Annotated in this window: 107 protein-coding genes and 1 tRNA gene (2 of these 108 cut by a window edge); 47 read left to right on the top strand and 61 right to left on the bottom strand. The window is 64.1% G+C overall.

Features of this window, described 5'->3' with window-relative positions; genetic code table 11:
* The 11 genes from prmB to AC1DMA_RS01095 form a co-directional block, all read left to right on the top strand.
* Nucleotides 1–213, top strand: partial view of a 50S ribosomal protein L3 N(5)-glutamine methyltransferase gene (gene prmB / locus AC1DMA_RS01145; RefSeq protein ID WP_478142981.1) — the 3' end only. 651 nt of this gene lie to the left of the window's left edge; only the last 213 of its 864 coding nucleotides appear in the window; the start codon falls outside the window, past its left edge; it ends in the stop codon at nt 211–213.
* Between the two features lie 39 nt (nt 214–252).
* The gene (locus AC1DMA_RS01140; protein WP_478123316.1) at nt 253–2,274 is read left to right on the top strand and encodes an ABC-F family ATP-binding cassette domain-containing protein; all 2,022 of its coding nucleotides are present in this window, start codon (nt 253–255) and stop codon (nt 2,272–2,274) included.
* Nucleotides 2,275–2,287: 13 nt separating this feature from the next.
* The gene (locus tag AC1DMA_RS01135) at nt 2,288–2,845 is read left to right on the top strand and encodes a hypothetical protein (protein WP_478142980.1); all 558 of its coding nucleotides are present in this window, start codon (nt 2,288–2,290) and stop codon (nt 2,843–2,845) included.
* 186 nt (nt 2,846–3,031) lie between these two features.
* Nucleotides 3,032–3,265, top strand: coding sequence for a hypothetical protein (locus AC1DMA_RS01130; RefSeq protein ID WP_478123318.1), 234 nt, complete (start codon nt 3,032–3,034; stop codon nt 3,263–3,265).
* A gap of 162 nt (nt 3,266–3,427) precedes the next feature.
* Nucleotides 3,428–7,735 (top strand): GAF domain-containing protein, encoded by a 4,308-nt coding sequence (locus AC1DMA_RS01125; RefSeq protein ID WP_478142979.1) that lies wholly within the window; start codon nt 3,428–3,430, stop codon nt 7,733–7,735.
* Nucleotides 7,736–7,834: 99 nt separating this feature from the next.
* Complete coding sequence (locus tag AC1DMA_RS01120) at nt 7,835–8,191, top strand: STAS domain-containing protein (protein WP_478123320.1); 357 nt, start codon at nt 7,835–7,837, stop codon at nt 8,189–8,191.
* The gene (locus tag AC1DMA_RS01115) at nt 8,191–8,628 is read left to right on the top strand and encodes an ATP-binding protein (protein WP_478123321.1); all 438 of its coding nucleotides are present in this window, start codon (nt 8,191–8,193) and stop codon (nt 8,626–8,628) included. Before AC1DMA_RS01120 ends, AC1DMA_RS01115 begins: the two co-directional genes overlap by 1 nt.
* A gap of 86 nt (nt 8,629–8,714) precedes the next feature.
* Entirely contained in the window at nt 8,715–9,341 is a 627-nt protein-coding gene (locus AC1DMA_RS01110) for a hypothetical protein (protein ID WP_478142978.1), read from the top strand.
* A gap of 19 nt (nt 9,342–9,360) precedes the next feature.
* Nucleotides 9,361–11,223, top strand: coding sequence for an OmpA family protein (locus AC1DMA_RS01105; RefSeq protein WP_478123323.1), 1,863 nt, complete (start codon nt 9,361–9,363; stop codon nt 11,221–11,223).
* A gap of 2 nt (nt 11,224–11,225) precedes the next feature.
* The gene (locus tag AC1DMA_RS01100) at nt 11,226–11,720 is read left to right on the top strand and encodes a Rab family GTPase (protein WP_478123324.1); all 495 of its coding nucleotides are present in this window, start codon (nt 11,226–11,228) and stop codon (nt 11,718–11,720) included.
* A gap of 2 nt (nt 11,721–11,722) precedes the next feature.
* Nucleotides 11,723–12,937 carry a PP2C family protein-serine/threonine phosphatase gene (locus tag AC1DMA_RS01095; RefSeq protein ID WP_478142977.1) on the top strand — a complete coding sequence of 405 codons (1,215 nt, stop codon included), beginning with the start codon at nt 11,723–11,725 and terminating at the stop codon, nt 12,935–12,937.
* Between the two features lie 272 nt (nt 12,938–13,209).
* On the opposite strand, the gene AC1DMA_RS01090 is transcribed toward AC1DMA_RS01095, so the two are convergent.
* Nucleotides 13,210–14,184 (bottom strand): alpha/beta hydrolase family protein, encoded by a 975-nt coding sequence (locus AC1DMA_RS01090; RefSeq protein WP_478123326.1) that lies wholly within the window; start codon nt 14,182–14,184, stop codon nt 13,210–13,212.
* Nucleotides 14,177–14,983, bottom strand: coding sequence for a serine aminopeptidase domain-containing protein (locus AC1DMA_RS01085; protein WP_478142976.1), 807 nt, complete (start codon nt 14,981–14,983; stop codon nt 14,177–14,179). Before AC1DMA_RS01085 ends, AC1DMA_RS01090 begins: the two co-directional genes overlap by 8 nt.
* Nucleotides 14,984–15,492: 509 nt before the next feature.
* On the opposite strand from AC1DMA_RS01085, the gene AC1DMA_RS01080 reads away from it, so the two are divergent.
* The 3 genes from AC1DMA_RS01080 (at nt 15,493) to AC1DMA_RS01070 (ending at nt 18,321) form a co-directional block, all read left to right on the top strand.
* Nucleotides 15,493–15,903: a (R)-mandelonitrile lyase gene (locus AC1DMA_RS01080; protein WP_478142975.1), complete on the top strand. Its 411-nt coding sequence runs from the start codon at nt 15,493–15,495 to the stop codon at nt 15,901–15,903.
* Between the two features lie 13 nt (nt 15,904–15,916).
* On the top strand, nt 15,917–16,576 hold the full coding sequence (locus tag AC1DMA_RS01075) for a carboxymuconolactone decarboxylase family protein (protein WP_478142974.1): 660 nt from the start codon (nt 15,917–15,919) through the stop codon (nt 16,574–16,576).
* Between the two features lie 326 nt (nt 16,577–16,902).
* Nucleotides 16,903–18,321 (top strand): tyrosine-type recombinase/integrase, encoded by a 1,419-nt coding sequence (locus AC1DMA_RS01070; protein WP_478142973.1) that lies wholly within the window; start codon nt 16,903–16,905, stop codon nt 18,319–18,321.
* A gap of 109 nt (nt 18,322–18,430) precedes the next feature.
* Here the strand turns inward: AC1DMA_RS01070 and AC1DMA_RS01065 are convergent, their stop codons facing one another.
* Nucleotides 18,431–19,159, bottom strand: coding sequence for a hypothetical protein (locus tag AC1DMA_RS01065; RefSeq protein WP_478142972.1), 729 nt, complete (start codon nt 19,157–19,159; stop codon nt 18,431–18,433).
* A gap of 80 nt (nt 19,160–19,239) precedes the next feature.
* Between AC1DMA_RS01065 and AC1DMA_RS01060 the strand changes: the two genes are divergently transcribed.
* Both AC1DMA_RS01060 and AC1DMA_RS01055 read left to right on the top strand, forming a co-directional pair.
* Entirely contained in the window at nt 19,240–19,461 is a 222-nt protein-coding gene (locus tag AC1DMA_RS01060; protein WP_478142971.1) for a hypothetical protein, read from the top strand.
* A complete protein-coding gene (locus tag AC1DMA_RS01055) occupies nt 19,458–20,324 on the top strand; it encodes a hypothetical protein (RefSeq protein ID WP_478142970.1) in 867 nt (288 codons plus the stop codon). The genes AC1DMA_RS01060 and AC1DMA_RS01055 overlap by 4 nt, the downstream gene beginning before the upstream one ends.
* A 42-nt stretch (nt 20,325–20,366) precedes the next feature.
* Here AC1DMA_RS01055 and AC1DMA_RS01050 read toward each other — a convergent pair whose 3' ends face one another.
* Genes AC1DMA_RS01050 through AC1DMA_RS01035 form a run of 4 tightly spaced genes read right to left on the bottom strand, consistent with a single transcriptional unit; the run spans nt 20,367 to nt 22,611 of the window.
* On the bottom strand, nt 20,367–20,756 hold the full coding sequence (locus AC1DMA_RS01050; protein ID WP_478142969.1) for a hypothetical protein: 390 nt from the start codon (nt 20,754–20,756) through the stop codon (nt 20,367–20,369).
* The gene (locus tag AC1DMA_RS01045) at nt 20,740–20,961 is read right to left on the bottom strand and encodes a hypothetical protein (RefSeq protein WP_478142968.1); all 222 of its coding nucleotides are present in this window, start codon (nt 20,959–20,961) and stop codon (nt 20,740–20,742) included. The genes AC1DMA_RS01050 and AC1DMA_RS01045 overlap by 17 nt, the downstream gene beginning before the upstream one ends.
* Nucleotides 20,962–21,014: 53 nt before the next feature.
* Entirely contained in the window at nt 21,015–21,863 is an 849-nt protein-coding gene (locus tag AC1DMA_RS01040) for a hypothetical protein (protein ID WP_478142967.1), read from the bottom strand.
* A 58-nt stretch (nt 21,864–21,921) separates the two neighbouring features.
* Nucleotides 21,922–22,611 carry a recombinase family protein gene (locus AC1DMA_RS01035; RefSeq protein ID WP_478142966.1) on the bottom strand — a complete coding sequence of 230 codons (690 nt, stop codon included), beginning with the start codon at nt 22,609–22,611 and terminating at the stop codon, nt 21,922–21,924.
* A gap of 104 nt (nt 22,612–22,715) precedes the next feature.
* Between AC1DMA_RS01035 and AC1DMA_RS01030 the strand changes: the two genes are divergently transcribed.
* The gene (locus AC1DMA_RS01030) at nt 22,716–23,399 is read left to right on the top strand and encodes a DUF6988 family protein (protein ID WP_478142965.1); all 684 of its coding nucleotides are present in this window, start codon (nt 22,716–22,718) and stop codon (nt 23,397–23,399) included.
* A gap of 233 nt (nt 23,400–23,632) precedes the next feature.
* Here the strand turns inward: AC1DMA_RS01030 and AC1DMA_RS01025 are convergent, their stop codons facing one another.
* The 14 genes from AC1DMA_RS01025 to tolB all read right to left on the bottom strand — a co-directional run bounded on the left by AC1DMA_RS01025 (nt 23,633) and on the right by tolB (nt 39,873).
* The gene (locus tag AC1DMA_RS01025) at nt 23,633–24,130 is read right to left on the bottom strand and encodes a hypothetical protein (protein WP_478142964.1); all 498 of its coding nucleotides are present in this window, start codon (nt 24,128–24,130) and stop codon (nt 23,633–23,635) included.
* A gap of 520 nt (nt 24,131–24,650) precedes the next feature.
* A complete protein-coding gene (locus AC1DMA_RS01020; RefSeq protein ID WP_478142963.1) occupies nt 24,651–27,326 on the bottom strand; it encodes a DUF3987 domain-containing protein in 2,676 nt (891 codons plus the stop codon).
* The gene (locus AC1DMA_RS01015) at nt 27,319–27,666 is read right to left on the bottom strand and encodes a hypothetical protein (protein WP_478142962.1); all 348 of its coding nucleotides are present in this window, start codon (nt 27,664–27,666) and stop codon (nt 27,319–27,321) included. Before AC1DMA_RS01015 ends, AC1DMA_RS01020 begins: the two co-directional genes overlap by 8 nt.
* A gap of 146 nt (nt 27,667–27,812) precedes the next feature.
* Nucleotides 27,813–28,052: a helix-turn-helix transcriptional regulator gene (locus AC1DMA_RS01010; RefSeq protein WP_478142961.1), complete on the bottom strand. Its 240-nt coding sequence runs from the start codon at nt 28,050–28,052 to the stop codon at nt 27,813–27,815.
* 158 nt (nt 28,053–28,210) lie between these two features.
* Entirely contained in the window at nt 28,211–28,432 is a 222-nt protein-coding gene (locus AC1DMA_RS01005) for a helix-turn-helix transcriptional regulator (RefSeq protein ID WP_478142960.1), read from the bottom strand.
* Nucleotides 28,433–28,790: 358 nt separating this feature from the next.
* Nucleotides 28,791–29,774 carry a hypothetical protein gene (locus tag AC1DMA_RS01000; protein WP_478142959.1) on the bottom strand — a complete coding sequence of 328 codons (984 nt, stop codon included), beginning with the start codon at nt 29,772–29,774 and terminating at the stop codon, nt 28,791–28,793.
* Between the two features lie 28 nt (nt 29,775–29,802).
* Nucleotides 29,803–31,293 (bottom strand): restriction endonuclease subunit S, encoded by a 1,491-nt coding sequence (locus AC1DMA_RS00995; RefSeq protein WP_478142958.1) that lies wholly within the window; start codon nt 31,291–31,293, stop codon nt 29,803–29,805.
* Nucleotides 31,290–32,747, bottom strand: coding sequence for a class I SAM-dependent DNA methyltransferase (locus tag AC1DMA_RS00990; protein WP_478142957.1), 1,458 nt, complete (start codon nt 32,745–32,747; stop codon nt 31,290–31,292). Before AC1DMA_RS00990 ends, AC1DMA_RS00995 begins: the two co-directional genes overlap by 4 nt.
* A gap of 39 nt (nt 32,748–32,786) precedes the next feature.
* Complete coding sequence (hsdR, locus tag AC1DMA_RS00985) at nt 32,787–36,260, bottom strand: type I restriction-modification system endonuclease (RefSeq protein ID WP_478142956.1); 3,474 nt, start codon at nt 36,258–36,260, stop codon at nt 32,787–32,789.
* Nucleotides 36,261–36,419: 159 nt separating this feature from the next.
* Nucleotides 36,420–36,495 (bottom strand) — tRNA-Lys (locus AC1DMA_RS00980).
* 61 nt (nt 36,496–36,556) lie between these two features.
* Nucleotides 36,557–37,360 (bottom strand): tRNA threonylcarbamoyladenosine dehydratase, encoded by an 804-nt coding sequence (locus AC1DMA_RS00975; RefSeq protein ID WP_478123330.1) that lies wholly within the window; start codon nt 37,358–37,360, stop codon nt 36,557–36,559.
* 14 nt (nt 37,361–37,374) lie between these two features.
* Nucleotides 37,375–38,112: a tol-pal system protein YbgF gene (ybgF, locus tag AC1DMA_RS00970; RefSeq protein ID WP_478123331.1), complete on the bottom strand. Its 738-nt coding sequence runs from the start codon at nt 38,110–38,112 to the stop codon at nt 37,375–37,377.
* A gap of 2 nt (nt 38,113–38,114) precedes the next feature.
* Entirely contained in the window at nt 38,115–38,627 is a 513-nt protein-coding gene (pal, locus tag AC1DMA_RS00965) for a peptidoglycan-associated lipoprotein Pal (RefSeq protein ID WP_478123332.1), read from the bottom strand.
* 19 nt (nt 38,628–38,646) lie between these two features.
* Nucleotides 38,647–39,873, bottom strand: coding sequence for a Tol-Pal system beta propeller repeat protein TolB (gene tolB / locus AC1DMA_RS00960; protein ID WP_478123962.1), 1,227 nt, complete (start codon nt 39,871–39,873; stop codon nt 38,647–38,649).
* A gap of 276 nt (nt 39,874–40,149) precedes the next feature.
* On the opposite strand from tolB, the gene msbA reads away from it, so the two are divergent.
* Nucleotides 40,150–41,892, top strand: coding sequence for a lipid A export permease/ATP-binding protein MsbA (gene msbA, locus AC1DMA_RS00955; RefSeq protein WP_478123963.1), 1,743 nt, complete (start codon nt 40,150–40,152; stop codon nt 41,890–41,892).
* A gap of 118 nt (nt 41,893–42,010) precedes the next feature.
* On the opposite strand, the gene rng is transcribed toward msbA, so the two are convergent.
* Genes rng through AC1DMA_RS00915 form a run of 8 tightly spaced genes read right to left on the bottom strand, consistent with a single transcriptional unit; the run spans nt 42,011 to nt 48,891 of the window.
* Nucleotides 42,011–43,537, bottom strand: coding sequence for a ribonuclease G (gene rng / locus AC1DMA_RS00950; protein WP_478123333.1), 1,527 nt, complete (start codon nt 43,535–43,537; stop codon nt 42,011–42,013).
* Between the two features lie 13 nt (nt 43,538–43,550).
* On the bottom strand, nt 43,551–44,156 hold the full coding sequence (locus AC1DMA_RS00945) for a Maf family protein (protein WP_478123334.1): 606 nt from the start codon (nt 44,154–44,156) through the stop codon (nt 43,551–43,553).
* A gap of 10 nt (nt 44,157–44,166) precedes the next feature.
* Nucleotides 44,167–44,634 carry a 23S rRNA (pseudouridine(1915)-N(3))-methyltransferase RlmH gene (gene rlmH, locus AC1DMA_RS00940; protein ID WP_478123335.1) on the bottom strand — a complete coding sequence of 156 codons (468 nt, stop codon included), beginning with the start codon at nt 44,632–44,634 and terminating at the stop codon, nt 44,167–44,169.
* On the bottom strand, nt 44,631–45,308 hold the full coding sequence (gene rsfS / locus AC1DMA_RS00935; protein WP_478123336.1) for a ribosome silencing factor: 678 nt from the start codon (nt 45,306–45,308) through the stop codon (nt 44,631–44,633). The genes rlmH and rsfS overlap by 4 nt, the downstream gene beginning before the upstream one ends.
* Nucleotides 45,308–45,928 (bottom strand): nicotinate-nucleotide adenylyltransferase, encoded by a 621-nt coding sequence (gene nadD, locus AC1DMA_RS00930; protein WP_478142955.1) that lies wholly within the window; start codon nt 45,926–45,928, stop codon nt 45,308–45,310. Before nadD ends, rsfS begins: the two co-directional genes overlap by 1 nt.
* Complete coding sequence (gene hemF, locus AC1DMA_RS00925; RefSeq protein WP_478142954.1) at nt 45,919–46,845, bottom strand: oxygen-dependent coproporphyrinogen oxidase; 927 nt, start codon at nt 46,843–46,845, stop codon at nt 45,919–45,921. Before hemF ends, nadD begins: the two co-directional genes overlap by 10 nt.
* Nucleotides 46,845–48,140, bottom strand: coding sequence for a phosphoribosylamine--glycine ligase (gene purD, locus AC1DMA_RS00920; protein ID WP_478142953.1), 1,296 nt, complete (start codon nt 48,138–48,140; stop codon nt 46,845–46,847). The genes hemF and purD overlap by 1 nt, the downstream gene beginning before the upstream one ends.
* A gap of 25 nt (nt 48,141–48,165) precedes the next feature.
* A complete protein-coding gene (locus AC1DMA_RS00915) occupies nt 48,166–48,891 on the bottom strand; it encodes a YebC/PmpR family DNA-binding transcriptional regulator (protein WP_478123340.1) in 726 nt (241 codons plus the stop codon).
* A gap of 225 nt (nt 48,892–49,116) precedes the next feature.
* On the opposite strand from AC1DMA_RS00915, the gene AC1DMA_RS00910 reads away from it, so the two are divergent.
* Genes AC1DMA_RS00910 through AC1DMA_RS00900 form a run of 3 tightly spaced genes read left to right on the top strand, consistent with a single transcriptional unit; the run spans nt 49,117 to nt 51,710 of the window.
* Complete coding sequence (locus AC1DMA_RS00910) at nt 49,117–50,148, top strand: chorismate transformation FkbO/Hyg5 family protein (protein ID WP_478123341.1); 1,032 nt, start codon at nt 49,117–49,119, stop codon at nt 50,146–50,148.
* Nucleotides 50,149–50,163: 15 nt separating this feature from the next.
* On the top strand, nt 50,164–50,967 hold the full coding sequence (locus AC1DMA_RS00905) for a lysophospholipid acyltransferase family protein (RefSeq protein WP_478123342.1): 804 nt from the start codon (nt 50,164–50,166) through the stop codon (nt 50,965–50,967).
* Nucleotides 50,934–51,710, top strand: coding sequence for a glycosyltransferase family 2 protein (locus AC1DMA_RS00900; protein WP_478123343.1), 777 nt, complete (start codon nt 50,934–50,936; stop codon nt 51,708–51,710). Before AC1DMA_RS00905 ends, AC1DMA_RS00900 begins: the two co-directional genes overlap by 34 nt.
* A 212-nt stretch (nt 51,711–51,922) precedes the next feature.
* Here the strand turns inward: AC1DMA_RS00900 and AC1DMA_RS00895 are convergent, their stop codons facing one another.
* The 4 genes from AC1DMA_RS00895 to AC1DMA_RS00880 form a co-directional block, all read right to left on the bottom strand.
* A complete protein-coding gene (locus tag AC1DMA_RS00895) occupies nt 51,923–52,132 on the bottom strand; it encodes a styrene oxide isomerase (RefSeq protein WP_478123344.1) in 210 nt (69 codons plus the stop codon).
* A gap of 403 nt (nt 52,133–52,535) precedes the next feature.
* Nucleotides 52,536–53,651 carry a GNAT family N-acetyltransferase gene (locus tag AC1DMA_RS00890; protein ID WP_478142952.1) on the bottom strand — a complete coding sequence of 372 codons (1,116 nt, stop codon included), beginning with the start codon at nt 53,649–53,651 and terminating at the stop codon, nt 52,536–52,538.
* Entirely contained in the window at nt 53,551–53,871 is a 321-nt protein-coding gene (gene yidD / locus AC1DMA_RS00885; RefSeq protein WP_478142951.1) for a membrane protein insertion efficiency factor YidD, read from the bottom strand. The genes AC1DMA_RS00890 and yidD overlap by 101 nt, the downstream gene beginning before the upstream one ends.
* 287 nt (nt 53,872–54,158) lie before the next feature.
* Entirely contained in the window at nt 54,159–54,791 is a 633-nt protein-coding gene (locus AC1DMA_RS00880; protein WP_478123347.1) for a glutathione S-transferase family protein, read from the bottom strand.
* A 481-nt stretch (nt 54,792–55,272) separates the two neighbouring features.
* Here AC1DMA_RS00880 and AC1DMA_RS00875 point away from each other — a divergent pair, with 481 nt between their 5' ends.
* Nucleotides 55,273–55,605, top strand: coding sequence for a hypothetical protein (locus tag AC1DMA_RS00875; RefSeq protein ID WP_478123348.1), 333 nt, complete (start codon nt 55,273–55,275; stop codon nt 55,603–55,605).
* 162 nt (nt 55,606–55,767) lie between these two features.
* Here AC1DMA_RS00875 and fabG read toward each other — a convergent pair whose 3' ends face one another.
* Genes fabG through AC1DMA_RS00825 form a run of 10 tightly spaced genes read right to left on the bottom strand, consistent with a single transcriptional unit; the run spans nt 55,768 to nt 65,229 of the window.
* Entirely contained in the window at nt 55,768–56,499 is a 732-nt protein-coding gene (gene fabG / locus AC1DMA_RS00870; protein ID WP_478123349.1) for a 3-oxoacyl-ACP reductase FabG, read from the bottom strand.
* The gene (locus AC1DMA_RS00865) at nt 56,496–56,963 is read right to left on the bottom strand and encodes a hotdog family protein (protein WP_478123350.1); all 468 of its coding nucleotides are present in this window, start codon (nt 56,961–56,963) and stop codon (nt 56,496–56,498) included. The genes fabG and AC1DMA_RS00865 overlap by 4 nt, the downstream gene beginning before the upstream one ends.
* Complete coding sequence (locus AC1DMA_RS00860) at nt 56,964–57,710, bottom strand: class I SAM-dependent methyltransferase (RefSeq protein ID WP_478123351.1); 747 nt, start codon at nt 57,708–57,710, stop codon at nt 56,964–56,966.
* The gene (locus tag AC1DMA_RS00855) at nt 57,707–58,534 is read right to left on the bottom strand and encodes a polysaccharide deacetylase family protein (RefSeq protein ID WP_478142950.1); all 828 of its coding nucleotides are present in this window, start codon (nt 58,532–58,534) and stop codon (nt 57,707–57,709) included. Before AC1DMA_RS00855 ends, AC1DMA_RS00860 begins: the two co-directional genes overlap by 4 nt.
* A 50-nt stretch (nt 58,535–58,584) precedes the next feature.
* A complete protein-coding gene (locus tag AC1DMA_RS00850; protein WP_478142949.1) occupies nt 58,585–60,978 on the bottom strand; it encodes an MMPL family transporter in 2,394 nt (797 codons plus the stop codon).
* The gene (locus AC1DMA_RS00845) at nt 60,975–61,604 is read right to left on the bottom strand and encodes a LolA-related protein (protein WP_478142948.1); all 630 of its coding nucleotides are present in this window, start codon (nt 61,602–61,604) and stop codon (nt 60,975–60,977) included. Before AC1DMA_RS00845 ends, AC1DMA_RS00850 begins: the two co-directional genes overlap by 4 nt.
* Entirely contained in the window at nt 61,576–62,556 is a 981-nt protein-coding gene (locus AC1DMA_RS00840; protein ID WP_478123355.1) for an acyl-CoA synthetase, read from the bottom strand. The genes AC1DMA_RS00845 and AC1DMA_RS00840 overlap by 29 nt, the downstream gene beginning before the upstream one ends.
* Complete coding sequence (locus AC1DMA_RS00835) at nt 62,553–64,262, bottom strand: AMP-binding protein (RefSeq protein ID WP_478142947.1); 1,710 nt, start codon at nt 64,260–64,262, stop codon at nt 62,553–62,555. Before AC1DMA_RS00835 ends, AC1DMA_RS00840 begins: the two co-directional genes overlap by 4 nt.
* A gap of 13 nt (nt 64,263–64,275) precedes the next feature.
* Nucleotides 64,276–64,914 carry a COG4648 family protein gene (locus AC1DMA_RS00830; RefSeq protein WP_478142946.1) on the bottom strand — a complete coding sequence of 213 codons (639 nt, stop codon included), beginning with the start codon at nt 64,912–64,914 and terminating at the stop codon, nt 64,276–64,278.
* Between the two features lie 3 nt (nt 64,915–64,917).
* The gene (locus AC1DMA_RS00825) at nt 64,918–65,229 is read right to left on the bottom strand and encodes a phosphopantetheine-binding protein (RefSeq protein WP_478123358.1); all 312 of its coding nucleotides are present in this window, start codon (nt 65,227–65,229) and stop codon (nt 64,918–64,920) included.
* A 99-nt stretch (nt 65,230–65,328) separates the two neighbouring features.
* On the opposite strand from AC1DMA_RS00825, the gene AC1DMA_RS00820 reads away from it, so the two are divergent.
* Nucleotides 65,329–66,858 carry a helicase HerA-like domain-containing protein gene (locus AC1DMA_RS00820; RefSeq protein WP_478123359.1) on the top strand — a complete coding sequence of 510 codons (1,530 nt, stop codon included), beginning with the start codon at nt 65,329–65,331 and terminating at the stop codon, nt 66,856–66,858.
* Nucleotides 66,859–66,876: 18 nt separating this feature from the next.
* On the opposite strand, the gene AC1DMA_RS00815 is transcribed toward AC1DMA_RS00820, so the two are convergent.
* Complete coding sequence (locus tag AC1DMA_RS00815; protein WP_478142945.1) at nt 66,877–67,518, bottom strand: DUF1109 domain-containing protein; 642 nt, start codon at nt 67,516–67,518, stop codon at nt 66,877–66,879.
* Nucleotides 67,515–68,084, bottom strand: a complete 570-nt coding sequence (locus AC1DMA_RS00810) for a sigma-70 family RNA polymerase sigma factor (protein WP_478123361.1) — start codon at nt 68,082–68,084, stop codon at nt 67,515–67,517. The genes AC1DMA_RS00815 and AC1DMA_RS00810 overlap by 4 nt, the downstream gene beginning before the upstream one ends.
* Before the next feature lie 170 nt (nt 68,085–68,254).
* Here AC1DMA_RS00810 and AC1DMA_RS00805 point away from each other — a divergent pair, with 170 nt between their 5' ends.
* The 8 genes from AC1DMA_RS00805 (at nt 68,255) to AC1DMA_RS00770 (ending at nt 77,599) form a co-directional block, all read left to right on the top strand.
* Nucleotides 68,255–69,559 (top strand): GTP cyclohydrolase II, encoded by a 1,305-nt coding sequence (locus tag AC1DMA_RS00805; protein ID WP_478123362.1) that lies wholly within the window; start codon nt 68,255–68,257, stop codon nt 69,557–69,559.
* Between the two features lie 50 nt (nt 69,560–69,609).
* Nucleotides 69,610–70,956, top strand: a complete 1,347-nt coding sequence (locus tag AC1DMA_RS00800; RefSeq protein ID WP_478143338.1) for a DUF1688 family protein — start codon at nt 69,610–69,612, stop codon at nt 70,954–70,956.
* A gap of 44 nt (nt 70,957–71,000) precedes the next feature.
* Complete coding sequence (upp, locus tag AC1DMA_RS00795) at nt 71,001–71,630, top strand: uracil phosphoribosyltransferase (RefSeq protein ID WP_478123363.1); 630 nt, start codon at nt 71,001–71,003, stop codon at nt 71,628–71,630.
* 145 nt (nt 71,631–71,775) lie between these two features.
* The gene (locus AC1DMA_RS00790) at nt 71,776–72,777 is read left to right on the top strand and encodes a BMP family protein (RefSeq protein WP_478142944.1); all 1,002 of its coding nucleotides are present in this window, start codon (nt 71,776–71,778) and stop codon (nt 72,775–72,777) included.
* A gap of 13 nt (nt 72,778–72,790) precedes the next feature.
* Nucleotides 72,791–74,323 carry an ABC transporter ATP-binding protein gene (locus AC1DMA_RS00785; RefSeq protein WP_478143337.1) on the top strand — a complete coding sequence of 511 codons (1,533 nt, stop codon included), beginning with the start codon at nt 72,791–72,793 and terminating at the stop codon, nt 74,321–74,323.
* Entirely contained in the window at nt 74,320–75,381 is a 1,062-nt protein-coding gene (locus AC1DMA_RS00780; RefSeq protein WP_478142943.1) for an ABC transporter permease, read from the top strand. Before AC1DMA_RS00785 ends, AC1DMA_RS00780 begins: the two co-directional genes overlap by 4 nt.
* Nucleotides 75,378–76,301 (top strand): ABC transporter permease, encoded by a 924-nt coding sequence (locus AC1DMA_RS00775; RefSeq protein WP_478123367.1) that lies wholly within the window; start codon nt 75,378–75,380, stop codon nt 76,299–76,301. Before AC1DMA_RS00780 ends, AC1DMA_RS00775 begins: the two co-directional genes overlap by 4 nt.
* Nucleotides 76,301–77,599, top strand: coding sequence for an amidohydrolase family protein (locus tag AC1DMA_RS00770; protein ID WP_478142942.1), 1,299 nt, complete (start codon nt 76,301–76,303; stop codon nt 77,597–77,599). The genes AC1DMA_RS00775 and AC1DMA_RS00770 overlap by 1 nt, the downstream gene beginning before the upstream one ends.
* Nucleotides 77,600–77,618: 19 nt before the next feature.
* Here the strand turns inward: AC1DMA_RS00770 and AC1DMA_RS00765 are convergent, their stop codons facing one another.
* From AC1DMA_RS00765 to icd, 11 genes are all read right to left on the bottom strand, one after another.
* On the bottom strand, nt 77,619–78,989 hold the full coding sequence (locus tag AC1DMA_RS00765) for a heavy metal sensor histidine kinase (RefSeq protein ID WP_478123369.1): 1,371 nt from the start codon (nt 78,987–78,989) through the stop codon (nt 77,619–77,621).
* On the bottom strand, nt 78,986–79,672 hold the full coding sequence (locus tag AC1DMA_RS00760; RefSeq protein ID WP_478142941.1) for a heavy metal response regulator transcription factor: 687 nt from the start codon (nt 79,670–79,672) through the stop codon (nt 78,986–78,988). The genes AC1DMA_RS00765 and AC1DMA_RS00760 overlap by 4 nt, the downstream gene beginning before the upstream one ends.
* Entirely contained in the window at nt 79,669–82,842 is a 3,174-nt protein-coding gene (locus AC1DMA_RS00755; RefSeq protein ID WP_478142940.1) for an efflux RND transporter permease subunit, read from the bottom strand. The genes AC1DMA_RS00760 and AC1DMA_RS00755 overlap by 4 nt, the downstream gene beginning before the upstream one ends.
* Nucleotides 82,839–84,029 (bottom strand): efflux RND transporter periplasmic adaptor subunit, encoded by a 1,191-nt coding sequence (locus AC1DMA_RS00750; RefSeq protein ID WP_478123372.1) that lies wholly within the window; start codon nt 84,027–84,029, stop codon nt 82,839–82,841. Before AC1DMA_RS00750 ends, AC1DMA_RS00755 begins: the two co-directional genes overlap by 4 nt.
* A 5-nt stretch (nt 84,030–84,034) precedes the next feature.
* Entirely contained in the window at nt 84,035–85,486 is a 1,452-nt protein-coding gene (locus AC1DMA_RS00745) for an efflux transporter outer membrane subunit (protein ID WP_478123373.1), read from the bottom strand.
* 115 nt (nt 85,487–85,601) lie between these two features.
* A complete protein-coding gene (locus tag AC1DMA_RS00740) occupies nt 85,602–86,129 on the bottom strand; it encodes an N-acetyltransferase family protein (protein WP_478123374.1) in 528 nt (175 codons plus the stop codon).
* A gap of 10 nt (nt 86,130–86,139) precedes the next feature.
* Nucleotides 86,140–87,582, bottom strand: a complete 1,443-nt coding sequence (sbcB, locus tag AC1DMA_RS00735; RefSeq protein ID WP_478142939.1) for an exodeoxyribonuclease I — start codon at nt 87,580–87,582, stop codon at nt 86,140–86,142.
* Nucleotides 87,579–89,036: a cardiolipin synthase gene (cls, locus tag AC1DMA_RS00730; RefSeq protein WP_478123376.1), complete on the bottom strand. Its 1,458-nt coding sequence runs from the start codon at nt 89,034–89,036 to the stop codon at nt 87,579–87,581. Before cls ends, sbcB begins: the two co-directional genes overlap by 4 nt.
* 109 nt (nt 89,037–89,145) lie before the next feature.
* Nucleotides 89,146–91,467 (bottom strand): ATP-dependent Clp protease ATP-binding subunit ClpA, encoded by a 2,322-nt coding sequence (gene clpA, locus AC1DMA_RS00725; RefSeq protein WP_478123377.1) that lies wholly within the window; start codon nt 91,465–91,467, stop codon nt 89,146–89,148.
* Nucleotides 91,468–91,521: 54 nt separating this feature from the next.
* Nucleotides 91,522–91,881 carry an ATP-dependent Clp protease adapter ClpS gene (gene clpS, locus AC1DMA_RS00720; RefSeq protein WP_478123378.1) on the bottom strand — a complete coding sequence of 120 codons (360 nt, stop codon included), beginning with the start codon at nt 91,879–91,881 and terminating at the stop codon, nt 91,522–91,524.
* 205 nt (nt 91,882–92,086) lie between these two features.
* Complete coding sequence (gene icd / locus AC1DMA_RS00715) at nt 92,087–93,346, bottom strand: NADP-dependent isocitrate dehydrogenase (RefSeq protein ID WP_478123379.1); 1,260 nt, start codon at nt 93,344–93,346, stop codon at nt 92,087–92,089.
* A 200-nt stretch (nt 93,347–93,546) separates the two neighbouring features.
* Here icd and AC1DMA_RS00710 point away from each other — a divergent pair, with 200 nt between their 5' ends.
* Nucleotides 93,547–93,870 (top strand): cell envelope biogenesis protein TolA, encoded by a 324-nt coding sequence (locus AC1DMA_RS00710; protein ID WP_478123380.1) that lies wholly within the window; start codon nt 93,547–93,549, stop codon nt 93,868–93,870.
* 187 nt (nt 93,871–94,057) lie between these two features.
* Nucleotides 94,058–94,519, top strand: coding sequence for a DUF192 domain-containing protein (locus AC1DMA_RS00705; RefSeq protein ID WP_478123381.1), 462 nt, complete (start codon nt 94,058–94,060; stop codon nt 94,517–94,519).
* A 73-nt stretch (nt 94,520–94,592) separates the two neighbouring features.
* Here AC1DMA_RS00705 and AC1DMA_RS00700 read toward each other — a convergent pair whose 3' ends face one another.
* Nucleotides 94,593–95,174, bottom strand: coding sequence for a superoxide dismutase (locus AC1DMA_RS00700; protein WP_478123382.1), 582 nt, complete (start codon nt 95,172–95,174; stop codon nt 94,593–94,595).
* Nucleotides 95,175–95,223: 49 nt separating this feature from the next.
* The gene (gene xseA, locus AC1DMA_RS00695; RefSeq protein WP_478142938.1) at nt 95,224–96,537 is read right to left on the bottom strand and encodes an exodeoxyribonuclease VII large subunit; all 1,314 of its coding nucleotides are present in this window, start codon (nt 96,535–96,537) and stop codon (nt 95,224–95,226) included.
* Between the two features lie 311 nt (nt 96,538–96,848).
* Here xseA and AC1DMA_RS00690 point away from each other — a divergent pair, with 311 nt between their 5' ends.
* The 6 genes from AC1DMA_RS00690 (at nt 96,849) to adk (ending at nt 100,606) form a co-directional block, all read left to right on the top strand.
* Nucleotides 96,849–97,481 (top strand): MotA/TolQ/ExbB proton channel family protein, encoded by a 633-nt coding sequence (locus tag AC1DMA_RS00690; protein WP_478123965.1) that lies wholly within the window; start codon nt 96,849–96,851, stop codon nt 97,479–97,481.
* 2 nt (nt 97,482–97,483) lie between these two features.
* Nucleotides 97,484–97,909 (top strand): ExbD/TolR family protein, encoded by a 426-nt coding sequence (locus AC1DMA_RS00685; RefSeq protein WP_478123966.1) that lies wholly within the window; start codon nt 97,484–97,486, stop codon nt 97,907–97,909.
* A complete protein-coding gene (lpxK, locus tag AC1DMA_RS00680; protein WP_478123967.1) occupies nt 97,906–98,892 on the top strand; it encodes a tetraacyldisaccharide 4'-kinase in 987 nt (328 codons plus the stop codon). Before AC1DMA_RS00685 ends, lpxK begins: the two co-directional genes overlap by 4 nt.
* Nucleotides 98,873–99,055 (top strand): Trm112 family protein, encoded by a 183-nt coding sequence (locus tag AC1DMA_RS00675; RefSeq protein ID WP_478123384.1) that lies wholly within the window; start codon nt 98,873–98,875, stop codon nt 99,053–99,055. Before lpxK ends, AC1DMA_RS00675 begins: the two co-directional genes overlap by 20 nt.
* 14 nt (nt 99,056–99,069) lie before the next feature.
* Nucleotides 99,070–99,840 carry a 3-deoxy-manno-octulosonate cytidylyltransferase gene (gene kdsB / locus AC1DMA_RS00670; protein ID WP_478123385.1) on the top strand — a complete coding sequence of 257 codons (771 nt, stop codon included), beginning with the start codon at nt 99,070–99,072 and terminating at the stop codon, nt 99,838–99,840.
* 109 nt (nt 99,841–99,949) lie between these two features.
* Complete coding sequence (gene adk / locus AC1DMA_RS00665) at nt 99,950–100,606, top strand: adenylate kinase (RefSeq protein WP_478123386.1); 657 nt, start codon at nt 99,950–99,952, stop codon at nt 100,604–100,606.
* Between the two features lie 3 nt (nt 100,607–100,609).
* On the opposite strand, the gene AC1DMA_RS00660 is transcribed toward adk, so the two are convergent.
* The gene (locus AC1DMA_RS00660) at nt 100,610–101,611 is read right to left on the bottom strand and encodes an asparaginase (RefSeq protein WP_478142937.1); all 1,002 of its coding nucleotides are present in this window, start codon (nt 101,609–101,611) and stop codon (nt 100,610–100,612) included.
* 72 nt (nt 101,612–101,683) lie between these two features.
* Here AC1DMA_RS00660 and lexA point away from each other — a divergent pair, with 72 nt between their 5' ends.
* From lexA to AC1DMA_RS00645, 3 genes are all read left to right on the top strand, one after another.
* Nucleotides 101,684–102,358, top strand: a complete 675-nt coding sequence (gene lexA / locus AC1DMA_RS00655) for a transcriptional repressor LexA (RefSeq protein ID WP_478123968.1) — start codon at nt 101,684–101,686, stop codon at nt 102,356–102,358.
* A 627-nt stretch (nt 102,359–102,985) separates the two neighbouring features.
* Nucleotides 102,986–103,993 carry a D-2-hydroxyacid dehydrogenase family protein gene (locus AC1DMA_RS00650; protein ID WP_478123388.1) on the top strand — a complete coding sequence of 336 codons (1,008 nt, stop codon included), beginning with the start codon at nt 102,986–102,988 and terminating at the stop codon, nt 103,991–103,993.
* Nucleotides 103,990–105,162, top strand: coding sequence for an MFS transporter (locus AC1DMA_RS00645; protein WP_478142936.1), 1,173 nt, complete (start codon nt 103,990–103,992; stop codon nt 105,160–105,162). The genes AC1DMA_RS00650 and AC1DMA_RS00645 overlap by 4 nt, the downstream gene beginning before the upstream one ends.
* Here AC1DMA_RS00645 and AC1DMA_RS00640 read toward each other — a convergent pair.
* Nucleotides 105,152–107,317: a tetratricopeptide repeat protein gene (locus AC1DMA_RS00640; protein WP_478142935.1), complete on the bottom strand. Its 2,166-nt coding sequence runs from the start codon at nt 107,315–107,317 to the stop codon at nt 105,152–105,154. The genes AC1DMA_RS00645 and AC1DMA_RS00640 overlap by 11 nt on opposite strands.
* Nucleotides 107,318–107,463: 146 nt before the next feature.
* Between AC1DMA_RS00640 and AC1DMA_RS00635 the strand changes: the two genes are divergently transcribed.
* Genes AC1DMA_RS00635 through AC1DMA_RS00615 form a run of 5 tightly spaced genes read left to right on the top strand, consistent with a single transcriptional unit; the run spans nt 107,464 to nt 112,990 of the window.
* Nucleotides 107,464–108,984, top strand: coding sequence for a 3-hydroxyacyl-CoA dehydrogenase (locus tag AC1DMA_RS00635; RefSeq protein WP_478142934.1), 1,521 nt, complete (start codon nt 107,464–107,466; stop codon nt 108,982–108,984).
* A gap of 32 nt (nt 108,985–109,016) precedes the next feature.
* On the top strand, nt 109,017–109,796 hold the full coding sequence (locus AC1DMA_RS00630) for an oxepin-CoA hydrolase, alternative type (RefSeq protein ID WP_478123392.1): 780 nt from the start codon (nt 109,017–109,019) through the stop codon (nt 109,794–109,796).
* Between the two features lie 56 nt (nt 109,797–109,852).
* The gene (locus tag AC1DMA_RS00625) at nt 109,853–110,575 is read left to right on the top strand and encodes a Crp/Fnr family transcriptional regulator (protein WP_478142933.1); all 723 of its coding nucleotides are present in this window, start codon (nt 109,853–109,855) and stop codon (nt 110,573–110,575) included.
* Nucleotides 110,576–110,588: 13 nt separating this feature from the next.
* Entirely contained in the window at nt 110,589–111,677 is a 1,089-nt protein-coding gene (locus AC1DMA_RS00620; protein ID WP_478142932.1) for a phosphotransferase, read from the top strand.
* Nucleotides 111,678–111,718: 41 nt separating this feature from the next.
* A complete protein-coding gene (locus AC1DMA_RS00615) occupies nt 111,719–112,990 on the top strand; it encodes an acyl-CoA dehydrogenase family protein (RefSeq protein WP_478123395.1) in 1,272 nt (423 codons plus the stop codon).
* 68 nt (nt 112,991–113,058) lie between these two features.
* Here AC1DMA_RS00615 and AC1DMA_RS00610 read toward each other — a convergent pair whose 3' ends face one another.
* Nucleotides 113,059–113,225, bottom strand: partial view of a GNAT family N-acetyltransferase gene (locus AC1DMA_RS00610; protein WP_478123396.1) — the 3' portion only. Its footprint extends 337 nt past the window's final position; only the last 167 of its 504 coding nucleotides appear in the window; its start codon lies beyond the right edge, outside the window; the stop codon is at nt 113,059–113,061.

The following is a 113,225-nucleotide window of genomic DNA, read 5'->3' as shown; positions in this document are numbered from 1 at the left end:
GCGTTGGCCGGCGGCGCCGACGGCATGGACTTCATCCGCCGCCTGTTTGCCGACGCGCCAGCGCACATGAGCGAATCCGCCGTGCTGGTGCTCGAGATCGGCAACGAACGCCCTCACTTCGAAGCGGCCTTTCCGCAACTCGAAGTGATGTGGCTCCCCACGAGCGCCGGAGAAGACCAGGTCCTGCTGGTCCCGCGCGAATCCCTGCTGTAGAAACACCCCCAGGCTCGCCGCATCTTGGCGGGCACCGACATGATCACCCTCAAGAACGTCATCCTGCGCCGCAGCGCCAAAGTGCTGCTCGACGGCGCCAGCGTCACCATCAATCCCGGCGAAAAAGTGGGTCTGGTCGGACGCAACGGCGCCGGCAAGTCGACCTTGTTCGCGCTTTTCAACGGCACGCTGCATGAAGACGGCGGCGACTTCTCCATGCCCAAGCAGTGGCGCATGGCGCAGGTCGCGCAGAACATGCCCGAAACCGACGAGTCGGCCACCGACTTCGTCGTCGGCGGCGACACGCGGCTCGTCGAACTGCGCGAAACGCTGGCGCTCGCCGAAGCCGGCCATGAGGCCGATCCGGACGATCACGACATGGGCATGGCCCTGGCTCATGCGTACACAGACCTGGCGGATGCGGGCGAGCACGACGCCGTGCCCCGCGCGCAGGCGCTGATCCTCGGACTCGGGTTCAAGGCGCACGAGCTTGAGCATCCGGTCAACAGCTTCTCCGGCGGCTGGCGCATGCGCCTTCAGCTGGCGCGCGCGCTGATGTGTCCGAGCGACCTGCTGCTGCTTGACGAACCGACCAATCACCTGGATCTGGACGCGCTGGTCTGGCTCGAAGCCTGGCTGCAGAAGTACGCCGGCACGATGATCGTCATCAGCCACGACCGCGAATTCCTCGACGCCGTGACCGATGTGACCCTGCATATCGAAAAAGCCAAGCTCACCCGCTACGGCGGCAACTACAGCGCTTTCGAATTGCTCCGCGCCCAGCAGATGGAACTGCAGCAAGCCGCCTTCGCCAAGCAGCAGGACAAGATCGCGCACTTGCAGAAATTCATCGACCGCTTCAAGGCCAAGGCGAGCAAGGCCAAGCAGGCGCAGAGCCGCGTCAAGGCACTGGAGCGGATGGAAAAAGTGGCGCCGCTGCTGGCGGAGGCCGACTTCACTTTCGAGTTCAAGGAGCCGGGCAACATCCCCAATCCGATGCTCTCGATCAGCGCTGCGAGCTTTGGCTATCAGAGCGAGGACGCGCCGCCCAAGGTCATCCTGACGGGCGTGAATCGTTCGGTGCTGGCCGGCCAGCGCATCGGCATCCTCGGCGCAAACGGCCAGGGCAAGTCGACGCTGGTGAAGACGATCGCGCGCGAAATGGGTGCTCTCGCCGGCACCGTCACCGAAGGCAAGGGCCTGAACATCGGCTACTTTGCCCAGCAGGAACTCGACGTGCTTCGTCCGCAGGACACGCCGCTCGAACACATGGTCCGCATGGCGCGCGAACTCGGCGCCTCGGTCAAGGAGCGCACGGGCGAGCAGGACTTGCGCGGCTTTCTCGGCAGCTTCAACTTCAGCGGCGACATGGTGAAGCAGGCCGTCGGAACCATGAGCGGCGGCGAGAAGGCGCGGCTGGTGCTGGCGATGATGGTCTGGCAGCGCCCCAACCTGCTGCTGCTCGACGAGCCGACCAACCACCTCGATCTGGCGACGCGCGAAGCTCTCGCAGTCGCGCTGAACGAGTTCGAAGGCACGCTCATGCTGGTGAGCCACGACCGCGCGCTGCTGCGTTCGGTGTGCGACGAGTTCTGGCTGGTCGGCCGGGGCAAGGTCGGCGACTTCGATGGCGACCTGGACGACTACCAGCGTTACTTGCTGGACGAGGCAAAGCGTCTCCGCGAAGAAGCCAAACTGGCTACCCGCGAAGCCGCCGCCGAGGTGGCCGTCGCACCACCAGTGCAGGCCGCGAAAGCGCCGGCACCGGCTGCGCCGGAGACTTCCCTTTCAGGCAAGGACCAGCGCAAGCAGGATGCGCACGAGCGTCAGCAACGCAGCGAGCAGGCCAAGCCGCTCAAACGAGAGCTCGCGCAAATCGACCAGCGGCTTGCAGCTGCCGGCAGCGAAAAGGCAGCGATCGAAGAACGAATGGTGCAGCCGCTGGCCGCGGCCGAGATCGCGGACGCGGGCAAACGGCTGAAGGCGCTCAATGACGAGATCGAGCAACTCGAGGAACGCTGGCTCACCCTTTCGGGCCAACTGGAAGCGCTCGCCGCCTGATAATGACGGCGGAATGTCTTCCGCCATCGATCTCGCCCAAGGTGATCCGCAACTGATTGCGGCAATCCGCCGCAGCCGCCGTCTGCTCGGCCGCAAGGCCTTGATGGCCGCCGCGGTGGGTGCGGTGCCGATCCCTGGCATTGATTGGGCGGCCGACGCCACCCTCCTCTCCCGCGTGATTCCGCAGATCAGCGCCGAGTTCGGGCTGTCGGTGACGCAGCTCGACCGCCTCGCGCCCTATGACCGCGAGCGAATCCAAAAGGCTGCATCCGCGGTGGGCGCCTTGCTTGTCGGGCGGCTGCTCACCCGGGAGCTGCTGATCAAGCTCGCGCGCCATGCCGGTTTCCGGATGACTGCCAAACAGGCGGCGAGATACGTTCCCATCGTTGGCCAAGCCGTGTCCGCAACACTCAGTTACGCGGCACTGCGAGCGCTGGGCGAATTGCACATCAAGGATTGCGTCAAGGTGGCGTTGTCCGTCCGTCACCTGTTGCCGCCGCCGTCCGCGCCGCCCGTGCCATCCCGACCTTCCCGTCTGGGCTCTGCGTGGAGTCGACTCGGATTGCGCTAGCACCCCCCGGGCTGTTTATCCATGACGCCCTGTTGGACTCCGGCGACATTCAGTGCAACACGTTTGTGAGAGCGGTGGATAATGCAACAAAGCCATAGGGGTCAGGCTGATGTCAGTTCTTGGGAGCGTATGTCGGATCAAATCAAGATCCACTCCGCACGACGGATTTTCGGAGGAGCGGAACTTATGAATGAGACAGACCTTGCAGCGTCGGTAGAGCGACTGATGGCCCGAGTCGATTACTACCTGCACTGCGAATTGGACGAAGAGTACGACCACGACAAACCGGACACTGCGCGCCGGCTGCTGGAAGCCGCACTTCGCCAGGAACTGATCCGTGCCGGCGCGGTGGGCATCGTCTCCAGCATTTCGAGTTCGCGCCAAGCGTCGATGCAAGACGACGACGCCGCAACCCGCTGAACCACCCTTGGCAAAGCATCCCATCAAACAGGTCGCATCAGCGGCCTGTTTTGCTATGGAGCCCTGAAAGAGGGCTCGTGCAGGAAGCCTCTTGGCCGCTAGACTGCACGCCGTGTGCGCCCCCCGCGCATCAACCCGCTGATCGTTGAAGGCAAACGCCCCATGGCTGAGTCCCGATCTCGACCCCTGTCGAAGCATGCGCCACGCGCCGACAGCAAAGTGCGCAATCCGCGCGAGCGGCTGCTCGACGTCGGACTTCGATTGAACGCACTCCGCAGGGCCGACGAAGTTTCACGACTTCTGGTCAGCGAAGCCGCCGAGGTCGTCGGCGCACAGCGCGTCCTTCTCGTGCTCGAAACCGCGACTGGCCTGATTGCTGCCGGAGCATCGCTGCCCCGCCGCGAAAGTGCTGCCCATCTGCTCGACGCCGTCCGACCTTGGCTGGCCGAGACCGCCCGCACTCGCAAGGCGAGCCTGCGCCATGGGCCGCAGGGCGCCCAAGCCATTGAACAGCGCTCGTGCCTCATTGCGCCCTTGGTCGCGGAACGCGAACTTCTGGGTTACCTGTACGCAGACGTCGAAGGCCCTACCGGCCGTTTCGATCACGCAGACTGCGACTTGCTCGAGACCCTCGCGCGCCAAGCCGCGAGCGCGTTGGCAAACATCCGCATCCGGGAGGGCCTCCGGCGCGAGTTGGCCGATCGCCAGAGTGCGCTCGGCCAGCGCACCAATGAGCTCGCTCTGATCAACAGCATCCAGCAGGGCATGGCGGCCAAGCTGGGCTTCAAGGCCATCGTCGATCTCGTCGGCGACAAGCTGCGGGAGCTGTTCGACACCGGCAATCTGAACATCGTCTGGTGGGACGACAAGACCAACATGGTTCAGGTGCTGTACCGGTACGAGCACGGCCGTCCCCTCCCCCTGATGCCGGCGCGATCGCTGCAGCCGGACGAGCCGATAGCGCAATTGCTGCGCACGCGCCAAAGCGGTGCTGCCAACACGCGCGAGGAGCAGACGCGATTGGGCCTTCGTCCTTCACCGGGGACAGACTGGGCGCTTTCGGTCTGTGCCGTCCCGATCATCGGCAGCGACCGCGCCTTGGGGATCATTGCGCTGCAGAACCATGAGCGCGAATACGCGTTCGGGCCGCATCAGCTGCGGCTGCTCGAAACCGTGGCGGCAACCACGGGTCTGGCGCTGGAGAACGCACGCCTCTTCGATGAAACAGAGCGTCGCGGCCGAGAGATGGCGGACGCCCTGGCCCACCAGACGGCCGCGGCGGAGGTGCTGCAGGTCATCGGCAGTTCGGTCGCGGATCCGGGCCCGGTGTTCGACAAGATCCTCGAATGCTGTGCGCGGCTTTTCGACGGCAGCTCTTTCGCGTTGATGATGGCTGACAACCAGGGCAATCTCGAACTCACGCGTTGGTTGATGACGGCGACCGGCCGCGCCTCCATCCAGGGCGAACGCCTGGCGGAGTTTGCAGAACTGATGCAGTCGCACTATCCGCTGTCGTTGGCAGGGACCTCTGCCGAGCGTTCGTTTCAAACGGGCGATCTCGTGGAGATTCCGGACGTCTTGAACGATCCGAACGCGCCTTCGGTCTTGCGCCACCATGCCGAGCACGCCGGGACGAGCTTCGCCAATCTCTCGGCGCCTCTCATCTGGGAAGGCCGGGGCATCGGCATCCTGAGCATGCAGCGGACGGAAGTCGGCCCGTTTCGGCCGAGCGAGCGCGCCCTGCTCAAGACCTTCGCAGACCAGGCGGTCATCGCGATCCAGAACGGGCGCCTGTTCAACGAAACGCAGGTCGCACTGCACAAGGTCGAAGAGCGCACGGCCGAGCTGACCGAGTCGCTCGAATACCAGACGGCCGTCAGTGACGTGCTGCGTGTCATCAGCGAATCTCCCAGGGACGTGATGCCGGTTTTCGAGGCCATCCTGGACTGCACCATGTGGCTCTTCGAAGGTCCGACATCGGCGATCTTCACCTACGACGGACAGCTGGTTCGTCTGGCTGCGACGCGCAACTGGTCCGCACAGGCGCTGGAGTCCGCGCGTGCGCTCTGGCCCGCCCCGCCCGACCCTCATCAGATGAACGGGCGCGTCATCCTCGAACGGCGGGCCGTGACCAACGTAGACGCATGGGCCGACCCGACCTACGACCGGACGCTGGCAAGCACCGGCGACAGGCGCCGGATGATCTGCGCGCCGATGCTCAAGGACGGCGTGCCCGTCGGAGCGATCTCCACCGCCTGGCCCGAACCCGGCGAAACCCCGCAGCGGCAGATCGACCTGCTCAAGATGTTTGCCGACCAGGCCGTGATCGCCATCGAGAACACTCGGCTCTTCAACGAGACGCAGGAAGCGCTGGAGCAGCAGACCGCCACGGCCGACGTGTTGCAGGTCATCAGCGAGTCGATGGAGAACGCGCAACCCGTTTTCGACAAGATCCTGGAAAGCTGCCAGCGGCTGTTCTCGGGCGCGCAGCTCGGCATTTCGCTGATTGGCGACGACGGTTTGGTTCACCTGAGCGCGCATCGCGGCTCCGCACGCGAATCGCTCGAAAAATACTATCCGCGACCGATCGATCATTCGGCGATCGGCACCGCCATGGCCGGCCCTGAAGTGCTGCACATTCCCGATGCGCTCGGCGAGCCGCACCTGCCCGCATTCATGCGGGAGATTGCCGAACAGATGGGCAACTACGCGATCATGATCGCGCCGCTCCTGTGGGAGGGCAAATACATCGGATCGATTCACGTCACGCGCCAGCCGCCCGAGCCCTTCGCGGAGAAGGAAATCAAGCTGCTGGAAACCTTTGCGGACCAGGCGGTCATCGCGATCCAGAACGCACGGCTTTTCAATGAAACCAAGGAAGCGCGCGCCGCAGCCGAAGCCGCGAACGAAGCCAAGAGCGCGTTCCTGGCCACCATGAGCCACGAGATCCGCACGCCGATGAATGCCGTCATCGGCATGAGCGGCCTGTTGCTCGACACGCCGCTCGACGCCGATCAGCACGACTATGTTTCGACGATTCGCGACTCGGGCGATGCGCTGCTGACCATCATCAACGACATCCTCGATTACTCGAAGATCGAAGCCGGCCGGATGGACATCGAGTCGCACCCGTTCGATCTTCGCGAATGCGTGGAGTCCGCGCTCGATCTCGTGAGCACTCGCGCAGCCGAGAAGAAGCTCGACATCGCGTATGTATTCGAAGGCGACGTGCCGCTGGGCGTGAGCAGCGACCTCACGCGCCTGCGGCAAGTCCTGCTGAACCTGCTGAGCAATTCGGTCAAGTTCACGGAAACGGGTGAGGTGGTGCTGACAGTCAGCTCCAATCCCCTGCCGACCGGCAAGGTCCACCTGACTTTTGCCGTGCGCGACACGGGCATCGGCCTCTCTGCGGAAGGCATGAGCCGGCTCTTTCAATCTTTCTCTCAGGCGGACTCCAGCACCACCCGAAAGTACGGCGGCACCGGCCTCGGCCTTGCCATCAGCAAGCGGCTGGCCGAACTGATGGGCGGAACCATCTGGGTCGAAAGCGACGGACCGGGCACGGGCTCAACCTTCTTCATGACCATGGAAGCGCAGGTCGCCGAGACGCCACCGAGCAAGCGCCGCGTCTTTGCCGGCGTGCAAGCCGAGCTGCAAGGCAAGCGTGTGTTGATCGTGGACGACAACGCAACCAACCGCCGCGTGCTCACGCTCCAGACCGCCAAGTGGGGCATGGATTCGCGCGACGTCGAATCGCCGCTGGAGGCACTGCGCTTGCTCGAACAGGGGCAGCAGTTCGATCTCACGATCCTCGACATGCACATGCCGGAGATGGACGGCAGCGAACTGGCGCGGCGCATTCGTGCCAAGCATCCGACTCTTCCGCTCGTGCTCTTCAGCTCGCTTGGGCGGCGGGATATTGGAGGGACGGGTGATGCTGAACCGCTGTTCAACGCCTATCTGTCGAAGCCCATCCACCAGTCGCAACTGTTCGACACGCTGGTCAACCTGCTCGCGCATGAATCGGCTGCGAAGCCCGCGCCCAGCGTCGCGGCCAAGCCGCAAATCGACCCGACGATGGCTGCGCGCCATCCGCTGCGCATCCTGCTGGCGGAGGACAACGCGGTGAACCAGAAGCTTGCGATGCGCCTCCTGCAGCAGATGGGCTACCGGGCCGACCTGGCTTCGAACGGCATCGAAGCGGTCGAATCCGTCCAGCGCCAAACCTATGACGTGGTGCTGATGGATGTTCAGATGCCGGAGCTCGATGGGCTGGACGCGACGAGGCAGATCTGCACCCTGATGGATGCCGAGCGACGCCCGCGCATCGTGGCCATGACTGCCAATGCCATGCAGGGCGACCAGGAGATCTGCATCGCGGCCGGAATGGACGACTACCTCACAAAGCCCATCAGGGTCGATCGGCTGGTCGAAGCCCTTCGCAATGTGCCTGCGCGCGCCGACAGCTGATAGAGCGATCGGCCCATCGACGCCGAAATGATTTCGGCGTAAGCTAGAAGAAGGTTCTAACCGACTGGACCCCCATCGATATTCGACCGCGGAGACCGTATGGATCTGAGAAGCGAACAGCTGGCTGACGGTGTCGAAAAGATCAGTCTCGTCGGCCGAATGGACAGCATCGGCGGGCACGACATCGATACCCGCTTTGCCGCGCTGGTGGCGACCCGAAAGCTTCTCGCCGTGGTGGACCTGTCGGAAGTGTCTTTCCTGGCCTCGATCGGCATCCGGACGCTCGTCATCAACGCGAGGGCCCAGTCGATGCGCGGTGGCGGCATGGCGTTGGCCAACCCTCAGCCCCTGGTTGCGGAGGTTCTCAAGATGGCGGGCATCGACTCGATCATCCCGGTGTACCCCGACGTCGACACAGCCTGCAGCGCGCTGATGGCGCTCGCCGAAAGCCGCTGATGTCCGATCACGACGGGGAGCCGAAGGCATCCCTGCTCGTCGGAAGCGAGTTGCGCGAACTCTCGCGCATCAGCAGCTGGATTCAGGATTGGGCGGAGAGCCAGCGACTTTCTCCGAAGCTCGCATTGAAGCTCGATCTCTGCTCCACCGAGGTCGTGACCAACATCATGAACTATGCATGCGGCAATGGTGGGCAGCTCATCTTGCTGCGCCTGGGTTGGCAAGGCGAGAACGTGGCGCTCGAAGTCGAAGACGAGGGAAGCGAGTTCGACCCCCGGAAGGTGCCCGAACCGGCGCGCGCGACCAGCGTCCAGGACGCGCGCATTGGCGGATGGGGCATCCCGATCGTTCGCCGCTTTTCAGACGACCTGAGCTATCGGCACGAAGACGGACGCAATTGCCTGACGCTGCTTTTTAGAGCCGGCAGGCCGCCTTGAATCCATTTCTGTCCATTCCTGCCCCCAGAGATTCGCTTCGCGGCGCCGAAAGCGCCACCTCTCAATCCACAACCGAGGAGATTTCGATGGGAACTGCAGCCAACAAACCTTCACCCATGATCGATGCGCAAAGCGCACTGGCGGCTCAAGCGGCGCTGGCCACCCAAGGCAACGGAGCGGGCGAGACGTCCGGCGTCGACAAGATGCGCGAGTTGCTGTTCGGCAATCAGATGCAGGATTACGACAAGCGCTTTTCGATCCTCGAAGACCGCTTTCAGCAGCGCATGCGCGATCTGGAGACAGAGTCGTCGCGCAGCCTGACCAATCTTGAAACCACGATCAAGAAGCAGCTGGAATCGGTCGCCGGGCAGTTTCGCGAAGAAAAGGATCTGCGGGCCGACGCGGACAAAGAGCTGGAGCGCAGCTTGCGCGATCACACACAGGCACTGGAGAAGCGCCTGGCGCAGGTGTCGGACCAACTGGCGCGCCAGGAACGCGATTTCACGGATCGCCTGAGCCATGAAGTCCAGGGGCTGCGGGAAGAGATGCGCAAGCGCCAGGACGACATGCGCACCACCACCGAACGGATGTTCGCCGAGCTCAGCAACGTCAAGACGGACCGCAATCTGCTCGCGGGGCTGTTCGTCGAGATCGCCAAATGCCTGAACCAGGACGCCACGCCGAAGAGCCTCAACGGCGGGGAGCGCGGCTGAGCGCCGGGACGGGTGAGCGGTGAACGCCCGCCTGTCGCTCGCCGCGACAAGCACTCCTGGAAGCGCTTCTGACGACGATCGGAGCAGGCGGCTGGCCGGACTTTTGCTGGAGCTGGCTCGCTGCGTCAACCCCGACGTGGCCGCGACGGAGCCGAGCCGATTGGAGGCCGATCCTCGCCTGGATGCCCTGCGCGGCGTACTGCTCGAACGCGAGCAGGTGGCGCTGGCAAGGCTGCAGCAAAAATTCGACGATCCACGCGAATTCGCCGACGCGGTCGGCGCGGTGCTGCCCGCCGCCTTTACGCTGGCCGCCGAGCAGGACGATCGCCTGGGCCAGGTGATCGCACCCACCGTCGAGCGCGCAACCCAGGCGTCGATCCGGAAGAATCCCGGCACGATGGTCGACATCCTGTACCCGGTCATGGGTCCGGCGATTCGCAAGGCCATCGCCGAAACGCTGGACGGCACGCTTCAATCGGTCAACCAGGCACTCAAGCACAGCCTGTCGTGGCGCGGACTCAAGTGGCGCATCGAGGCCTGGCGCGCCGGCAGCACTTTTCGCGACGTGGTGCTCAAGCACACGGCCGTGTTCAGTGTCGAACACCTCTTCCTCATTCATCGCAAGACCGGCCTGCTGCTTGCGCATGTCGCCAGGGACGATGCGACGACGCGCGATCCACAACTGGTCTCGGCGATGCTGTCCGCGATCCAGGATTTCGTGCGCGATTCGTTTGATGACGCGGGCACGGGCGGCGCGGGCGGCCGCGGCATCGACAGCCTGCGCTTGGGCGACCTGCTGCTCTGGTGCGAGGAAGGCCCGTCGGCTTTTCTTGCCGCAGTGATCCATGGCAATCCGCCCCCGATGCTGCGCACCCAAATCGGCGAAACGCTCGGTGCCATCCACAGTGAGTGGCATGCCGAACTCGACAATTTCCAAGGCGACACCGACCCGTTCGAAGCCGCTGGTGAGCGGATGCGGCCGTGCCTGCTGTCGCAGAGTGCCGAGACGCACAGAAAGTTTTCTCCATTCCTGTGGATCATTCCGTTGGCACTGCTGCTGGCATTGGGCTATTGGCTCGCGCAACGGATCATCGAGAGCCGCCGCATCGATGCGTATGTCTCGGCATTGCAGGACCAGCCAGGCATCGTCGTCACGGCTGCCGACCGCCGCGACGGCAAGTGGCTGGTGTCGGGGCTGCGCGATCCGCTCGCCATGGCGCCGGAGGCGTTGCTGGACAAGGCGCACCTCGACCCTGCGCGTGTCATCGGGCGTTGGGAGCCCTATCAGGCATTGCATCCGGCCATCATGCTGAAGCGACTGCAGGCGACGCTGAGCCCCCCATCGACAGTTCTTCTCGCGCAGGACGGCGGGGGCATTCGCGTCGCCGGCACCGCCACCCAGCAATGGACGGACAAGGCGCGCAACTACCTGCTGACCTTGCCCGCGGGCGCGCCGAAGGTCGATCTCAGCCAACTCAGGGACGTGGAAGATGCGACCTACGCTCGACTGCGCGACTCGATCCAGTCACAGCTCATTCACTTCGATTTCGGAATGCCGCGACCCGCGGCGGATCAGGAGAGCAAGCTCGATGCCGTTGCAACAGACATGCGCGAATTGGTCCAGGTGGCCCGCAACCTGGGGTTCACCGTGAAGGTAACCATCGTCGGACACGCCGACGCCACAGGCAAGGACACGTCGAATCTCGCGCTCAGCGTGGGCCGTGCGGAAGTCGTGCGTTCGATGCTGCGCGCGCGTGGCATCGACCAGGGATTGCTCGCCGTTCGCGGCGCCGGGCCGCTGGAGCCGCTGAGACCCGGCGCCAGCGAAGACGAACTGTCGATGAATCGGCGCGTGTCCTTCTCCGTAACCGTGGGCGAGTAGCAATGCTGCAAAAGAAAATCTGCCTGCTCGGAGCGTTCGGCGTCGGCAAGACCAGTCTGGTCCGTCGCTATGTCGACTCCATCTTCTCGGATGCCTATCTCACGACGGTCGGAGTGAAGATCGACAAGAAGGTGCTGACTGTCGGCTCGGAAGAGATCGCGCTCATTCTCTGGGACATCGCCGGAGAGGACGAGATCGCCGCCGTGCGCGTGAGCTATCTCCGTGGCGCCGCGGGCTATCTCCTCGTGGTGGATGGCACACGGCCTGAGACGCTGGAGACTGCGGAGTCCATCCAGAAGCGCATCACCGCGGAGATCGGGCCTACGCCCTTCTTCGTCCTGCTCAACAAGGCCGATCTCGTGGAGGACTGGGCACTCCCGCCGGAGCGCATCGAGGTGCTGGAGGCCGCAGGCTGGTCTTTTCGCCGCACCAGCGCAAAGACCGGCGATAGCGTCCAGGAGACCTTCGCGGAACTGGCGGCGCGCCTTGCGCGATAGTCATGCTCGATCTGCCGACACGCATCTCCGATTCGCTTCTGACGCTGTTGCATTCGCAGCGCGTGCTCGCGCACTTTGTCGTCGATGGCTCATTGAACCTCGTGCAGGCTGGCGGGCACCTGGAGCATTACGGGCTTGCTGAGCTCCGTTCGGGGGGCGCTGCTTCGGACCAGATCCCGTTTCTCGAAGGCATGCTGCCGCTTGCGGAAACTCCCTTCCTCATTCGATCGATGGAGATGCCGAGCGGCCGCGTGGCGGACGTTCATTTCTTTGCGGATGACAACACCGTCTGGATTCTTCTGCTCGACGTGACTGCGGAATACGAGGAAGCGCGGCGTGTGCAGCAGAAGGCCTACGACATGACCTTGCTCAGCCAGCGCGAGGCAAGGTTGATTGCGCAACTCGAGTCCGCCAATGAGGAACTGACTGTCGCGCATCGCGAGCTTGCCTCGTCCCGCGAGGACCTGCAACGCACGCATGACCGCCTGCAGCAGGAACTGCGCGATGCCGAGCGATATGTGCGAGCCATCCTCCCTGCACCACTGTCGGGGCCGCTCGTGGTCGACTGGCGATTTGTTCCATCCACCGAATTGGGCGGAGACTCGTTCGGCTATCACTGGGTGGACGACGAGCACTTCGCGCTGTATCTCATCGACGTATGTGGCCATGGTGTGGGCTCCGCCCTTCTGTCGGTGGCGGTTGCGGACACGCTGCGTTCGGAGGGTCTTGCGCGAATCGACTTCCGCAATCCCGGCGAGGTGCTGACTGCGCTCAATCTGGCTTATCAGATGGAGAGCCACGGGGAGCTGTTCTGCACGGTTTGGTACGGCGTGTACCACCGTGCAAGCGGCAGTCTTCGTTATGCCTCTGCGGGCCATCCACCGGCCATTCTTGTGAACGGGCCTTGCGACGAGATGGGGGGCGGACGGCAACTGCAGGCGTCCGGACCTTGCGTCGGCATCTCTCCGGCGGCGCGCTACCAGGAAGGACAGTGCATTCTCGAATCGCCATCGCGACTGTTTATCTTCAGCGATGGGACTTATGAGGTCCGCAGACCCGACGGCTCGATGCTGGAGTTCTCGGATTTTGCTGAATTGCTCGCGCGTCCGGTTCTCGAAGGGGAGTCAGAGTTGGACAAGCTGCTGAACTATGCGCGCGACGCGCACGGGCCGGGTGTGCTTGAGGATGATTTCACGATCATCAAGATGGCGCTTTGAATCTCGGCCGCCGCCCAAGCCAGACAAGCTATCGGTAAAAGGCCACTTTTATCGCCCAACATGCGGCGACAAGGACCAGCACCCAATCAAACGCTGTCACGAAATTCGTCCTCCTTTGGGTTCTTGGGATCAATCCAGATGAACAATGTCAAGAAGATAAATACAAAAGCCATGGCAATTGCGCTGACACCCCGCCGCAAGGCGCGTATGAACATAGGTGACATGACATCCTCCCGATTCTTGAACTTATGATTGGTCAGTGAACCCGCTCATCAAGTCCGCGCGTGCTCCAGCACCGTCGGGACGCGCGGCTCCGGGATTCGGATGCCCTCCCCTGTCGCGACCGCGGAAGGCGACAAGGCTCGGCCCGATCCTTGGATCACTCGCATGGCCCAGTCGCACACCACGGACATGAATATCTTTTGCGCCTTCAGCGACAGGAGACTGTGGTCGACCTCCGGCAGGAAACGGTATTCGGCCCTGCGTATGAACGGTTCGTTGACGAATGGACCGAGTTGGTCGCGGTTCCAGTCCCTGGCCTGGAGCGTTGCGCTGTAGACGAACATGACCGCGACGTCGCGCTCCGCGATCTGTCCCATGGACCTGCAAAACAGGTCAGCGACTGCGCGCCGGTCGTCCGCGGCGAAGATGCTCGCGGGCCCTGCCGCCGCTGCCGACCCCGTGCGGCCCTTCGATGCTGCGTGGAGTGCGGGCAGCAACGCGCGCTGCATGTTGCTATACACCCGCCCGAGCAGTGCGGTCACCGAACGCTCGGCCAGGAAGCTTTGAAGGCTTCGATCCCATCGAGCGCGACGGCTCGGAAATGTATAGCCGTCGAACATCAGCAAGCCGATCATCCGCGGATCGCTCACACAGAGTGCCAGGCCGCTGCCCGCTCCCGAGCACAGGCCGACGAGAACGAAGCGCTCGATGCCGAGCAAGGTTTGCATCAGGTTCATCGCCGCCTGAAGATCGAGTACCTCCCGCTTGCGGAAATGCTCGTCACCGCTGGCCGGGCGACTGTCGCCGAGGCCGGCAAGGTCGATGCGGATGCTGCTGACGCCCATGCCCGCCAGCTGTCGCGCCAGCTTGACGTTGATGCGGCGTGGACCGACCCGGTGATTGGCTCCCACATTGAGCAGCAGGCATCCGACAGGCGCCATCGATTTTTGCGCCGGCGTCGCAATCAGCCCGATCAGAGAGTCGTCCGGCCCGAACAGGACCGGCATTTCCTTGTAGTCATTCATGGATGTGCCTCCATAGGCATTGCACAGCTTCGGCCGGAACCATGGCGCTGTCCGCGAAAGGGTCGGACGTCCATACCAGCGAGTGCGAAAAGGGAACCAGCCGCACCGGCGCGCCGCGCTCGGCCTGCTCGAGGGTCCACGTATGCGCAACGGTGTCTTCGGGGTCTGCCAGCACGATGGTCGAGTGCAGCAGAGGCAGCTTCATCGAACTGGGCGACAGGGCTCGCAATTGCTGGCGCAGCTCCGGCGAAACGGCGAAACCGAGCAGCTCGTCGGTGAAGGCGTCCTTGTCCTCGACGAGGCTGCGACGCCATTCGGGCTTTGGCCTGAGATACGACACCTCGAGGGCCGAGACATGGGCTGTGCGTACGTCCTCCAGATAGCGCGCCCCATCGAGAATCGGGTCCCAGAGGATCAGGCGCGACAAGTCGCTGTACCGGCCTTGTGTGGCGAGCACGGCCACCGCCGCGCCAAGGCGCGAACCCAGCCAGATGATGCGGCGCGGCGCCGCGCGGCGTCGCAGTTCTTCGTGGGCGATACCGACATCGCGGACCCAGCCGTGAATGTCGCCCTCGAAGTCTTCACCCGGCGCGTCGCCGGTACCGTGATAGTCGAATCGCAGCACCGGCATTCCTGCACGGGCGAGACGATCGGAGAGCACGCGGAACATTCGATGCGTACGTATCGCTTCCTGCCCGAAAGGTGGACAAAGGAGGACGGCGGCGTCTGCGGCGCCTTCAGTCGCGTGATACACGCCAAAGAGCCGGCGAGAGCCCGGCCCGAAGATCATTGGAGTCATGGCAGATGACCTGATTCGTCCAGGCGGGCGACGTCACGCCGGTAGCCGATTTGGCCGTCATTGGCGGGGGAGATCCGACGGCTCGCAAGGCAACTGCTGGACGGATGACTTGCGCAGGCAGTCGCGCGTGACAGGCAAGGAGGAGACTCGCGCCTCCCCGCTCTCGCTCCCGTCCCTCCCCTCAACGCGGCCATGGCCTACCTTTTTATGCAACGATAAGTTACGTTCAATGTAGCATCAAAGTAGCATCAAAGTAGCAATTTCCGTAAGCTATTTCAGGGCTAGTACAAATACTTAACGGATGCGCGTCAGTGATGCGGTCGCAGGCGAGTCCAAATGCGTGCGGCGGCCGATAGCGGTGCCCTGCGACTGTTTTTCTTATCAGTGCAGGCGTAATCTTTGCCCGTCTGGCCGTCACCCTTGCAGATGCGACGCACTGCCCTGCACCACGCCTGACTCTGCTGGCGACGGGCCCCACTTGATTTTCGACAACCATCAAGAGGTCCACCATGATGCTCAAACGCGCAGGCTCACAGCCTTCGGCACAAGGCCCGTCCGCCTACTTCACCGGCCAGGTGCGAATCGATCCGCTGAACGCACCGCCCGAGCCAGCCCGCGCGTCGTGCGCAAGCGTCACCTTCGAGCCCGGAGCGCGCAGTGCGTGGCACACGCACCCTCTCGGGCAGACTCTGATCGTGACCGCTGGCTGCGGCTGGACGCAGTGCGAAGGCGAGCCGATCGTGGAGATTCGCGCAGGCGACGTGATCTGGTGTCCACCGGGGCACCGGCATTGGCATGGCGCCACACCCACGACGGCGATGACTCATATCGCCATTCAAGAAGCGCTCGACGGCAAGAACGTCGAATGGATGGAAAAGGTGAGCGATGCCGAATATCTCGCGGGACCTCCGGCGGCTTGAAAACGACACCACCATGACGCATCAATCTCAACCTCAATCTCAGTCGCCTCAGTCGCTCCTCCCCGCCTCCCGGCGGGCCATTGTTCCCATTGCGGCCTTCGCAGCCGTTGGCGACATCGCCAAGCTCCGCTCGGCACTCAATCACGGGCTTGATGCCGGACTCACCGTCAATGAATGCAAGGAAGTCCTGGTGCAGTTGTATGCCTATGCCGGCTTCCCGCGCAGCCTCAATGCCTTGGCGGAACTGATGAATGTGACCAAGGATCGCGAGCAGCGGGGAATCAACGATCCAGCCGGCAGCACTCCGACGCCGCTGCCTGCCGGCAGCAACATCATGGACATCGGAACGGCGAACCAGACCAAACTCTCGGGCGCTCCTGTGCGCGGACCGCTGTTCGAGTTTGCCCCGGCCATCGACGAGTACCTGAAGGCTCACTTGTTTGGAGACATCTTCGCGCGGGACAACCTCGACTGGCAGAGCCGTGAGCTTGCAACCGTGAGCGCGCTGTCCGCATTGGCGGGCGTCGAGCCGCAACTCGTGGCGCACATTCGAATCAGTCTGAACGTTGGTTTGACGAAAGCTCAGTTGAGCGAAGTGGCAGATATCCTCCGGGAGATAGTCGGAGAGGATGCGGCGGTACGCGTACGGGAGGCGCTGCAGGAGAAGGCATAGGGCCTCACTGGTGAACGAGAACGACACACCTTGCAGAAAGATGTGACTTGGCCGAACCAAAACAAAAAGCCTGCCATTAACCAAATAGCAGGCTTCTCATATGTCCACGCGGGTAGTTGGTAGGACGTACTGGATTCGAACCAGTGACCAACGGATTAAAAGACAGGTCCAGCGTTGTTCCCGAGCGTTCGCCGTTGTTCAATGTGCATCAAAATTATTGAGCAATATCAAAGAGTTACGTCGATTCGTTGTTCCCGGTTGTGCCAGAATGTTCGGCATCGTGCCAAACACAGATCGCGACATGGATCGCGACAAGAATCTGACCCATGACGCCTTCGACACAGCCCTCCACCATCCTCCGCCGCAGCGCGCCCATTGCCCTCACCACCGCGACCATTCGGAACCTCAAGCCCGGCAAGATGCTCGCCGACGGCGCCGTCCGGCCGGGCTTCGGGTCGTTGAAGGCGCGACGGCGAATCGCCGCCAACGACCGCACCGTCACCGAGTTCATCTTCGTGTACCAGCACGAGGGCAAGACCCGCACGCAGACGCTCGGCCGGTTCAGCAGCGCCGAGGCCGAGGGGCACCTGACCCTGACCCAGGCCCGCACGGAGGCGGCGCGCCTTCAGGCCACCATCAAAGGTGGCGAAGACCCGCTGGCGCAGCGCGAGATTGCGCGCCAGGAGGCGAAGATTCTGCAGGCGACCGTCATGGCGAAGGTCCTGAATGTCGAGAGCAAGACGCTCGCCGCGATCTGCGACAACTACGTTGCAAGGCTGCGCGAAAAGGACAAGTTGGACAGCGCCTACGACGCCGAGAATCTCTTCAAAAATCACGTCAAGAGCGCATTTCCAGAACTCGCAGCCCTACCCGCCTCGGCAATCACCAAGCAGCATGTCGCGCGAATGATGGCACGGCTGATTGACCCATCCATCGCACGACCGAAGGGGCGCACCGCGCTGAAGTTGCGAACCTACTTGGCAGCGGCATTCAAGCGAGCACTTGGCGCAGATTCGAACCCCAAAGCGCTGGACGCCGCTGGCTTCGATGTCACTAGCAACCCCGCAGCAGCCGTGAACATCGAGGATTTGGCAGAGTTCAGGCGTGCCAGCGACCGCGCCCTCTCGATCAAGGAACTGCGCATCTATCTCGCCTACGTCGCGGCGCACCCGTCGACCCTGATACGCCTCGGCTTGATGCTCCAGATCGCCACCGGCGGCCAGCGCGTGCAGCAGCTTCTTCGCATCGAGCACGCCCATGTGCAAGCGGGCGAGACGCTCACGCTGTTCGATCCGAAGGGCCGGCGCGCGCAGCCCCGCCCCCACGTCCTGCCGATCGTGCCCGAGGTCGAGGAAATCCTCGCCGAGCTTGCAACGATCAACGCCGAGGGCGCCTTCTTCCACAACCGCGACGCCGTGATGCGGGCCGAGACGCTATCCGAGGCCGTGCTCCAGATTAGCGACACCATGAAACACGAGGGCACGGCGTCGGCGCCGTTTCGCGGCGGCGATATCCGGCGCACGGTCGAGACGATCATGGCCGAGCGCCTCGGCATCACCAAGGACACGCGCGCGCAACTGCTCAGCCACGGCCTGAGCGGCGTACAGGACGCCCACTATGACAAGGGGCTGCACCTGCAGGCGAAGACGGACGCGCTGCGCAAGTGGAATGAATTCATCAGGGACTTGGCGATCGGCCGCGCCGACGCCGACGCGCAGCAGACTACAGAGGCGATCGCGGCATAGCGCATTGCCGCTTGTCGTGACGGCACGATGCGTTTTGAAACTTGGTGCGCCGTTGAAAGCGCCTTAAACCCGCCCCGTGCGGGTTTCTTTTTGTCCGAGCGGCGCCGGCCTACTTCGGCACCACGGGCGCGGGCGCAGGCGCCGCTGGCGCGATCGCGGCAGGCGGGTCGGCCGTAGGAACGACAGGCACCCACGTCGTGCGCAGCACCACCGCCCAGGTCACCACGCCGATCGCGAATAGGCCCAGCAGCATCTGCGCCACGGCCGACCAGACCGCCCAGGCCCCGATCCGCCCCATGGACTTGCTGAACGGCGCTACACCGTGCTCAAGCATCTCGTCGTACTTGCGGCGCAGGAAGGCTTTCATCGGCCAGGGGTAGGCCGCCACCAGCCCGTCCATGAACTCGATGGTCTCGGCTCGATTGAGGTCCTCCAGATCGTGCTCGCGCGCCAGCTTGCCGCCCGCGACGCCCGCCTGGACCATCGTCGAAGCGACCTGCTGCACGGCGTGCGCCACGGCCGCCGCGAAGAACAGAAGCACGACCGCATGCGCCGCGCCGGTGCCGATCACGCCGATCGCTTTGTCGTAGTTCGAGACGAGCAGCGCCACGATGGCCGCGAAGCCCGTCAGCAGCCAGCCGGCAGGCTTCAACCACTTCTCCGTGACCGTGCCGACGACGCCGACCATCATCGCGTGCGTCACGGCGGGCATGTTCGGCCTAAGCTTCGCCGGCTCGGGCGGCGCCGGCCGTCCGTACCGGAACTCGAAGACGCCGGGTCGATATGCCGAGGCAAAGTGGGCACTGGCGGCCTTGTCGGGCGGGGGTGTCGATGGCATGCGGCGGATTGTGCGCGAGGGGCGATGCAGGGCGTCGTCGTGACTGGAAAGTTGGCCCACCAGTCACAGGAACGCCAATCGTGAGCACGAAGAAGACCAGCACCGCGCGCACCCGCGCATACCGCCGACGCCTTGCCGAGCAGGGATTCGAGAGCATCTATGTTGCGGTCGACCGCAGCACTGTGCGTCGCCTTCGCGCGATCGCCAAGGAGCACCAGAGGCCGATGGCCGAGGTCATCGCGATGGGCGCCCTGCTGAGCCAGCGCGCGCTTTCCGATACCGCCGCAACCCCCGCCGAATGATCCCGGTGACGGTGGTGCCAGGGCCCGCCGGCGCACCGGCCGGGGTCTACTTCAACTGCGCACGCCTGAGCGCCACGCTATCGACGACAGCCTGCGCCAGCCGCTGGAGCACGGCGGCCAGCGCGTCGACTTGCAGCGGCTGCGCCATCGGCCGCCAACACCATGCGGCCACCGCCAGCGGCGCTGGGATCGCACCGAGGGCCCGCGATCGCCAGCGCGAATGCATGCGCTGCGGCAGGACCGACCTGCGCGTGATCCAGGCGCACTCGCTTTGCGTCAGTTGCTTCAACAGATCGCGCGAATGGCGCGTCGGCCAGAACTCGAAGGGCGTGCCGCCGGTTCAGTTCGCGCCCCTGATCACGTTCACGGTCGCCACCGAGACGGCGGCCGGCGAGGTCATGCACAGCATGGTCCAGGCGCGCCACGTCGCCGAGGCGATCGGCGTCATCGCGATGCGGCTGCCGAAGGGCGCACGGCTCAGCACGGCCCGGCCCGGCAGAACGGAATGGAGCACGTGCCATCGCCGGCTGGTCGTCGCCTGCCCCGCATGCGGCCACCCGGGCCTGCTGGAGCGCGAATCGCGCGGCATGCTTCGCCACCATTGCGAAGGGTGCGGAGGCGCGCCCAGCGGCCTGGGATGGACCCTGGCGAGGCCACGTGCAGCCGTCACGGTATGGCCGGCAGCGACCCTGATCACATGGCTCAAGGCCACCGGGGAGCGCCCAACCGCCCAGTGGACCTCGACGGCGTTCGGATGCGGCAACTGCGGCGCAGGCGTGCTCCAGGCGCGCAGCACCGCAGACGGCAGGCTCGACGCGCGATGCCCGGCTTGCCACGACCACCACGCGGAGCCGACCCCATGAAAACGACCCGCGTCGGCGGGCCTTGGTCGAAGGGGATGCCGGTCAGAGCCGGGCCAGCCGGCGCGCCAGGGCGAGCACTTCGGCGTCGGTCATATTGTTCGGGTCCACCTTCCTCGTAGACACGATCGGTACCGACGACTTGAAGAACACGCGGCGTTGGCGCGTGGACGGGCCGGCCGATGCACGCACTGCGCGCGGGCGCAGGTCCACCGTTTCCGGGTCAATCGTGAGGGGCGCGGCCAGCCGCTCGTCGGCGACGTCGAGCCGACGCGCACGCGCTTCACCCGCGTACTTCGCTCGGGTCGATGCCACCGCGCACTTGAGCAGGAGCATGAAGACGGCGTCCTCGTGCTCCTTGGTGCACACGCGGTTATCGAGGTGATCGGCCGCCGCGAACAGGCGCTGCCACGTCAGCTTAGAAGTAGTCGCCATGATCGTCCCCCACGAGGCTGTTGGCGTCGGCGACTTGCATCGCGCGCATGTTGGTCGCAAGCCGGGCGGCGATGATCCGCGCGGCGGCGTCGATGGCGTGCTCGTGGCCGCTGGCGATCGCGAATGCCATGCCGTGAATCTCCGTGTCGCAGCAGCCCAAGTCGTTGAGGGTGCCTTCGATTTCGCTTTCGATGACGTTGGTCATCGCCGGCTCGTCGAGTTCCCGGCGGCGTGCGGCGGCCTTGCTGGGCCGCGCCTTCACAGCCAGCCCCCATTCGCGACGGTGCGCAGGGCATCGGACGCGCGATAGATCGAGCCGAGGTTGTTCACCCCACGGTCGGCCGCAGCGAGGCGCAGCACGCGCACCTGGGCGGTGAAATGGGCTTCCAGGGCGCGAACGCGGTCGGCCATGCCATCGAGTTCGGCGCGCTTCCGTGCGGCCGCCAGGGCCACCTTGGCGGCGTCCAGGGCGTGCTGCTGCGCCACGGGGTCGGCAGCGGCCACGGCGGCATCCAGCGGCACCAGCATGCGTTCGAGGTCTTCGATATCCATGCCCAGCGCGGTCATGTTCGCGGCGTCCTCGGGCTGCTCGTTGCCGGCAGCGCGGCGGGCCCGGATTGCGGCGAGTTCGGCGGCCTTGGGTCGCAGCCGGGCGCGCACCGCGTCGCGGTGGGCGATCGCGGCCGCATGGGGCACATCGGCCTTTGCCAGCGCGGCGCGGGCCTGCGCCAGATGCTCGGCGGCGACGCGCACGATCGACGACTCGACCGGCGCGGGCAGCGGGTCGGCATCGGGCGCGGACTCGATGGTTTCGATCACGTCGGCGACCTGATCCTGCGCCTGTTCGACGGCTTCGGCTTCGGCCTGCTGGGCGGCGGTCTGATCGGCTTCGGCAGCGGCGCGTGCGGCTTGATCGGCGGCATCGCGCTCGGCGGCTGCAGCGGCAAGCGCGGCTTCGAGCGCGGCTCGGGCGGGGCCGGTATCGGCGCCAGCGATCAGCGCGTCTTCGAGCGCCTGCTCGGCAAGTCGAACGGCCTCGGGTGCGGTGGCATCGGAGGGGCTTTGGGAAGTGGTGTGCGTGTGCATGGAATCGAAGTCTTCCGTCACGACGGGCGTTCCGGGAACACCTTTTTCCAAGGCGGCAGCCGGCGCCGCCCCCACGCCCTCACATGGCTGGCAGACGCGCCAGGAGGTTGCGCACGGCGGTCGGCGTCCACGTAGCGCCACCGCGAGCGGTGCGAATGCTCTTGGCCTGCAGCGCGTCGGCGATCGCCCGCAGGCTCAGGCCTTCCTGACGCATCGGCCCGACGATCGGCGCCATGGTGCGGGCAAACGCATCGGCGGCACGGCTGGCAGCATCGGTGCCGAGCTTCTGGTCGACCACCGGGCCACCGCGCCAGCCGCCAAGGGCCACGCCGCGTTCCTTGGCAGCGCGCAAGGCATCGCGCGTGCGCGTGCTGATTAGGTTGCGCTCCTTCTCGGCCAAGGCGGCGTACAGGTGCAGCATGAAGGGGTCGGCATCGGCGCCGAGTTCGGCGACCACGAAAGGCACCTTCTGCGCCATGAGGCCGGCGATGAACGCCACGTCGCGCGACAGCCGGTCCAGCTTTGCCACGCAGACCGCGCCGCCGGCAAGCTTCGCGGCGGCCAGCGCGGCGGCCAGCTTCGGCCGACGATCCAGCGCGTCGGCACCCTTGCCGGTTTCGACTTCCTCGAAGAAGCCGGCGATGTGCAGGCCTTCCGTTTCGGCGAAGCGCTTGATGGCCTCGCGTTGAGCTTCGAGGCCGAGCCCCGACTTGCCTTGCTGGCTGGTGGAGACGCGGACGTAGCCGTAGAGGACTGAGGTAGAAGACATTTTTATAAATCCAATCAACGGTCGTTGTCCGAAATTATATGGAAGCTTGCTCGCCAGGGTGTCAGGGTGTCTCCCAGGGCATCGCATCGAGTAGCCTCGCCGGCATGAACATCCGCCAGGAAGCAGAGGCCGAAGACGAATCGGCCGACGATCGCCTCAACCAGTTGCTGCAGCAGTGCGAGGCGTTGGACGAAGACGTCGCCAAGCTGCTGCGCAAATGCGAAGCGGCGAGCCCGCGCGCGATGCTCAGCTTGGCGCTTTGCAATGCGGCGTTCGAGCACGCCCTCAGCCAGCGCGTGCTGATGGAAGCGGGCCTGACCGGTACCGCCCTGGCGCTTTGCCGCCTGCACTTCGAGGCGACCGTGCGCGCAGCATGGATGGGGAAAGGCGCGTCGAACAAGTGGGTCAAGGCGTTCACCACGGCGGTCGACGACAGCGAGGGCCACAAGGAGCCGATCATGGGACCGCCGATCCCGGCGATGCTCGACGCCTTCGCGAAGCACGCCCCACACATCGCTGCGGAGTTCAGGAAGCTGTACGCCACGATCGACGGCATGCATTCGTTTGTGCACGGCGGATCGCAGACGGTGGCGCATGCGCTGATGGGCGGCTACCCGGCCGACAAGTTGGCGTCGGTCCTGCGGAACCGCAACCTGCTGCAGGTCTACACGGCGAACTGCGCGATCGTCACGGCCGAAAGCGGGATGCTCGGACCGCGCTTCGGCCTGCTGAAAGAGAAGCACTGGGCCGCGATGCCGCCGCCGTCGTCACCGCAGGTCGCACTGTAGGGCCCAGCGACCGCCGGGCTGTCGGGCATACCGCTGCCCCGACCCCCACCCCCAGCGAACCCGGGCCGCCGCGCAGCAGTACAGGCAGAGCAGCCCCCAGATGCCGCCGGTACCGGACAGTTCAACGTCGCCGAACCCCGGCTCGTCGGCGAGCGGCCGCTGGCAAGCGTCGCAGCGGTCGACGGGGCCGATGAAGTAGATCGGCGCAGGCACGGCACCAACCCGCGCGGGCATCACTTGGGCCGCGAGGCGCCCTCGCGCGTGCCGAGCAGGGCCTTCGTGGCGTCGTTGAGGATGATGATCATGTCGGCCTTCGCGTCGGCTTCCACCATCAGGCCCTTGTTCACGGCGATGGCGTTCGCGATGACCGTGGACGCGATCGCCACGAAGAACGCGAGCGCAGATCGCTCCATGCCATCGACCTTTGGGCAGATCGCGCGCAAGTAGATCGCAAGCCGGCGGCGCGAATTCCAGGGCATCGGCACGTAGCCCTCGTCCTCGCCCAGGAAAATCGCCTCGTAGCGCTTCGCCAGTTCGTGCACCCTCGCTTCGGCCGCGCCCTCGTCGCCGGCGCGGCCATCTTCGAACTCCGCCAGGATGGACAGAGCGCCCGCCATGAAGTCGCGCAGCAGGTGGTCGACCACGGTGGGGCTGCCCAGGTAGTTGCCCGCACCCACCGTGTCGGCGACCAGCCGGAGGCCGTCCTGAGCGTTCGCTTCCATTCGATCCATCGCCAACCTTCCTTGCGACCTACCGGGTCGCATTGCCGCGCAATCTACCGCCACCACGGCCCAGCCGAACGGACGGTCGCGCACTCTACCGTCGTGTTCCCCGGGACTGGTCGTGCGCCAGGTCGCGCGCGCGTTTTTTTTATACGCGCGGCCGGCCGTGGTCGCGGGCGTGGGTTTCACGCCCCACGCGAGCATCCATCCGCCCCCCGCGCTGCTTACCCGCAGACCGGCAGCAGTCCGCCCACCGCCCACGTTGACTTTGTTGCATCGCGTGCGCGGAGGGGTATGCGTTTGGAGGGAGAGAGAGAAGAAATTGCCATTACCTCCGCACGCGCATGCAGCAAAGTCAACAAATCGGGGGGGCGCGCCGATCTACCCAAGGTGCCGGCCGGGCGACCACGTTTGTTGACTTTGTTGACCGACTGCGGTGATCCACCGGTCAACAAAGTCAACATCGTCGTCGATGCGTTTGGGCCGACCGACCGGTCCAAGAAAAAGGGCGCCGTAGCGCCCTTGGTGCTCAAGCCGCCCGGGGCCCGGGATCGTTCGCCGCATGGCTTTCGCGAACCTCGCGAATCGCCGCCACCGCAGCCTGTCGACGATCGCGCTCGATCGTGGCCCGGGTCGCGAAGGCCTCATGCACCAGTGGATTGACGGCCCAGCGGTTCGGCCTGCCGTCGTGGCCGATGGCCTCGGACTCCGGTTCGAGCCAGCCGTAGGTGCACAGGGTGCCGATGACGGACTGCAGTTCCCAGTCCTTGAGCGACCTCGACGCCTTCCAGCCGGTCGCGAGGTCGCGACGCGACATGGTGGACCACCCACGGGCCAAGATCAGGCGTGCGAGTTGGCGCACATGCTCGTGGCGATCGTCGGCATCGACCAATTCCGTGTAGAAGTGCATCGCGTGGTGCAGCAGGCCGGCGCACATCAGCTTTTCAACCCGTTCGGCGGTTGCGGGGCTGACCGGTTCGGCCGTGGGGTGAACCTTGCGCGCCGCGCATTCGCACACATGGACCGTCAGCAGGATGCGAGCGAACAGGCCCGGCCACTTCCCCATGCACGCCTTCAACTGCGGATGATCGATCGCCTTGCCCATCTTCAACGCCAGCGAATTAACCCGCTCGCGTGCCAGATGCGCGCCTGCTGCCAGCACCACGGGCTTCGACCCGGGCTGAACCGCTTCCAAGTAGGCGAACAGGTCATCGAAATCGCGCACCGCGTCGGCGTCCGGTGCGCGGTCCTGACCGGCCTCGGCAGGCCGAGCAATCACCACCATGAAGCGCTGCAACAGCCCGTCGTCGCCCATGCCGCTCGCGATCCGGCGCATGGGGCCCGGCTGGATGCCGCCGAGCACGCACGCCGAGAAATTGGGCACAAAGATGCTCCCGCGCTGCACCCGATCGATCTGCCGGGGGCCGCCGTTGTACAGTTCGAGCCAGTGCGCGCGGTCCTTGCCAGCAGACTTTCCGCCGCCCTTGTAGGCATCCATCGAGCCGAACCAGCCGGTCAGTTCGTCGACGAAGCACATCACTCCGCCCTCGTTGTCTGCCAGCACATCGGCGAGCGCTTCGACTGTCGTGTCCTCGACGATGCGACGCTTGCGCGGGGGACGCTGCGGCTGCGGATGCACGCCCTTGCCGTCGAGCTTGCAGCTTTCCTTCCAATCTTCGTACCGGCGCAGAAAATCGGCCTCGCTGGCCTTGTTCGCCTCGGCGCAAGCACCGTTCGCCTTCCGCACGTGGCGCATCCCCTTGGCGATGCCGGGGGTCTTCATCGTCGAAGGATCGCCCACCATGGCGCCCCACAGGCGCGGCGATTCCTTCCAGGAGTAGTCGTGCTGCTTCGGCTGAATCTGCAGCCCGTCATGGATCATCGAGGCCGCTGCAACGAGCGCGCTCACTGCGATGATCGCCGGGTCGCAACCGAGAAGCTCGGCTTGGTCGCGCGCGTAGGCGGCGATTGGCGCTGGAAAGCAATCCAGCGGCAGCGGCGGCGGCGGGAGCACGTTGAACAGGTCCACCGGCTGGCCGATGCCTTCCCCAGTGGGTACGAGCTTGCGCTTCTCGGCGCCCGATTCGGACGGCGCAGCGGGGGCCGCAGCCGGCGCCAGCTTCGGCTTGTAGGCCTCGCCCGGTACCGGTGCATCGTCGAACAGCTTCTGCACCATTGCGGCGATCCTCTCGGGTGGCAGGCCCTCTGCACGGGCGCGCACAACCAGATCGTTGAAGTCGCAGCCCGGCGGCGGCACCGCGACCTTCATGCCGAACAGGCGACCCGCCTCGAAGGCGACCTGCATGCCGGGGTTGCCCTTGCCTTGCGCTTCGGTTTCGGTGTCGTTGTCGGCGGCGATGGTCACGTCCTTGACCTTGCCGGATTCATGGATGGCCTTCGCGACCGCCAGCACGTTGCCGGCGTCGAAACAGCACAGCACCGTGCGGCCGGTGGCTTCGTTGATCGAGGCGGCGGTGGCCCATCCTTCGGCCAGTACCAGCCCGGGGTTCGTGCCCTCGATCGGCGAGAAGTTGCCCAACTTGGAGGCGCCCGGCAGATGGAATTTTTCGCCTTCGGCCGTGATCCCTTGCACGCTTTGCAGCTTGCGGGACTTGTCGAGGATCGGCACCAGCAGCACGTTGTCGATCGTGATGAACTTCGGCTTACCGTCGGCATCGACGGCGAATGAGCCGTCGGCGTTCTTTGCGCGCTTCGTCCACGTGCCGATGCGCAACCCATGGGGCTTGATGCCCTTTTTCTTGACGTACAGATGCGCTTCGGTGGCCGGGCGATCCTTCGCGTCATCCCAGATGCCATTCGCGCGCTCGCGAGCCTTTTCCGCCTTCGCAGCGCGCTCGATCGCGGACTTCTTTGCGGCCTCCTTCGCGGCAGCATCGGAGGCCTGCTTCTGTTCAGGCGTCGGGGGCACGTACTGGCCCTTCGGGTTGTAGCCCTCCAGCTTCGCGAGCGCGACGACCGAAGCGAAAGTGCGCTTGCCGATCGGCGACCACGAGCGCCACACGTCCTCGGCCTCGCCGAAGTTGTACTTTTCACCTTGCGCCGACCAGTCGTGCCACGCGCCGTGGCCGCCTTCACCGACCGCGTTCTTGATGCCCGGGCAAATGACCTCGGCCCACGTGTAGCGATCGCAATTCGGGCTGAGGTACGAGAGGACCTCGCGGACACGGGATTCGGTTTCAGCCATGGCGCACCTCGCCTTCGACCGTCAGCACGGCGCCGAGCGCCCACGCCACCCACGCGACGCTCGCTCCCCAGCGCGGCGGCACCAACGGACGCGGCGGTGCACTGCAGCCCGGCGGAGCGTTGCAGGGCTCAGTGCGCACCAGGGCGGCGCCGTCATCGATCCGGGCCGCCAGGACCGCGCCACGGCCGCTTGCAGCCGCGCACGCACGTGGCAAGGGGGTAGCGAGGCTCGGGCAGCCAGCGCGGCGCGTGGGGGCGCCGTGGGCCTGCGCCGGCGCAACGGGTGCGCGGCGGATGATCGCGAAGTGCGCCGAGGGCAGCGCAAGGCGGGTAGCAGACATGTGCAATCCGTTCAAAAAAATCACGGGTTGCTTGCGGCCGGGAATCCGGGACGCGACAATGCGCTCTGGTAGGGGCGCTTGTCGCTTGGGGCTGCAAGCATTCAAGGAAGGCCTGTCCGGTTTGCGCCGGGCAGGCTTTTTCCGTTTCAGGAGGCGGCGCTCTCCTGCTCGGCCAGGAAGCGACTTACGTCAGCCAGTCGAAAGCGCGACACCTTGGGGCTGAGCTTGATCGGCGCGCCAAGGCGACGGGCCTTCACGAGCGCGTCGATGTAGCGCGGCGACACGCCACCAAAGAGCGCGCAGAGCGCAGGCTTGCTGATGAGCCGGAGGTCGTTGGTTTCAGCGACGGGGGGCTCGGCGTTCAATACGGGGTTCGGGTTTGGCATCAAGTGCTCCTTCGATTCGACCGCGCAATCGTTCCGTCACGACAGGCCCGCGTGTCCAGTTGCCGGCAATTGCCAGCAAATTGATCAGGCGCGCGCAGGCGGTCACCAACCCCAGGCAGAGGCTGGCGGTCGTGAACAGGTTGCGAGGGGCGGCCGGATCAGCCGAGCAAGGCGTCGACGTCGGCGGAGATAACGCGCACGGCACGCTTGCTCAGCGTGACCGTGCGCAACTTCCCGTCCTTGATCAAGCGATTGACCGTGGTGCGGCCGACGGACAGGCGGGCACCTGTGGAGGCGATCGTCTCCATGATGGGCCGGGGTCGCGGGGCAACGGGGGTAGCGGCGCGAGACTTCTCGGCGCGATGGGCAGCGTTGGGCATTGGTGCACTTTCAGGTTGGCAGGTTGGTCTTGCCCCGCTGGCCCGCGCCTGGATAGAATGCGCCCACAACATGCATCAAATTTGTTGAGGCACTCCACATCAGGAGCTTGCCGCGCGAGGCCCTCATCAGGTGTTCCACCACCTGACCCGAGGGCTTCGTTGTTTGCGGAGCACCGCGAGCGTACCTCGCCGTACGCGGCTGTTTCACACCCTCACGACTCACCGCACGACAACGTGCATCAAAGATGAGGCACGTTCAAAAAAAAGGCCCTTTGCCTCAAGGACTTAGCGGGACCGAAATATTTTTTGTCGCGGCGAGGCAACGCAACTCGGCACCGAGTCAAGGAAGCGAGGCCTTCTACCGACGACCCGCACGGGCTTGCTGTTCGAGTTGGGTACGCATGGAACGCATCGCGTCGAGTTGCTCGCGCATTAGGCTTTCCTGGCGCGCGCGATCGGCCATATCGACCTTCCGATCCGCTGCGGCGGCATCGTCCTGCAGCTTCAGGATGTGATACGGCACCAGGGCCGATGCGAGCAGCGCGACCAGCGCGATGCCGATTGACCATCGTGCCAACATCAACGCGCGCTTGGCGGCCTTATCGGAGGCCTTGCTGGCCTCCTCCCACTTGGGCACGACGTCGAGCGTGACCGTACGCAACAGTTCGGCCTCGCTGCTCGCGAGCGCCGCGAGTTGCGTTGCGATCCCGTCGAGCTTTTCGACCGTGAGTTCACTCGATCGGATCAAGGGCGAGGGCCCGATGTCGGCAAGGACCCGCGATCGCACCTCGAACATTTTCGGGTCGGGGCGCGCCAGCGCCGCGCTAGGCCCCGCGATGGACGTCAAATTCCTTGCGGCCGCCTGCATCGCGTCGAGGCTTTTCGCCATCTGCGATTGCAGGGTCGATCCGATCGAACCGAAGGACTCACGAACTCGCCGTGCCGTCTCGGCGGAGTCGCGCGCTTGTTGCCGCACGTTCGCATCAAGCTGCGCGACCTCGTCGCCATCGGGCTGCAGAACCATGCCGATTGCCTTCGCCACGGCGGCCGTGAGTTCGTCAAGTGGCGCAATGATGCCAACCTCGGCTTCCTCGAGCGGCTCATCGAATGCATCCTTGCTGCGAGAAACGAGACGCCTGACGACTTCGCGGCCGAGCACGTCGTCCGAGACCGCAGGATCATCGATCAGCGGCCCCAGATCGCCGAGATCGCGCGTGCTCAGGTGGCGAGCGTAAAGCGTGCCTTCTGCAGCCTGCAGCTCAACGCGCTTGCCGATCAGGTCGGCGAGGCGGAGGCGCCTTGGCTCGCCCTTCTCATCCGGCGGCGTTGTTTCATCGCTCACGTCGCACTCCGGCAGCCAGCGCCCGTGTTCACGCCAGGACGTCGCGCCGAGGCCGCCCGCGCCGGACCGGCGCTTCGGCAGGCTGTGCAGCAAGGCGCTGCAGGAGCGCGCCAGCCGCCTCGTCGGTGGGGTCTTGCGGTACTAACTCGCCGCGGAAGGCCTTGGCCAGGAGGGCGGGCGTTAGTCGATCGACGGCGGTCTGCGCTTGGGACAGGCGGACTTCGAGGCGGTCGGCGAAGGCAAAGAGGGTTTCGACGCGCCGGACGATTTCGGTCTGTTCAGCACGCGGCGGCAGCGGAATAGGAAAAGTCTTGAACATCGAGAGATCGATGCGAAGTCTGGTGACGCCAAAGCAAATGGCTTCAACGATCTTCTTGGAAAGTGGCCCGTTGAAAAAATGCATCAAGTATCGAGCGTCGGCGACTGCTTCGTCGACCTTCATCTTCATCACATCGGGAGTAACCATCGCAGGTCCGCCGCCCTCAGGGAAGATGCAGGCTGTTCCGGGCGGGTCGCCTAGCTTAGTCACGAGCAACTCCCCGCCGTATATAGAGTACGGCTGGTGATGCCGCCGCCAGACCTCTGTATCCATAAATCCGGGCTTGCGCTTCAAGTAAGCCCCCTCACCCACGTGCCGCAAAAATATTATCGGGATGCCGTCCTGGCGAAAATCTTTGGCTTTGAAGATCGTCCCAAACGGCCCCGCGCAAATGGCGTTTCCTTCGTCGCAAGCCAATCGATGATTTGCGAGCCAAGCCCACGACTCGGGCAAGTCGTAGAGCATCGCTCCGTCAACGCGAGCTGCGTTTCCGCGAACACGTAGTGATCCAGTTCGCGTCAGTTCGTGAATTTGAACTTCGCGCTCCGCAGACCCGGGGGCGATAGCGTTTTGCCCTCGCCAATCCTCCGTCAACCGTCCCGACGTGGCCGCCGCGAGGACGGATTGGCGGAAGCGTCTAAGCAGTGGGCCCACGGCGGCCAGACGGTCGCGACAGGCATCCACGCGACCGAGCAAAGTTTCGAGCTTGTCCGCGATGCGTTGTTGCTCCTCGAGTGGGGCCAGCGGAAGAACATCACTCAAAACGAAGTCTTTTGGCACTCGCTTGTGGCCCACAGAGCCGGTCATGTTGATTGCGCCACGGATGCGAAAACCGTCCGTGCTCACCCAGGCCAGTAGATAGCGCGCGTCGAGCACCTGTTCTTTGGGACGACACACGAAGAATTCGCTGCTGCCCGCACCAATGCCGTTTGGCAAATTGCGGGCGATGCCAGCCTTTCCATTCTCAAAGCACGGCGTGATCTTCGCCAGCAGGACGTCGCCGTTAGTGAAGTGTGTATATGCCTTCTTAATTTCACCCCACGGTCGAACCTCGAAGGAAAGCGGTTCGAGATAGCGCGTGCCAAGCGCCTGCATTGGCGAGAAGCCCGCGCTCGTCTCTGAGGGCACTTCCGTTTTCGGGTTGAGGTTGATCAGTTGCTTGATCGCCTTGGATGTCCAACCTGGGGGCAATTCCATCATCGGACCGCCTCTTCGCCCAACTCAGACAGGATCGCCTCTAATTCTGCCAACGCCCCACTCATTTCCTCGATCGCCTCCCGCGCCAACACCGTCGGCTCGGGCAAGTCCCCCGCGTCCTCCGCGCTGTCGTCCTTCAACCAACTGATGTCCAGACTGTCCTGGCGCGCCAAGATTGCAGCGCGGCTGAAACGACGAAATCGTCCCGCCTCCCCTTGGTCCACACGCAGGCTCCGGCCATTCGCCTCCTCGCCAAAAGCCTGCTCGAAGTCCGCAAAATGCGCACGCGTCAGCGGCGTGCGCTTGCCGAACTTCGGCGCGTTGGCCCGCATGTCGTAGACCCAGACCTCCTCAGTGCTGCCGGTCGCGCTCTGGCTCACTTTCTCGAAGAAGAGCACGTTGGTCTTGACGCCCTGGGCGTAGAAGATGCCGGTGGGCAAACGCAGGATGGTGTGCAACCGGCACTTGTCCATCAGATCGCGCCGCACGTCGGCGCCCACGCCCGCCTCAAACAAGACGTTGTCGGGCAGCACCACGGCAGCACGCCCACCGTCCTTCAAATGGCGCACGATGTGCTGCAGAAAGGCCAGTTGCTTGTTGCTGGTGGCAAAGGTGAGGTCGTCGCGAGTCGGACCTCCGCCGCCCTTGGCGGTGCCAAAAGGCGGGTTGCTCAGGATGATGTTGCTCTTCGACAAGCCGCTGCCGGCGCTGCCGAGGGTGTTACCCAAGTGGACTACGCCATGGGCGTCGCCCTCGATGCCATGCAGGAGGCAGTTCATGAGGGCGAGGCGGCGCGTGTCGCTAACCAGTTCCATGCCGAGGAAGGCCTTCTGACGCTGGAACTTGCGGTCGCGGTCGTTGAGGTCGAACAGATCGTCGGTACGGGCCTTGATGTACGCGTCGGCCGCGATAAGGAAGCCGGCTGTACCAACCGCCGGGTCCTGCACGGTTTCGCCCGCCTGGGGCTGCACCAGCGCCACGATGCTGTCAATGAGCGGGCGCGGCGTGAAGTACTGGCCCGCACCGCTTTTGGTCTCGCCTGCGTTTTTTTCGAGCAGGCCTTCGTAGAGGTCGCCCAGCCCGTCTTTCTCGGCGCTGTACCAATCGATGCCGTCCAGGCTCTTGATGAGCTGTTCCAGGTGGCGGGCTTCCTTGATCCGCGTCTGCGCGTCAGCGTAGATGGCGGCGATCAGCGGGTCGGCATGCTGGCTGAGCTTCAGCAGGGTTTCGCGATAGTGATTGAGCAGGTTCAGCCCGCTCAATGTCGAGAGCTTGTTCCAGCGCGCGTACTCGGGGAGCCGGTGTTTTGCCAGGATGCCGCTTTGTTGGTTCTCGTGCTCCATTTTTATGAAGAGGAGCAGCACCAGTTCGGTGACGTAATCGCTGTAATTGATGCCGTCGTCGCGAAGCACGTCGCAGAGGTTCCAGAGCTTCTGGACGATGTCGTTGGGGGTCATGGAAACAGGGGGAAGAGAAAAAAGAGTTCTAGGGCACGCTTACGCGGCCAAGGGCCAAATCCGCTCGGCCAAATCCAGCATCACATTGTCGAGCCTACCGCCAAGCAGCTTGTCGAGTTGCTTCGCGCCGCCATGGCCCACAAAGGCACTATTGACGAAACCATGATCCACCACCACCTCGTGCGTGAGCTGCTTCGCCAGCCGTGCGAGCCAGCCCTTCTGCACCGGAGTCCAGGCGTGCGCGGCGTAGATGGTCTGCATGGCCTGCGTCACGCGCTGCTCGAAGGGCACCAGCGCCTCGCCCAACGCGGCTTGGCGGATGTAGCCCAGGATGCTGGCCGCGATGTCCTGATTGCTCTTGGTGCGCCAGGCGGACTTCAGGTTCGCTTCGCTGTAGCCGTGTTCGTCGAGCAGCAGCCGCACCTCCTTGAGTTGTTCGCGCGTAAGGTCGCGCGGGCGTTGAACCACCACCGCCAGCGCGGCCGATTGGTTTACTTGCTCGCGGATGAAGCGGCCAAAGCCGTCGAGGTAATCCTCCGGCCGGGTATAGGCACCCCAGCTTTGATCACGCGCCTTCAGCACGTCGCTGTGTTGGGAGAGGATGGGCATGTAGGCCGTGCCCAGTAGTTCTTCTACTTCGGCAAGCTGTACGAGCAGGCGCGTGTTGCTTCGCAGGAAATCGGCAGCCGCCTTCGGGCCTTGCGCTTCCCCGAGCTTGTGCAGGTGCTGGTGCAATTGGTCGGGCGGCACGCCCCACTGTTGCTGAAGTTGCGCGAGCCGCTCCTTTAGGCGCGGGCGCTTTTCTGCGCTGTGCGTGGCTTTGCGCAACACCCGCATCAGCTTCTGATTGAGCTGGTCAAGTACCTCGTGCGCATGGGTACGCCCGGCCGCGCTGCCCGGCGCTTGAAGGCTGTCGGGGTTGTTCAGTTCATCGAGTAGTTGCTCGATCGTGACCCTTGGATCTTTGACCAGCGGCCGCATTGTGTTGACGGCTTCGAGCGACGCATACAGATCGACCGGGTCGTAAATCTTGAAGACCGTCTTGCCGATCGCATCGCAGCGCCGCGTGGCCCGCCCGATCATCTGCTCGTAAAGGATGCGCGAGCGGACGCGGCGCAGGAAGACCAGATGACAGATCGCCGGCACGTCGATGCCCGTTGTCAGCAGGTCAACGGTGATCGCGATGCTTGGAAAGGTCTCGTTCTTGAAGCGGCTGATCAGTTGTTTGACCTTGTCGGATGCGCCGGTGATCTTCTTGACGGCAGCTTGGTTGTATCCCTCACCGTAAAGTTCGCCGAAGGCTTGGTGCAGCAGTCGCTCGACCATATCGGCGTGGGCATCCGTGGCGCAAAAAATCAGGGTCTTCTCTTCGCCCAGGGGATCGATCTCGCGTGCAAGTTGCTCGCAGATGACGCGATTGAAATCTTCGTTGATGACACGCCGGTTGAAGCTATCGACCTGGAAATCCAAGTCATCGTCAAGTTCCGCGCTTTCGATTTCGCCGGTGCCGAGGTTGATGGCCTCGACCTTCTCGCCCTTCGCGAACTGAATGCCCTTTTTGCTAAGCAGCGTCTCATAGCGGATGGGCGGCTCATGGTCGATCAGGCAATCGTCCGCCACAGCTTCGCGGTAGCTGTAAGTGTAGACAGGGCGTCCGAAAATTTCGGTGGTGTGCTTCGCCGGCGTGGCAGTGAGGCCGATGCGCACAGCGTCGAAATAGTCGAGCGCACGCCGATAGGCCGAGAGGTACTGTGCTTGATCGCGCAGAGCCTGCTCGCCCTCGGTCATTTCCTGATCCAGCGCGTAGCCCCGATGGGCCTCGTCCACGATGATGCAGTCGTAGGCATCGACCGCCGGGGGGGTATCGCTTCCGAAGATGCGCCGCGCCATCGCCTGCACCGTGGCCACCTGCACGCGGGTTTCTGCTTCAGCCGACATGTCGCCAAGTTCGGCAACGTTGTAGATGCGGGATAGAGGCAGGCTCTGTTCCAGCGGGGCTTCGTCGAAGGCCGCGATGGCCTGATCGCCCAGCGCGGTGCGGTCAACGAGAAACAGGATGCGGCGAAAGCGCTCTGCCTTGAGCAGACGGTACATGAGGCCGATGACGGTGCGCGTCTTACCCGTCCCGGTGGCCATCGCCAGCAGCGCCCGCGTGGCACCGTCGGCCAGCGCCGCTTCCACGGCCTCGATGGCCTTGTCCTGATGCGGCCATAGGTGCAAGTAGCCCAAGCCTTCTTCGCGCAGGCGGGCCTCAGCGGCTTCCCTGTCGCGCTTGAGCAGATCGAGCAACCCGTCGGGCGTATGAAAGCCCTGGAGTGCGCGCGCCACGTGCGAGGGATGCCGCACGTCTCGAAACCAAGTGCCGCTGAGGTCGGGGCTCTGCTTGATCAACGGGCGGCCGTTGCTGGCGTAAACGAATGGCACACGGAAGGCGCCACCCTGCCCGTCGGGCCAAGGATCTGACCGGCCTTCAACGGTCCAAGCGGCAACTTGGCCATCATCGGCCCGCAGGGCGCGCGCGTAGCGTTCTGCCTGCCCGATCTTGCCGGCCACGTTGATGATCTGGCGCTTGGCTTCCACAGCGGCCACCGGGGTCATGCCCGCGAACAGCATGTAGTCGGCGCGCCCATCAGCCGTGGGCCACTCGGCGATCGCCTGATTGACGCCGCGCTCCGGGCGAATGCCCTTTGCGAACGTCATGTCCACGCTGTCCACGCGCCACCCCACATCGCGCAACTGCTGATCGATGATCTGGCGCGCGGCGGCTTCGTCGAGGTGCACCTTCTTCGCCGCGATTTGCGAACGCCGCGCGAAGGAATTCACCTCATCGGCGCTGGCCTGCCGCTCGGATGCGGCCATGTGCGCATCGAACTGCCGCTTGAGTTCCGCATAGTTGCGGCTGGCTTCCTCGGCCAGTGCTTCGTACAACTCGCGTTCTTCTTGGGCCCGCTGGGCCATCTCGCGTTCCTGCTCGGCCTGTGCGGCCTGGAGCTGCGTCAGTTCATCGCGAGCCCCCTTCGCGGCTTGCGCAGCGGCCAAATCAGCTTCGAGCTTGGCGACCTGCTCGTGAAGTTCCACGAGCTTGCGACTGGGATCGTCCGGCAGAACGAATTTGCCGGGGTTGAAGTCAATATCGCCGCCGAAGCTGCGGTGAAACCAAACAGCCAACTCGCGGGCCACCTTGAGGGCGTCAAGGCCTTCGCGATAGCCGATGCGGTGCGCAGGATCGTGGGCCGCTTGATTGCCTGTACGCCGCAGCAAATGGAACATCTGGGCAACTTGCGGGTCCAGCCCCATGCGCGCATCCACGGCTCGAAGGCGATCGGCTTGCGTGGATTGCTGTGCGATACCCAACCGCGCTGCAATCTCCTCCGTCAAAGCCTCGGCCAACAGGCGAAGCTTGAGCACCGCACTGGCGGGGTCGTGCGCGAATATCCGCTCCGCCGTCGCACCAAGATCGGCAAGTAGCGGATCGTGCTGCTTGAGAAAGCCGAAGTTGGAAGCGACGTTCATCACAGTTCCGATTGGTTAAGACGGGTCGCTACGGAATGTAACAAGGAAGTCCTCCAGCACCAATCGCAACATCGGACGGATCGCGACACAGATCGCGACACGGTCTGCAAGAAATGAAAAAGGGTTAGCAGGCACTTACCGGCTAACCCCCGTCATTGTTGGTAGGACGTACAAGATTCGAACTTGTGACCAACGGATTAAAAGTCCGCTGCTCTACCAACTGAGCTAACGTCCCCTACCCATTTACCAGTCGCTTCTTCGTTCTTTGCTGGCGTTGAATCCAGCAAAGCCAGAAATTATAGCGTGCCATTCCTGGCGATTCGGTCCAAAACCCAGCCTGCCGCACATTGGCCGAAGGTGGCAGTGACGCTCACTACCGAACCATAGCCGTGGCAGTTGAGCGTGCCATCGCCCTCCATCGCGCACGAAGCATCAGGCGGCGCCACGCTCTCCCGGCTGAAGACACAGTTCACGCCGATCTTCCGGCCTTCGCGTGGAGCACCGTGCTCCTTGCGAAGTCGCTGGCGCAGCTGCGCGAGCAGAGGATCGTGAGTCACCAAAGCGAGGTCATCGATGTCGACCTTGTGCGCGAGTCGCTTGCCGCCGGCCGCGCCGACGGTGATGAAATCTACCCCCGTTTCGCGCGCCCATGCGGCCATGACCAACTTGGCGCGCACCTGGTCGCAAGCATCGATGACCGCGGTGGGCGATCCATTTGCGTCCTGCGCCATTGAAAGCAGCGAAAGCCAGTTGCCGGGCTCGACGAATTCATCGATAGCGGAGACCTGGCAAGACGGGTTGACCTGTGCAATGCGTTCGCGCATGGCCTCGACCTTGGCCTGTCCCACCGTGGCTTCCAGCGCGTGAATCTGGCGGTTGATGTTGGACTCGGCAATGTGATCGAGATCGATCAACGTCAGCCGCCCCACTCCACTGCGAGCGAGCGCCTCGACGGCCCACGAGCCGACGCCGCCGATGCCGACGACCAGCACATGCGACGACCGAATCGCTGTAGCACCCGCAACCCCGTACAGCCGCTCCAGGCCACCGAATCGGCGGGCCAGATCGGCGTCGTCCGAGATGACGACAGGAGAAGGCATGGCGCTCAGCAAGATCAGCGCAGGCGCGAAAGGCGCTCGCGACCGGCCTGTGCGGCTTCGGACTGCGGATAGGCCTTGGTCAGGTCTTCCAGCGTCTTGCGTGCCGCCCGCGTGTCTTTCAGTTCGATTTGGCAGTTCGCGATCGACAACACGGCTTCAGGGGCCTTGGCGTGGTCAGGCGCGAGCGAAAGCATCGACCTGAAATTGGCAATCGCCTCGTTGTAGTTTCGGGTTGCATACTGCGCATTGCCGAGCCAGAACAAGGCGGAGGCGTTGTAGCCGCTTTGCGGATAGCGTTTGACGAAATCCGCGAACGCGGTTTGCGCCTGAGCAAACTGGCCCGCCCTGAAGATGCCCAATGCCGCATCGAAGTCGGCCTTTTCCTTGGGGTCGGCGTTGAACTCGCGTCCATCGATCGACACCTTCGAGGGCTCGTTCTTCTTCAGCTGGTTGTCGACTTCAGTCTGCCGCTGCTGCATCTCGGTGAGAGTGCGCGTCAGCTGTTCGTTCTGCCCGGTCATGCGTGCGATGTCGCCGCGCATCTGTTCAATCTGGTTTTGCAAATCGAGCAGGCTGCGCCGCAGCTGCGCGTTCTCGTCGGCGCTCTGGGTGCGCATCGTCTCGACGCGCTGGCGCAGATCGAGAATGGCGCGGCGTGCCTCGTCGTCCTCGAAGAGGGCGGCCTGTGCGCCTAACGAGGCGCACAACAAGACAACAGCGAGGGCCGCCCCTCGCAAGGAAACACGGGGCATGATCAACGATAAGTGATTTCGGCGCGGCGATTTTGCGCCCACACGTCCTCACCCGTACCTTGCGCCGCAGGCTTTTCCTTGCCAAAGCTCACGGCTTCGATCTGGCTGTCGTTGACGCCGAGCAAGGTCAGCGAACGGCGAACCGCCTCCGAACGCTTCTGTCCCAGCGCCAAGTTGTATTCGCGGCCGCCGCGCTCGTCGGTGTGGCCTTCGATCGAGATGTGACGCTGCGGATTCGCCTTCAGGAAGCGAGCGTGTCCGTCGATCAGCGACTGGAATTCAGGCTTGACGGTATAGCTGTCGAAGTCGAAATAGATGATTCGCGCGACACCGACGGGGCCCTGCGCAGTTTGTGCATTCGGGTCGATGGTGACCGGTGCAACACCGCTGGCAGCGCCGCCCGAGCCCTGGCCCGCGCCACGATCGACCACTGGCGTGTCGTTGAGTTTGGTGCCCGACGAGCAGCCGGCGATCAGAGCCACGATGGCCAACGAATAAATCGTACGTTTCAACATTTCGAACTCCTCAAGTTAATCATTGCTTTTGAAACGGACCCCAGTCCGGTTCGCGGATGTCTCCCGCCTGTCCCGCCAGGCGTGCTTTTATCTTTCCGTCCAGCGTGGTCGTCATCAACGCCTCGCGGCCTTGAAGCTTGGTCGCGTAGACGATCAACTTACTGTTGGGGGCAAAGCTCGGACGCTCGTCGGCGGTGGTGTCGGTGATGGCCTGCGCGTTGCCGGTCGCCAACTCCATGACATGGAGTTTGAAGCCACCATTGACGCGCGAGATGTAGGCCAACCACCGGCCGTCGCCGCTGATCGCCGGAGAGATGTTGTAGGTACCGTTGAAGGTGACCCGGGTCGGGTTGCCTCCGCCAGCACCCATCTTGTAGATCTGCGGTGCACCGCCGCGATCGCTCACGAAATAGATCGAACTGCCGTCGGGCGAGTACACGGGCTCGGTGTCGATGCTGTTGCTCTGCGTGAGCCGGCGCGGCTCGCCGCCGCTCGAAGAGATGGTGTAGAGCTGTGATCCGCCGTCGCGGCTCAGCGTGACCGCGAGCGTGTTGCCGTCCGGCGCCCAAGCCGGTGCGCTGTTGGAGCCGCGGAAGTTGGCGACCAGCCGGCGCTGCCCACTTGCGACGTTGTGTACGTAGACCACCGGCTTGCGCGACTCGAAGGACACGTACGCGAGCTGCGTTCCGTTGGATGACCAGCGCGGCGAAATGATGGGTTCGGGGCTTGCCAGCGCGGCCTGTGCGTTTTCGCCATCCGCATCGGCGACCCAAAGGCTGTAGCGGTTGCCGCCCTTGGTGACGTAGGCGATGCGCGTCGAGAAGATGCCTTTTTCGCCGGTCAGCTTTTCGTAGACATAGTCTGCGATCCGATGCGACGCCAGCCGAAGGTCGCCTTGCGGCACGGTGAAGCTCTGCCCGCCGAGGTCCTGTCCACGAACAACATCCCAGAGGCGGAAGCGGACGTCGTAGCGCCCATCGGCAAGCCGAGTCACGCTGCCGACGACCAGTGAATCGGCGGTGCGCTGGCGCCAAAGGCTGAGGTCGGGACGGGAGGTTTCGTCGAGCGCTTGCCCGGACGCATCGACGCCGCGGAATTGCCCGCTGCGCTCGAGGTCGGCCTGAACGATCGTGGAAATCTTCTGCGGCGACGCGTCTTCACCCTTGAAAGGGGCAAGCGCGATCGGAAGCTGCGTCAACCCGACCCCCGAGACTTCGACCCGAAACTGGGCGAGCGCGGGGACCATCGGGGAGGCAGCGAGAGCCGCAATCAAGGCGCGGCGAGCGAGGAACGATGAAGAAGGGGTTGGGGGAAAGTCTTGCAACTGCTTTTTCATGCGGTTCGGAGAGGTTTCCGAGGAATAAGTTCGCGCCTCGGACTTGACGAGGCCACATGGTACACATTGCGATGCACGTAGCGTCACAAAACGTGTATGACCCGGCGCGGTCCTACAGGAATGACGATCGTAGAATCCGCCGCCATGCAGCCCTCCCCCGCCGCCGAAGTCGCGCGCCCCCCCTTGATGCGCCGACTCGCGCGACTGATGGCCTGGTTCGGCGGCTCGCGCCGCTGGTGGGCTCTCGGATTCTTTACCGCACTCATTGCCGCGCTCACCGAGCCACTGATGCCCGCGTTGGTCAAGCCTTTGCTCGACCGTGGATTCACGCGCGGCCAGCTGGCGCTCTGGATCGTTCCGGTATGCATGATCCTTCTTTTCGCGGTCCGTGGACTGGCGCAATTCATTTCCCAATACGCCCTCGCGCGCATCGCGAACGAAGGCATGCAACGGCTTCGGCGCATGCTTTTCGAAAAGCTGCTCGCCGCCGAGCTCGCCCTCTTCTCGCGGCAATCCGCCAGCACGTTGTCGAACACCGTCGTGTATGAAGTCCAGACGGGCGGAATGCTGCTGGTGCAGGCCCTGCTCGGCCTGTCGCGCGACGGCCTGACGCTGATCGCGCTGCTGTGCTACCTGCTCTACCTGAACTGGAAACTGACGCTGATCGTCGGCGTCTTGGTACCCGGCGTGGGCTGGATCATGAAGGTGCTCTCCAAGCGCCTCTATCACCTGACGCGGCTTGGTCAGATCGCGACGGACGAGCTTGCATACGTGGTCGAGGAAAACGTGCTCGCGCATCGCGTCGTACGCCTGCACAACGCCCAGGAAAGCCAGACGAATCGCTTCGAGCGCCTGAGCCACAGCCTCAACCGGCTGGCCGTGAAGTCGACTATTGCATCGGCCGCCATGACGCCGCTGACGCAACTGCTCGCCGCCGTTGCGCTGTCGGTCGTGGTGGTGATCGCTCTGTGGCAGAGCAACGAACAGGGCCTGACCGTCGGCGGCTTTGTCGCCTACATCGCCGCCATGCTGATGCTGATTGCTCCCATCAGGCGGCTTGCGGACATGGCCAATCCCATCACGCGCGGACTCGCGGCGCTCGAACGTGGGCTCGAGCTGGTGGACACCGTAGGCGCCGAGCCGCAAGGCGGATTTGAAGTGCAACGCGCGAAAGGCCGGATCGAACTGCGACAAGCGCGCGTCACGTATCGCGGGGACGACGAATCGAGGGCGCTCGACGATGTCGATCTCGTCATTGAACCCGGCGAGGTCGTGGCCTTCGTCGGTCCATCGGGTTCGGGCAAGACGACACTGGTCAATCTGTTGCCGCGCTTTGTGCTGCCCAGCGGCGGCCGTGTGCTTCTCGATGGACATGACCTTGCCGAATGGCAGCTCAAGAGCCTGCGAGCGCAGTTTGCAATGGTGAGCCAGGATGTGGTCATGCTGAACGACAGCCTTGCGGCCAACGTCGCGCTCGGCGCCCAGATAGACCCCGAGCGCATCCGCGCATGTGTGGCCGCGGCCAACCTCACGGTGCACGTCGATAGCCTGCCCAATGGCATCGACACCGTGCTCGGGCACAACGCCACCCAATTGTCCGGCGGCCAACGCCAGCGACTCGCCATCGCTCGCGCGCTCTACAAGGATGCCCCGATACTGCTTCTGGACGAAGCCACGTCGGCATTGGACACAGAGTCCGAGCGATCGGTCCAGGAGGCACTTCAGCGCCTCATGCAAGGCCGGACCACCCTCATCGTGGCCCACCGTTTGTCCACCATCCAGCATGCCGATCGCATTGTCGTGATGGACCACGGCCGCATTGCAGAGCAAGGCACGCACGCGCAACTGATGGCGCTCGACGGCCTCTACGCGCGCCTGCAAAACCTCGCAGTCCGAGGCGCCCAACCCGGCCAAGATCCGAGGATTTGAGCTCGCCCCCAGGCTTGCTCACTTCGTGTAGCCGCCCACCCCCTACCGGGGGCAACACCGGCGGCCTGGCGAAGCCAGTTCCGCGGTGTTTCTGGATTGGGCCCGTGGTGACCGGTGGTCAGAGCAAGACGATGTCGTACTGGCCTTGGCCCATCTGGGGTTCGGCCTGCAGCGAGATCGGCTTGCCGATGAAATCGCTCAGCCCGGCAAGGTGCTGGCTTTCCTCGTCGAGGAACAGTTCGATCACCTGCGGCGAAGAGACGATGCGGAATTCGCGCGGCGTGAACTGGCGTGCTTCGCGCAGGATCTCGCGCAACACGTCGTAAGCCACGCTGCGCGGCGTCTTCACGATGCCTTGGCCGCCACAGGCGATGCATGGCTCGCACAGCATGTGCGCCAGCGACTCGCGCGTACGCTTGCGCGTCATCTCGACCAGCCCCAACTGGGAGAAGCCGCCCGCCGTGGTCTTCACCCTGTCCCGAGCCAACTGCTTGCGGAATTCAGCCAGCACTTGTTCACGATGATCATCGCGCGCCATGTCGATGAAGTCGACGATGATGATTCCACCCAGGTTGCGCAGACGAAGCTGCCTGGCAATGGCCTGCGCAGCTTCGAGATTGGTCTTGAAGATGGTGTCGTCGAAATTGCGCGCGCCGACAAAGCCGCCGGTGTTCACGTCGACGGTGGTCAGCGCTTCGGTCTGGTCGACCACCAGGTACCCGCCGGACTTGAGATCGACGCGCCGGCCCAATGCCTTGGCGATTTCCTCGTCGATCGAATAGAGATCGAAGATCGGGCGCTCGCCCTTGTAGAGCTGCAGCTTGCCCGCCGCCTGCGGCATGAATTCCAGGCCGAACTTGAGCAGCGCGTCGAACTGCTCGCGCGAATCGATGCGGATCGTCTGCGTGTCTTCGCTGGTCATGTCGCGCAGTACGCGCTGCAGCAGGCTCAGGTCCTGGTGCAACAGCGACATAGGTGGCATGCGCACCGACAGTTCCCGGATCCTGGACCAGGTCTTGCGCAGGTAGGCGATGTCTTCCGCAAGCTCGGCGTCGCTCGAATCCTCGCCGTTAGTGCGCAGGATGAAGCCGCCGGTGTTTGCCGGCACGACCCCGCCTCCGTCGACCGCAGCTGCCGCCTCGATCAACACTTGCATCCGGCTGCGCAAGGCGTCCCGAAGATCGGCCGGGATCTTCTGGGAAACACCGACGTGATTGTCCTGAGGCAAGAAAACCAGCAGCCGGCCTGCGATGCTGATCTGGGTGGACAGCCGCGCGCCCTTTGTACCGATCGGATCCTTGATCACCTGTACGAGCAGCGATTGCCCCTCGAACACCTGCTTCTCGATCGGAACCATTGCCGCGGGGTTGCGATGATCGCGCTCCGGCGACGGCGTGCTCGGACGCGATCCGGGCGTGAACGGCGCGAGGATGTCCGCAACATGCAGGAAAGCGGTGCGGTCCAACCCGATGTCGATGAATGCGGACTGCATGCCTGGGAGCACCCGCGACACCTTGCCAAGATAGATATTGCCGACGAGCCCTCGCTCCAGCGTTCGTTCGAGGTGGAGTTCCTGGACCGCGCCGTGCTCGACCACTGCGACTCGCGTCTCTTGCGGGGACCAATTGATCAGGATGTCTTGCATCTGTTGTCCAGGTCTAAAGCGTGAAGCCGACCGTGCGGAGCAGCCCGGCAGTCTCGAACATCGGGAGGCCCATGATGCCCGAATGCGAGCCGCTGATGTGTTCGATGAATGCGGCCGCCCTTCCCTGTATGGCGTAGGCGCCAGCCTTGCCCATGGGCTCGCCGCTCGCGACGTACGCCACGATTCGCTCCGGTTCGACCGCAGCGAAGCGCACATGAGATACGTTCAGGAGCGCCTGTCTTTCGGCGCCATGCTGGAGGGCGATGGCGGTCATGACACGGTGGGTGCGGCCGGACAGCATGGCGAGCATGCGCTCAGCGTCTCGTTCGTCATCGGGCTTGCCAAGGATCGTTGATCCAAGCGCGACCGTGGTGTCCGCGCACAGGATCGGCGCGGCAGGCAGTGCCAGCCGCTGATGCCGCCGCACTGCCGCATCAAGCTTCAGGCCCGTGACGCGCTGGACGTAAGCCGTCGGCGATTCGCCGGGGCGGACGGCCTCGAGCGCTTCCGCATCCTCTTCGGGACCGGCCAGCAGCAATTCATGCCGCACGCCCAATTGACCGAGCAATTGCGCTCGTCGCGGGCTCTGAGAAGCGAGGTAGATAAAACCTGGGTTCATGCCGGGCGGCTCATTCGCGGTGGTATGGATGACCCGCGTTGACCGACCAGGCGCGATAGAGCTGCTCGACCAGCAGCACCCTCGCCATGGCGTGCGGGAGCGTGAGGTCGGAAAGCCGGATCCGCTCGTGCGCGGCGGCCTTGAAAGCCGGGTCCAGGCCGTCAGGGCCGCCGATGACCAACGCGACGTCGTCGCCCTCGCCCTGCCAGGCCTGGAGCCGGGCGGCAAGTGCCTTGGTGGTGAGGGACGTCCCGCGCTCGTCCAGGGCCACGATACGCATCCCTTTGGAAATGGCCGCCTCGATGCGCTCGCGTTCGGCGGCATAGAGCGTTTCGAGCGTCTTCGAGCCGCGCGGCTCGGTCTTGACAGCCCTCAGTTCGAGCTTGAGTTCAGGCGGGAATCGCTTGGCGTAGTCATCCCAGGCGGTCTGTGCCCAGTCGGGCATGCGTTGCCCGACTGCGACCACCAGCAGCTTCATGACCTCGCGGCAGTGGTCTTGCGCGCAACCTTCTTGGCTGCCGGTGCCGTCTTTCTGGTGACAGTCTTGGCGCTGGTCTTTGCAGCGGCCTTCTTGGCCGGCGCCTTGTTCACGACCACTGTCTTGACGGGCGCCTTCGAAGCCGGCTTCTTCGCCGCAACCTTCTTGGCCGCGGGCTTTTTCTGCTTGGCAGCTTGTTCGGCAGCCCGGATCGCCGTCTTGGCTGCGCTCGAACGGCGCAAAGAAGTGTTCTTCGCGGCCGGCGCCTTTTCGTCTTCGGAAGCCCTGACCACGATGGGCTTGGTTGCGCCCAGCTTGGCACGCACCGGCTTGTCGCCCCAGATTTCCTCGAGGTGGTAGTACTGTCGAATGGCCGGCTGCATGATGTGCGCAACGGCGGAGCCGCAATCCACGATGATCCACTCGCCATTGGCCTCGCCTTCGACGCGGGGCTTGTTGAAGCCCGCCTCGCGCACGGCATCGAGCACGCTCGCGGCCAATGCCTTGGTCTGGCGATTGGAGGTTCCGGAAGCGACGATCACGCGCTCGAAGAGCGGCGACAGATGCTCAGTGTCGAAAACCTGGATGTCCTGCGCCTTGACGTCCTCGAGTCCATCGATGATGGCTCTCTGGAGTTTCTGGGTGTCTTTTTTGGCGGCGGCTTCAGTTCTCATCAGGCGGATCGGTAGAGATGGTGTTGTTCAATATAGCGTGCAACCGCCGGCGGAACCAGTTCGTTGAGGTCCTCGCCACGCGCGGCGCGCGACCGGATGTCGGTCGCGCTGATGTCCATTGGCGGGAGTTGGAGCTTTTCGAATCGCGCGCCGGCTGGAAGGGATGGCAGGTTCGAAGGGTCGAATTCGCCGGAAGAGCCCGTGGGTATTGCGCGATATGCTACGGAAATTATAGCGATCGAAAGTATGTCCTCCCAGCCGTGCCAGCGAGGCAGCGACAGGGCCTGGTCGGCGCCCATGATCAGAACGAGTTGCGCAGCTGGATGCTCTTGTTGCAATTCGCGCAACGTGTCGAGCGTGTAGGTCGGTCCGGGGCGGCTGATTTCGCGAGCATCGACCACCGTGTTGGCAATGCCGTCGAAGGCCAGGCGCGACATGGCCAGCCTGTCTTCGGCCGAGCTCAAGGCGCGCGCCTTGTGCCATGCCTGGCCGGTCGGGAAGATGCGAAGCTCGGCCAGCGCAAGCTGCGCAAGCGCCGACTGCACGAGCGCCACATGTGCCTTGTGCGGCGGATCGAAGGCGCCGCCGAAGACGCCGATCCGCGTTTTGATCAAAGCCATTCGCGCCGCACGATGAAGTCGCTGTAGAGCGCCGCCTCCGGGCTTGCGGGCTCGGGTTGTTGCCGATAGGCCCAGCTCGCAAGCGGCGGCATGGACAAAAGAATCGATTCGGTGCGCCCGCCAGACTGCAGGCCAAAGTGTGTGCCCCGGTCCCAGACGAGATTGAACTCCACATAACGGCCGCGGCGGTAAAGCTGGAATTGGCGTTCGCGCTCGCCGTAGGCAGTGTCTCGTCGCCGCTCGACGATCGGCATGTACGCCGGCAGGAAGGCATTCCCCACCGAGCGCAGCATCGCGAAGCTTTCCGTGAAACCCAATTCGGAAAAATCGTCGAAAAAGATTCCGCCAATGCCTCGCTGCTCGTTGCGATGCTTGAGAAAGAAATACTCATCGCACCAGGTCTTGAAGCGCGGGTATTTGTCGTCGCCAAAAGGCGCGAGCGCATCGCGGCAGGTTCGATGAAAGTGAACGGCATCGTCCTCGAAGCCGTAATACGGCGTCAGGTCCATGCCGCCGCCGAACCAGCAGACCGGCGACGCATCGACCGGAAGCGCAGCCAGCATCCGGACATTCATGTGAACCGTCGGCACATACGGATTGCGCGGGTGAAACACCAGCGACACGCCCATGGCCTCGAACGGCGCGCCGGCAAGCTCGGGCCGGTGCTGCGTCGCCGAGGGCGGCAACTTCGGGCCGCGCACCTCGGAAAAGCCGCAACCTGCGCGCTCGAACAACTCGCCGCCTTCGAGGATGCAGGTCAACCCACTCCCCTGCAACACTTCGCCCGGGTCCTTGCGCCACTCGTCGCGAACGCAACTGCCGCCGTCCGCAGCCTCGACAGCCGCGATGATGTCGTGCTGCAGGCCGCGAAGGTAGTCGCCGACGTCCGCCGGCTGGGCGTCTGTCGAGCTTTGCATCAAGACTGCGAACCGCGCGCGTGCACGGCGCGGTGCCCGATGTCCTTGCGGTACTGCACGCCGTCGAACTGGACGCGCGCCGCGACGGCATAGGCGCGCTGCTGCGCCTGCTTGACACTGTCGGCCAGCACGGTCACGCAAAGCACGCGGCCGCCGCTGGTGACGAGTTCGCCGCCTTCGAGCGCGGTGCCGGCGTGGAACACCACGGCATCGGGCGCTTCCGGCGGGATGCCGCCGATGCGATCGCCTTTTCGCGGCGAAAGCGGATATCCGTGCGCCGCCAGGACAACGCCGAGCGCGACGCGGCGGTCCCATTCGAGTTCGACCTGGTCGAGCGTGCCGTCGGTCGCATGCCAGAAGACCTCGAAGAGATCGGACTTGAGCCGCAGCATGATCGGCTGCGTCTCCGGATCGCCCATCCGGCAATTGAATTCGAGCGTCTTCGGGTGCCCTGCCGCATCGATCATGAGGCCGGCGTAGAGGAAACCGGTATAGGGAATGCCGTCCTTTTCCATGCCGCGAATCGTCGGCAGGATGATCTCTCGCATGGCGCGCGCATGTACCTCCGCGGTCACCACCGGCGCGGGCGAATAGGCGCCCATGCCGCCGGTGTTCGGACCTTCGTCGCCGTCGAGCAGGCGTTTGTGGTCCTGGCTGGTCGCCAGTGCCGTCACGTTCTTGCCGTCGCACAGTACGATGAAACTGGCTTCTTCGCCCTGCAGGAATTCTTCGATGACGACCCGCGCGCCGCCTTCGTTGTGGGACACGCCGAACTTGTTGTCCAGCAGCATGAAGTCGATGGCTTCGTGCGCTTCGGCGAGCGTGGTTGCCACGACCACACCCTTGCCGGCGGCCAGGCCGTCCGCCTTGATCACGATCGGTGCACCCTTGGCATCGACATAGGCGTGTGCCGCCGCAGCATCGGTGAAGGCCTCGTACTCGGCGGTCGGGATGCCGTGACGCTTCATGAACGACTTGGAGAAAGCCTTGGAGCTTTCCAGCTGCGCCGCGGCCTTGGTGGGTCCGAAGATGCGCATTCCGTGTGCGCGAAACTCGTCGACGACACCGGCCGCCAGCGGCGCCTCGGGCCCGACGACCGTCAAGGAAATCTTTTCCTGCTGTGCCCATGCGCGCAGCGCTGCGGGCTCCGAGATGTCGACGCATTCGTAGCGTCCGTCCGTACGCGTGCCGCCGTTGCCGGGCGCGACGTAAATCTTGCTCACGCGCAGCGATTGCGCCAGCCGCCATGCCAAAGCATGCTCGCGGCCGCCTCCCCCAATCACCAGTACCTTCATTCGCGGGCCTTCGTTGGCGCGTCCGTCATTCGGACATCGCTGCGTTGTGATAGACATCCTGCACGTCGTCGAGATCTTCGAGAACGTCGAGCAGCCTCTGCATCTTCGCGGCGTCCTCGCCCGCGAGCTCGATGGTGTTTTCGGCACGCATCGTCACCTCTGCCACTTCAGGCTTGAGGCCGGCGGCTTCGAGCGCGTTTTTCACGGCCTCGAAATCGGCGGCTGCCGTGAGCACTTCGATGGCGCCGTCGTCGTCGGTGATCACGTCCTCGGCGCCTGCCTCGAGCGCCACTTCCATCACCTTGTCTTCGTCGGTGCCCGGCGCGAACACGAACTGTCCGCAGTGCTTGAACTGGAATGCCACCGAGCCTTCGGTGCCCATGTTGCCGCCGTGCTTCGAAAAGGCATGGCGCACTTCGGCGACCGTGCGAACGCGGTTGTCCGTCATGGTGTCGACGATGATGGCCGCGCCGCCGATGCCGTAGCCCTCGTAGCGGATTTCCTCGTAGTTGACGCCTTCCAGATTGCCGGTGGCCTTGTCGATGTTGCGCTTGACCGTATCGGCGGGAAGGTTCACCGCCTTGGCCTTTTCAACGGCCAGCCGGAGCCGTGGATTGGCACCGAGGTCGCCGCCCCCCGTGCGCGCGGCCACCATGATTTCGCGGATGGCGCGGGTCCAGAGCTTTCCTCGCTTCTCGTCCTGCCGGCCCTTCCGATGCTGAATATTCGCCCATTTGCTGTGTCCGGCCATGGCTCAATCTCTCGCTATCCTGAGTTTTCAAAAGCAGGCAGTGAGTTTACTGTCCGGCGCGAACCGCGAGCGCCGCAATATGACGGGCGGCGAGCCGACTGCCGGTGCCTTTTTGGGATAATCCTCGCGCTGATGCGCCACATTCGCGTTCCCGGGCATCTCTTCTTTGGACCTCTTCAGCCGCCTCATGAACATTCCAATCACGACACTCATTGTCGAGGCCCAGTGACAGCACGAGTACCACTCGGGGCGCCTCCCCTGCGCGTAGAGCGCCTTTCGTTGCCCGACAGCCTGGCCCTCGCCGACGGCGGGCGTTCGCCATTCGGTGCACTCGGCTATGGAACCCCGGATGGCCTCCCCTGGATGCCGACCGTGAATGCACGCGTGCTGTCGGCGCGCGGCGCCATGGCCGACGTCTGGCATGCCAGCGAACACATCGAATCCGGAACAACGGGCGTCGTGCGATGGCGCAGCGACGGCCATTGGATGCTCGGCGCCATCGACCTTGACGAAACGGTCGAAAAGCAGGGCCTGGCCAAGCTCGCCCAGCGGGCTTATCACGACCTCTTCAAGTCGCTGGAGCAGACGGGCTGCGCTCACCTGCTGCGGGTGTGGAACTATCTCCCGCAAATCAACGGCGACGGCGGCGGTCTCGAGCGTTATCGGCAGTTCAACCTCGGCCGGCAAGAGGCATTCGTCGAAGCCGGTCAGGCCGCGTTCGAAGGCGCGCCGGCCGCCTGTGCGCTGGGCATTCATCAGGGCGCGTTGTGCATTCGATTCCTGGCCGGCCGCACGGCGCCGCTGCCGATCGAGAACCCGCGCCAGGTTTCGGCCTACCGCTATCCGCCGGCCTACGGCCCGCGCGCGCCTACTTTCTCGCGCGCCGCACTGGCCGAGATCGGCGGCGGCAACGTCGCGCTCTTCATTTCCGGCACCGCCAGCATCGTCGGCCACGAGACAGTGCATACCGGCGAAATCGTCGCGCAGACGCAGGAAACACTGCGAAATCTGGAAGCCGTGATCGGCGCCGCCAACGAACGCACGAGCGCCAGGTTCGGTCTTTCGGCACTCGATTGCGTGGTGTACGTGCGCCACGTCGCTGATGCGCCGATCGTGCGGCAGGTGCTCGAACAAGCACTCGGAGCGGACGCACACACGGTCAGCCGTGCCGTCTATCTCGAAGCCGACATCTGCCGCCAGGATCTTCTGGTGGAAATCGAAGCCCATGCCGTTGCCGGCGGCAGCTTGCGCGCCTGAAGAGCGCCTCTTGCGATGAACCGGCCGCTTCCCACAGCCATGGCGCTCTCGGTCCTGCTCGCGTTGCCGCTCTATATCCTGCTCGCGCTGCTGGGGTGCATCTCGCTCGTCTGGAATCTGATCGCGATGTTGCTGTATCCGGTGCTCCCGTTGAAGACGGCGCGCTCCCTGGGCCGGATGGTCATCGCGCGCGCCTACCGCTTCTTCTGGGCCGCCGCTTCGTTCAGCGGCATGATGCGCATCGACTCCAGCTGCCTCGATGCCTTGCGCGACGAACGCGGGCTGATCTTCGTCGCCAATCATCCGACCATGCTCGATGCCTTGCTGCTGGTGGCAAGACTGCCGCGCAGCGCCTGCATCATGAAGGCCGACCTGATGCGCAACATCTTTCTCGGCGCGGGCGCGAGGTTGGCGCGCTACATCCGCAACGACTCGGCCCGAACGATGGTGCGGCTCGCGGTCGAAGACCTCAGGAACGGTGGCCAGTTGGTGATTTTTCCCGAGGGCACGCGGACCGTGACGCAGCCTCTGAACGCCTTCAGGCCCGGCGTGACGCTGATCGCCAAGCTGGCGCAGGCACCGATCCAGACCGTCTTCATCGACACCGATTCGCCCTATCTGGCCAAGGGCTGGCCGCTGTGGCGCGTGCCGCCCTTGCCCATCGTTTTCACGCTGCGATTGGGCCAACGCTTCGCGCCTTCGCACGACAGCGACGCGCTGCTGCAGCAGATCGAACAATATTTCCGCCAATCCATGGAACAGCGCACTCCGCAGGCGCAGCCCGAATGCCAGACGTCTCGCGTACCCACCTTGTCCTGATCCCCAGCTACAACACGGGCGAACGCCTGTTCTCGACGGTCAAAGCGGCACGCGCTCAATGGAACCCCGTGTGGGTGGTGATCGACGGCAGCACCGACGGCACCGGTGAACGGATCCAGCAGATGGCGGCTTCGGATCCAGGGTTGCGCGTGTGGGTGCTGGAGCCAAACCAGGGCAAGGGTGCGGCGGTGCTGCACGGGCTTTGCGCTGCGCAAGCGGCGGGCTTTACGCATGCACTGACGATGGATTCCGATGGGCAGCATCCGGCGGACCTCATCCCGTCATTCATGAAGGCATCGCAGGCGCGTCCCGAGACGATGGTGCTCGGCCGGCCGGTCTTCGATGCCAGTGCCCCACTGCTACGGGTGCGCGGCCGGCGGGTGTCGAACAGTTGGACCCAGCTTGAGACGCTGTTCGCGGGCGTCGGTGATTCGCTTTACGGATTTCGCGTCTATCCGGTGGCGGATCTGATCGCGACGATGACGCGACAACCGTGGATGCGTCGCTTCGACTTCGACACCGAGGCTGTGGTTCGGCTGGCGTGGCGCGGCATCAAGCCCGTCAACATCGATGCGCCGGTGAAGTACCTGAGCGCTGAAGAAGGCGGCGTTTCGCACTTTCACTATGTGCGGGACAACCTGCTACTCACGTGGATGCATGCTCGGCTGATGGTGGAGTTTGTGCTGCGGCTGCCTGGGTTGCTGATTCGCAAGTTGCGGCGAGCTCCGCCGTTTCAGGTGTGAGTTTGGTCAGCGCCACCGGGCTTACGCAGTAGGACATCCGTCGCCAACTAAAGTCAGGGTCAGTTCCACGTCGTGTCGAGCCCGCAACTCTCGTTCGAACTGAATGATTTTCTGCGGCGGCGTAGCCAGGCAAGCCACAATCAGAACTTTGCTCGGCTTGATTCGCACCACTGCATCGACGACGGGCGTGGCGAGTGCAGATTTGACTTCGCCTACTTGATAGGCATCTGGCGTGATGCTGACCTCGCCAGAAGCATGACGCCTCCACCAACCAGACTCGAATGTGCAACCCGCCAGGCGCGAACGCGTTCTTCGTCGAGGTTCTGGTTGATTGCGCTGCCCAAAGGGGCCCCGCACAAAAAGCCGACGAGTAGCACCAGGAAGCCGCTACTTGAAAGCACGGCGGCAGACACAGTTGCCATTCGTTCAGTCCGTTGATTTACGTCTCCTGAGCTTAAACGAAGGCGCTTTGGACGACGGCGACGAGAGTCCGGACTTGGCCGCGAGCCGCGGTACGAGCCGCTACTGTAGCCATCGAAGATTGGCCCAGAAACTATCGCCGAATCGAGCAGCGCAGATTCCGCAGACGAGGACGACAACACCCACAAGAATGCATGCACCCAGAGCACTGAGCGGCGACAGGCTGACGCATATGCCCAAGCCGACCGCCAGGCCAAACAGAGCTCCGCACGCAAAACGCACCTTCAATTCGAATGCATCAGGCTTCCTCACTGCGAGAGCCGGCCCCGATTCGGTCTTCATGCTCGTCCTGACGTTTGTTTGGAGGACGGCGTCGCCCTCCGGTGTTGGCCGATTGGCGCCGGCCTACCTATCCACCGTCTTGCGCAGGACCGCGTTGCGCTGAACGACGCGAAATCCGCAGCTCTCGTAAAGTCGAGCGGCGTCGTGTGCATTGTCGGCATCCACGCCGAGCACGGATTCGTTCATGCCAGCGTCGCGTTGCGCATGTAGGGCCCTCGCGATTAGCGCGCGCGCCAAGCCGCGTCGGCGCCACGGCGCTCCGACGCTGATGAATTCCGTCTCGCCGCGCCGACGGTTCTGCGTCGTGTTCTGCTCTTCGTTGATAAAGGGCTTCACCTGCCCGGCCACGCGACCGCTTTCCACGTGCCAGGCCACCTGCCACAAGTGCGGCTGAAAAGTCGGCAGCGTCGTCCAGCGCTCGAAGTCGCCTGGCTTGGGCGGTGCGATGCCCCAATGTCCCTGCAAAGCTTCCATGTGGGCGTCGAAAATCGGGCGCAAATGTTCTAAATGCACCGGACGCACCTCGAAGCCTTCGGGCAGGGGGGCGGCGGGTATGTGGTCGAGCGTGGGCCGCTCCATGAGCATGAAATGGCGAGCGGGCACATAACCGGCGCGGCGCAGCATTGCTACGCGGCCGACTTCGCCCTCGGTCACGAAGACGTGATGCACAGACACACCGCCTTGGTCCCTCGCAAACTCGCGCTGTCGCGTTTCCACCCAGCGCAGCAGTTCGGCGCCAATGCCGCGCCGCCGAAAGGCTGGATGGACGAAGCCGACCTGACCCTGGGCCAGCCAGCCGTTTTCGTCGGTCCAGTGCGAGGTGCGCACGTAGCCCACCAACTGGTCGTCGAGTTCGGCCATCACGATGTCGCCCTGCGGGTCGAAGTCAGTGAACCGGGCGTAATCTTGTCGTATGTGTTCCGGAGTGCGAATCCAGCCCATCTTGTCAGCCGCAAATACTGCGTTGGCCACCTCTGCCATCGCAGGAAAATCGCCATCGCCGGCAAAGCATCGCAATCGAAGGCCTGTTGGGATTTTTTTCATCGCAGCAAATGTCCGCTCCTGGGCCGTTTGAAGCCTAGCTTGGCCAACAGCAGCAAGTTGCCACGAAGACACCGCAATCCAAGGTGTTAGCCACCGACTGCCATGGTCCTGTTGACGTGTTCTGACGGCGCCCATCGGGCCCCTCCTGTTGTGACACGGAATTCAGGCGCGCCGACTCAGCGCACTTGCGAAAGCGCCGCACCGTCAACATGAAGCCGAGCGTCATGCCAACACGAAAAATGGCCTGCTTGGCAAACTGAAAGCAGGAGGCGCCGCCCGAGTGCACTCCGTGGGCGCAGCTGAATCCCTTGTACGGCGAGTAGCGCTGATAACCTTCGATTGCCGATACCGCCATGCCTCTCATGTGGTCGCCCTCATCGGTATTGTTCTGGCCGCATTCTGCCTGCCGCCGCCCATGCCTACTTGAAGTCTTTGCCCATCAGCTCCCACACGACACCGGCAAGCCACCCCAGGCCGACGAGCCATGCTCCGACCTGAACGGCATCCGCGCCTGGCGCCAGCCAATGGACAAGCACCGCAGTCGGCAATGCAGCTACTGCGCCAAAGCGAGGACATCAAGCGTTTCAGAGGTGCGTGGTGAGTGTCTGGTTTTGGTGGCGACGTGACCTTTGAGCAGCGCGCTCATGGTGCCATGACCTGCCGAACCACGGCACGGGTACGGTAGCGCTCGAACCACGCAGCCACCTCACAATACTCGTCATCGAGCGGGACGCCTCGTCGGCGTCCGAAGTCCAGAGCTGCGGCGAGCGTGCAGTCAGCAATCGTAGGGCGGTCGCCGGCGATGAAGCGCCGTCCATCGCGCAGCCGGTCGTTTAGGAAGCCCAGCCCAAGCGGCAACATGCTTCTGAAGTGGTCTGCCAGCAGCGGTTCGGGCCGCCGCGCCATCGGCGAGTTCGTCGCATGGACAAGCCTGCCGAGGGGCAGCAGCACGCGCAGTTCGGCGACGCGGTCCAGCTCGCGCACTCGCGCCCGCTCCAGGGTTGTGCTGCCGAACATCGAAGGGTCGGGAAAGCATTCCTCAAGATATTCGATGATGGCCAGCGATTCGCTGAGAAACACGCCATCCTCGACTTCCAGAACCGGAATCCTGCCTATCGGGTTCCGCGCTAGGTGCGGCTCCTGACGCTGCTCCCCGGCCTGAAGATTGACGACGACATCGGTGACCTGGAGAACTGGCTGAACCGCATTCTTCTCGGCCACGTAGAGACGAACACGCGTGGGGCTGGGGGCACCTGGACAAATGAAAAGGTTCATATTGGAGGCATCGCCTGAAGGACCGCTCCTGCGCGAGCCGCAGTACAAGCCTACCGGAGCCAACGAAGATTCGCCCAGAAGTTGTCGCCGAACCGAGCGGCGCAGATTCCACAGGCGAGGACGGCAGCCCCCACAAGAATGCATGTGGCCAGAGCACTAAGCGGCGACAGATTGACGCATAGGCCCAGGCCAACTGCCAGCCCGAGCAGAGCTCCGCACGCAAAGCGCACCTTCATCTCGAATGCATCGGGCTTCCTGCCCGCGAGAGCCGGTCCTGATTCGGTCTTCATACTCGTCCTGGAGGTCTGTATGGAGGACGGCGTCGACCGTCCGGTGTTGGCCTGCATCCTGCCACATGGTTGTCGGCGCCGGGGTGCCCGAAGCCCGGCTCAAATTTTCTACAAATCTGCCGATATCAAACAACTTCAGGCCGAACAAAAGCTCGCGACCGGAATTTCAGAGTACTACAAGGAGAGAGCACATGCTGATTTGGAGAGGGTATGGAATCATGGTTGCGATATTCGCGGTCCTCGGCCTGCTTGCCAGCAAGATTGGCGCGGAGCGCTTGTTTGGAGTCCCGATTCCGGTCGACAAAAAGCAATGGTCTGAACTGATAGGTTTGTGCTTTGCCGCAGCTCTGGTTTACGGACTGCATCTCCTCCTGCAAAGGTCATCCGAGCCGCGCGCCGTGATTGACAAGAAGACCGGGACGGAGATGGTCCTGGTGACCAAACACGACCTCTTCTTCATTCCAGTGAGGTATTGGCCATTCATTTTGGTCGCGCTCGGCTTGATGTCCTTCTTTCAGAAGTAGTCATCGCCTCCGGATGGGTCGTTCGCTTTTTGCCCGCATCAGCTCGCACGGCGTGACGCAGGTGCGACTCGCGAGTTCGGAAATGCCGATGACGAACGCCCCCGTCGAACAGCCACGGAGCCCGCGCCGCCTACCGGGCGGCCCCCCAAAAGAGCCGAAGCACTAAATCATCCCACCATTGATCGAGATCACCTGCCCAGTGATGTAAGCAGCGTCGTCACTCGCAAGAAACCCCGCCAGCGCCGCCACTTCTTCCGGCCTACCCGCGCGTTTAACAGGCACCATCTGATTGATCGTCGCCGCATCGAAAACCCCATCAGCCATTGGCGACGCAATGATCCCCGGCGCAATCGCGTTCACCGTCACGCCCCGCGCAGCAACTTCCAGCGACAACGCCTTGGTCGCACTGTTGAGTGCACCCTTGGCCGCTGCATAGTTGACCTGCCCTCGATTGCCCGTCAAAGACGCCACCGAAGAGATGTTCAGGATGCGCCCCCACCGCGTGCGCAGCATCGGCAACAACAGAGGCTGTGTCACGCGGAAAAATCCGTTGAGCGATACGTCGATCACCTTGTGCCACTGCTCAGGCCGCATGCCCGGCAGAACCGCGTCGTCGTGGACACCGGCATTGTTCACGATCACCTGCACCGGTCCGCTCTCGAGCATGCGTTCGCATGCGGCGCGCGAAGCCTCGTCGCTACGCAGATCGAACATCACGCATTCGGCTTTGCCACCGGCCTCCATGATGGCCGCAGCCAGTTGCTCGACCGCCTCGGGCCGCGAGTTCGCGTGAAGCAACACTGTGGCCCCGTCGCGGGAGAGACGTTGAGCAATGGCCGCGCCAAGCGCGCCGCTTGCGCCAGTGATCAGCGCGCGTTTTCCTGTGAGACTCATGATGTGGTTTCCATGGCGAGCGGTGTATTGAGCACGACGACTGCCCGCCCCTCTGCAAGCGAACGTGCAGCGTCGTCTTTCACCGCGAATTCGTAAAGTATCTGGCTACCATCGCCTGAGATTCGCTGGGCATGCACGTGCAACGCCCCGGCAACATCGTCGATGCGCTCGACAGCCAGCCGGACATTGCGCGCACTCGCCAGAAACCCGGCCGATGGCTCGCTCCCCTCCACTGCCAACAGGCCCCCATGCAAAGCCATCGCCTGGGCGGCGTACTCGATGAGCGTCGGCGACAACAGCCCACTCGCGGTGCGAAGCGGATTGTCAGCGCGCGTGTGGGTCGTCGTCGTGCAGTGGATGGCGTTCGCGTCCCATGATTCCAGCCGCTCCAGCAGGCACATCGTGCCGCTATGCGGAATCCGCCGGGCAATGCCCGCCTGGTCGAGTGTTTGAGGTGCGGTCATTCAGATTTCCTTCAGATCGGCCACGAGCAGAACATTGGCAAAGGGCGTTCCCTGGCTCATCGGAATGCTCTGCACGGAAAATCCCAATCGCTCCAGCAGCGCCATCCAATCGTTGAGCGTGCGGCCCCAGGTGGGCGACACGCGATGTCCTCGAATGCGAGTCACCGTCCGGTCAACCCATTGGCTGATCGCGAAACCGCGTCTGCTGGCCGCATCGCCGACGCGCAAGAGCAGCCGCCCGCCCGGCTGCAATGCATTGCGTACCCGATGCAGGACGCCCTCTTGCGCTTCAAGGTTGACGTAATGCAGCACATCGAGGATGACCACCAGGTCACTCGGCGGCAAGCTGGCCTTGCACATGTCGGCGCACAGGAAGCGGGGCGTCGGCTGCAGATGCCCCACCGATGCTTCGGCGCGAGCCACATCCTTGGGCATCAACTCGATGCCCGTATAGCTGGCGGCTTTCGGCGCGACAGGCCACGATGCGGGCCATTTTCCGGCCTCCGTTTGCATGGCGCTCATCGCCGACAGCAGACTCGCGAACAGACCCTGGCCGCACCCGATGTCCACCACGCGACCATGCGCTTCGCCGATCAAGCCCCTTTCGATGAGCCCTCTGAAGACCGGATCGCGGCCCAGCTTGCCGCGCGCGAAATGCCAGGCGAAGTTCCCTGCCCTCCTGTACGGATCGGTCGCACGCTCGTGCAATCGATGCCACGCGGCGTCGGTAGAAGCCCGTTCGCTCATACCGACATGCCTTTCGGCAAGGTTACTGCGCGCAAGCCGTCCGTCCGGATGCGCGCCAGAAGCTGCGGCAACACCTCCAGCACGACGGCTCGCCCGGCGGCCGTACGCGCTGCATTCCCGTCGTGCAACAGCAGGATGTCGCCAGCCTTCAGGTTCTTCGTCAGCCGCGCAAGCACCGTCGCCGCGTCGCCCTCGCGCGTGTCGTAGCCGCGCCGCGTCCAGCTGACCAACGACAGGCCCATGCCATGCAGCACCGGCGCCAGGAAGGCATTGCGCAATCCCGCAGGCGCACGAAAACACGTTGGACGTTCCCCGGTGGCATCTTCCAGCACCTGCTGCGCGCGCGAGATCTCGGCCGTGAAGCCGCGCGGGCCGAGCAATGAAAAGTTGTGCCGATGCTGTGCCGTGTGGTTCTGGATGCTGTGCCCGCGTGCGACGATCTCGCGCGCCAGCGCCGGATGTTCGAGCACACGTTCGGCGATGCAGAAGAACGTGGCGCGCTGCGCATGCGCATCGAGCAGCTCGAGCACCTGCGGCGTGACCTCAGGATCGGGCCCATCGTCAATGGTGATGGCAACCTCCCGCCGATCGGCGGCCGCCTGCGGCAAGCGCGTGATGTTCGGGCCCAGCAGACTGCTGCGCGGCGACAGGCCGGCCGCCGTGATCACCGCATGATTCAGCACAATCGCGGCGATCGCCCAAGGCGCCGCACCCGGGACCAACCAGGCTGCACCCAAGGCGGCGACATGCCAGCCAACACTGGCGCGAATGATCGGCGGCCAGGACCACGATCCGGGGACTGATGAGGAAAGAACTTGCGACATGAAAATCTGGAGCCTGAAGATGCTGAACCGGCGCCGCGCGGATTTTCCCATCAGCGGGGCGCCGGGCCATCCGCCACTTTGGCGCGCGCGAACGCCGCGGACAACAACAGGGCGAGGAACGCGCCGGGCGCAACCACCCGGCCGATGGAAGACAGTGCCGGAATGTTCGAGATGGCGATCAATCCGAACGAAATGACCGTCGTGAGATTGGCGAGCATCAGCGAAGCCAGCGTGTCGGCGTCGGCCCGGCCGGTCTCGCGCAGCTGATCGAAGAAAAGCGCGTAGTTCGAACCCACCGCCACGATCAACAACAGCCCTACCAGGTGCAGGATTCCCAGCGGCACCTGGAGCGCCGCCATCCCGCCGAGCGTGAGCACCACCGCGACCACCAACGGCTGGCACACGGCCAGCAAGCGACGGCCCGAGCGCAGATAGGCTGCCAGGAGCACGACCACTGCCAGCGCGCCGAGCATGACCTGCACGAACGCTTCATGCAGATAGCGCTTGTACAGGCTCGAAAGCTCATCGCCCACATTCACCACCTGTACATCTGGCAGCCCGTCGAGCGCGTGTGCCAGGCGAGCGGTGTCGAAACTCGCGCCCGGATGCAGTGCGATGAGGGTCGACCACCCGTCGCCAGCCTGGCGTTGGAACATCAACGCGTTGACCACGGCATCGAGCGGGCCGCCCTCCAAGTCGGTTCGCTGGATGATCGGCTGGGCCCTGGCCGCCTGAACGTCGGAGATGAAAGGCTCCAAACGCGATGCCGACAACGGCAGGCCGCGCGTCGCTTCGACCAGGCGCGCGCGCAAGGTTTCTGCATCCGGAAGGCTCGCTTTGCGCGCCTGTTGCGCTGCTTCGCTCGGCAACAGCCGCGTGACGGATTCATAACCGGCCAAGTCGCCCTTGTCCACCAGCGCTTCGAGACGCTCGCCAGCGGTCTCGGCGCTTCGCAGGGTCGCCTGGATGTCCGCGCCATGGATCACGATCAGCGTGCCGCCGTCGCTGGCGCCAATGTCACCTCGCAGTTCGGCATCGAGTTCCTGCGCTGCCTTGGGAACCGGGCTCATCGCGCCGAGATCGGCTCGCCAAAGATGGCCGCCCTGCCACACCACCAACGCCAGCGCGGCCACGCCGAGCCCGATGAAGGCATAACGCAGCCGCGGGAGTCCGAGCACGAGCATGCCCGCGACCTTTGCCATCTGACCTCGCATGCCCATGCCGGTCGCACCGTCCGGAGCGAGCACCGGCAGCACATGGCGCGCCACGAGCGCCGCCGCGATCAGCCCCGCGAGCGAAAACACGCCCAGTTGCGCCAAGCCCGGAAAACCTGAGAAGACAAGCGCCGCGAACCCGCAGACGGACGTCAACAAACCCAGCCGGACCGTGGGCCAGTGGATGTCGCGCCAACGCTCCCAGCCCATGCCAGGCACGGCCGCGCCGCGCGCCTGGATGAGGTAGTAGATCGCGTAGTCGACCGTCTCGCCGATCAACGTGCTTCCAAAGCCCATCGTGAGGCCGTGCACTTCGCCGAACACCACGCTGACCGCTGCCGTGCCTGCTACCACGCCAGTGGCGACCGGAAGCAGCGCGACGACCAGCGCCCGCGGCGAGGCGAAGGCCAGCAGCAACAAGGCGCCCATCACGATGCCGCCGACGACGGCGAGGTGAATCGCTTCCGACTTGATCTGGTCGCGGCTTTGCACCGAAAAAACCGGCGCGCCGGTCATTTGCAATTGCGGCTTGGCACCTGCGATTCCCTGCGTCGCGGCATCGAATTCGCTCTGCACTTGCTCGATCGCTTTCGAGACGGCATCGAGGTCACTGCCCGCCGCATGCGTCGTCGCCAGGATGAGCGCGCGGGGTGCGGTCCGCGACACCCACACGCCCTCCTCGCTGCGCGGCGAGGTCGCCGGAATCAGGTTCTCGGCGATGCGCTGCGTCTCACCCGTCGGGTCGCGCTCCAGCAGTGGCTTGAGCGCGTTGCCTGCAGGTGTTCCAAGCATCGACAACGAGTCGACGATTGCATCGTGCAAGCCTTTGCCGGTGAACCGCTCCGGCGTCACATCGCTGGCGAGCAGATAGCGATGATCGAAGATCCATGTGCCGGACTCTTTCCAGTCGCTGGTGTCGCCGTTCTGCACCTGGTCGAAAAGACGGCTCTTGCGCATCGCCGATGCCACCGCACGCGAAACATCTGCGCGTTGCGCTGCGTCCTTACCGCCTTGGATGCCGATGAAGATTGTTCGGGACGCGATGCCGCTCCGCAACTGCTCGATCAGCACACGCTGGCGCGCATCGGGATTTGCCGGCAGGAATGCCGAGAGGTCCGCCGAGAAATGAGTCCTCGCAATCCACGCCAGTCCCGCCAGCATCAACACCAGCCAGATCGACAACACCAGCGCGCCATGGCGCCGGCGGGAGGCCGCAATGGTTCGGGTCACGGCGCCGACCGCGCCGGCGTCCGGGCGGCACCGCCAGCGCCGCGTCGGGGCGTGATCGTCATCACGGAACGATCGCCGCCGATGAACTCCATCTCGACCCCGAGCACCTCGCCGCCGCGGCCAGTCAGGCGCATCGAGCGCACCTGGGCCGCCAGGCGTTCGTCGACGGGTTTCAGCTCCAGCGCCCAGCTATTGCTGGAGCCGGTGAGCGTGCTGCGGAAATAGCGCTCCAGGTTCTGCGCATTGCCGGTCAGGGTCCCACGCATGGCTTCGACCATGCCGAGCAGTTCGGGCATGCTGTCGAGCGTCATCGTGCGGGTGCGCCCGCCACGCGACAGGGTCAGCGTATTGGCTTCCACCGACATCGATTCGGGTCGCGGCGTGAGCGTGCGACGCACCAAGCGATCGGGTGCCGTGAAGCTCAGTTCGCCGCTCGCGCTCAATGGCCCGTCGAGGCCACGCACAAAGCGCTGCTCGGTGAAGGTCGCCTCGCCGCTCTTTTGCTGCGCAAGCAAGCCCATCAACTCCGGCAGATCGAAAGCCCACGCCGTGGAGGCCGAAAGGGCGAGCACCGCCAGCAGCGCCCTGCACCAGCGGTCAATCCGAATCTTCGAGCCAGAAATCATGAAAATTGAACCAATTGTGCGGATACGCGCGGCACAGCGCTTCGAGTCGCGCGACGTAGCTTTCAAGCGCGGACCGGATGCGCCGCTCCCGCTCGGCCGGATCCCTGACGTGTTCGCTGAAATCGGCCAGCGGCTCGAACAGCACATCGTAGCGGGCGCCGCCCACATACAAGCCTGCCATGAAAAACACTTTGCGCCGCAACAGGGCCGCGAGCCGGAATGGGCCGTCGTTGAAAAGCGCCGGCTGGCCCAGAAACGGAAGCTCGATGCTGCTGCCGCGCTGTTGACCTGCTTCTTCGGGCCCAGCCAGCGTCCGGTCGGCCAGCAAGCCGGCCAAGCCGCCCGAATCGAGCCAGTCGCGTAGCTCGAGCATGGCGTGCGGCCGGCCCAGGCCGATGATGTGCGGCCGCAACTCGGGCAGACTGATCGCCTCCAGCATGGCGTTGATCTGTTGGGCGTTCTCCTGGTACATCAGCATGGCGAGCCGAAGACCGGCCGGCGCGCCGCTGTACTGCTTGGTTGCGCCCAGCGCCTCGAAGCTGCCGACATGCGCGCCCAGCATGAAGGCGCCCCGCCCCGCGTACACCTCCGCCTCGACCGGCTGCTGACCGGTGACCCGGATGTCGAACAGATCCATGCGGCCGCGCAGGAAGTAGAGGCGATCGAGCACCGTTGAAGCAAAAGAATGCAAGAGCCGATAGCCGTCGCTCCACGTCGCGCTCGGCCCGATGGCGCGAAACAGGTAGCGTTTGATATGACGGCGCGGCGTCGGCGAAAACAGCAGGAAGTACAGCGAGATGGGATGCAGGATGAGCCGCGTCAACCGACGACCGCATTTGATGGCGATCCAGCAAATGACGCGCAGCGCGAGCATGTTGCTGCGCTCAGGCGCACGCAGCCATTCGGCCTGGCGCAATTTGGCATCGCCGCTCTCTGGCGGCGAACCACTCATGACGCGGCGCCGACGCCGGGAATCCAGCGCCCGCTGGCGGCGACGACCCTGCCGCAGCGCACTTCGAAACGGAGTCCGCGCGAAGCCCCGGTTTCGGGTGTCAGATCTATGAGCAGCGTGCTGCCCGGACGCACCGGCGCGAGAAACTTGGCCGCCGCCAATGTGGGCTGCGCGCCAAGGCGTGCCGCCAGCGCCGGAACGCTGCGAACCGCCTCCAGGACCTCCGACACGAGCAGCGCGCCCGGCAAAAGCGGCTGCCCGGGAAAATGGCCCGCGAACGCCGGATGATCCTCAGGCACTTCGCGGGTCAACTGCACGGGCGTGTCGTCGGAAGCCAGATGCGCCAGCGCAAACTCGCGCAACGATCGCGCCGTGAGCTTGCCCGTTCCCTCGCGCGGAAACGCGGCCACATGCACAACGCGCCGCGGCACGAACACCGCTTCGATGCGTTCGCGCAGCGCGGAAATGATGGCCTTTGCATCGAGCGTGGGCGCGACGACGAAGGCCACCGGGCGCACCACACCATCCACCACGTCATCAGGCAGCCAGAAGGCGCCGTCGACCACGCCAGGAATGCTGTTGAGATGGTGATTGAGGTAGCCCAGCGAACTGCGCCGCCCTGCAACGTGGATCAAGTCATTGGCACGGCCCAGCAGGCGGAAACTGCGGTCGTCGACCAGTTCGAGGATGTCGGCCATGGGGGTAGGCTCGGCGATGTAGTCGCCCGAGACAATGAAGCGCTCGGTTCCGCTGTCGTCGTGTTCAACATGGACGCGAACCTCGCCGAACGTTTCCCAGACTTCGCTTTGCGTGGGCCTGCGGGTGGCAACCTGGCCCGATTCGGTGCTGCCGTAAATCTCGATCAGGGCGCCGCCCATTGCCTGCTCTGCCTGCGCCGCGAGTTGCGGCGAAAGCGGCGCGGTCGCCGAAAGGATCAAATCCACCTTCGGCAAGCTGATGCCTGATAGCAGCAGTGTCTTCAGATGAAACGGTGTGGTCACCAACGCCCGCGGTTGCGGAACGGACGCAAGGGCCTCGGCCACATCCGCCGGAAAGAACGGCCGGCCGCTATCGAAAGCCGCGCCGCCCAGCAACGCCAGCAACGCCGAGGATTCGAGTCCATAGCTGTGCTGCACCGGAACCGTGGCAACCAACGTGAGTCCGGAAAGCGACGGGCGCCCAAGCAGGCTGGAGAGGCGCTTCACTGCCGCATCCACACATTGGACCAAAGCTCCCCAACTCTTGACGTGGGGCTTGGGAGCGCCGGTGGAACCGGAGGTCAGCAGACTCACCGCATGCATTCCCCGATCGAAAGCGGGCACTGTCGTCTCCGTGTGGGTCGACGGTGTCGCGGCGGGTCGATGCTCGAAGAGGACGCGCGGCAGCCCGGGCGTTTCGACGTCCGCGCTGTCGGCGACGGCGAAAGCCGGATCGCCCACCTCATGCAGTCGCGCCAAGGTATCGGCGCGCGCATCGGGCGGCAAGAAACTGGTCTCGCCGCGAACGAGCGCGGCAGCAAGGCTCACCGCAAAGGCATAGCGATCGACGCAAAGATTGACGACCGGGCCGCCGTCGCGCAGTTCGGGTGCGAAGCGTGCGACGTCCGAGATGAACTCGCGCGCGCTCACGGGCACACCGGCGCGCCATGCAATGGGCTGGTCGAGATCGCGCTCTGCGATCAGCGGCAAAAAGAAGGAAGAACTCACCGTCAGGTCCGGTTCATCGTCGAGCGGTGCGATTGACCGGCGCGCCATAGACGGCGCGAACGGCGTCGACCAGACGCGTACGCTCGAATTCAGGATGCAGTCGATATCGCAACAGGTACTCACCCAGGAAAAGCATTCCGACGAACAACGGCGTCAGAAGGTTGGCGAGCACGGACCATGCGGCGAAAGAGAAGCTTGCATACACCGCGATCGAAGCCACGACCATCGCCGCAAAGTAGATTGCCCAGACCCGCGTGACCTGCGCCGTGTACTTGACCATGGCCGGCGAAAGAGGATGCACGCGTTCGGCAAACTGGCCGATGAGCGAAAGCCGGCCTGCACGAAGCGATCCGCCGAACCAACCGCACAGCAAGGCATTGATGCCGACATGCTGGAGTACGTAGAGCCGGTTGGTGTCGCCCGCCTCGCCCATCATGACGAGTGCAAACAGCGCCACGCCGAGCAGGCCGGTCACCGCGAGCCCGCCCTTGCCGAAGCGGCTGGCGGCCAGACCGAGCGCGGTCAGCCACAGCGGCCCGAGCAGCACCACGACTGCCCATGGCTGCGCCGCGTGATAGAGCATCATCCAGTGGGAGATGCAGGCATAGGCCACCCCCGCGATCAGCAGGAGCGCCATGCGCCATCGGGACATGGATCAGGAAGCGCCGCGATTCTGCGCGACGTGCGTGGCCAGGCTGCGCAGCGACTCGAAAATCTGCTGGTTCCGCTCGTCGTCGGAGCGCAGCTGGAATCCGTACTTGCGGGACACTTCGAGCGCGACTTCGAGGATGTCGATCGAATCGAGCCCGAGACCTTCGCCATAGAGCGGCGCCGTCGGCGCGATGTCGGAAGGTGCGACTTCGAGGTTGAGCGATTCCACCAGGAGGACGGCCAATTCATTCTCGAGAGGTGACTGTTCGGAAGCGTCGCCAGCGGCGGGAACGGGGGAATGGGCAGTCGATGACAAGAGAAACTCCGGGTACTTTTGGGAACTATCACATGGGCGGCAGATTATAGGAGTCCGGCTTCGCTAGACTGGCCGCCTGCCAACGACCGGACTCCCCCTATGGCCGACCCTCTTTTGATTGCCCGCCACGACGCCACCGAATGCAGCCTGCTGCCGGGGCTCACGAATCGACATGGCCTGATCACAGGCGCGACGGGGACCGGCAAGACCGTCACCCTGCAAACCATTGCCGAAAAGCTCTCCGGCATCGGCGTGCCGGTCTTCATGGCCGACGTGAAGGGCGACCTCACGGGCGTCAGTCAGAAAGGCGCCATTGGCAGCAAGATGGCCGCGTCGCTGAAGGAGCGCGGCATCGATGCGCCGACTCCCCTCGCCTGCCCCGTCACTCTCTGGGACGTTTTCGGTGAACAGGGGCATCCCGTGCGCGCCACCGTGTCGGACATGGGGCCGCTGTTGCTCGGCCGCATGCTCGACCTCAACGACACGCAATCGGGCGTACTGAACCTCGTGTTCAAGATCGCGGACGACAACGGACTGCTGCTGCTCGACCTGAAAGACTTGCGCGCAATGCTGCAGCACGTCGGCGAAAACGCCAGCCAATTCACCACGCAGTACGGCAACATCAGCGCCGCGAGCGTCGGCGCCATCCAGCGCGGCCTGCTGCAGATCGAAACCCAGGGCGGCGACAAGTTCTTCGGCGAGCCGATGCTCAACATTGCGGACTTCATGCAGACCGAAGGCGGCAAGGGCGTGGTCAACATCCTCGCTGCCGACAAGCTGATGAATTCGCCACGGCTGTACGCAACCTTTCTGCTGTGGTTGCTGTCGGAACTCTTCGAGCATCTTCCCGAAATCGGCGACCCCGACCAGCCCAAGCTGGTGTTCTTCTTCGACGAAGCCCACCTGCTCTTCAACGAAGCGCCCAAGGCGCTCATCGAACGCATCGAACTCGTGGTGCGACTGGTGCGGTCCAAAGGGGTGGGCGTGTTCTTCGTCACGCAGAACCCGCTGGACATTCCCGATTCCGTGCTCGCGCAGTTGGGCAATCGCGTGCAACACGCGTTGAGAGCATTCACGCCGCGCGACCAGAAGGCCGTCAAGGCAACGGCGACGACCATGCGGCAGAAGCCAGGACTGGACATCGAGAAGGCGATCACCGAACTGGCCGTTGGCGAAGCCTTGGTGAGCTTTCTGGACGAGAAGGGGCGTCCGTCGGTCACGGAGCGCGTGTTCGTGCTGCCTCCTGGCAGCCAGATCGGGCCCATCACGGCCGAGCAACGGCAGGCGCTGATCGCGAATTCGCTCGTGGCGGGTGTGTACGAGAAGACGGTGGATCGCGAATCGGCCTACGAAAAGCTCAAGGGCCGAGCGGAATCCGCGCCTGACGGAGCCAGCATTGCAGGCAAGGCGGGTGCCGCGGGGACGCAAGCATCCGCTGGCGCCGGCGGTGGCGTCATGGGCAGCCTCAACGAGATCCTTTTCGGCACCACCGGGCCGCGCGGCGGCAAGCATGACGGACTGGCGCAGACGATGGCCAAGTCGGCCGTGCGCACGATGGGGACGACCATGGGTCGCGAGATTCTGCGCGGCGTGCTCGGCGGGATCTTCGGGTCAAAGACGCGACGCTGAACCACTGGCCGGGGTGCATCACCAACGCAGCAGCCTCGGCCCCAGAAGTGCCCCGACGATCGCAGGCGAGGCGATCCCGAGCACATACCAAACCGCCAGGAACGGCGCCTCCAGTTCCTGGCAATGCAAGGCATACACGGCCGCGCCCGCCGCGCCGGCCATTGCGCCCGCAGCTGCGCCCGCCAATGCTGGATGGGTCGGCGCCATGCCTTTCAGCGCGGCCATCATCGCCACGAAGACCGGCAGCGAGATGAAGGCGATGTTCATCGTGCAAGTCCGCCAGGTCTGCCCCATGACCAGCGAATGCCGCTGCTCGGCGGGTACCGAAGCCAGGATCATCAACGCCATCGACCAGATGACGAGCACCGGCACCGCGAGCCCCAGCCACGCAAAGTGCACGCGCGCGCCCGGCCGGGCCAGCCGCTGCACGACCACGAAGCCGGCAATCACCATGCAGATCGGGAACGCCAGCCGCACCCAGAACATCGGCAGCGACATGACCTGCATCAGATCGCGCCGGAGCCCGAACACCAGGAGCATGCATGCCAGCGACAGCGACAGGCCCATCCACAGCGCCACCGAGAGCCGGTGCGAAGCCGTGCGAGGCCGCACTGGTGCAGCGCCTGTGGCGAGCATCGCGATGAGATCGTCCGTCTTCACTTCATTTCCTTGATCTTGAGCGCCAACGCCTTCAGTCCGCGATGCACGCCCACCTTGACTGCCGATTCGGACATGCCGGTCAGCTTTGCCGTCTCGGCCACCGAAAGGCCTTGGAGCTTGACGTGGACGATCGGCAGCCGATGCCGGTCCGGCAGCGTTTCGAGCAAGCCGGCGATGTCCCGGCGCGCGTCGGCGGCTTCAGTGGCCGACTCGGCGAAGACCGCCAGTTCGTCGTCCAACGGCTCGTGCAGCGCCTCGCGGCCGGCCTTGGCACGCAGCAGATCGATCATCTTGTAGCGCGCAATCGCATGCACCCAGGCGGTCAGCGGCTGGTCGCTCTGGTAGGTGTGGCGCTGGTTGTGCATGGCAAGAAGGCATTCCTGAACGAGGTCTTCAACTTCATCGGGCCAACCGTAGAGCCGCCTTCCGAGGAACGCGCGCAAATGCAAGCTGAGTTTCTGCAGGAACGCCCGGTAGGCCGCAGCGTCGCCGTCCAGCCCGCGCATCAGCAGGCCGTGCAGTTCCACCTCGGCCTCGCTCTTTGCCGACAAGCCCTCTTTGGTCATTCGTGCTTTCGGTTCAGTCGGTTACAGGCAGCGCGCAAAAAACAATTCCGGCGGATTGTGCCGCGAGCGCCATCAGCCGCCTGGCGAGCCGAGGCTTACGGCGAATGGCGTACGCCCCTGCTTGCCAGTTCTGAAAGCCGTCGATACATTGTGTTTTTTGAGGGCCCGCAATGTCTGTCGACACCGTTCCGACTCCTTCCACTCCGACCGTTTCCCCTGCCTCCCCCGAGCCCTCCTCAGCGCGCAAGCACATCCGGCTGACATCGCACGCCGGCCTCTCGGGTGCGCTGCCCATCCAATGGGGCGCAGCCACCGCAGTCGAGCGGGGCCCCGTCGTCGGCACCACCACCAAGCGCGCGCACCGCAACGTGATCGGCACGCACAGTGGCTCTTACAGCGTCTATCGGGCGCTGGCCGTGGCCGCAGGCGCGCTGTCGCCGCACCACAAGGCCGATCTGACGAACACCTCGCCGACGGACGTGATCGGCCCCTATCCGCAGTGGAGCGAACCGGGCCGGATCGTCTCGCTCGACCCCTGGGGCGCCGTGGTGGCCGACGCCTTCGCGACCGAACTCGCCGCGGGCTACGACATCCGCCCGACCATCGCGATCACCAAGGCGCACGTCATCCTGCCGGAGGTGATCGAGGCCCTGCAGAAGGGCCGCCTCAAGGCCGACGGCAAGTTCCTTACCGCCGGCGGCGCGGCCATGGTGACCAAGGCCGCCGTCGAGCCGGTGTGGTACCTGCCCGAAGTCGCAAAGCGCTTCGGCTGCTCCGAAACCGACCTGCGCCGCACGCTCTTCGAGGAAACGGGCGGCATGTACCCCGAGCTGGTGACGCGCTCCGACCTCGAAGTCTTCCTGCCGCCCATCGGCGGACAGACGCTCTACATCTTCGGCAACCCGCGCGACCTCGCGAACCCGGAGGTCGAACTGACCGCGCGCATCCACGACGAGTGCAACGGCTCGGACGTTTTCGGCTCCGACATCTGCACCTGCCGCCCCTACCTCACGCACGCGATCGAGGAATGCATTCAGGGCGCGCAACGCGGCGGCGTGGGACTGATTGCCTACTCGCGCAAGGAAGGCCGGGCGCTGGGCGAGGTGACCAAGTTCCTGGTCTACAACGCCCGCAAGCGGCAAGTCGGCGGCGACACTGCGGATCAGTATTTCGCGCGCACCGAATGCGTCGCCGGTGTGCAGGACATGCGCTTCCAGGAGCTGATGCCCGACGTATTCCACTGGCTCGGCATTCGCAAGATTCACCGCCTGGTGTCGATGAGCAACATGAAATTCGACGCGATCACCGGCTCGGGCATCGAGATCGGCACGCGCGTCAACATCCCCGACGAACTGATCCCGGCCGACGCGCGCGTGGAGATGGACGCCAAGATGGCGGCCGGCTACTTCACGCCGGGCGTGGTGCCGGACGCCGATGAACTCAAGAAGGCCAAGGGCCGCGGACTCGACCAATGAGCAGAGAAAATTACGGACTGGACCCTGATCGCGCAAGTGCGGACGCCGCCATGCGCACCGTCGACGCCGAAGGCAATGTGGACCCCGAGGCCGAGTTCGAGGACGACACGAGCCGCCCCGCCGGGGCGGTCGCCCATCTGCGCACGACCAAGGCCGTGCGCAGCCGCGCGGCGGCACTGCTTGCCAGGGCTCGCGCGGGCGACTCTCCGTGGTTCCTGATCGGCAACCACAACGTGCTCGAAGACACCGCGCGCACCGTCGCGGAAGTCACGCGCGACCGCTACCCGTGGAGCCCTATCCCTTATCACAGCCGATGGCGGCACTTCGAGGCGGGCGGCGTCGACCGCCTCAAGCTGCTGGACGACTTGCTGCGCGATTGCAACGCCAGCCAGCGCGCGCGGGCGCATATCGATCTGGTGGTGGTGAGCGTTTTGCTCGATGCGGGAGCCGGTCCCGACTGGCATTACATCGAACCAGCCAACGGCCAGCGCTTCACGCGTTCTGAAGGTCTCGCGATTGCCAGCTTTCATGCATTCACGAGTGGCTTGTTCTCGTCGAACCCCGATCACCCTTTGCAGGTCGATGCGGCCGGATTGCGCGCGCTGGTCACCGACCGGCTCGGCGACGCTTTCCAGGTGAATGCCGTCAACCCGCTGGTTGGTCTCGCGGGGCGGGCCACGCTTTTGCGCCGGCTCGGCGAAACGATGAGCGAACAACCCGAGTGGTTCGGCGATGACGGGCGGCCCGGCGGATTGTTCGACGCGCTGGTCGGCCCCTACGGCCCGGCCGCGCCGCCCACGGCCGAAATCTCGGCGCACGAAATCCTGACACTGCTGCTGGATTCGCTGTCGAGCATCTGGCCGTCATCGAACGCGTTGGACAGCATTGCGGCGGATGGCAGCCATGTGATCGGCACAGGCGATCCACGATTCGCACTCGGCGACTGCTGGCGCCACAGCGCGGTGCAAGGGCCGGGTCTGACGAATGGCTGGATGCCGTTCCACAAGCTGTCGCAATGGTTGACCTATTCGCTGCTCGAACCCTTCGAGTGGGCGGGCGTCAAGGTCCGGCATCTCGATCAACTGACCGCGCTGCCCGAATACCGCAACGGCGGCCTGCTGCTCGACAGCGGAATGATCGTTCCGCGCGAGCCCGCCTTTCTCGAGCGCGAATGGAAAGTCAGCGACGAGTTCATCGTCGAATGGCGCGCCTTGACGATCGCCCTGCTCGACGAGCTTGCGCCGCGCGTGTGCAAGGTGCTGGGCCGAAGCGAGCAGGACATGCCGCTCGCACGTGTGCTCGAAGGCGGCACATGGGCCGCTGGCCGCGTACTGGCACAACGCCTGCGCAACGGTGCGCCGCCCCTGCGCATCGAGAGCGACGGCACGGTCTTCTAGTCTGTCTAGACTTCTTCGGTTTTTCTCCTCCATCAACAATACCAATGAGCAACGTCCACCTCCTCGACCATCCTCTCGTCCAGCACAAACTCACGCTGATGCGCCGCAAGGAGGCGAGCACCAACAGCTTCCGCAGGCTTCTCAACGAGATCAGCATGCTGATGGCCTACGAAGTCACGCGCGACATGCCGATGCAGGACGTCGAGGTCGAAACGCCTCTGGAGACGATGCACGCCAAGGTCATCGACGGCAAGAAGGTCGTGCTGGTGTCGATCCTGCGGGCGGGCACAGGCATCCTGGACGGCATGCTGAGCGTCATCCCGGGTGCGCGCGTCGGCCACATCGGGCTCTACCGCGATCCGAAGACGCTGACCGCGGTCGAGTACTACTTCAAGATGCCCGGCGGCATGGAGGAACGCGATGCAATCGTGGTCGACCCGATGCTGGCGACCGGCAATTCGGCGGTCGCCGCGGTGGAACGGCTGAAGGAACTCAACCCGAAGTCCATCAAGTTCGTCTGCCTGCTGACCTGCCCCGAGGGCGTCAAGACCATGCAGGACGCGCATCCGGACGTGCCGATCTATACGGCGGCGGTCGATCGCGAACTCAACAGCCACGGGTACATCCTGCCGGGCCTGGGCGACGCCGGTGACCGTATCTTCGGCACGAAGTAGCGCTCGCCCCCAGGCTGCGCGCACTTCGTGTCGCTTCGCCTACCCCCTGCCGGGGGCAACACCGGCGGCCCGGCGGAGCCGGTTCCGCGGTATTTCGCGAATTGGGTTGTGGGTGGTTTGAGGATGTTTAACTGAGGAGAAGACTTTGAAATCACGCCGGCAGTTGGTTGTTCGTTCGGTCGCGCTTGCCGTTGCTTTGGCGGCGGGGGTGCCGGGGCTCGCGCTTGCACAGGCCAAGCTGAAAGTGGCGGCGGTCTACACCGTGCCGTTCGAACAGCAATGGGTGGGGCGTATCCACAAGGCGCTGAAGGCCGCCGAGGCTCGGGGGGAAATCGAATACACGGCGACGGAGAATGTCGCCAACGCCGACTACGAACGCGTGATGCGGGAGTACGCGACGGCGGGGAATCAGCTGATCCTCGGCGAGGTCTTCGGGGTCGAGGCGGCGGCGCGGAAGGTGGCGAAGGATTTTCCGAAGACGGCCTTTCTGATGGGGTCGTCGCTCAAGCCGCAGGCGCCGAATTTCGCGGTGTTTGACAACTACATCCAGGAGCCGGCCTATCTTTCCGGCATGGTCGCCGGGGGCATGACCAAGACGAACAAGATCGGCATGGTCGGCGGCTTCCCGATTCCGGAGGTCAATCGCCTGATGAACGCCTTCATGGCCGGGGCGAAGGAAGTGAATCCGAAGGTGGAGTTCAGCGTGAGCTTCATCAACAGCTGGTTCGACCCGCCCAAGGCCAAGGAAGCCGCTTTCGCCATGATCGACAAGGGCGCGGACGTGCTGTATGCCGAGCGCTTCGGAGTCAGCGACGCGGCCAAGGAAAAGGGCAAGCTCGCCATCGGCAACGTGATCAACACGCAGGACAAGTACCCCGACACGGTGGTCGCTTCGGCGCTGTGGAATTTCGAGCCTTCGGCCGATCGCGCGATCAAGCTGGTGAAGGAAGGCAAGTTCACCGCCGAGGACTACGGCCAGTATTCGATGATGAAGTACAAGGGCTCGGAGCTGGCGCCGCTCGGCACCTTCGACACCAAGGTGCCGGCCGATATCGTCGCGAAGGTCAAGGCCCGGCAGTCCGACATTCTTGGCGGCAAGTTCACTGTGAAGGTGGACGACAGCCAGCCCAAATCCACGGCAAAGTGAGACGCGCGGGAAGCTGTCGGTGACAGTCCTGTCCCTGCGCGGCATCACCAAGCGCTTCGGTGCGCTGGTGGCCAACGACGGCATTTCGCTCGACCTCCGGGCTGGAGAGGTGCTGGCATTGCTGGGCGAGAACGGCGCGGGCAAGTCGACGTTGATGTCCATCCTTTTCGGGCACTACGTGGCCGATGAAGGGAGCATCGAGGTGTTCGGCCGGCCGCTCGCTCCAGGTAATCCGAAGGTGGCGCTGGCTGCGGGCATCGGCATGGTGCATCAGCATTTCACGCTGGCTGACAACCTCAGCGTGCTCGACAACGTGCTGATGGGCACCGAGCCGCTGTGGCAGCCCTTCTCGCGGCGCAGCGCCGCACGTGCACGGCTGCTGGATGTAGCGCAGCGCTTCGGCCTCGCGGTCCAGCCGGACGCGATGGTGGGCAGTCTGTCGGTCGGCGAGCGGCAGCGGGTCGAGATCGTGAAGGCGCTCTACCGCGATGCGCGCATCCTGATCCTGGACGAGCCGACGGCGGTGCTCACGCCGCAGGAGAGCGAGGCGCTGTTTCATACGCTGGCGCAGATGGTGGCACAGGGGCTGTCGATCATCTTCATCAGCCACAAGCTCGCCGAAGTGTTGCGCGTGTCGCATCGCGTCGCGGTGCTGCGCGGTGGCAAGCGGGTGGCCGAGGCGCGCACCAGCGAGATCACGCAGGCGCAGCTCGCGCTGTGGATGGTCGGGCATGCGATCGAAGGCACGGTGCGACGTCCCGCCCAACGCGTCGGCGATGCTGTCTGCGTGCTCGACCGTGTCGGCACGGCCGGTGACGGACACGATCGCCTGCACGACGTGACGCTCACGCTGCGTGCCGGCGAAATCACTGCCATCGCGGGTGTCTCAGGCAACGGACAGGTGGCACTCGCAGAGCTCCTGAGCGGCACCCGACGAGCGACGGAAGGCACGGTCAAGCTGATGGGGCGCGTCCTGCCCGCCTCCCCTGCGCTGCTGGTGCATCGCGGTGTCGCGCGCATTCCTGAAGACCGGCACGGCATCGGCGTGCTGGGCGACCTGCCGGTGTGGGAAAACGCCGTGTCGGAACGGCTGCGCGGCCGCGCTTTCTCGCGCTGGCTCTGGGTCCGGCGCGCAGCCGCGAAGGCGCACGCACGCAAGGTCGAGAAGGCCTACGACGTGCGAGGCGGCGGACTCGATTCGCCTGCGCGGTCGCTGTCGGGCGGCAACATGCAGAAACTGATCCTGGGTCGTGCGTTGCTGGCGCCCGCCTCGGCCAGTGCGCAGAGCCGGGTCGCGCGACTCATCGTCGCGCACCAGCCCACCTGGGGGCTGGACATCGGCGCGGTCGCGTACGTGCAGCAGCAGTTGATCGCGGCGCGCGATGCCGGCGCTGCGGTGCTCCTGATTTCAGATGATCTCGACGAGGTGCTGACGCTCGGCGACCGCGTTGCGGTCATGCACGGCGGCCAGCTCGTTGAACCCCGCGCGGCATCGGACTGGACGCGCGAGGCGATCGGGCTGGCGATGGCCGGGACGCGGGCATGAGGCTCGAGCGACGCTCGGGAACTTCGCGCACGGCGCTGGTACTCGCACCCTTCGGCGCTGTGGCCTTCACCCTGCTGGTGAGCGCGCTGCTCGTCCTCTGGGCCGGCGCACCCGTCGGCCGTACGTATGCGCTGGTGCTTCAGGGCGGCTTCGGCTCGGTCTTCGCGTGGAGCGAGACACTGACCCGCGCCATTCCGTTGATCCTGACCGGGCTGGCGGCGACCGTGGCTTTCAAGGCGCGGCTTTTCAACATCGGCGCCGAGGGCCAGCTTTACGCGGGCGCGCTTGCCGCCGTCGCCGTGGGCGGCTTGCATGGCGGTACCGGATTCGATCTCCCGATCTGGCTGCTGTTTCCGCTGATGATGCTGGCCGCCGCTGTTGCGGGCGCCCTGCTGCTGCTCGGTCCGGCACTCATGAAGAACAAGCTGGGCGTCGACGAAGTCGTGACGACGCTGCTGATCAACTTCATCGTGGTGCTCGGCGTATCGGCCATGCTGGACGGGCCCATGAAGGACCCTAGCGCGATGGGCTGGCCGCAGAGCGTTTCACTGCAGCCGGATCTGGAGCTCGAAAAGCTGATCGCGCAGACGCGCGTTCATACCGGCCTGCTGTGGGCCGGCGCGCTGGCCGTGCTCGTCTGGGTGCTCTTCAAATACACGGTGATCGGCTTCGACATTCGCGCTGTGGGTGCGAACGCGCGGGCCGCCAAGTTCGCGGGCGTGCCGGTCACGCGCACGGTGGTGCTGGTCGCGCTGCTGTCCGGCGCGCTGGCCGGACTCGCGGGCGCAATCGAGGTGGCCGGCCGCACGAGCTATGTCACGCTCGACATGTCTCCGGGCTACGGCTACAGCGGCATCGTGATCGCGATGCTGGCCGGGCTGCATCCGCTGGGCGTGCTGGCGGCCGCGGTGTTCGTGGCGGGCATGCTGGTCGGTGCCGACACGATGAGCCGTGCGATCGGCGTGCCGACCTACATCGCGGATGTGATCGTTGCGGCGTCGCTGATCGCGGTGCTGGTTGCCACCTTGCTCACCCAATACCGCGTCCGCTGGAAATGAGCGACGTCGCCGATATCCTTTCGAACGCCGCCTTCTGGGTGGCGGTGCTGCGCATCGCCACGCCGCTGATTTTCGGCACGCTGGGCGTGCTGCTGTGCGAGCGCGCCGGGGTGCTGAACCTCGGCATCGAGGGCATCATGGTCGCGGGGGCCTTCGCAGGCTGGCTGGCGGTGTATGCGGGCGCGCCTCTGTGGGTAGGCGTTGGCGTGGCAGCGCTGACGGGCGCCGTATTCGGGCTGTTGCATGCGTTCCTCACCGTGGCGCTGGCCCTGTCGCAGCACGTTTCCGGGCTGGGCATCACGCTGCTGGCGACGGCGTTGAGCTACTACGGCTATCGGGTGAGCTTTCCGAAGGTCAACACGCCGCCCACGGTCACGCCGTTCGCGCCGATGGAATGGCTGCACATCCCGGTGCTTTCGGCGCAGACGCCGCTCACGCTGCTCGCGTTGCTGCTGGTGCCCGTCATTGGGTACATGCTCTATCGCACGCCCATGGGCCTGGCAGTGCGCATGGTCGGCGAGAATCCGCAGGCGGCCGAAGGCCAGGGTGTGTCGGTCGCGGCCACACGCACGGGCGCCATCGTCGCCGGATCGGCGCTGATGGGCGTAGCGGGGTCGTTCCTCACGCTGTCGGCGTTCAATGCGTTCTTCTTCAACATGATCAATGGTCGTGGTTGGATCTGCGTTGCGCTGGTGGTGTTCGCGTCCTGGCGGCCGGGCAAGGCGCTGCTTGGTGCGCTGCTTTTTGCGTTTTTCGATGCGCTTCAATTGCGGCTGCAGCAGTCGGGGGACGCCTTCCTGCCTTATCAGCTATATCTGATGCTTCCCTATCTGCTGTCGATCCTGGCGCTAGTGCTCGTGGCACGCAAGGCGAGTTATCCGCAAGCCCTGATGAAACCCTACCGAAAAGGAGAGCGCTGATGCTCGATCTCCTCATCCAGAACGCTGCCCTCCCTGACGGCCGGGCCGGCATGTCGATTGCCGTGCAGGACGGCCGAATCGCGGAAGTGACCGCTGGACTACAAGCACCCGCTGGCCAGACGATCGATGCAGAAGGCCTGCTCGTCGCGCCGCACTTCATCGACCCGCACTTTCACATGGACGCGACGCTCAGCTACGGCCTGCCGCGCATCAACGAAAGCGGCACGCTGCTCGAAGGCATCGCGCTATGGGGCGAACTCAAGCCGCTGCTGACGGCAGATGCTCTGATCGAGCGCTCCCTTGCCTACTGCGACTGGGCCGTTGCCAAGGGCCTGCTCGCCATTCGCACGCACGTGGACACCAGCGACCCGAGCCTGCTCGCCGTCGACGCGCTGCTCGAAGTCAAGCGACAGGTCGCGCCGTACCTTGATTTGCAATTGGTCGCCTTTCCCCAGGATGGCGTTCTGCGCACGCCCGGTGGCGTCGACAACCTGAAGCGTGCTCTCGACAAGGGGGTCGACGTGGTCGGCGGCATTCCGCACTTCGAACGCACCATGGCCGATGGCGCTGCCAGCGTGAAGCTGCTGTGCGAAATCGCAGCCGAGCGCGGCAATCTCGTCGACATGCATTGCGATGAGTCCGATGATCCGCTGTCGCGCCACATCGAGACGCTCGCATTCGAGGCACAACGGCTCGGGCTGCAAGGGCGGGTGACAGGCTCGCACTGCACCTCGATGCATTCGATGGACAACTACTACGTGAGCAAGCTGCTGCCGCTCATTGCCGAAAGCGGCGTCAGCGTGATCGCGAACCCGCTCATCAACATCACCTTGCAAGGCCGGCACGACACCTATCCAAAGCGCCGCGGCATGACGCGCGTGCCCGAGCTGATGGCCGCCGGCGTGAACGTGGCGTTCGGCCACGACTGCGTGATGGACCCGTGGTACGGCATGGGTTCGGGCGACATGCTCGAAGTGGCACACATGGGCCTGCACGTGGCGCAGATGACAAGCCAACGCGGCATTCGCCAGTGCTTCGACGCCGTCACCGTCAACGCCGCCAAGGTGCTTCATCTCGACGGCTACGGCCTGGAAGCGGGATGCGACGCGAGCTTCGTGCTGCTGCAGGCGCGCGACCCGATCGAGGCCATCCGTCTTCGAGCGACGCGCCTGAAGGTCTATCGCAAGGGCAAATTGCTGGCGGAGACGCCGCCCGCCACAGCGGCGCTGCACCTGCCCGGCCGCCGCCCCGCGACCGCCTGGATGCCCGAGTCGAGAAACCCCGCGGAACCGGCTTAGCCGGGCCGCTGGGGTTTAACTATTCCAGCGCGACGCTGAACCCGACCGTGGTGATGCCGTCGTCGGACCGCGCGAACACCGTCCCGTTGTGCATCACGGCGATGGCCTTCACGATGGACAGGCCGAGGCCGTGGTTCTCACCACTGTTGCGGCGCGAACTGTCGACGCGATAGAACCGGTCGAAAAGCCGCGGCAACTGATCGGGCTCGATCGGCTGGCTCGGGTTCGAGAAACTCACCTGAGCGGAGCGGTCGTGCTGCCCGATCTGCACGACCACCTGGGCGCCGGGACGCGAATGCTGGATTGCGTTTTGCAGCAAGTTCGTCAGTGCACGCCGGAACAGCGACTTCTCGATCGGCGCCACGGCATCGCCTTCGACCTGCACCGTCATGCCCGCCTCGTCGAGCAGCATGTCCAGAAACTCGACGGTCTTGCCCACTTCCTGTGCGATCGACGATTCGACGAGACCTCGCGCACGCACGCCCTGCTCCGCGCGCGCCAGGAAAAGCATGTCGGCCACGATGGCGCGCAGCCGCTCCAGTTCTTCAAGATTCGATTGCAGTACTTCGCGCAACTCGGCAGCATCGCGGTCGCGGGCCAGTGCCACTTGCGTCTGGCCGATCAAGTTCGCCAGTGGCGTGCGCAGCTCGTGCGCGACGTCGTCGCTGAACGTCGCCAGTTGCCGATACGCCGCATCCAGCCGATCCAGCGCGGCATTGAAAGACGCACCGAGCTTGGCCAGTTCGCGTGGAAGCGCCGGCAGTTGCAGGCGCTGGTCGCGGTTGTCGGGACCGATGCGCTGGGCATCCGCGGACAGCCGCTCCACGGGGCCGAGGCCGATTCTTGCGATCCAGTAGCCCAAAGCCGCGGACAAGGCCGTGCCGGCCAACGTGAGAATCACCAGCGCTGTCTCGAAGGTGCGAAGCGTGCGGCTGAACGGGGCGGCGTCGACGCCCGCAATGAAGCGCACAGCCGGCCGGGAGGCCGTCGCCGAAATCGCCATGCCCTGGACACGGAAGCGCTGGAGTTCCCGCGAATCGCCGGTGCGAAGCTGAACGATGTCCTCACCCGCATCTACGGCAGCGACGATTGCATTGAGGTCATCGCCATAGCGGAAAGCCGGGTCTTCGCTCCAGATCCACGAGCGGGTGCGCGGATCGTCAGCGCTCAGGGTGTCCAGCTTTTCGCGAATACGTTCGCCGAGGTTGACGGCCCGGCCGTGCTGAAGCATGTATGACATGTCTTCCAGCCGCGCATCGATCTGCGCCTGCTGATGGCGCGCAAGTTCGCTCGAAAGCACGCGATGCAAAGCGCCTCCCAAGAGGGCGAAGCCAACGAGTGCCGCGCCAGCGAACATCAGCGCCAGCCGCGTGGCGATCGAGTTCTTCATTCCGACTCCGAGCCGCCGCGGTCTTCCAGGACATACCCCATGCCCCGGATGGTATGCAGCAGGTTGCGCTCGAAGGGTGCATCAATCTTGGCGCGAAGGCGCTTGATGGCCACTTCGACCACGTTGGTGTTGCTGTCGAAATTCATGTCCCAGACCAGCTCGGCGATCACCGTCTTCGACAGGATCTCGCCCTGCCGGCGCGCAAGCACCGCGAGCAGCGCGAACTCCTTGGCCGTGAGATCGATGCGCTGGTCCTGCCGGATGGCCTTGCGACTGAGCAGATCGACCCGCAAGTCGCCGACGCGCAGCAACGTCGATTCATGGCTGCGACCGCGCCTCGTCAGCGCCTGGAGCCGCGCCAGGAGTTCGAGAAACGAAAAAGGCTTCACCAGGTAGTCGTCCGCGCCGTCCTGAAGGCCGCGCACCCGATCGGCAACGCCGTCGCGGGCGGTCAGCATGATCACGGGCGTGTTCTTGACGCTGCGCAGCGACTTCAGCACCGAGAACCCGTCCAGCCCCGGCAACATGACGTCGAGCACGATGACGTCGAAGTCGTAGTGCAAGGCCAGGTGCTGGCCGTCGATGCCGTCGAAGGCGAGGTCCACGGCGCAGCCCTGCTCGGTCAGACCCTGGTAGAGGTAGTTGGCCGTCTTGCGCTCGTCTTCGACGATCAGCACTTTCATTCCGCGATGGCTCCTGCGGGTGTGTCTGTGGTGGTGATGGGCTTCTGCTGCTTGCGCGCAACCTTGCGGCGCACATACCAGTGGTGGGCGCGGTCGAGGTAGAGATAGATGACCGGCGTGGTGAAGAGCGTGAGCATCTGCGAGAGTATCAATCCACCCACCATGGCGTAGCCCAGGGGCCGGCGAAGCTCGGAGCCGGAACCATGGCCCAGCATCAACGGAAGGCCGCTCAGGAGCGCACACATGGTCGTCATCATGATCGGCCGGAAGCGAAGCAGGCAGGCCTCGTAGATCGCGTCGCGCGGCGACATACCCCTGTCGCGCTCTGCGTGCAGGGCGAAGTCGACCATCATGATTCCGTTCTTCTTCACGATGCCGATCAACAGAATGATCCCGATCAGCGCAATCACGCTCAGATCGTACCCGCCGATCATGAGGATCAGCAAAGCGCCCACCCCTGCCGACGGCAGCGTCGAAAGAATCGTCAGCGGGTGGATGTAGCTCTCGTAGAGCAGCCCCAGCACGATGTACACCGAGATCAACGCAGCCAGGATGAGATAGGGCTGCGTGCGCAGCGAATCGCCGAAAGCCTGCGCCGTGCCCTGGAAAGTGCCGCTGAGCGTCGGCGGCACGCCCATCTGGGCTTGGGCGGCGTTGATTGCATTCACCGCTTGTCCGAGCGAAGTACCCGGCCTCAGGTTGAACGAGATCGTCACGGCCGGAAACTGGCCCTGGTGGTTGATGGCCAGGTAGCCGGTCTTGCTGGTGTCCAGCTTGACGAAGGTCGACAGCGGAATCTGCTGGCCATTGATCGGCGAGGTCAGGTAGAGGTGATCGAACAGCGCCGGATCGCGCTGGAGCTCGGGCGTGACTTCGAGCACCACGTTGTAGCTGTTGAGCTGCGTGAAATATTGCGCCACCTGCCGCTGCCCGATGGCGTCGTAGATGGTGGCGTCCACCATGGCCGGCGTGATGCCGTAGCTGGATGCGCGCTGGCGGTCGATGGTCACCATCGCAGTGGGTGCGGCGTTCTGCTGGTCGGAGGTCACGTCCGTGAGTTGTGGCAACTGACGCAACCTGGCGAGCAGTTGCGGCGCCCAGACGTTGAGCTCGACGAGATTCGAGTCCTGCAGCGTGTACTGATACTGCGTGCGCGAAAGACGCCCGCCCACGCTGATGTCCTGCCCGGCCTGCATGAACAGCGTGATGCCTTGCACCGGTGCCAGCTTGGGCCGCAATCGCGCGATGATTTCGTCCGCATTGGCGGTCCGGCCTTCGTCCTTCGGCCGCAAGCCGATGAAGAAGTTGCCCGAATTGAAGGTGCTCGCCCCCGCCTGCATGCCGAAGCTGGTCACATAGGGGTCCTGGCGGATGATGTCGGCGAGCTTGAGCATGCGGTCGTGCATTGCCTGAGACGACGAATCCTGCGCGGAGTCGGCCGAGCCGAAGATGAAGCCCGTGTCCTGCTGCGGAAAGAATCCCTTGGGGATCACGATGAAGAGGGCCACCGTAGCCGCCACGGTGACCAGGAAGCTCATCAAGGTGATGAACGGATGGCGCAACACCACGGTCAATCCGCGCTTGTAGCCGTTCAGCATGGCGTCGAAACCGTGCTCGAACCACATGTACATCTTTCCGTGTTTCTCGTTGGCCGTGTGTGGCTTGAGGAAGCGCGCGCACAGCATCGGCGTCAGCGTGAGCGAAATGATGACGGACACTGCAATCGTCAGCGTCACCGTGACGGCGAACTCGCGGAACAACCGTCCCACGATGCCGCCCATCAGCAGCAGCGGGATGAATACCGCCACCAGTGACACCGAAATCGAGATGATGGTGAAGCCGATTTCGCTGGAACCCTTCAGCGCCGCCTCCATGGGCGACATGCCTTCCTCGATGTGTCGGTAGATGTTCTCCAGCATCACGATGGCGTCGTCGACCACGAAGCCGACCGCAATCGTCAGCGCCATGAGCGAGAGGTTGTCCAGGCTGTAGCCCACCACATACATCACCGCCGCCGTGCCCAGCAGCGCAAGCGGCACCGTCAAGCTCGGAATCACCGTGACCGTGAAGTTGCGCAGGAAGACGAAGATGACGGCCACCACCAGCGCAATCGACAGTACGAGCGTGAACTCCACATCTTTCACCGACGCGCGAATGGTCTGCGTGCGATCGATGAGGGTGTTGACGGTCACGCTCGGCGGAATGGCCGCCTTCAGCTTGGGCAGCGCGGCCTGGATGCGGTCGACCGTCTCGATCACATTGGCGCCGGGCTGTTTGGTGACCGCCAACATGATGGCGCGGCCATCGGTCAGGTCGGTGCCTTCGGCCGCGCCCTTGCCGGCATAGCCCCAGGCGGAAACCTTGGTGTTCTCCGGGCCGTCGACCGCAACCCCCACATCACGCACTCGAATGGGCGCGCCGTTGCGCCACGCGAGCACCATGTCGTTCCACGGCGCTGCCTTCAGAAGCTGGTCGTTGGTGTAGACGTTGAAGGCCTGGCGTTCGCCATCGAGCGTGCCGGTCGGCTGGCTCACCGTCGTGCTCGCAATCACGCCGCGCACTTCTTCCAGGCTCAGTCCCACAGCCTTGAGCTTGGCGGGATCGATCTGTACGCGAACCGCAGGCTTTTGTGCGCCGAAGATATTCACCAGCCCCACGCCGGCAATGCGCGAGATCTGCTGTGCCAGCACGTTGTCGGCATAGTCGTCGACCTGGATCAACGGCAGCACCTTGGATTGCACGCCAAGGATCAGCACTGAGGAGTCGGCTGGATTGATCTTCCGAAAGCTCGGCGGGCTCGGCAGGTTCTGCGGCAGCTGGCCCCCGGCCGAGTTGATGGCGGACTGAACGTCCAGCGCAGCGCCGTCGATGTTACGGTCGAGATCGAATTGCAGCGTGACCTGCGTGAGCCCGAGCGAGCTGCTCGATGTCATCTGCGTCAGCCCCGGGATCAACGAGAACTGTCGTTCGAGCGGCTGGGCGACGTTCGCCGCCATGGTCTCCGGACTGGCGCCCGGCAAACGTCCCGTGACCTGAATCGTCGGGAAGTCGACCTGCGGCAGCGGCGCCACGGGCAGCAGCGGCCACGCGACGAGGCCGATCAGCAGCAGCGCCGCGGCGAGCAGCGAGGTGCCGATCGGGCGTTTGATGAAGGCGGCGGAAATGCTCAAGACTGGCCTCCGCCGACAGTCGCGACCTGTGCCTTGCTCTGCTTCTCCACGATGCGCGCGCCCGGCGTCAAACGGTACTGGCCGTCGGTCACGACGCGGTCACCGGCTGCCAAGCCCTTGACGACCACTGCCTTGCCATCGACCGTGTCCGCCACCTCGATCGGCTGCACGCGGACCTTGTCGTCCGGCCCGACCACGTAGGCAAAGAATCCGTCCTGACTGCGCTGCACCACCGCCGATGGGACAGTCAGCGCATCCGATCGCTCGCCGAGCACGACGCGTGCGTCAACCGACTGGCCCGGCCACAGCTTGTGCTCGGCATTGCCGAACTGTGCCTTGAGCGAAATCGTGCCCGTCGCGGTGTCGATCTGGTTGTTCAGCAGCACCAGCTTGCCGGTCGCGAGCACCTCGCGTGTGTCGCGGTCGATTGCCTGCACCTGCAGCGGCTGATGCGTGCTATTGAGCGAGCGGTTCACGGCCTGGAAGCTGCTCTCCGGCAACGTGAACTGCACCGCGATCGGGTCGATCTGATTGATGACCAGCAGCCCGTTGGCGTCCGCCGCGTGCACGATGTTGCCGGGATCGACCAGCCGCGCGCCCACGCGCCCACCGATCGGCGCGGTGATGGTGGTGAAGCCGAGTTGCACCTGCGCGAGGTGGATCTGCGCATCGTCGCTCTTGACCGCCGCCTGCAGCTGATTGACCAGCGCACGCTGCGTGTCCAGCGTCTGCTGGGTGGTCGCGTCTTCCTTGATCAGCTCGCCATAGCGTTTCAGGTCGGACCGTGCATTGGCGAGTTGCGCCTCGTCCTTTGCTTTCTGGGCCAGGCTCTGTTCGAGTTGCGCCTGGAAGGTTCGCGGATCGATGCGAACGAGCACCTGGCCGGCCTTGACGTCCTGCCCTTCCTTGAAGTCGACGCTGTCGAGCTGACCGTCCACGCGCGGGCGCACGGTGACTGATGCGACCGTCATGACCGTGCCCACGCCGGTACGCGCGATCGGGATGGTTTCCTGCGCCACGCGGGCCGTCGTCGCAGGCACCGATGGCGGTCCGGCTGTTGGCGCAGGAGCCGGCGCCCAGACCCTGCGCCAGGCGCCGGTGGCGATGACCAAAACGGCGATCAGCGCAATGGCGCCGGCGATCCACCAGCGCTGGCGTTTGCGGGGGGCAGGTGCAGAGGTATCCATGTTGTTCATTTGTCTGTGGCGGCCACCGGGCCGGATGCGCCAGGGCTGGCCCCTGCACTCGCCTGCATCTGGCTCGCGTTCCAGCCGCCCCCGACGGCCTTGATCAGCGAAACACTGGCGGTGAACTGGCGCCCTTGCAGTTGCAGCGCCGTGCGTTCGTTCGACAGCGCGAGCGTTTGCGCGGTGATGACGGAGAGGTAGGGCGTCGTGCCCGCGCGGAACTGCGTCAGCGTCACGCGCTCGGCATTGCGCGCCGAAGTCACCGCACCCTCCTGCACGCCACGCTCCTGCGCCAGGAGGTTGAGCGCGGCCAGGTTGTCTTCGACTTCCTGGAAGCCGCCCAGCACGGTTTGCCGGTACTTCGCAGCGGACGCATCGAAAACGGCGCGCGCCTGCGCCACCTGGGATTCGCGCAACCCGCCATCGAAGATTGGGCCGGCCAGCGCTGCGCCGAGCGCCCACACACGGTCCGGCGTGGCGAGCCAGTTGCCGAGGCCTGCGCCGCTAAAACCGCCGACGGCGCTAAGCGTGAGCGACGGGTAGCGCGCCGCCTGCGCATAGCCGATGCCGGCATTGGCGGAGGCGACGCGGCGCTCGGCGCCGGCAATGTCGGGGCGGCGTTCCAGCAATTCGGAAGGCACGAGCGACGGAACCGGCGGCAGGTGGAGCGCGAGCACGTCCGGAGGAATCGAAAACTGCGATGGCGTCTTGCCCAAGAGCACCGCGATGGCGTGTTCGGCCTGTCGGCGTGCGATCTCGATGTCGATGGCCTGTGCCTGCGTCGACTGCAGCGTCGTATTGGCCAGATCGACATCGGCCCGAGTCACCACGCCCGCGCGGTACTGGCTCCGCGTGATCTGCAACGACTTCTGATATGCCTCGACGGTGCGCGCATACAACTGCTGCTGCGTGTCGGCCACTCGCAGGAGGATGTAGTCGTTGGCGATCTCGGCCTGGATCGCCAGTCGCGCCGCCGCGAGATCGGCATCGCTCGCCTCGGCGTTGTCGCTGGCACCTTCGACTGCGCGGCGCGCGCGACCCCAAAGGTCAGGTTCCCAGCCGGCCTGCAGCGACCACGAGTGGGAATTGCCGAGTGACGGGCCGAGCACCGTCTGATTCTTCTGCCGCTCCACACCCGCCGCGCCGTTGAGCGTCGGGAAAAGCGCCGACTGCGCGTTCTGCACCAGCGCCTGCGCCTGCCGATATTGCGCCTCGGCGGCGTGGATGTCCTGGTTTGCGAGGTTGGCCTCTTCGATCAATGCATCGAGCCGGGTGTCGCCGAAAGCCTTCCACCAAGGCTGGGACGGGTCGACGCTCGAGGGCGTCGCGGACTTCCAGTCGCCACTTTCCTTGAAGGCAGGCGCATCGACGCCTTCGGGCAGGGAAGGCCGCTGGTAGTCGGGCCCGACGGCACAAGCCGTCAGTGACGCGGCCAGGGCCAGACACAGTATTCGCATGCCTTCGACTCTAGGCAGCGGGCGGGGACGCCACCCTGACAAGAAGATGACATTCCTGTCAGTCCCGTCAGTCCTGCCTGGGCGATCGCCATCTCGCGAATGCCCGCGCTGCCCTTCAGCCGGAAGTGACGAGCGGACCCACTGAGCGCCACATGTGGATCTTCGACAGGAATGCGTCGCCCAATGCGACCGCATAAGGTTCGACACCGAAGGATTGGAAGCCGCAGCTCTCGTAGAGTGTCTGCGCCGCAGCATTGCCTTCGGTGACGGTCAGCTGGACGATCCTGACGCCTTCACGCTGTCCGGCTTCTTGGAGGATGGCCTGCACCAGTTGGCGGCCGAACCCGCCCTGCCGTGATGCAGGCGATACATACATCCCGAAAAGATTGGCCTTGTGACGAGCCTTCTCGCGCGCCTCGAACTGCACGCCGGCGGCGCCTACGAGTACTTCACCATCGAACGCGCCGAACACGACCTGAGCCGCCAGCGGTGCAGCATCAAGCCGCGTCTGCCACCAACCCAGCGGAAGCGCCGCGCGCTCGGCCACGCTTGAAGTGAACGCATCGGGATGGCGCTCGTAGCCTTCGAGCATCAAGGCCCGGTACGGTCCGGCGTCTGCGGGCGAAAGGCGGCGAACTGTCATGACGTCCCTCTCAAATGCTTGGCGCGATCGCTTCGGCGTATTCGTACAAGGCGCCGAGTATCTGCTCTGCGCGTTCATCCGCCGTCTCGGCGAGCGTATCGATCTCCGCGAACAGCTCATCGACGTTGCGCGCCCCGCCCTCGCCTTCGAGCAACTTGGCGATGCGATGCGCCTCCCACCGCTCGGCCTCGTCGCTGGTCAGGGTTTCGGGAAAGTTTCGCGCGCGGAAGCGGAAGACGAGTTCCTCAAGCCGCGGGTCGTCGAAGCTGGTGCGCGCCTGCGCAAGCTGGCCCGGCGTAAGGCTTCGCAGTTCGGTCAGGCGGCGACGGTCGCCGTTGCCGACAAATCCTCCGTAGAGATCTTCATCGACGTCCGGCGTGCCCTCCTTCGCGCGTTCATACACCTGCGACCAGATCGCGCTCATGTCGGGCAGCGCTGCAGCGATGGCGGCATTGCGCATGGCGGCTTCCACATCGATGCCCCAGCGCGTCGCCATGGCGGGTGCGAGCGTCCGAAGATTACCGACCACCATCGGCGACTTGTTCAGGTGCACGCCCTTGACAGGAAGCCGGACGACGCCTTCCGGCAGGTCGGCGCTCCGCGTGAAGAGCCGCAGGCGCAGCGTCGCCACATCCAGGTCGCGCAATTCGCTCGGGTCGTGCGCGAGGTCCCACGCGATCAGCTCATTGCGATTGGTCGGATGGCTCGCCAGCGGCCACATGACCGCAAGGCACCCACGTTCGGCCGGGAACATGCCCGAGACGTGCAAAAACGGCCGCGCGGTTTCCTTGGTCGCGGGCAGGCCGAGTTCGGTCGCGACGCGGTCCTTGCGGTGCAAGCCGAGCGCGAAATCGAACAGCTTGGGCTGCCTTTGACGAATCAGGCGCGCGAGAGCGATGGTGGCGCGAACATCCGACAAAGCATCGTGCGCCGCCTCGTGCAGCAGGCCATTGGCGCGTGCGAGGTCTTCGAGCTTGAAGCTCTGGCTGCCGTCTTCCTTCTTCGGCCATTCGATGCCGTCGGGCCGCAGCGCATAGGTCAGGCGCACGACATCGAGCAAGTCCCACCGCCCGCAGTCGTTCTGCCACTCGCGCGCATAGGGATCGATGAGATTGCGCCAGAACAGGAAACGGGTCACTTCGTCGTCGAAGCGAATCGTGTTGTAGCCCACGCCGATGGTGCCCGGCTGCGCAAAGGCTTGCTCGATTCGCGCAGCAAACTCATGCTCGGGGATGCCGCGCTCCAGACACTGCTGTGGAGTGATGCCGGTGATCAGGCAGGCTTCGGGGCTGGGAAGGTAGTCGGGCGCCGGCTTGCAATAGATCATCAGCGGCTCGCCGATTTCATTGAGTTCAGCGTCCGTGCGGATTGCCGCGAACTGCGAAGGTCGATCGCGGCGCGGCACGGCACCGAAGGTCTCGTAGTCGTGCCAAAGAAAAGTGTGAGCGGTCATAGCAAGGGAGAAAACAAACGGGCCGAGGCATCGCCCAGGCGGCGCAGAAAGCTCTGGTGGCGTTGGGCGTGCACTGGGGACGCATTGCCAAGGTCGGTCTCGAACTGCGCGATCAGGGGATTGGCAAGCGTCGGACCATAAATCACGGCGCAGACCTCGAAGTTGAGCCGGAAGCTGCGATTGTCGAAATTGGCGGTGCCGATCATCGCGCAATTGGTGTCCACCACCAGCGTCTTCGAGTGCAGCATTCGCGCCTTGTATTCCCAGACCTGCACACCGGCTGCAATCAGTTCGTCGTAGTACGAACGTGCCGCCGCGCTCACGATCAGCGAATCGCTGCGCCGCGGCACCAGCAGCCGCACGTCGACTCCGCGCAAGGCGGCACTCGTGAGCGCCATCAGGGCGGGTTCGCCGGGGACGAAATACGGCGTGGTGAGCCACGCCCGGTGGACCGATGCATGGATCGCTGCGACGTGAATGCGATGAATGGGCTCCAGCGCGCTGTCGGGCCCGCTGGTGATGATCTGCACCGGGATGTCGCCCGCGCCGTCATGCTGCGAGAGACGCGGCAGCAGGCTGCCGATGTCCTTGTGCATCTCTCGGGGGTTCTCGCCGGTCGCATAGGTCCAGTCTTCGATGAAGGTCGTCTGCAGCCATCGCACGGCGCTCCCTTCGATGCGCAAATGCACGTCGTGATACGCGTCGGCACGGGTGCGGGCGTCTTCTTCATCTGTGATGTTGACGCCGCCGGTAAAGCCTACGCGGCCGTCGCACACGACGATCTTCCGGTGGGTCCGGTAGTTGGTCACCGGACGCAGGCGCCTGCCGATGCGTGTGTCGTGAAAGAGCGCAATGAGAATTCCCGCATCCCGCATCGGCGCCATGAACTTGTGGCCGATGCGCTTGGAGCCCAGCGCGTCCAGCAGCAGCCGCACCGTCACGCCTTCGCGCGCGCGCTCGATCAGCAGATCGCGCAATGCGGTGCCGATGTTGTCCGGCTCGAAGATGTAGTACTCGAGATGCACGTGATCGCGCGCCTGACGGATCGCCTCGAAGATCGCATCGAAGGTGCGAGCCCCGCCCGAGAGCAGCTCGGCCGATGTGGCGCTGGACACCGGCAATCCACAGGCAGCAGTCCCCAGTGCCGCCATCTGCCGCAGCGAAGGCGGCGCACGCTCGGCGGCATCGCGCAACATCACCGTGTCGCCCGGCGCCTGGGCGCTCGCCCGGTTGCGCAGACGCTTCAGCCGCTGCTTCTTCAGCCGTTGAGGCCCTAGAAAGTAATAGACGATGAACCCCACGAACGGCACCAAAGCCAACGAGAGAATCCAGCTCATCGTCGACACCGGCGCCCGCTTCTGCATCACGATCCAGACGGAAAGCACCGCGATGTAGCCGCTCCATGCAAGCGAGAGGCCAGTACGCCATTCCTGGCTAAGCTCGGGAAGAATCAAGGGAAAAAGGGTTCCAAAAAGAAAAAAGGTCGGCAGCCCAATGCTACCGACCTTTATTCATTCACCAGAAGTACGGCGGAACCGGCTTTGCCGGTCCGCTGGTATCGCCTCAGCCAGTTGCTGCTTCTTCGGCTTCCGGCTTTGCCTTGCCTTCTTTTTTCGCCAACGGCTGGATGTCCAGCTGCACTTCTTCCTTGTCGTCGAGGTCGACGGTCAAGCGACCGCCTTCCTGCAGGCGTCCGAACAGCAATTCGTCGGCCAAGGCGCGACGGATCGTGTCCTGGATCAGGCGTTGCATCGGGCGCGCGCCCATCAGCGGATCGAAGCCCTTCTTTGCGAGATGCTTGCGCAGCCCATCGGTGAACGTGACGTCGACCTTCTTCTCGGCGAGTTGCGTCTCCAGCTGCAGCAGGAACTTGTCCACCACGCGCAGGATGATCTGCTCGTCGAGCGCCTTGAAGCTCACCGTCGCGTCCAGCCGATTGCGGAACTCCGGCGTGAACAGGCGCTTGATGTCGGCCATCTCGTCGCCGGACTGACGCGGGTTCGTGAAGCCGATCGTCGCCTTGTTCATCGTCTCGGCACCGGCATTGGTGGTCATGACGATGATCACGTTGCGGAAATCAGCCTTGCGTCCGTTGTTGTCCGTCAGCGTCCCGTGGTCCATCACCTGCAGCAGCACGTTGAAGATGTCCGGGTGCGCCTTCTCGATTTCGTCGAGCAGGAGAACCGCGTGCGGCTTCTTCGTGATCGCTTCGGTCAGCAGGCCACCCTGGTCGAAACCGACGTAGCCGGGAGGCGCGCCGATCAGGCGGCTCACCGCGTGACGCTCCATGTACTCGGACATGTCGAACCGGATGAGCTCGATGCCCATGATGTAGGCAAGTTGCTTGGCCGCTTCGGTCTTGCCGACGCCAGTGGGACCACTGAACAGGAACGATCCGATCGGCTTGTCCTCGCGACCCAGCCCGGAACGTGCCATCTTGACGGCCGAGGCGAGCACTTCGAGCGCCTTGTCTTGCCCGAACACCACGCTCTTGAGGTCGCGTTCGATCGTCTGCAGCTTGCCGCGGTCGTCATTCGACACGTTGGCCGGGGGAATGCGCGCGATCTTCGCGACGATTTCCTCGACTTCGGTCTTGCTGATGGTCTTCTTGCGCTTGTTCGCAGGAAGAATCCGCTGGGCGGCGCCGGCTTCGTCGATCACGTCGATCGCCTTGTCAGGCAGATGGCGGTCGTTGATGTATTTGGCGCTCAATTCCGCTGCCGCTTGCAATGCAGCCACGCCGTACTTCACGCCGTGATGCTCCTCGAAGCGCGACTTCAGACCCTTCAGGATGTCCACGGTTTCCTGCACCGTCGGCTCGACCACGTCGACCTTCTGGAAACGACGCGACAGGGCCGCATCCTTCTCGAAGATGCCACGGTACTCGGTGAAGGTGGTCGCGCCGATGCACTTGAGCTGTCCGCTCGAAAGCGCCGGCTTGAGCAGGTTCGACGCGTCGAGCGTGCCGCCCGAAGCCGCGCCCGCACCGATCAGCGTGTGAATCTCGTCGATGAACAGAATCGCGTTCGGCTTGTCCTTGAGCGACTTGAGCACGCCTTTCAGGCGCTGCTCGAAATCACCGCGGTACTTGGTCCCAGCCAGCAGTGCGCCCATGTCGAGCGAATACACATTCGACTCGGCCAGGATTTCCGGCACGTCGTTTTGCGTAATGCGCCAGGCGAGGCCTTCGGCGATCGCCGTCTTGCCCACGCCAGCCTCACCCACGAGCAGCGGGTTGTTCTTGCGCCGGCGGCACAGGATCTGGATCACGCGCTCGACCTCGTACTCGCGGCCGATCAGCGGATCGATCTTGCCTTCCTTGGCAAGCTGGTTGAGGTTTTGCGTGAATTGCTCCAGCGGAGAAGATTTCTCGTTCTTCTCGCCGCCGCCCTCCTCGCCTTCGCCAGAAGACGCATCGCTGCTGCCCTTGGCAGCTTCCGGCGGATCGCTCTTCTTGATGCCGTGCGCGATGAAGTTCACCACGTCGAGACGCGTCACGCCCTGCTGATGCAGGTAGTAGACAGCATGCGAATCCTTTTCCCCGAAGATCGCGACCAGCACGTTGGCGCCGGTGACTTCCTTCTTGCCGTTGCCGGTGGACTGCACATGCATGATGGCGCGCTGGATCACGCGCTGAAAACCCAGTGTCGGCTGGGTATCGACATCGTCGGTACCCGCGACCTGTGGCGTGTTGTCCTTGATGAAATTGGTCAGCGACGCGCGCAGGTCGTCGACGTTTGCCGAGCAGGCGCGCAAGACCTCCGCGGCGCTCGGGTTGTCCAGCAAAGCGAGCAGCAGGTGCTCCACCGTGATGAACTCGTGGCGCTGCTGCCTGGCTTCGACAAAAGCCATGTGCAAGCTGACTTCCAGTTCCTGGGCAATCATGTGATTTCCTTTTGCCTTGCTGTAAATAATTTGTCAGATGGGTTGGAGAGTGATTTATTCAACCGGTTCACTGACGCATTGAAGTGGGTGCCCTGCCTGGTGGGCCGCTTCCATGACCTGATTGACCTTGGTAGCTGCCATGTCGCGGGAGTAGACACCGCACACGCCACGACCGTCGAGGTGAATCTTCAGCATGATCTGTGTCGCGGTTTCGCGGTCCTTGTTGAAGAACTCCTGGATCACGACGACGACGAATTCCATCGGCGTGTAGTCGTCGTTCAACATCACGACCTGGTACATCTGGGGCGGGGCGGTTTTCTGCGGCCGACGTTCTAGAACGACCGAGTCGCCATCGTCCCGTCCCGGCTTTGTGGCCGGCGGCGTCTTTGGGGTCGAGGGGATTCTGGTAGCCATGAAAATCATTTTATAGAGCAGCCACGCGTTGCACTCGCTGTAGTGGCACAACTGGTGCCAGCTTTGTGACATTCAAGATGGATGCGGCGGAAGTGCGGCTGCCTTCATGCAAGCCTCGTGCCTTCCCGGCAACGAAAAAGCCCCGGCACCTTGCGGCCCGGGGCTCTGTGAGGCGAGGCGTCGAAGCTCGCTTCAGACAACTAAATTACATGTTGTCGATCATCACCTGCCCGAACCCAGAGCAGCTCACCTGGGTGGCGCCCTCCATCAGGCGGGCGAAGTCATACGTCACCTTCTTGCTTTCGATGGATTTTTCCATGGAGCTGATGATCAGGTCCGCAGCTTCCTTCCATCCCATGTGCCGCAGCATCATTTCGGCCGAGAGGATTTCGGAACCGGGATTCACGTAATCCTTGCCGGCGTACTTGGGGGCGGTCCCATGCGTGGCTTCGAACATTGCAACCGTGTCGCTCAGATTCGCGCCGGGCGCGATTCCAATCCCGCCGACTTGCGCAGCCAGAGCGTCGGAAACGTAGTCACCGTTCAGGTTCAGAGTGGCGATCACGCTGTATTCGGCGGGACGAAGCAGAATCTGTTGCAGGAACGCGTCAGCAATCGAATCTTTGATGGTTATTTCTTTGCCGTTTTTTGGGTTCTTCAAGCGCATCCACGGGCCGCCGTCGATCAATTCGGCGCCGAATTCCTTGGCAGCCAAGCCGTACGCCCAGTCACGGAAGGCGCCTTCCGTGAATTTCATGATGTTGCCTTTGTGTACGACGGTCACGCTCGGTTTGTCGTTGTCGATGGCGTATTGAATGGCTTTGCGAACCAGCCGCTCGGTGCCTTCACGCGAGACCGGCTTGATGCCAATGCCCGAAGTATTGGGAAAGCGAATCTTCTTGACGCCGAACTCATCCTGCAGGAACTTGATGAGTTTCTTTGCTTTTTCACTTTCGGCTTCGAACTCGATTCCCGCGTAGATATCTTCGGAGTTCTCGCGGAAGATCACCATGTTGGTCTTCTGTGGCTCCCTCACGGGACTGGGCACGCCTTCGAAGTACCGAATGGGGCGCAGGCAGACATAAAGGTCGAGTTCCTGCCGCAAGGCGACGTTCAGCGAGCGAATTCCGCCGCCGACCGGCGTGGTGAGCGGACCCTTGATCGACACCACGTAATCGCGAACGGCATGAAGCGTTTCTTCCGGGAGCCAGACATCGGGACCGTAGACCCTCGTCGATTTCTCGCCGGCAAAAACCTCCATCCAATGGATCTTGCGCTTGCCGCCATACGCCTTTGCAACTGCGGCGTCCACGACCTTCAGCATCACGGGCGTGATGTCCAGCCCCGTCCCATCTCCTTCAATGAACGGAATGACCGGCTGGTCGGGCACATTGAGCGAATTGTCCGCATCGACAGTGATCTTCTGGCCTTGGGCCGGAACTTTGATGTGCTGGTAGCTGGACATGAAGACGAAAACTCCGCGTTGCGTAAAAGCGTAAAAGCCTGGCAGACACTGAACTGCCGGGCCGCTGGATAGCTTTAGAATTTTAGACGCAACCGGAGGAGCCTGAGGAGTCTGTCAACCGCCGCCGCATGGGCGCCGTTGTTGGCTGACCTTCTGCTGGCCGGGAGGCGTTTTCAACCATTTCCAATGAGGAATTTGTAATGAGTAAAGTTCTCGCAGTCATGATGGCCGGCCTGTTCGCAGCAGCTGGCGCATACGCCCAAGGCGCCTCGACCTCGCAAGAAGCCGCCCCTCCGACTAACACCAAGCCGCAACAGCGCGCGCAAGAGCGCCGCTCGACCAAGCCGCAAGGTGAAGTTCGTCCGCAGGGCGGCGATCAACGCAACTCCTCCGAAGCCGTCGGCGTGGTGCCGAGCAAGGCCACGGCCGCTGGCCAGGCTCGCGCCGACACCCGCAGCGATCGTCGCCGCGATCGCCACGGCAACGTTCGCAAGATGAACCCGCAAGGCGGCACCCCCCAATAATCGGGATTGCTCCCAATCGGAAAAGCGTTCCTCGGGAGCGCTTTTTTTTCGCCGGCAACGCCCTGTCGCGGACGTCAGGTCCACGACAGCAATTTGACGGGGTTAAGAGGTAAGCTCAAAGAACAATTGGTCGATGCCCGCATAGCGCGGGCATTCTTGTTTGCGTCGCCATCGTGAAAGTCGATCCATGTTTCAGCGTTTTTTTTCGTTTCTTCTGTTGTCAGTCTCGCTGGTGACTTTTGCGCACGCGCAAGAGCCACAAAGGCCACAAAGCAATCTTCCCCGAGTCAGGCTGACCGCCGGCATGTATCAAATCGACGCGCAAGTCGCGCACACGCCGACGCAACGCGAGATCGGGCTTATGTTCCGCAAGGACATGCCGCAGGCGGAAGGAATGATCTTTGTCTTCGAACAACCCGCCACGCAGTGCTTCTGGATGAAGAACACTCTGCTGCCGCTGACGGCCGCCTTCGTGGCTGAAGATGGGCGCATCGTGAATCTGGCGGACATGAAGCCGATGACAGAAGATTCGCATTGCTCGAAGGAACCGGTGCGCTTCGTGCTGGAGATGAACCAGGGATGGTTCGCACGCAAGAACATCAAGGAAGGAACGAAGCTCGGCGGGGAATTGTTCACCCAGAAGCGCTGAGACTCCAAACCGCTCGTACCCAACAAAAAGCCGACCCGGAGGTCGGCTTCTCGATGTGTGCGAAGACCCTGGATCAACCGAAGTTCTTCGCTGCGAAATCCCAGTTCACCAGCTTGGCGAGGAAGGTCTCGACGAACTTCGGACGCAAGTTGCGATAGTCGATGTAGTACGCGTGCTCCCAGACGTCGACCGTCATCAGCGCCTTGTCGTCGGTCGTCAGCGGCGTGCCGGCGGCGCCCGTATTGACGATGTCCACCGTGCCGTCAGGCTTCTTCACCAGCCACGTCCAGCCTGAGCCAAAGTTGCCCACGGCAGATTTGACGAAGGCTTCCTTGAAGGCTGCGTAGCTACCCCACTTGGCATCGATGGCCTTGGCGAGCGCACCGCTGGGTTCGCCGCCGCCGGACGGCTTCATGCAGTTCCAGAAAAACGTGTGATTCCAGGTTTGCGCTGCATTGTTGTAGATGCCGCCGCTGGACTTCTTCACGATTTGCTCGAGCGTCATGTTCTCGAACTCCGTGCCCTTTTGCAGGTTGTTCAGGTTCACGACGTAGGCGTTGTGATGCTTGCCGTAGTGGTACTCGAGAGTTTCCTTGGAGTACTCGGGCGCCAGCGCGTCCATCGGGTATGGCAGAGGAGGAAGAACGTGTTCCATGTTGTAGCTCTCGGGGTTGGTTGTGGGACGGACGATTCTAGAAAGGAAATCAGACACTCGGCGTCGGACGCCTTCCTTTCGTTTCGGTCTTCGACACGGTCAATTCGGCAATCCCATCTGCGAGCTGCGCACGGACATCGTCGCCAGGGGCGAGGTCCTCGACACTGGTGACGGCGTGTCCCTGCGCATCGGTGAGCCACGCATACCCCCGTTGAAGCACCAGAGCCGGATCGAGCAATTGCAGACGCAGCGCAGCGCGGTTGAGATGCTGATGCTGCCGGTCCAATGCTGCGTGCAGCTTCATGGGAAGTGCGCCTTCCAGGGCTTGCTGCGCCTGTCCGAGCCGGTCCATCCGCGACAGCACTGCGAAGTGCAGCCGCTGGGCGTGGTGCGCGAGCCGCAATCGTTGCCGGGCGACCAGCTCAGAGGGGCGACCGAGCCGGCCCGCCGTCACATCGAGCCGCTGGTTCGAAGCATCCAGCCGCGCCAGGGTCGCTCCGCGGAGTCGGTCTTCCAGCAGTTCAAGGGCGTCCAACCACAGATCGCGCGGCGCGGCGACCATTTCGGCAGCCGCAGTCGGCGTTGGCGCGCGCACGTCCGCGCAGAAATCAGCGATGGTGAAGTCGGTCTCATGCCCGACACCGCTGATCACCGGGACAGGGCTGCGCACGATGGTGCGCGCAAGCGACTCGTCATTGAAGGCCCAGAGATCCTCGATGGAACCACCCCCGCGCACCAGCAGGATCACGTCCACTTGCGGTGCCACGGCATACAGCGACTGCAGTGCCCGCACGAGTTCACCCGGAGCGCCCGCGCCCTGCACAGCGGCCGGTGCCAGCACGACCGAAACTTGCGGTACGCGCCTGCGCAGTGCCGTGGCGACGTCGTGAAGCGCTGCCGCGCCCAGCGAGGTGACCAGGCCGATGGTGCGCGGCATCGTCGGCAACGCTCGCTTTCGAGTTGGATCGAAGAGGCCTTCCGCTTCCAGTTTGGCCTTGCGCTGGAGGAACTGCTCGAAGAGTGCGCCCTGCCCTGCGCGACGCAGGCTTTCCACCACCAGTTGGAGATCGCCGCGCGGCTCATACACCGCGAGCCGACCGCGCACTTCGACCTGGTCGCCGTCGCGCGGCGAGAAGTCCAGCAGGCTCGCCGCGCGACGGAACATCGCGCAACGCAACTGTCCTGCTTCGTCCTTCAGAGAGAAATAGCAGTGGCCACTGGAGGCGCGCGAGAAGCCGGAAATTTCTCCGCGCACTGAGACTGGGTTGAAGCGCGCGTCCAAGGCATCGGCGACGGCCCGGCAAAGTGCTCCGACCGCCCAGACGCGCCCGCCGGCCGCAGGTGTTTGCTCACGTCCGTTCATGCCTCACCTGCGTGACAAGCCGAAAACCTTCCACAACCGGGCAGGAGGTCGCTGCGACAACTCATCCATGCACAGCGCGGGCGCATGTTCCCGTGCAAGTCATTGATTTTTATGAAGAAAGCGGTGCTCAAATATCGCTCGATTTAAGGGAAGGCCCATCTGGTGCGGGTTCGGGCGAGTTGCCCAGGCCGTTAATCACAAAGTTATCCACAGATTCTGTGCGCCCTCACCTACACGGGAGCCGCGCCGGAATACAGGTCAGCAAGGTGGATAATCGCCGCGCATTTGCAGTCCATGGGCCGGAGGAATTCTTGTTTTCCATCATAGTTGCTGCGGGTTGGCCGATCTGGCCTTTGCTCGCTTGTTCGATCGTCGGCCTGGCACTCGTCATCGAGCGATTCGCCAGCCTGAAGACTTCCAAGGTCTTGCCTCCCAAGCTGCTCGACGAAGCTATCGCGGTGTCGCGCAGCGCGATCCCCGGCCCTGATGTTGTGACCAAGCTCGAAAAGAATTCCGGCCTCGGCGAAGTGCTTGCTGCGGGCTTTCGTGCGCTCAATGTCAACCCGACCTCTAGCGAAGATGACTTGCGCGTGTCGATGGAAGCGGCCGGGCGCGTGGTCGCCCATCGCCTCGAACGCTATCTGCCCGCCCTGGCGACCATTGCTTCGGCTGCACCGTTGCTCGGCCTGCTCGGCACCGTCATCGGGATGATCGAGATCTTCGGCGCGCAGTCGGTCTCCAGCGGCGCCGTCGGATCCGGCAACCCGGCGCAGCTTGCGCATGGCATCTCGATTGCGCTCTACAACACCGCGTTCGGGCTCATGATTGCGATTCCGGCGCTGATTTTCTGGCGCTACTTCCGCAGCCGGGTCGACGAATACCTGCTGAACCTCGAGCTCTCGGGCGAGCGCTTTGCACGCCATCTGAACACGCTGCGCCGATGAGAATGCACTTTCGCCACGGCTCGCGCGAGGAACCGGAGATCAACCTGATTCCGTTCATCGACGTCCTGCTGGTCGTGTTGATTTTCCTGATGCTGTCCACGACGTACAGCAAGTTCACCGAGATGCAGTTGCGCCTGCCGGTCGCGGATGCGGAAGCGCAGCGCGACTACCCGAAGGAACTGATCGTGGCCGTGTCGTCCGATGGGCGCTACTCGATCAACAAGAGCGTTCTGCCGGACCGCAGCGTGGAAGGCGTAGCGGCGGCGCTGGCCGCTGCCACCGGCGGAGCAACGGACCGCGTCGTGATCATCAGCGCCGACGCCAGCGCAACCCACCAGTCCGTGATCACCGTCATGGAAGCGGCGCGCCGGGCGGGTCTGATACAGATCACCTTCGCAACACAGTCAGCCGCGCAGGCGGGACGATAGCCTTGGCGTCGTTGCGGCAGGCTTGGCTGCAACGCGGAGCGCTCGCACGGCTGCTGTGGCCGCTGTCGCAGTTGTATGGTGCGATCACCGGGCTCCGGCGCTGCCTGTATCGACTCGGAATCCTGCGAACCACACGAGTTGGCGTGCCCGTGGTGGTCGTCGGCAATGTCATCGCCGGAGGGTCCGGCAAGACGCCTGCGGTGATGGCCATCGTGCGGCATCTTCAAACGCGCGGTATCCACGCCGGTGTCGTATCGCGCGGCCATGGGCGAGTCACCGACGATTGCCGGGAAGTCCTCGATGACAGCCATCCTCGTGACGTCGGCGATGAACCCGCGCTGATCCGGCGCTCGACGCGAGTCCCGGTCTTCGTTGCACGGCGGCGCGTTGACGCGGCGATCGCGCTTCTGGCTCGGTATCCGACCACCGAGGTCATCGTGAGCGACGACGGCCTGCAGCATCTCGCCATGGCTCGCGATGTCGAGATTTGCGTTTTCGATGACCGGGGCATCGGAAACGGATGGCTGCTCCCCGCTGGACCTTTGCGCGAAAAGTGGCCGCGTCATTGCGATTTGGTGCTTCACACGGGCGGCCGGCCGGCGTTCGACGGCTTCACTGCACGGCGAATGCTGGCCGACTACGCCGTCCGAAAAGACGGCACGACGATTCCGCTGAGCGATCTTCAATACCAAAATCTCGACGCGGTGGCGGCGATCGCCAAGCCAGAAGCCTTTTTCGACATGCTGCGCGAGCGGGGCTTGCACCTCGAACAATGCATCGCACTTCCGGACCATGACGATTTCGACAACTGGAATGCGCCCGCGACCGGCCGCACGCTGCTCTGCACCGAAAAGGACGCCGTAAAGCTCTGGTGCAAAGTGCCCGACGCATTGGCGGTACCGCTCGTCTTCGAAACGTCGGATGCGTTCTTCGCAGCGCTGGACGCAAAGCTATCATCGCGCGATGGACACCAAGCTGCTTGAACTGCTCGTCTGCCCCGTGACCAAGGGGCCCCTCACTTGGAACGCTGAGAAGCAGGAGCTGGTCTCGCGCAGCGCACGCCTCGCATATCCGGTGCGCGACGGTATTCCGGTGCTGCTCGAAGCGGAAGCCAGGACGCTTTCCGACGAAGAGCTGGGCCTTTGACCGGGCGGGCTGAATTGAACGCGGCGTTCGTCGTCCTGATCCCCGCCCGGCTCGCATCGACCCGACTGCCGGACAAGCCGCTGGCTGACATCGCCGGGCTGCCCATGGTCGTGCGCGTTGCCCAGCGCGCCTTGGTATCAGGCGCCCAGCGCGTCGTGGTGGCGGGAGACGACCCGCGCATCATTGCCGCATGCGCGGCGCATGGCGTGCAGGCGCTGCTGACTCGCACCGATCACGCCAGCGGAAGCGATCGCCTTTCCGAGGCGTGCGCGCAGCTCGGCCTCGCGGACGACGCCATCGTCGTGAACGTGCAAGGCGACGAACCGTTGATCGAGCCGACGTTGATCGACGCGGTCGCACGAACTCTGGCGGACCATCCCGACGCAGCGATGAGCACCGCGGCGCACGCGATCGATTCGCCCGAGGAATTCGCCAATCCCAACGTGGTCAAGACCGTGCTCGACGCCAAGGGCTATGCGCTCTACTTCAGCCGAGCCCCAATCCCCTGGTGGCGCGACGGCTTCGCGGCGCTGGGGCCGAAAGCAGTGCCGACGTCGCCGCCGGCCTTGAGGCACATCGGCATCTACGGCTACCGCGCTGGATTCATCCGGCAGTTTCCGGGCCTGCCTCCTGCGCCCGTCGAAACCACCGAAGCCCTCGAACAACTTCGAGCGCTCTGGCATGGTCATCGCATCGCTGTCCACATCACCTCGGATGCTCCCGGCCCCGGGATCGATACGCCAGAGGATCTCGCGCGAGTTCGCGCCCTTCTCGCTGCTGGCTAGCTTCGTTTTAGCGGGGGGAGCGCATGCTATCCTCGCCGCAATTCCGCCTGGGAAATCCTATGGGAGGCAGCATGGCGCGACATAAATCGAAAAACCTTCCGAGGACACCATGAGACTGATTTTGCTGGGCGCCCCGGGTGCGGGCAAGGGCACGCAAGCGGCCTTCATTTGCCAGAAATACGGCATTCCCCAAATCTCGACCGGCGACATGCTTCGCGCCGCGGTCAAGGCCGGTACGCCGCTTGGCCTGCAGGCACAGTCCGTCATGGCATCGGGCGCGCTGGTGAGCGACGATCTCATCATCAACCTCGTCAAGGAACGCATCGCGCAGCCCGATTGCGCCCAAGGGTTTCTCTTCGACGGCTTTCCACGGACGATCCCCCAAGCCGAAGCGATGCGCTCGGCCGGCGTCAAGCTCGACTACGTGCTTGAAATCGACGTTCCTTTTTCCGACATCATCGAACGCATGAGCGGTCGCCGCTCACACCCGGCGTCTGGCCGCACCTACCACGTGAAGTTCAATCCGCCCAAGGTCATCGGCAAGGACGACCTGACGGGCGAAGACTTGATCCAGCGAGAAGACGACAAGGAAGAGACGGTTCGCAAGCGGCTCGAGGTCTACAGCCAGCAGACGCGGCCGCTGGTCGACTACTACTCGCAGTGGGCCAAATCCGACCCGGCTGCGGCACCCAAGTACCGCTCCATCAGCGGTGTCGGAACGGTGGACGACATCACTCAGCGCGCGCTGGCTGCACTGAGCTCCTGATCTTCATGGCGATGGCCGCCCCGCCAGCAGCTCCAGCACGAGCTCGATGCGCGCCTTGACCGGCGTCAGTGCGCCTGCATCCCGAAGAAGCTCGTTCTGTCTTGGCAAGATGCGCCCCTGCGCACAGCGCGTAGCGCGGACGACCGACACGCCCGCGGCCTGAGCCCGCAAAGCAGCGGCTTCCAGGGCGTGATGCAGGGTTCCGTTTCCGGTGGCGGCAAGCACGAGCCCATCAAGCACTTCGGATGACCCCAACTCACGCTCTCGCACCAAGGCATCGACGATGCTGCCGCGCGCATCCGCATGGCTCATCAGGACCTCGACGCGCGGCCACTTGCGCGCGGCAACCACGCGACTGAAGACCTCGTGGGCGGCTGGCGCGGGGGCCGGCCATGTCCGCACTAGTCGAACACTCCCCTCCTCGACGTAACCCAACGGTCCGGCATCGCCGGAGGCGAAGGCATCGAGCCGGTACGTGTGCACCTTCTGGACGTCGACCGCACCGTGCATGGCCCCGGCGCAGACGGCCACGACACCGCGCGCGCCCTGGGTGGACGCAACGACGATGGAGTCGCGCACATTCTGCGGACCGTCCGGCACCAGCGCGCTGGCGGGCCGCATCGCGCACGTGAGCACCACAGGTTTCACCGATGCGGATGCAATGACGGAATGCAGAAAATACGCGGTTTCCTCCAGCGTATCGGTTCCGTGGGTGATGACGAGCCCTGACACATCGGGCTGCGCCAACCAGTGCACACACCGCTGCGCGAGCTTCTGCCAGATTGCAAAACTCATGTCCTTGCTGTCGATCTGCGCCACCTGTTCGGCCGCGAGTTCCACGCCAGCCGGCGCTTTGATTCCACCCAGCAGTTCCTCGACGCCCACTTGGCCGGCCGTATACCCGATGTTGTCGGCCGAAGACTCGGCGCGGCCTGAGATCGTGCCGCCTGTTCCCAGCACGATCACCTTGCGGATGCGCTCGTCGCCTTGTTTGATTTCATTCATGACTTGCCAACCACAGAAAACTGGTTAAAAATACAGGTACTGGATATTCAGCCAGTTCCTTCAGGAGCCCACATGCAGTTCGCAGTCAAGCTTACCGCCCGCCAGCAGCAGATTCTGGATTTGATCCAAAGCGCGATCGCGCGCACCGGTGCGCCTCCCACTCGCGCAGAGATCGCGGCTGAACTGGGCTTCAAGTCTGCCAACGCAGCCGAAGAGCATTTGCAGGCGCTCGCGCGCAAGGGGGTGATTGAACTCGTCAGTGGCACGTCGCGCGGTATCCGCCTCAAGGGCGATGCATTGCGCGCGCTCAACGAGTCCCGAAACAGCCAATTTTCCTTGTCCCTTCCGGGTATGGCACAACTCGCGCTGCCGCTGATCGGCCGAGTGGCAGCCGGCTCGCCGATCCTGGCTCAAGAACACGTCGACCAAACCTACTATGTCGAAAACACGCTGTTCCAGCGGCAACCCGACTATCTGCTCAAGGTGCGCGGGATGTCCATGCGCGACGCCGGCATCATGGACGGCGATCTGCTGGCGGTGCAGGCCACGAAGGAAGCCCGCAACGGCCAGATCGTGGTCGCCCGCCTGGGCGATGAGGTCACTGTCAAACGGCTCAAGCGCAACAAGCAAGTCATCGAACTGCACGCCGAAAACCCTGACTACCCCACCATCGTTGTTCAACCGGGTGAGCCCTTCGAGATCGAAGGCCTCGCTGTCGGACTGATCCGCAACACGATGTTGATGTAACCCTTCGACCATCCTGCAAGCGAACTCGGTCTGCACCCGTGTTCGCCTCGTTGACGGCCGCGACAGGTGGCGGGCGTATGGCGTAGTGCCATCACCCTGTCGTGGCCAATGAAAGCAATCCTGCCTATGTTCAATCTCTGACTTTTCTGGAGTTCACATGGGAATCGCTCTTCTTAGCATCGTCGACCTGATCTCGCCTCTGCAGACATTGGCCAGCCGATGGATGCCAACGCGTCGGTCAAGCCACATCAGCACGGCGGGCTTGCGCTATGTCGGGGTTCGGCCAAGCTGCGGGTTGCGCCAAAGTCCGGCGACTCGCGAGGATGCGCCGAGCTCGGCGGCACGGCCGCTTCGAGTCGTGCGGATGGTCGATGCCCAGCAAACCGGTCGCCATCCAGGCCGGGTGGTGATTTCCGGCCGCATGGCGGACGTATGCGCCGAGCTCGACAGGCTCGTAGCACTCGAGGCCGCCGCCTCTCCCCCGTCGCCAGGCCTTCGCGCTCATCTGCATTGACGGCAGAGAAGCCCGCAAGCGCGCTGCTCTCGCCGCAAAATTGTTCAAGATAAGCGGAGGCCAGGCAGTGCGCCGACACAGCACGTGGGCGGTGCGAGGCACAATGGCACGCCATGAACATTGTGATCCTCGACGATTATCAGGACGCGGTGCGCAAGCTCAAGTGCGCAGCCAAGCTCGACGCTTATGCGGCCAAGGTCTACACCAACACAGTCAAGGGCATCGGGCAACTCTCGGTCCGCCTCAAGGATGCCGAAGTGATTGTGTTGATCCGTGAGCGCACCAACATCTCCAGGCAACTCATCGAAAAGCTGCCGAAGCTGAGACTCATCTCCCAGACAGGTCGCGTCGGCAGTCACGTCGACGTGAATGCCTGTTCCGAGTTCGGCATCGCCGTCGCCGAAGGCTCGGGCTCGCCGCTGGCCCCGGCCGAGCTGACCTGGGCCCTGATCATGGCCGCCATGCGCCGGCTGCCCCAATACATCAGCAACCTGAAGCACGGCGCCTGGCAGCAGTCGGGCCTCAAGTCGGCGTCGATGCCTCCGAACTTCGGCCTGGGCTCGGTGCTCAAGGGCAAGACGCTCTGCATCTGGGGGTATGGCCGCATCGGCCAATTGGTCGCTCGCTATGGGCAGGCTTTCGGCATGCAGGTGGTCATCTGGGGCCGGGAGCAAAGCTGCGCCAAGGCAAGGTCCGATGGCTTCCAGGTCGCATCGGACCGAGACACCTTCTTCGCCGCGGCCGATGTCCTGTCGGTTCACCTGAGGCTGACGGAAGAGACGCGCGGGCTTGTGACGCTAGAAGACCTGTCGCGCATGAAACCGACGGCGCTGTTCGTGAACACGTCGCGCGCGGAGCTTGTCGAGCAAGACGCTCTTCTTGCTGCGCTCAATCGTGGTCGGCCTGGCCTCGCCGCCATTGATGTGTTCGAAAGCGAGCCGCCGCTGCAAGGCCACGCGCTGCTCCGCCTCGAAAACTGCATCTGCACGCCACACATCGGCTATGTCGAGCAAGACAGCTACGAGATGTACTTCGGGCAAGCCTTCGACAACGTCGTCAGCTTCATCAAGGGCAATCCGACCAACATCGTCAATCCTGGCGCGCTGCAGGTCCGGCGTTGAGACAGTCGGCACCGTCGGCCGCGCTGTGGTCCCTGCTGGCTGGCAACTTCGTGATCGGCACGGGCGTGATGGTCGTGCCCGGAACGCTCAATGAGCTCAGTGCATCACTGCAGGTTAGCGCTGCAACCGCCGGCCAGTTGATCACCGCCGCGGCGGTCGTGATGTGTCTCGGGGCTCCGTTGCTTGCCGCCGTCGTCGCCGGGTGGGATCGCCGCGTGCTGCTGACCTGCACGATGCTCTGGTACGCGGGCGGGCATCTTGTTGCGACCCTGATGCCGAACTTCGTCGGACTGCTTGTCGTCCGCATGTTGACGGTGGTGGCGCCAGCCATCTTCACGCCGCAGGCAGCCGCTTGTGTCGGTCTCCTGGTGCCGAACGAACAGCGCGGGCGTGCCGTCACTTTCGTCTTTCTCGGATGGTCGATGGCGTCAGTGCTGGGGCTTCCGATCGGCGCGCTGATAGGCGGCCATTTCGGGTGGAGGCCCGCATTCCTGCTGATCTCGATGTTGTCGCTCGTGAGCGCCATCTGGGTCTGGCGGCAACTGCCCTCCGGCATTCGACCCGCTGCGTTGTCGCGCGAGTCGTGGGGCCGTGTGTTCAAAAGTCCTTTGCTGATGGGTGTGGTGTGCGTCACCGCGCTGCAGGGGTCCGGGCAGTTTGTCTTGTTCAGCTATTTCGCCCCGCTGCTCAAGCAGCAGCTGGGTGCAAACGCCACTCAACAGGGCCTCATGTGGGCTTGGTTCGGTGCTTGCGGCGTGGTGGGCAACGTGCTCGTCAGCCGCTACATCGACCGTGTGGGGCCACCGCGCATGGTCTTGCTGACGACAGCGTTGATCGCTTTGAGTTTGCTGCTCTGGCCGCTCGGCGTCACGCTGGTATGGCTCGCGCTGCTGCTGACGCCATGGGGACTGGGCTGCTTCGCGACCAATTCGGCGCAACAGGCGCGCCTAGTGTCTCTCGAGCCTTCGCTTGCGCCTGGATCGGTCGCACTGAACAGTTCAGGGATCTACATCGGTCAGGCCATCGGTGCAGCAGCCGGGGGCTGGCTCCTCGCTAACGACGAATCCGCATGGATGAGCTGGGTTGGCTTTGCGACGATGCTCTTTGCCATTGCGCTCAGCATCGCTGTCGAAAAGGCGCAGCGGCGCGCCCCCGCTTTCAGCGCTTGATGATCGGGCGCGGGGCGATTTCCGCTTCGGTGCTCGGATCGAAGAGTTCGAAGTCGATCAGATGCGGGTCGGTCGAAGGCGCTGGCGGCGCCTTGGGCTGCTCGAGCGGCGTCGGCATCGTCTCGTAAGCCGTTTTGTCGAATTCGGCAAGATCGAGTTCAAGCGGAGGCCTCTCTGGCGTTGGCGCCGGAGCATCGACGTCCGCCGGCAGCGTCGCCGCGGCATCCGGGATCAGCACGGTGTCATGTTGCAAACGCTCGTCGATCGACCCATAGATCGACGGCGGAAGGACAGGACCGTCCTTTATTGCAGGCGGCTCCGTTTCCGGGCCGAGAGGCGCAGTCGCCGTCAGCTCGCCATCATGCCCATAGGTGTCCGCAAACGCCTGCGGCGTCACCAGGACCGGCGGCGCGCTCGCGGGTTCGATGACTTCCTTGGCCAGGGAATAGAGCAGCAGAAGCTCCTGGTAGGCGGCAAGATCGAAGGCCCCGTCCTCGTGGACACCGGGCTTTCGGAAAATCAGTTCTTCGATAAAGGCCAAAGTGCTCGGCGCAGGCCATTGCGATTCGATGCGCGCCAGGGCGCTTCGATAGTGTTCGAGGCCCTTGCCCGTATCCGTGAAATTCTCGAATGCGGGCACGTCGGCATTGAATGCCCGCTCGAACTCTTCGGCGACGCCGGCGTAGTCGTCCTCGCGCCCGAGCGCATGGTAGATCCGCAAAAGGTCGAGGTACGCCAGCGCACTGGTGCCGGGGTTGGCTTCGATGTGCTCCCGCAAAACCGCAATGGCCTGATCGTGCTGGCCCAGCGAGAGGAAGAAGTCCGACTGCTGCTGCACGTCCAGAAGTTCTTCGGTATTGACGAGCCGCGCCGGCACGCTTTCCAAGGCGCGAGAGGGATGCGGCGGCTCGCCGAAATCACTGTCGGCGTGATCAGGTACCGCAAGCGGCTTTGCACCGAAAGTCGACACGCCGAGGCTGCGCTTGCGCGGCTGCTCATGCGGCTCCGAATCGGGATCCGAGTCCAAATCCTCATCTTCGTCAAGCAAACCGCCGTGCCGCCGAACGCGCTTCGCTCCGAGCTTTGGCTTCGGGTCGCCGCGCTTCAATTCCGAATCACCCCACCACGCGGGCGCCACAGCCCTGCGCGACATGCGCCACAGCAGCAGTATGCCGACCAGAGCCAACAACAATGCGAGGAGCAGCGCGTAGACGAGCGGATTGCGATATTGGCTTTCCCGTGCCTGTGCCAGTTCGCTCCGCATATCGGCCAGTGCGCGCTGATTCTGCGCCGTTTGATCGCGCAAAGCGGCTAGCGTGGCATCCATTTCCTTGGCGCGCTGGGCATCGCGCCGGGCCTGCTCGGCGGCAGGATCCAGGGCACCCCAGAGAGCGGCGGCCGCCGCCCGGCGAGTTGGATCCTCGACGGCCGGCAAGCTCAATCGGCTGGTCGATTTCAGGCCTGCGTCTTTTGCCGGCTCCGGCTCCAACGCATCCACCTGGAGTCGAGGTCCTGCGGCGACGGGTGCCGCCTTCGCCGGCTGAGCAGCCGGGGATGCCTGAGCCACATTGACAGCACGCGAAGCGGCCGGCGCCTGAACGACGGCAGCGCGACGAGGTGCGGGCGAGGCGCTTGGTTTGCGCTGCGCGGACGTTGCCGGATCGCGGTCGGATGTCGAGTCGGCCGATGCCGCAGAGCGTTTCGCCCCCGTCGCCGCCCCATCGGAACCGGACGCTCCGCCGCTGCCGGCCGTACGCGACACCGGGCGCAGGGATGCCCGCGGTGCGGTCGCCACTTCTACGGAGGCGCGAGCACTGGCAAACGCAACACCCGGCGGCGTCACGTCCGAAGGCACATCCGCAAGCAGCACATAGCTCCGGCTCGTCTTCGTGTCGCACCCGGCGCGGACGGTCACCGTGACGACCGGTTCTTCGACGGGGACTGTCGAGCGCACCCGGATGTTCGAATTGCCCGGACTCCCGCCTGCTTCCAGCGATACAGTCACTCGCCGGTCGAGCATGGGCGTGTCCCCTTGCAAGATATCGGCGTTGAGGCATAGGGAGCCTCCGTCCTCGGTGGCTGCCAGCGAGATCGGGATCACCATGTCGATCGGCTTGCCGATCCAGACGGCGCCCTGGGGCCGGCCTATCGTCAAGGCGGATGATTCGAGGACGACCCCGAAAAGAAGCAGGCTCGCCGCCAAGCGTGGAAATCGCAAAATAGGCTTCAAGAAGCAATCAAAAGTTGACACATTCTGACATGTGCGTCAGGGACCCCGACCCACGGAGAGACAATTATCAAATGACTGTGAACTTTTCCAACACCGCCGTGATCGGCGCCGGCGCAATGGGGCGAGGCATTGCCCAAATCGCTGCCCAAGCCGGAAGCAAGGTCTTCCTTCTGGACAGCTTCGAAGGCGCAGCTCTGCGCGGCCGCGACGCCATTCTTGCCCAATGGCAAAAGCAACACGAAAAAGGCAAGCTCGACGCGACACAACGCGATGAGTTGTCCAGCCGCGTGATCGCCGTCGATTCGATGCAGGAGCTCGCCGGCTGCGATCTCGTGATCGAGGCGGTGATCGAAGACCTCGAGGTCAAGCGTCGTTTGTTCAGCGATCTCGAAGCCGCCGTCGCGCCTTCGGCGACCTTGGTCACCAACACATCGTCCCTCTCAGTCACTGCCATTGCCGCCGCGCTGAAACATCCCGAGCGCATGGCCGGCTTTCATTTCTTCAACCCGGTCCCGCTGATGAAAGTCGTGGAGGTGGTAGCCGGTTTCAAGACGGACCCTGAAGTCTGCCGCCGGCTTTCAGGCTATGCCAAGCAGATGGGCCACAGCGCGGTCCAGGCGAAGGACACGCCCGGTTTCATCGTCAACCACGCGGGGCGCGGCTACGGCACCGAAGCATTGCGCATCGCCAGCGAAGGGGTCGCGGATTTCGCGACGATCGACCGCATCCTCAAGGATCAGGCGGGCTTCCGACTCGGGCCCTTCGAGTTGCTGGACCTGACGGCGCTCGACGTCTCGCACCCAGTCATGGAGTCGATCTATCGCCAGTACTACGACGAACCGCGATATCGCCCGAGCGTGATCACGGCACAACGGCTGGCCGCCGGCGCGCTGGGCCGCAAGACGGGCGAAGGCTTCTATCGCTATGTCGACGGTGCCATTCAACAGACCCCCGAGGCGCCATCGCCCACCGTCGACGCCATGCCGGCGGTTTGGGTGTCTCCCCGCGCAGCCCGGCGCCCTGAGCTGCTGCGGCTGGTGCATGCGCTTGGCGCCCAACTCGAAAGTGGTGCAACGCCCTCTCCTTCCGCGCTGATTCTGGTTGCGCCCCTAGGCTTCGATGTGACAACCGTGGCGGCCGTCGAACGGCTTGACGCCACGCGCACCGTCGGCATTGACATGATGATCGATGATGCCGCGACCAAGCGGCGCGTCATCGCAACCAATCCTGCAACACGCCGGGACATGCGCGACGCGGCGCATGCACTGTTCGCGCGCGACGGCAAGGCAGTCAGCGTGATCCGCGACAGCGGTGGCTTCGTCACGCAACGCGTGGTCGCCACCATCGTGAACATCGCCTGCGACATGTGCCAGCAAGGCGTTTGCACGCCCGCCGATCTCGACTTGGCGGTGCGGCTCGGCCTCGGCTATCCGCAAGGTCCGTTGGCAATGGGTGACTTGTACGGCCCGACCAACATGCTGGAGGTGCTGTTCAACTTGCAGACCGTGTACGGCGACCCGCGCTATCGCCCGAGCCCTTGGCTGCGCCGCCGCGGAGCGCTCGGCCTGAGCCTCACACATCAAGAAGAGTAAAGAGCAGAACCCTGAGACACACGAGACCACCCATGACCGCAGAACTCAAGAGCACCACAGAAGGCAGCACGATGGTGCTGACGCTTTCCAACCCATCGCAGCGCAATGCGCTCGGGCCCGAGATGTACGCGGCAGGCATCGAGGCGCTCAACGGCGCCGAGAACAGTGCTGAGATCCGCAGCGTCGTCTTCGTCGGCGAAGGCAAATGGTTCTGCGCGGGCGGATCCCTGCAACGGCTCCAGAACAACCGGACGCTCGATCCCTCGGTGCAGGCCGAAAGCATCGAGGCATTGCACACCTGGATCGACACGATCCGCACGTTTCCCAAGCCTGTCATCGCCGCGGTCGAAGGAGCGGCCGCAGGCGCGGGCTTTTCGTTGGCGCTGGCGTGCGACTTGGTCGTGTCCGCACGCGACGCCGTCTTCGCGGCGTCATACAGCAATGTCGCACTGTCGCCGGACGGCGGTCTGAGTTGGCATCTCGGACGGATGCTGCCCCGCCAACTGGCCAGCGAATGGCTCATGCTGGGCGAGCGCCTCGATGCATCGCGCCTGCATGCATTGGGCCTGATCAACGAGATCACCGAAAACGGCCAGGCTCTTTCAGGTGCTCTCGCGCTTGCCGCAAAGCTCAATGCGCGCGCGCCGAACTCGATGGCAAGCATCAAGGAACTGCTCGGTGAAGCTCGCGGCGCCACGCTCGTTTCGCAGCTGTCGGCAGAGCGTGACCACTTCGTTCGCAATCTTCATCACGCGAATGCGGGTATTGGCATCGCCGCCTTTCTCGACAAGCAAACACCTCGCTACGAATAGCAGCAGGTCGCTCTCGCGACAGCCCCTACCCCTTTCAGTCACCGACAGGACAGTCCATGGACGACCCCATTCTTACCATCGAAGAACGAGAAGCGATCAACGGTGGTCGCTGGTTTTCTTCACTTTCCCCCTCACTGCGCCACGACATCCTCCGATGTGCATTCGTCAAACGCTACAAGGACGGCGAACTGATTGCCGCTCGCGGCGATCCGCCCGAGCAGTGGATCGCGTGTGCGAAGGGAGCCGTGCGTGTGAGTTCGACCGCAGTGTCGGGCAAGCAAGTCACGCTGACTTATGTGGAGCCGGGCATCTGGTTTGGCGACGTGGCGATCTTCGATGGAGATCGGCGCACGCACGATGCCTATGCGCATGGCGATTCGACGATTCTTTGCGTGGCCCGTGCGGACTTCCAGAAGATCCTGTCCAATCACATCGAGCTCTACGAAGCGCTGATGCGGCTTCAGGCGCGACGGATTCGGCAGTTGTTCGGGCTGGTCGAGGATCTCAATACCCTGCCCTTGCGAGCACGCCTGGCCAAGCAACTCGTTCATCTGGTGCGCAGCTATGGCGTGCCGAATCTCGCGGACGGCAGCCAGATGCGGATCGGGCTGCAACTCGCGCAGGAAGAACTCGCCCAGTTGCTCGGCGCGTCGCGCCAACGCGTCAACCAGGAACTGAAGGCCATGGAGCGCGAGGAAGCGATCCGCATCGAACCAGCCGGTCTGGTGGTGCTCGATCGCTCGGCGCTGATGCGGATTTCGGAAGCCGACGACCAATAAAGACTGCAGAGACATGACCCAGGACTTCGAAAAATTCGTCGGCACGCGTGCCGTCTCTCCGCAGCACGTCGTCGACATCGACGCGCTGACTGCATGGCTCGAAAAGAACCTCGACGGTTTCAAGGGCCCGCTCACGATCGAGATGTTCAAGGGCGGCCAGTCCAATCCGACCTACAAGCTCGTCACGCCCGCGCAAAGCTATGTGATGCGCGCCAAGCCGGGGCCTGTCGCCAAGCTGCTGCCGTCCGCCCATGCCGTCGAGCGCGAATTCAAGGTCATGAGCGGCCTTGCAGGCACAGACGTGCCCGTGCCGCGCATGTACTGCCTTTGCGAAGACGAGGCAGTCATCGGCCGTGCCTTCTATGTCATGGAGTTCATGGCCGGACGCGTTCTGTGGGACCAGGCCCTGCCTGGTATGAGCAATGCCGAGCGCACCGCAATCTACGACGAAATGAACCGGGTGATCGCGGCGCTGCATTCAGTGAAGTTCGCCGAGCGCGGCTTGGCGGACTACGGCAAGCCGGGCAACTACTTCGAACGCCAGATCGGCCGCTGGAGCAAGCAGTACGTGGCGTCGGTCACGCAGCCGATTCCGGAGATGGATCGGCTGATGGAATGGCTGCCGGCGCACATCCCAGCCAGTGCCCGCGATGAGAAGATGACTTCGATCGTCCATGGCGACTACCGCCTGGACAACTTGATGTTCCACGCCACCGAGCCGCGTGCTATTGCCGTGCTCGACTGGGAGCTGTCGACGCTGGGCCATCCGCTCGCCGACTTCAGCTACCACTGCATGTCCTGGCACATCGCGCCAGGTTCATTCCGTGGCATTGGCGGGCTCGACTTCAAGAGTCTGGGCATCCCGACCGAGAGCGAATACATCCGCAAATACTGCGACCGAACCGGCATCACGACGCCCGAGGCGCTCGCACCAGACTGGAACTTCTATCAGGCCTACAACCTGTTCCGCATGGCAGCGATCTTGCAAGGTATTGCCAAGCGGGTCGAGGCCGGCACTGCGTCCAGCGAGCAGGCAGTGGCTTCCGGCCGCGGCGCGCGCCCGATGGCCGAAATGGCATGGCAATTCGCAGAACGGGCATGAGCTCGCGATGAGCGCCTGAACCCTTAACACCAGGAGACGAAATGGACTTCGAATATTCGGCCAAAACCAAAGACTTGCAGAAGCGCGTCGCGGCCTTCATGGAAGACTACATCTACCCCGCTGAAGCCGAGTATTCGGCCGAACTCGCGGCGAACACGGCCGCCGGCAAGCGGTGGACCGCACTCAACACCGTCGAGAAGCTCAAGACCAAAGCCAAGGCGGCCGGCTTGTGGAATCTGTTCCTGCCGGTCGACAGCGCCGCGGCATCGGGCTACGAAGGCGCAGGCCTGACCAATCAGGAATACGCACCGCTCGCCGAAATCATGGGACGTGTGCCATGGGCTAGCGAGGCTTTCAACTGCTCGGCGCCCGACACCGGCAACATGGAAACGATCGCGCGCTATGGCTCCGACGAGATCAAGGCACGCTGGCTCAAGCCACTGCTCGAAGGCCAGATCCGCTCTGCGTTCGCAATGACGGAACCTGACGTGGCATCGAGCGACGCCACCAACATCTCGACCCGGATCGAGCGCCAGGGAGACGAGTACGTCATCAACGGCCGCAAATGGTGGATCTCGGGTGCTGCCGACCCGCGCTGTGCGGTCTTCATCACGATGGGCAAGTCGGAACCTGACGCGCCCAGGCATTCACAGCAGAGCATGGTGATCGTGCCGGCCGATACCAAAGGCATTCGCATCGTGCGGCCACTCAATGTCATGGGCTACGACGATGCGCCACACGGGCACGTCGAAATGTATTTCGAGAATGTTCGCGTGCCAGTGGGCAACATCCTGCTGGGCGAGGGCCGCGGCTTCGAAATCGCACAAGGCCGGCTTGGCCCTGGACGCATTCACCACTGCATGCGCTTGATCGGGCTGGCGGAGCGCGCCCTCGAACTGATGTGCAAGCGCGCCTCGTCGCGGGTGGCTTTCGGCAAGACGGTTGCATCGCAGACCGTGACGCAGGAACGCATCGCCGAAGCGCGTTGCAAGATCGACATGGCGCGGCTGTTGACCCTCAAGGCCGCGTGGCTCATGGACGTCGCCGGCAATAAGGTCGCAAAGACTGAAATCGCAATGATCAAGGTCGTGGCGCCCAGCATGGCCTGCCAGGTCATTGATTGGGCCATGCAGGTCCACGGCGGCGGCGGCATGTGCGACGACTTCCCGCTCGCCTACGCCTACGCCGGCGCGCGCACGCTGCGCTTTGCGGATGGTCCGGACGAGGTCCATCGCAACGCCATCGCAAAGTGGGAACTCGGCAAGTACGCGCCGAGCAAGGGCGACGAAGGAATGCCCGTCACTCGCTTCTAATCCAGAAACACCGCGGAACTGGCTTTGCCAGGCCGCTGGTGTTGCCCCCGGTCAGAGGGGGTGGGCGGCTACACGAAGTGAGCCAACCTGGGGGCGAGCTTTTTCTCCAGGAATATGGCGCTGCCGAAGGCAGGGTCGAGCTGGAAGCTGGCGAAGCCTTCGCGCTCATACGCTCGCAGCGCGCTCCGATTTCCGGAAAGCACCTCCAATGTGAGCTTGCACGCGCCGCGCGTTC

Source organism: Variovorax sp. 05N34 (assembly GCF_056397405.1).
The sequence above is the reverse complement of the archived record's forward strand: the minus strand, read 5'-3'. Positions and strand labels throughout refer to the sequence as shown.

Bases quoted from the DNA above. Each gene is read 5' to 3' on its own strand.
- AC1DMA_RS01140 (WP_478123316.1), top strand. From the start codon at position 253: ATGATCACCCTCAAGAACGTCATCCTGCGCCGCAGCGCCAAAGTGCTG.
- AC1DMA_RS01135 (WP_478142980.1), top strand. From the start codon at position 2,288: ATGTCTTCCGCCATCGATCTCGCCCAAGGTGATCCGCAACTGATTGCG.
- AC1DMA_RS01130 (WP_478123318.1), top strand. From the start codon at position 3,032: ATGAATGAGACAGACCTTGCAGCGTCGGTAGAGCGACTGATGGCCCGA.
- AC1DMA_RS01125 (WP_478142979.1), top strand. From the start codon at position 3,428: ATGGCTGAGTCCCGATCTCGACCCCTGTCGAAGCATGCGCCACGCGCC.
- AC1DMA_RS01120 (WP_478123320.1), top strand. From the start codon at position 7,835: ATGGATCTGAGAAGCGAACAGCTGGCTGACGGTGTCGAAAAGATCAGT.
- AC1DMA_RS01115 (WP_478123321.1), top strand. From the start codon at position 8,191: ATGTCCGATCACGACGGGGAGCCGAAGGCATCCCTGCTCGTCGGAAGC.
- AC1DMA_RS01110 (WP_478142978.1), top strand. From the start codon at position 8,715: ATGGGAACTGCAGCCAACAAACCTTCACCCATGATCGATGCGCAAAGC.
- AC1DMA_RS01100 (WP_478123324.1), top strand. From the start codon at position 11,226: ATGCTGCAAAAGAAAATCTGCCTGCTCGGAGCGTTCGGCGTCGGCAAG.
- AC1DMA_RS01095 (WP_478142977.1), top strand. From the start codon at position 11,723: ATGCTCGATCTGCCGACACGCATCTCCGATTCGCTTCTGACGCTGTTG.
- AC1DMA_RS01090 (WP_478123326.1), bottom strand. From the start codon at position 14,184: ATGAATGACTACAAGGAAATGCCGGTCCTGTTCGGGCCGGACGACTCT.
- AC1DMA_RS01085 (WP_478142976.1), bottom strand. From the start codon at position 14,983: ATGACTCCAATGATCTTCGGGCCGGGCTCTCGCCGGCTCTTTGGCGTG.
- AC1DMA_RS01080 (WP_478142975.1), top strand. From the start codon at position 15,493: ATGATGCTCAAACGCGCAGGCTCACAGCCTTCGGCACAAGGCCCGTCC.
- AC1DMA_RS01075 (WP_478142974.1), top strand. From the start codon at position 15,917: ATGACGCATCAATCTCAACCTCAATCTCAGTCGCCTCAGTCGCTCCTC.
- AC1DMA_RS01070 (WP_478142973.1), top strand. From the start codon at position 16,903: ATGACGCCTTCGACACAGCCCTCCACCATCCTCCGCCGCAGCGCGCCC.
- AC1DMA_RS01065 (WP_478142972.1), bottom strand. From the start codon at position 19,159: ATGCCATCGACACCCCCGCCCGACAAGGCCGCCAGTGCCCACTTTGCC.
- AC1DMA_RS01055 (WP_478142970.1), top strand. From the start codon at position 19,458: ATGATCCCGGTGACGGTGGTGCCAGGGCCCGCCGGCGCACCGGCCGGG.
- AC1DMA_RS01050 (WP_478142969.1), bottom strand. From the start codon at position 20,756: ATGGCGACTACTTCTAAGCTGACGTGGCAGCGCCTGTTCGCGGCGGCC.
- AC1DMA_RS01045 (WP_478142968.1), bottom strand. From the start codon at position 20,961: ATGACCAACGTCATCGAAAGCGAAATCGAAGGCACCCTCAACGACTTG.
- AC1DMA_RS01035 (WP_478142966.1), bottom strand. From the start codon at position 22,611: ATGTCTTCTACCTCAGTCCTCTACGGCTACGTCCGCGTCTCCACCAGC.
- AC1DMA_RS01030 (WP_478142965.1), top strand. From the start codon at position 22,716: ATGAACATCCGCCAGGAAGCAGAGGCCGAAGACGAATCGGCCGACGAT.
- AC1DMA_RS01025 (WP_478142964.1), bottom strand. From the start codon at position 24,130: ATGGATCGAATGGAAGCGAACGCTCAGGACGGCCTCCGGCTGGTCGCC.
- AC1DMA_RS01020 (WP_478142963.1), bottom strand. From the start codon at position 27,326: ATGGCTGAAACCGAATCCCGTGTCCGCGAGGTCCTCTCGTACCTCAGC.
- AC1DMA_RS01015 (WP_478142962.1), bottom strand. From the start codon at position 27,666: ATGTCTGCTACCCGCCTTGCGCTGCCCTCGGCGCACTTCGCGATCATC.
- AC1DMA_RS01010 (WP_478142961.1), bottom strand. From the start codon at position 28,052: ATGCCAAACCCGAACCCCGTATTGAACGCCGAGCCCCCCGTCGCTGAA.
- AC1DMA_RS01005 (WP_478142960.1), bottom strand. From the start codon at position 28,432: ATGCCCAACGCTGCCCATCGCGCCGAGAAGTCTCGCGCCGCTACCCCC.
- AC1DMA_RS00995 (WP_478142958.1), bottom strand. From the start codon at position 31,293: ATGATGGAATTGCCCCCAGGTTGGACATCCAAGGCGATCAAGCAACTG.
- AC1DMA_RS00990 (WP_478142957.1), bottom strand. From the start codon at position 32,747: ATGACCCCCAACGACATCGTCCAGAAGCTCTGGAACCTCTGCGACGTG.
- hsdR (WP_478142956.1), bottom strand. From the start codon at position 36,260: ATGAACGTCGCTTCCAACTTCGGCTTTCTCAAGCAGCACGATCCGCTA.
- AC1DMA_RS00975 (WP_478123330.1), bottom strand. From the start codon at position 37,360: ATGCCTTCTCCTGTCGTCATCTCGGACGACGCCGATCTGGCCCGCCGA.
- ybgF (WP_478123331.1), bottom strand. From the start codon at position 38,112: ATGCCCCGTGTTTCCTTGCGAGGGGCGGCCCTCGCTGTTGTCTTGTTG.
- pal (WP_478123332.1), bottom strand. From the start codon at position 38,627: ATGTTGAAACGTACGATTTATTCGTTGGCCATCGTGGCTCTGATCGCC.
- tolB (WP_478123962.1), bottom strand. From the start codon at position 39,873: ATGGTCCCCGCGCTCGCCCAGTTTCGGGTCGAAGTCTCGGGGGTCGGG.
- msbA (WP_478123963.1), top strand. From the start codon at position 40,150: ATGCGCCGACTCGCGCGACTGATGGCCTGGTTCGGCGGCTCGCGCCGC.
- rng (WP_478123333.1), bottom strand. From the start codon at position 43,537: ATGCAAGACATCCTGATCAATTGGTCCCCGCAAGAGACGCGAGTCGCA.
- AC1DMA_RS00945 (WP_478123334.1), bottom strand. From the start codon at position 44,156: ATGAACCCAGGTTTTATCTACCTCGCTTCTCAGAGCCCGCGACGAGCG.
- rlmH (WP_478123335.1), bottom strand. From the start codon at position 44,634: ATGAAGCTGCTGGTGGTCGCAGTCGGGCAACGCATGCCCGACTGGGCA.
- rsfS (WP_478123336.1), bottom strand. From the start codon at position 45,308: ATGAGAACTGAAGCCGCCGCCAAAAAAGACACCCAGAAACTCCAGAGA.
- nadD (WP_478142955.1), bottom strand. From the start codon at position 45,928: ATGGCTTTGATCAAAACGCGGATCGGCGTCTTCGGCGGCGCCTTCGAT.
- hemF (WP_478142954.1), bottom strand. From the start codon at position 46,845: ATGCAAAGCTCGACAGACGCCCAGCCGGCGGACGTCGGCGACTACCTT.
- purD (WP_478142953.1), bottom strand. From the start codon at position 48,140: ATGAAGGTACTGGTGATTGGGGGAGGCGGCCGCGAGCATGCTTTGGCA.
- AC1DMA_RS00915 (WP_478123340.1), bottom strand. From the start codon at position 48,891: ATGGCCGGACACAGCAAATGGGCGAATATTCAGCATCGGAAGGGCCGG.
- AC1DMA_RS00905 (WP_478123342.1), top strand. From the start codon at position 50,164: ATGAACCGGCCGCTTCCCACAGCCATGGCGCTCTCGGTCCTGCTCGCG.
- AC1DMA_RS00900 (WP_478123343.1), top strand. From the start codon at position 50,934: ATGCCAGACGTCTCGCGTACCCACCTTGTCCTGATCCCCAGCTACAAC.
- AC1DMA_RS00895 (WP_478123344.1), bottom strand. From the start codon at position 52,132: ATGGCAACTGTGTCTGCCGCCGTGCTTTCAAGTAGCGGCTTCCTGGTG.
- AC1DMA_RS00890 (WP_478142952.1), bottom strand. From the start codon at position 53,651: ATGGGCGCCGTCAGAACACGTCAACAGGACCATGGCAGTCGGTGGCTA.
- yidD (WP_478142951.1), bottom strand. From the start codon at position 53,871: ATGGCGGTATCGGCAATCGAAGGTTATCAGCGCTACTCGCCGTACAAG.
- AC1DMA_RS00880 (WP_478123347.1), bottom strand. From the start codon at position 54,791: ATGAACCTTTTCATTTGTCCAGGTGCCCCCAGCCCCACGCGTGTTCGT.
- AC1DMA_RS00875 (WP_478123348.1), top strand. From the start codon at position 55,273: ATGCTGATTTGGAGAGGGTATGGAATCATGGTTGCGATATTCGCGGTC.
- fabG (WP_478123349.1), bottom strand. From the start codon at position 56,499: ATGAGTCTCACAGGAAAACGCGCGCTGATCACTGGCGCAAGCGGCGCG.
- AC1DMA_RS00865 (WP_478123350.1), bottom strand. From the start codon at position 56,963: ATGACCGCACCTCAAACACTCGACCAGGCGGGCATTGCCCGGCGGATT.
- AC1DMA_RS00860 (WP_478123351.1), bottom strand. From the start codon at position 57,710: ATGAGCGAACGGGCTTCTACCGACGCCGCGTGGCATCGATTGCACGAG.
- AC1DMA_RS00855 (WP_478142950.1), bottom strand. From the start codon at position 58,534: ATGTCGCAAGTTCTTTCCTCATCAGTCCCCGGATCGTGGTCCTGGCCG.
- AC1DMA_RS00845 (WP_478142948.1), bottom strand. From the start codon at position 61,604: ATGATTTCTGGCTCGAAGATTCGGATTGACCGCTGGTGCAGGGCGCTG.
- AC1DMA_RS00840 (WP_478123355.1), bottom strand. From the start codon at position 62,556: ATGAGTGGTTCGCCGCCAGAGAGCGGCGATGCCAAATTGCGCCAGGCC.
- AC1DMA_RS00830 (WP_478142946.1), bottom strand. From the start codon at position 64,914: ATGTCCCGATGGCGCATGGCGCTCCTGCTGATCGCGGGGGTGGCCTAT.
- AC1DMA_RS00820 (WP_478123359.1), top strand. From the start codon at position 65,329: ATGGCCGACCCTCTTTTGATTGCCCGCCACGACGCCACCGAATGCAGC.
- AC1DMA_RS00810 (WP_478123361.1), bottom strand. From the start codon at position 68,084: ATGACCAAAGAGGGCTTGTCGGCAAAGAGCGAGGCCGAGGTGGAACTG.
- AC1DMA_RS00805 (WP_478123362.1), top strand. From the start codon at position 68,255: ATGTCTGTCGACACCGTTCCGACTCCTTCCACTCCGACCGTTTCCCCT.
- AC1DMA_RS00800 (WP_478143338.1), top strand. From the start codon at position 69,610: ATGCGCACCGTCGACGCCGAAGGCAATGTGGACCCCGAGGCCGAGTTC.
- upp (WP_478123363.1), top strand. From the start codon at position 71,001: ATGAGCAACGTCCACCTCCTCGACCATCCTCTCGTCCAGCACAAACTC.
- AC1DMA_RS00780 (WP_478142943.1), top strand. From the start codon at position 74,320: ATGAGGCTCGAGCGACGCTCGGGAACTTCGCGCACGGCGCTGGTACTC.
- AC1DMA_RS00775 (WP_478123367.1), top strand. From the start codon at position 75,378: ATGAGCGACGTCGCCGATATCCTTTCGAACGCCGCCTTCTGGGTGGCG.
- AC1DMA_RS00770 (WP_478142942.1), top strand. From the start codon at position 76,301: ATGCTCGATCTCCTCATCCAGAACGCTGCCCTCCCTGACGGCCGGGCC.
- AC1DMA_RS00765 (WP_478123369.1), bottom strand. From the start codon at position 78,989: ATGAAGAACTCGATCGCCACGCGGCTGGCGCTGATGTTCGCTGGCGCG.
- AC1DMA_RS00760 (WP_478142941.1), bottom strand. From the start codon at position 79,672: ATGAAAGTGCTGATCGTCGAAGACGAGCGCAAGACGGCCAACTACCTC.
- AC1DMA_RS00750 (WP_478123372.1), bottom strand. From the start codon at position 84,029: ATGGATACCTCTGCACCTGCCCCCCGCAAACGCCAGCGCTGGTGGATC.
- AC1DMA_RS00745 (WP_478123373.1), bottom strand. From the start codon at position 85,486: ATGCGAATACTGTGTCTGGCCCTGGCCGCGTCACTGACGGCTTGTGCC.
- AC1DMA_RS00740 (WP_478123374.1), bottom strand. From the start codon at position 86,129: ATGACAGTTCGCCGCCTTTCGCCCGCAGACGCCGGACCGTACCGGGCC.
- sbcB (WP_478142939.1), bottom strand. From the start codon at position 87,582: ATGACCGCTCACACTTTTCTTTGGCACGACTACGAGACCTTCGGTGCC.
- clpA (WP_478123377.1), bottom strand. From the start codon at position 91,467: ATGATTGCCCAGGAACTGGAAGTCAGCTTGCACATGGCTTTTGTCGAA.
- clpS (WP_478123378.1), bottom strand. From the start codon at position 91,881: ATGGCTACCAGAATCCCCTCGACCCCAAAGACGCCGCCGGCCACAAAG.
- icd (WP_478123379.1), bottom strand. From the start codon at position 93,346: ATGTCCAGCTACCAGCACATCAAAGTTCCGGCCCAAGGCCAGAAGATC.
- AC1DMA_RS00710 (WP_478123380.1), top strand. From the start codon at position 93,547: ATGAGTAAAGTTCTCGCAGTCATGATGGCCGGCCTGTTCGCAGCAGCT.
- AC1DMA_RS00705 (WP_478123381.1), top strand. From the start codon at position 94,058: ATGTTTCAGCGTTTTTTTTCGTTTCTTCTGTTGTCAGTCTCGCTGGTG.
- AC1DMA_RS00700 (WP_478123382.1), bottom strand. From the start codon at position 95,174: ATGGAACACGTTCTTCCTCCTCTGCCATACCCGATGGACGCGCTGGCG.
- xseA (WP_478142938.1), bottom strand. From the start codon at position 96,537: ATGAACGGACGTGAGCAAACACCTGCGGCCGGCGGGCGCGTCTGGGCG.
- AC1DMA_RS00685 (WP_478123966.1), top strand. From the start codon at position 97,484: ATGCACTTTCGCCACGGCTCGCGCGAGGAACCGGAGATCAACCTGATT.
- AC1DMA_RS00675 (WP_478123384.1), top strand. From the start codon at position 98,873: ATGGACACCAAGCTGCTTGAACTGCTCGTCTGCCCCGTGACCAAGGGG.
- adk (WP_478123386.1), top strand. From the start codon at position 99,950: ATGAGACTGATTTTGCTGGGCGCCCCGGGTGCGGGCAAGGGCACGCAA.
- AC1DMA_RS00660 (WP_478142937.1), bottom strand. From the start codon at position 101,611: ATGAATGAAATCAAACAAGGCGACGAGCGCATCCGCAAGGTGATCGTG.
- lexA (WP_478123968.1), top strand. From the start codon at position 101,684: ATGCAGTTCGCAGTCAAGCTTACCGCCCGCCAGCAGCAGATTCTGGAT.
- AC1DMA_RS00650 (WP_478123388.1), top strand. From the start codon at position 102,986: ATGAACATTGTGATCCTCGACGATTATCAGGACGCGGTGCGCAAGCTC.
- AC1DMA_RS00635 (WP_478142934.1), top strand. From the start codon at position 107,464: ATGACTGTGAACTTTTCCAACACCGCCGTGATCGGCGCCGGCGCAATG.
- AC1DMA_RS00630 (WP_478123392.1), top strand. From the start codon at position 109,017: ATGACCGCAGAACTCAAGAGCACCACAGAAGGCAGCACGATGGTGCTG.
- AC1DMA_RS00625 (WP_478142933.1), top strand. From the start codon at position 109,853: ATGGACGACCCCATTCTTACCATCGAAGAACGAGAAGCGATCAACGGT.
- AC1DMA_RS00620 (WP_478142932.1), top strand. From the start codon at position 110,589: ATGACCCAGGACTTCGAAAAATTCGTCGGCACGCGTGCCGTCTCTCCG.
- AC1DMA_RS00615 (WP_478123395.1), top strand. From the start codon at position 111,719: ATGGACTTCGAATATTCGGCCAAAACCAAAGACTTGCAGAAGCGCGTC.